This window comes from Roseovarius sp. TE539 (genome assembly GCF_003298505.1).
GTDB lineage: Bacteria > Pseudomonadota > Alphaproteobacteria > Rhodobacterales > Rhodobacteraceae > Roseovarius.
The window spans coordinates 1-114474 of the sequence record NZ_QNGB01000011.1 but is presented as its reverse complement, the minus strand read 5'-3'; the positions used below and the strand labels follow the sequence as shown (position 1 = coordinate 114474).

General features: G+C 62.9%; 111 protein-coding genes and 1 riboswitch (1 of these 112 only partly in view). Of the genes, 78 read left to right on the top strand and 33 right to left on the bottom strand.

The genetic code is table 11. The features are described from left to right. The 10 genes from DQW77_RS09195 to DQW77_RS09150 form a co-directional block, all read left to right on the top strand. Positions 1-1241 carry the 3' portion of an FAD-dependent oxidoreductase gene (locus DQW77_RS09195; RefSeq protein WP_113257914.1) on the top strand. Its footprint begins 1165 nt before the window's first position, so the window shows 1241 of its 2406 coding nt (coding positions 1166-2406); the start codon falls outside the window, past its left edge; its stop codon occupies positions 1239-1241. Then, positions 1238-2788 carry a trimethylamine methyltransferase family protein gene (locus tag DQW77_RS09190; RefSeq protein WP_113257913.1) on the top strand — a complete coding sequence of 517 codons (1551 nt, stop codon included), beginning with the start codon at positions 1238-1240 and terminating at the stop codon, positions 2786-2788. The genes DQW77_RS09195 and DQW77_RS09190 overlap by 4 nt, the downstream gene beginning before the upstream one ends. Positions 2789-2791: 3 nt before the next feature. Beyond that, a complete protein-coding gene (locus tag DQW77_RS09185; RefSeq protein WP_113257912.1) occupies positions 2792-3478 on the top strand; it encodes a TetR/AcrR family transcriptional regulator in 687 nt (228 codons plus the stop codon). After that, entirely contained in the window at positions 3475-4782 is a 1308-nt protein-coding gene (locus tag DQW77_RS09180) for an FAD-binding oxidoreductase (protein WP_113257911.1), read from the top strand. Before DQW77_RS09185 ends, DQW77_RS09180 begins: the two co-directional genes overlap by 4 nt. 136 nt (positions 4783-4918) lie before the next feature. After that, positions 4919-6049 (top strand): DegT/DnrJ/EryC1/StrS aminotransferase family protein, encoded by a 1131-nt coding sequence (locus DQW77_RS09175; RefSeq protein ID WP_113257910.1) that lies wholly within the window; start codon positions 4919-4921, stop codon positions 6047-6049. Between the two features lie 88 nt (positions 6050-6137). Next, complete coding sequence (locus DQW77_RS09170) at positions 6138-6746, top strand: VOC family protein (RefSeq protein WP_113257942.1); 609 nt, start codon at positions 6138-6140, stop codon at positions 6744-6746. Beyond that, the gene (locus DQW77_RS09165) at positions 6743-7264 is read left to right on the top strand and encodes a GNAT family N-acetyltransferase (protein ID WP_113257909.1); all 522 of its coding nucleotides are present in this window, start codon (positions 6743-6745) and stop codon (positions 7262-7264) included. The genes DQW77_RS09170 and DQW77_RS09165 overlap by 4 nt, the downstream gene beginning before the upstream one ends. Positions 7265-7274: 10 nt before the next feature. After that, complete coding sequence (locus DQW77_RS09160) at positions 7275-7955, top strand: molecular chaperone DjiA (RefSeq protein ID WP_113257908.1); 681 nt, start codon at positions 7275-7277, stop codon at positions 7953-7955. After that, entirely contained in the window at positions 7955-8980 is a 1026-nt protein-coding gene (locus tag DQW77_RS09155) for an endonuclease/exonuclease/phosphatase family protein (RefSeq protein ID WP_113257907.1), read from the top strand. Before DQW77_RS09160 ends, DQW77_RS09155 begins: the two co-directional genes overlap by 1 nt. Positions 8981-9017: 37 nt before the next feature. After that, complete coding sequence (locus DQW77_RS09150) at positions 9018-9389, top strand: hypothetical protein (RefSeq protein WP_113257941.1); 372 nt, start codon at positions 9018-9020, stop codon at positions 9387-9389. Positions 9390-9422: 33 nt separating this feature from the next. On the opposite strand, the gene DQW77_RS09145 is transcribed toward DQW77_RS09150, so the two are convergent. The 4 genes from DQW77_RS09145 to DQW77_RS09130 all read right to left on the bottom strand — a co-directional run bounded on the left by DQW77_RS09145 (position 9423) and on the right by DQW77_RS09130 (position 15081). Further along, positions 9423-10988, bottom strand: a complete 1566-nt coding sequence (locus tag DQW77_RS09145; protein ID WP_113257906.1) for a Ppx/GppA family phosphatase — start codon at positions 10986-10988, stop codon at positions 9423-9425. 126 nt (positions 10989-11114) lie between these two features. Continuing rightward, positions 11115-13289, bottom strand: coding sequence for an RNA degradosome polyphosphate kinase (locus tag DQW77_RS09140; RefSeq protein ID WP_113257905.1), 2175 nt, complete (start codon positions 13287-13289; stop codon positions 11115-11117). Further along, positions 13286-14017 carry a DnaA ATPase domain-containing protein gene (locus DQW77_RS09135; protein WP_113257904.1) on the bottom strand — a complete coding sequence of 244 codons (732 nt, stop codon included), beginning with the start codon at positions 14015-14017 and terminating at the stop codon, positions 13286-13288. Before DQW77_RS09135 ends, DQW77_RS09140 begins: the two co-directional genes overlap by 4 nt. Continuing rightward, entirely contained in the window at positions 14014-15081 is a 1068-nt protein-coding gene (locus DQW77_RS09130; RefSeq protein WP_113257903.1) for an AI-2E family transporter, read from the bottom strand. The genes DQW77_RS09135 and DQW77_RS09130 overlap by 4 nt, the downstream gene beginning before the upstream one ends. Positions 15082-15227: 146 nt before the next feature. Between DQW77_RS09130 and proS the strand changes: the two genes are divergently transcribed. The 6 genes from proS (at position 15228) to DQW77_RS09100 (ending at position 22610) form a co-directional block, all read left to right on the top strand. Further along, the gene (proS, locus tag DQW77_RS09125; RefSeq protein ID WP_113257902.1) at positions 15228-16622 is read left to right on the top strand and encodes a proline--tRNA ligase; all 1395 of its coding nucleotides are present in this window, start codon (positions 15228-15230) and stop codon (positions 16620-16622) included. A gap of 274 nt (positions 16623-16896) precedes the next feature. Beyond that, positions 16897-18147 carry a lipoprotein-releasing ABC transporter permease subunit gene (locus DQW77_RS09120; protein ID WP_113257901.1) on the top strand — a complete coding sequence of 417 codons (1251 nt, stop codon included), beginning with the start codon at positions 16897-16899 and terminating at the stop codon, positions 18145-18147. Further along, a complete protein-coding gene (locus tag DQW77_RS09115; protein WP_113257900.1) occupies positions 18140-18823 on the top strand; it encodes an ABC transporter ATP-binding protein in 684 nt (227 codons plus the stop codon). Before DQW77_RS09120 ends, DQW77_RS09115 begins: the two co-directional genes overlap by 8 nt. Before the next feature lie 247 nt (positions 18824-19070). Continuing rightward, positions 19071-19883, top strand: a complete 813-nt coding sequence (locus tag DQW77_RS09110; RefSeq protein ID WP_113257899.1) for a TIGR00282 family metallophosphoesterase — start codon at positions 19071-19073, stop codon at positions 19881-19883. Position 19884: 1 nt separating this feature from the next. Beyond that, on the top strand, positions 19885-20832 hold the full coding sequence (locus DQW77_RS09105) for a DMT family transporter (RefSeq protein WP_113257898.1): 948 nt from the start codon (positions 19885-19887) through the stop codon (positions 20830-20832). A gap of 62 nt (positions 20833-20894) precedes the next feature. Beyond that, the gene (locus DQW77_RS09100) at positions 20895-22610 is read left to right on the top strand and encodes an SLC13 family permease (RefSeq protein ID WP_113257940.1); all 1716 of its coding nucleotides are present in this window, start codon (positions 20895-20897) and stop codon (positions 22608-22610) included. Positions 22611-22640: 30 nt separating this feature from the next. On the opposite strand, the gene DQW77_RS09095 is transcribed toward DQW77_RS09100, so the two are convergent. Together DQW77_RS09095 and DQW77_RS09090 are read right to left on the bottom strand one after the other, a co-directional pair. Then, positions 22641-23750, bottom strand: coding sequence for a hypothetical protein (locus tag DQW77_RS09095; protein ID WP_113257897.1), 1110 nt, complete (start codon positions 23748-23750; stop codon positions 22641-22643). 14 nt (positions 23751-23764) lie between these two features. Continuing rightward, positions 23765-25546 carry an SLC13 family permease gene (locus DQW77_RS09090; protein ID WP_113257896.1) on the bottom strand — a complete coding sequence of 594 codons (1782 nt, stop codon included), beginning with the start codon at positions 25544-25546 and terminating at the stop codon, positions 23765-23767. Between the two features lie 131 nt (positions 25547-25677). On the opposite strand from DQW77_RS09090, the gene DQW77_RS09085 reads away from it, so the two are divergent. Beyond that, the gene (locus tag DQW77_RS09085) at positions 25678-26427 is read left to right on the top strand and encodes a YebC/PmpR family DNA-binding transcriptional regulator (RefSeq protein ID WP_113257895.1); all 750 of its coding nucleotides are present in this window, start codon (positions 25678-25680) and stop codon (positions 26425-26427) included. Positions 26428-26654: 227 nt separating this feature from the next. After that, complete coding sequence (locus DQW77_RS09080; RefSeq protein ID WP_113257894.1) at positions 26655-27239, top strand: HNH endonuclease; 585 nt, start codon at positions 26655-26657, stop codon at positions 27237-27239. Positions 27240-27376: 137 nt separating this feature from the next. Here DQW77_RS09080 and DQW77_RS09075 read toward each other — a convergent pair whose 3' ends face one another. The 4 genes from DQW77_RS09075 to DQW77_RS09065 form a co-directional block, all read right to left on the bottom strand. After that, complete coding sequence (locus tag DQW77_RS09075) at positions 27377-28561, bottom strand: VWA domain-containing protein (RefSeq protein WP_113257893.1); 1185 nt, start codon at positions 28559-28561, stop codon at positions 27377-27379. Positions 28562-28565: 4 nt separating this feature from the next. Further along, on the bottom strand, positions 28566-28733 hold the full coding sequence (locus DQW77_RS18195; protein WP_181711222.1) for a hypothetical protein: 168 nt from the start codon (positions 28731-28733) through the stop codon (positions 28566-28568). A gap of 9 nt (positions 28734-28742) precedes the next feature. After that, positions 28743-30119 carry a DUF2927 domain-containing protein gene (locus DQW77_RS09070; RefSeq protein ID WP_113257892.1) on the bottom strand — a complete coding sequence of 459 codons (1377 nt, stop codon included), beginning with the start codon at positions 30117-30119 and terminating at the stop codon, positions 28743-28745. Between the two features lie 441 nt (positions 30120-30560). Further along, positions 30561-31400: a MoxR family ATPase gene (locus DQW77_RS09065; RefSeq protein ID WP_113257891.1), complete on the bottom strand. Its 840-nt coding sequence runs from the start codon at positions 31398-31400 to the stop codon at positions 30561-30563. Positions 31401-31560: 160 nt separating this feature from the next. Between DQW77_RS09065 and dksA the strand changes: the two genes are divergently transcribed. Together dksA and DQW77_RS09055 are read left to right on the top strand one after the other, a co-directional pair. Then, positions 31561-32016, top strand: a complete 456-nt coding sequence (dksA, locus tag DQW77_RS09060) for an RNA polymerase-binding protein DksA (protein ID WP_113257890.1) — start codon at positions 31561-31563, stop codon at positions 32014-32016. Between the two features lie 90 nt (positions 32017-32106). Then, positions 32107-33309, top strand: a complete 1203-nt coding sequence (locus DQW77_RS09055) for an FAD-dependent monooxygenase (RefSeq protein WP_113257889.1) — start codon at positions 32107-32109, stop codon at positions 33307-33309. Here the strand turns inward: DQW77_RS09055 and DQW77_RS09050 are convergent. Next, positions 33282-33695 (bottom strand): Fur family transcriptional regulator, encoded by a 414-nt coding sequence (locus tag DQW77_RS09050; RefSeq protein WP_113257939.1) that lies wholly within the window; start codon positions 33693-33695, stop codon positions 33282-33284. The genes DQW77_RS09055 and DQW77_RS09050 overlap by 28 nt on opposite strands. Positions 33696-33984: 289 nt before the next feature. Between DQW77_RS09050 and DQW77_RS09045 the strand changes: the two genes are divergently transcribed. From DQW77_RS09045 to DQW77_RS09035, 3 genes are all read left to right on the top strand, one after another. After that, positions 33985-36531 carry a heavy metal translocating P-type ATPase gene (locus DQW77_RS09045; RefSeq protein ID WP_113257888.1) on the top strand — a complete coding sequence of 849 codons (2547 nt, stop codon included), beginning with the start codon at positions 33985-33987 and terminating at the stop codon, positions 36529-36531. Further along, a complete protein-coding gene (cueR, locus tag DQW77_RS09040) occupies positions 36528-36938 on the top strand; it encodes a Cu(I)-responsive transcriptional regulator (protein ID WP_113257887.1) in 411 nt (136 codons plus the stop codon). The genes DQW77_RS09045 and cueR overlap by 4 nt, the downstream gene beginning before the upstream one ends. 143 nt (positions 36939-37081) lie before the next feature. Beyond that, complete coding sequence (locus DQW77_RS09035; RefSeq protein WP_113257886.1) at positions 37082-37348, top strand: hypothetical protein; 267 nt, start codon at positions 37082-37084, stop codon at positions 37346-37348. 27 nt (positions 37349-37375) lie between these two features. Here the strand turns inward: DQW77_RS09035 and DQW77_RS09030 are convergent, their stop codons facing one another. The 7 genes from DQW77_RS09030 to DQW77_RS09000 form a co-directional block, all read right to left on the bottom strand. Then, a complete protein-coding gene (locus tag DQW77_RS09030) occupies positions 37376-38107 on the bottom strand; it encodes a ThuA domain-containing protein (RefSeq protein ID WP_113257885.1) in 732 nt (243 codons plus the stop codon). After that, positions 38104-38973: an NAD(P)-dependent oxidoreductase gene (locus tag DQW77_RS09025; protein WP_113257884.1), complete on the bottom strand. Its 870-nt coding sequence runs from the start codon at positions 38971-38973 to the stop codon at positions 38104-38106. The genes DQW77_RS09030 and DQW77_RS09025 overlap by 4 nt, the downstream gene beginning before the upstream one ends. A gap of 1 nt (position 38974) precedes the next feature. Beyond that, a complete protein-coding gene (locus tag DQW77_RS09020) occupies positions 38975-40492 on the bottom strand; it encodes a sugar ABC transporter ATP-binding protein (RefSeq protein WP_113257883.1) in 1518 nt (505 codons plus the stop codon). Beyond that, complete coding sequence (locus DQW77_RS09015; RefSeq protein WP_113257882.1) at positions 40489-41490, bottom strand: ABC transporter permease; 1002 nt, start codon at positions 41488-41490, stop codon at positions 40489-40491. Before DQW77_RS09015 ends, DQW77_RS09020 begins: the two co-directional genes overlap by 4 nt. A gap of 11 nt (positions 41491-41501) precedes the next feature. After that, positions 41502-42476, bottom strand: coding sequence for an ABC transporter permease (locus DQW77_RS09010; RefSeq protein ID WP_113257881.1), 975 nt, complete (start codon positions 42474-42476; stop codon positions 41502-41504). Positions 42477-42517: 41 nt separating this feature from the next. Continuing rightward, the gene (locus DQW77_RS09005; protein WP_113257880.1) at positions 42518-43315 is read right to left on the bottom strand and encodes an SDR family NAD(P)-dependent oxidoreductase; all 798 of its coding nucleotides are present in this window, start codon (positions 43313-43315) and stop codon (positions 42518-42520) included. 74 nt (positions 43316-43389) lie between these two features. Next, positions 43390-44352 (bottom strand): sugar ABC transporter substrate-binding protein, encoded by a 963-nt coding sequence (locus tag DQW77_RS09000; RefSeq protein ID WP_113257879.1) that lies wholly within the window; start codon positions 44350-44352, stop codon positions 43390-43392. Between the two features lie 209 nt (positions 44353-44561). Here DQW77_RS09000 and DQW77_RS08995 point away from each other — a divergent pair, with 209 nt between their 5' ends. From DQW77_RS08995 to DQW77_RS08960, 8 genes are all read left to right on the top strand, one after another. Then, the gene (locus tag DQW77_RS08995) at positions 44562-46409 is read left to right on the top strand and encodes an ABC transporter substrate-binding protein (RefSeq protein ID WP_404947931.1); all 1848 of its coding nucleotides are present in this window, start codon (positions 44562-44564) and stop codon (positions 46407-46409) included. Continuing rightward, positions 46391-47200 carry an SDR family NAD(P)-dependent oxidoreductase gene (locus DQW77_RS08990; RefSeq protein ID WP_113257878.1) on the top strand — a complete coding sequence of 270 codons (810 nt, stop codon included), beginning with the start codon at positions 46391-46393 and terminating at the stop codon, positions 47198-47200. Before DQW77_RS08995 ends, DQW77_RS08990 begins: the two co-directional genes overlap by 19 nt. Positions 47201-47263: 63 nt before the next feature. After that, complete coding sequence (locus DQW77_RS08985) at positions 47264-48562, top strand: Xaa-Pro peptidase family protein (RefSeq protein ID WP_113257937.1); 1299 nt, start codon at positions 47264-47266, stop codon at positions 48560-48562. 114 nt (positions 48563-48676) lie between these two features. After that, positions 48677-49663: a thiamine pyrophosphate-dependent dehydrogenase E1 component subunit alpha gene (locus tag DQW77_RS08980; RefSeq protein ID WP_113257877.1), complete on the top strand. Its 987-nt coding sequence runs from the start codon at positions 48677-48679 to the stop codon at positions 49661-49663. A 10-nt stretch (positions 49664-49673) separates the two neighbouring features. Further along, complete coding sequence (locus DQW77_RS08975; protein WP_113257936.1) at positions 49674-50669, top strand: alpha-ketoacid dehydrogenase subunit beta; 996 nt, start codon at positions 49674-49676, stop codon at positions 50667-50669. Then, positions 50659-51984, top strand: a complete 1326-nt coding sequence (locus DQW77_RS08970) for a biotin/lipoyl-containing protein (protein WP_113257876.1) — start codon at positions 50659-50661, stop codon at positions 51982-51984. The genes DQW77_RS08975 and DQW77_RS08970 overlap by 11 nt, the downstream gene beginning before the upstream one ends. A 15-nt stretch (positions 51985-51999) precedes the next feature. Then, on the top strand, positions 52000-53430 hold the full coding sequence (locus DQW77_RS08965) for an NAD-dependent succinate-semialdehyde dehydrogenase (RefSeq protein ID WP_113257875.1): 1431 nt from the start codon (positions 52000-52002) through the stop codon (positions 53428-53430). Between the two features lie 10 nt (positions 53431-53440). Beyond that, a complete protein-coding gene (locus DQW77_RS08960; RefSeq protein WP_113257874.1) occupies positions 53441-54340 on the top strand; it encodes a 2-oxo acid dehydrogenase subunit E2 in 900 nt (299 codons plus the stop codon). 98 nt (positions 54341-54438) lie between these two features. Here DQW77_RS08960 and tkt read toward each other — a convergent pair whose 3' ends face one another. Next, on the bottom strand, positions 54439-56454 hold the full coding sequence (gene tkt, locus DQW77_RS08955) for a transketolase (RefSeq protein WP_113257873.1): 2016 nt from the start codon (positions 56452-56454) through the stop codon (positions 54439-54441). A 211-nt stretch (positions 56455-56665) separates the two neighbouring features. Between tkt and DQW77_RS08950 the strand changes: the two genes are divergently transcribed. The 6 genes from DQW77_RS08950 (at position 56666) to DQW77_RS08925 (ending at position 62059) form a co-directional block, all read left to right on the top strand. Further along, positions 56666-57205 (top strand): hypothetical protein, encoded by a 540-nt coding sequence (locus DQW77_RS08950; protein ID WP_113257872.1) that lies wholly within the window; start codon positions 56666-56668, stop codon positions 57203-57205. Beyond that, positions 57205-57600: a cell division protein ZapA gene (locus tag DQW77_RS08945; protein WP_113257871.1), complete on the top strand. Its 396-nt coding sequence runs from the start codon at positions 57205-57207 to the stop codon at positions 57598-57600. The genes DQW77_RS08950 and DQW77_RS08945 overlap by 1 nt, the downstream gene beginning before the upstream one ends. A gap of 324 nt (positions 57601-57924) precedes the next feature. Next, positions 57925-58386 carry a hypothetical protein gene (locus DQW77_RS08940; RefSeq protein ID WP_113257870.1) on the top strand — a complete coding sequence of 154 codons (462 nt, stop codon included), beginning with the start codon at positions 57925-57927 and terminating at the stop codon, positions 58384-58386. 93 nt (positions 58387-58479) lie between these two features. Next, positions 58480-60825: an ATP-dependent helicase gene (locus DQW77_RS08935; protein ID WP_113257869.1), complete on the top strand. Its 2346-nt coding sequence runs from the start codon at positions 58480-58482 to the stop codon at positions 60823-60825. A gap of 103 nt (positions 60826-60928) precedes the next feature. Next, positions 60929-61116, top strand: a riboswitch (cobalamin riboswitch). A gap of 97 nt (positions 61117-61213) precedes the next feature. Further along, positions 61214-61486 (top strand): hypothetical protein, encoded by a 273-nt coding sequence (locus DQW77_RS08930; RefSeq protein WP_113257868.1) that lies wholly within the window; start codon positions 61214-61216, stop codon positions 61484-61486. Positions 61487-61504: 18 nt separating this feature from the next. Continuing rightward, positions 61505-62059 (top strand): sugar O-acetyltransferase, encoded by a 555-nt coding sequence (locus tag DQW77_RS08925; protein ID WP_113257867.1) that lies wholly within the window; start codon positions 61505-61507, stop codon positions 62057-62059. A gap of 37 nt (positions 62060-62096) precedes the next feature. On the opposite strand, the gene DQW77_RS08920 is transcribed toward DQW77_RS08925, so the two are convergent. The 4 genes from DQW77_RS08920 to DQW77_RS08905 all read right to left on the bottom strand — a co-directional run bounded on the left by DQW77_RS08920 (position 62097) and on the right by DQW77_RS08905 (position 65083). After that, positions 62097-63047: an OmpA family protein gene (locus tag DQW77_RS08920; RefSeq protein ID WP_258523802.1), complete on the bottom strand. Its 951-nt coding sequence runs from the start codon at positions 63045-63047 to the stop codon at positions 62097-62099. 4 nt (positions 63048-63051) lie between these two features. Then, complete coding sequence (locus DQW77_RS08915; RefSeq protein WP_113257866.1) at positions 63052-63627, bottom strand: peroxidase-related enzyme; 576 nt, start codon at positions 63625-63627, stop codon at positions 63052-63054. Beyond that, a complete protein-coding gene (locus DQW77_RS08910; RefSeq protein WP_258523801.1) occupies positions 63624-64274 on the bottom strand; it encodes a GNAT family N-acetyltransferase in 651 nt (216 codons plus the stop codon). The genes DQW77_RS08915 and DQW77_RS08910 overlap by 4 nt, the downstream gene beginning before the upstream one ends. Positions 64275-64360: 86 nt before the next feature. Then, positions 64361-65083, bottom strand: a complete 723-nt coding sequence (locus DQW77_RS08905; RefSeq protein ID WP_113257864.1) for a molybdopterin-binding protein — start codon at positions 65081-65083, stop codon at positions 64361-64363. 46 nt (positions 65084-65129) lie between these two features. Here DQW77_RS08905 and sfsA point away from each other — a divergent pair, with 46 nt between their 5' ends. Continuing rightward, complete coding sequence (gene sfsA / locus DQW77_RS08900) at positions 65130-65843, top strand: DNA/RNA nuclease SfsA (RefSeq protein ID WP_113257863.1); 714 nt, start codon at positions 65130-65132, stop codon at positions 65841-65843. A 313-nt stretch (positions 65844-66156) separates the two neighbouring features. Continuing rightward, on the top strand, positions 66157-66969 hold the full coding sequence (map, locus tag DQW77_RS08895; protein ID WP_113257862.1) for a type I methionyl aminopeptidase: 813 nt from the start codon (positions 66157-66159) through the stop codon (positions 66967-66969). Positions 66970-66989: 20 nt separating this feature from the next. On the opposite strand, the gene DQW77_RS08890 is transcribed toward map, so the two are convergent. Then, on the bottom strand, positions 66990-68183 hold the full coding sequence (locus DQW77_RS08890) for an aminoacetone oxidase family FAD-binding enzyme (protein WP_113257861.1): 1194 nt from the start codon (positions 68181-68183) through the stop codon (positions 66990-66992). A gap of 110 nt (positions 68184-68293) precedes the next feature. Between DQW77_RS08890 and DQW77_RS08885 the strand changes: the two genes are divergently transcribed. From DQW77_RS08885 to recN, 16 genes are all read left to right on the top strand, one after another. Beyond that, the gene (locus DQW77_RS08885) at positions 68294-68818 is read left to right on the top strand and encodes a peroxiredoxin-like family protein (protein ID WP_113257934.1); all 525 of its coding nucleotides are present in this window, start codon (positions 68294-68296) and stop codon (positions 68816-68818) included. Between the two features lie 149 nt (positions 68819-68967). Continuing rightward, positions 68968-70134 carry a putative lipid II flippase FtsW gene (ftsW, locus tag DQW77_RS08880; RefSeq protein ID WP_113257860.1) on the top strand — a complete coding sequence of 389 codons (1167 nt, stop codon included), beginning with the start codon at positions 68968-68970 and terminating at the stop codon, positions 70132-70134. Further along, positions 70131-71237, top strand: a complete 1107-nt coding sequence (locus DQW77_RS08875; protein ID WP_113257859.1) for a glycosyltransferase — start codon at positions 70131-70133, stop codon at positions 71235-71237. Before ftsW ends, DQW77_RS08875 begins: the two co-directional genes overlap by 4 nt. Then, positions 71234-72631 carry a UDP-N-acetylmuramate--L-alanine ligase gene (murC, locus tag DQW77_RS08870; protein ID WP_113257858.1) on the top strand — a complete coding sequence of 466 codons (1398 nt, stop codon included), beginning with the start codon at positions 71234-71236 and terminating at the stop codon, positions 72629-72631. Before DQW77_RS08875 ends, murC begins: the two co-directional genes overlap by 4 nt. Positions 72632-72635: 4 nt before the next feature. After that, positions 72636-73823 carry an APC family permease gene (locus DQW77_RS08865; protein ID WP_113257857.1) on the top strand — a complete coding sequence of 396 codons (1188 nt, stop codon included), beginning with the start codon at positions 72636-72638 and terminating at the stop codon, positions 73821-73823. Next, the gene (locus DQW77_RS08860; protein ID WP_113257933.1) at positions 73823-74065 is read left to right on the top strand and encodes a DUF2484 family protein; all 243 of its coding nucleotides are present in this window, start codon (positions 73823-73825) and stop codon (positions 74063-74065) included. The genes DQW77_RS08865 and DQW77_RS08860 overlap by 1 nt, the downstream gene beginning before the upstream one ends. Positions 74066-74151: 86 nt before the next feature. Next, positions 74152-74427 carry a hypothetical protein gene (locus DQW77_RS08855; RefSeq protein ID WP_147094950.1) on the top strand — a complete coding sequence of 92 codons (276 nt, stop codon included), beginning with the start codon at positions 74152-74154 and terminating at the stop codon, positions 74425-74427. A 131-nt stretch (positions 74428-74558) separates the two neighbouring features. Next, positions 74559-74822, top strand: coding sequence for a hypothetical protein (locus DQW77_RS08850; protein WP_181711221.1), 264 nt, complete (start codon positions 74559-74561; stop codon positions 74820-74822). 174 nt (positions 74823-74996) lie between these two features. Beyond that, a complete protein-coding gene (gene murB / locus DQW77_RS08845) occupies positions 74997-75956 on the top strand; it encodes a UDP-N-acetylmuramate dehydrogenase (RefSeq protein WP_113257932.1) in 960 nt (319 codons plus the stop codon). Between the two features lie 81 nt (positions 75957-76037). Beyond that, positions 76038-76916, top strand: coding sequence for a D-alanine--D-alanine ligase (locus DQW77_RS08840; protein ID WP_258523800.1), 879 nt, complete (start codon positions 76038-76040; stop codon positions 76914-76916). Then, a complete protein-coding gene (locus DQW77_RS08835) occupies positions 76904-77779 on the top strand; it encodes a cell division protein FtsQ/DivIB (protein ID WP_258523799.1) in 876 nt (291 codons plus the stop codon). Before DQW77_RS08840 ends, DQW77_RS08835 begins: the two co-directional genes overlap by 13 nt. Continuing rightward, positions 77776-79110, top strand: a complete 1335-nt coding sequence (ftsA, locus tag DQW77_RS08830; protein ID WP_113257852.1) for a cell division protein FtsA — start codon at positions 77776-77778, stop codon at positions 79108-79110. The genes DQW77_RS08835 and ftsA overlap by 4 nt, the downstream gene beginning before the upstream one ends. A gap of 174 nt (positions 79111-79284) precedes the next feature. Further along, positions 79285-80940: a cell division protein FtsZ gene (gene ftsZ, locus DQW77_RS08825; RefSeq protein ID WP_113257851.1), complete on the top strand. Its 1656-nt coding sequence runs from the start codon at positions 79285-79287 to the stop codon at positions 80938-80940. A 212-nt stretch (positions 80941-81152) separates the two neighbouring features. Then, positions 81153-82073: a UDP-3-O-acyl-N-acetylglucosamine deacetylase gene (lpxC, locus tag DQW77_RS08820; protein WP_113257931.1), complete on the top strand. Its 921-nt coding sequence runs from the start codon at positions 81153-81155 to the stop codon at positions 82071-82073. A 120-nt stretch (positions 82074-82193) separates the two neighbouring features. Beyond that, a complete protein-coding gene (locus DQW77_RS08815) occupies positions 82194-83048 on the top strand; it encodes an outer membrane protein assembly factor BamD (RefSeq protein ID WP_113257850.1) in 855 nt (284 codons plus the stop codon). Between the two features lie 24 nt (positions 83049-83072). Next, on the top strand, positions 83073-84725 hold the full coding sequence (recN, locus tag DQW77_RS08810; RefSeq protein WP_113257849.1) for a DNA repair protein RecN: 1653 nt from the start codon (positions 83073-83075) through the stop codon (positions 84723-84725). 73 nt (positions 84726-84798) lie between these two features. On the opposite strand, the gene DQW77_RS08805 is transcribed toward recN, so the two are convergent. The 4 genes from DQW77_RS08805 to DQW77_RS08790 form a co-directional block, all read right to left on the bottom strand. Then, positions 84799-86442, bottom strand: coding sequence for a CTP synthase (locus DQW77_RS08805; protein ID WP_113257848.1), 1644 nt, complete (start codon positions 86440-86442; stop codon positions 84799-84801). Positions 86443-86602: 160 nt separating this feature from the next. Next, positions 86603-86965, bottom strand: coding sequence for a preprotein translocase subunit SecG (gene secG / locus DQW77_RS08800; protein WP_113257847.1), 363 nt, complete (start codon positions 86963-86965; stop codon positions 86603-86605). Positions 86966-87050: 85 nt separating this feature from the next. Continuing rightward, entirely contained in the window at positions 87051-87272 is a 222-nt protein-coding gene (locus tag DQW77_RS08795; protein WP_113257846.1) for a hypothetical protein, read from the bottom strand. 57 nt (positions 87273-87329) lie between these two features. Further along, positions 87330-87725 (bottom strand): DUF6524 family protein, encoded by a 396-nt coding sequence (locus tag DQW77_RS08790; protein WP_113257845.1) that lies wholly within the window; start codon positions 87723-87725, stop codon positions 87330-87332. 141 nt (positions 87726-87866) lie between these two features. On the opposite strand from DQW77_RS08790, the gene DQW77_RS08785 reads away from it, so the two are divergent. The 3 genes from DQW77_RS08785 to DQW77_RS08775 all read left to right on the top strand — a co-directional run bounded on the left by DQW77_RS08785 (position 87867) and on the right by DQW77_RS08775 (position 90555). Beyond that, on the top strand, positions 87867-89159 hold the full coding sequence (locus DQW77_RS08785; protein ID WP_113257844.1) for an adenylosuccinate synthase: 1293 nt from the start codon (positions 87867-87869) through the stop codon (positions 89157-89159). A 15-nt stretch (positions 89160-89174) separates the two neighbouring features. Then, positions 89175-89405 (top strand): DUF2842 domain-containing protein, encoded by a 231-nt coding sequence (locus DQW77_RS08780; RefSeq protein WP_113257843.1) that lies wholly within the window; start codon positions 89175-89177, stop codon positions 89403-89405. Positions 89406-89571: 166 nt separating this feature from the next. Continuing rightward, the gene (locus tag DQW77_RS08775; RefSeq protein ID WP_113257842.1) at positions 89572-90555 is read left to right on the top strand and encodes an Ldh family oxidoreductase; all 984 of its coding nucleotides are present in this window, start codon (positions 89572-89574) and stop codon (positions 90553-90555) included. 21 nt (positions 90556-90576) lie between these two features. Here DQW77_RS08775 and DQW77_RS08770 read toward each other — a convergent pair whose 3' ends face one another. After that, positions 90577-91020 (bottom strand): DMT family transporter, encoded by a 444-nt coding sequence (locus DQW77_RS08770; RefSeq protein ID WP_113257841.1) that lies wholly within the window; start codon positions 91018-91020, stop codon positions 90577-90579. 117 nt (positions 91021-91137) lie between these two features. On the opposite strand from DQW77_RS08770, the gene DQW77_RS08765 reads away from it, so the two are divergent. The 4 genes from DQW77_RS08765 to DQW77_RS08750 all read left to right on the top strand — a co-directional run bounded on the left by DQW77_RS08765 (position 91138) and on the right by DQW77_RS08750 (position 94990). After that, entirely contained in the window at positions 91138-91581 is a 444-nt protein-coding gene (locus DQW77_RS08765) for a c-type cytochrome (protein ID WP_181711219.1), read from the top strand. Positions 91582-91624: 43 nt separating this feature from the next. Beyond that, on the top strand, positions 91625-92044 hold the full coding sequence (locus DQW77_RS08760; protein ID WP_258523803.1) for a cytochrome c: 420 nt from the start codon (positions 91625-91627) through the stop codon (positions 92042-92044). Positions 92045-92109: 65 nt separating this feature from the next. Beyond that, positions 92110-92514 carry a DUF4864 domain-containing protein gene (locus DQW77_RS08755; RefSeq protein WP_113257838.1) on the top strand — a complete coding sequence of 135 codons (405 nt, stop codon included), beginning with the start codon at positions 92110-92112 and terminating at the stop codon, positions 92512-92514. A 187-nt stretch (positions 92515-92701) separates the two neighbouring features. After that, positions 92702-94990, top strand: a complete 2289-nt coding sequence (locus tag DQW77_RS08750) for a right-handed parallel beta-helix repeat-containing protein (RefSeq protein WP_113257837.1) — start codon at positions 92702-92704, stop codon at positions 94988-94990. Positions 94991-95011: 21 nt separating this feature from the next. Here DQW77_RS08750 and DQW77_RS08745 read toward each other — a convergent pair whose 3' ends face one another. Further along, complete coding sequence (locus DQW77_RS08745; protein WP_113257836.1) at positions 95012-95662, bottom strand: hypothetical protein; 651 nt, start codon at positions 95660-95662, stop codon at positions 95012-95014. 112 nt (positions 95663-95774) lie between these two features. On the opposite strand from DQW77_RS08745, the gene DQW77_RS08740 reads away from it, so the two are divergent. The 3 genes from DQW77_RS08740 (at position 95775) to DQW77_RS08730 (ending at position 96921) form a co-directional block, all read left to right on the top strand. Then, positions 95775-96095 (top strand): antibiotic biosynthesis monooxygenase, encoded by a 321-nt coding sequence (locus tag DQW77_RS08740; RefSeq protein ID WP_113257835.1) that lies wholly within the window; start codon positions 95775-95777, stop codon positions 96093-96095. Between the two features lie 97 nt (positions 96096-96192). Further along, positions 96193-96600: a universal stress protein gene (locus DQW77_RS08735; protein WP_113257834.1), complete on the top strand. Its 408-nt coding sequence runs from the start codon at positions 96193-96195 to the stop codon at positions 96598-96600. Between the two features lie 90 nt (positions 96601-96690). Further along, entirely contained in the window at positions 96691-96921 is a 231-nt protein-coding gene (locus DQW77_RS08730; RefSeq protein ID WP_113257930.1) for a zf-TFIIB domain-containing protein, read from the top strand. Positions 96922-97056: 135 nt separating this feature from the next. Here the strand turns inward: DQW77_RS08730 and DQW77_RS08725 are convergent, their stop codons facing one another. Next, complete coding sequence (locus tag DQW77_RS08725) at positions 97057-97851, bottom strand: IclR family transcriptional regulator (RefSeq protein WP_181711218.1); 795 nt, start codon at positions 97849-97851, stop codon at positions 97057-97059. Positions 97852-98041: 190 nt separating this feature from the next. On the opposite strand from DQW77_RS08725, the gene DQW77_RS08720 reads away from it, so the two are divergent. The 11 genes from DQW77_RS08720 (at position 98042) to DQW77_RS08670 (ending at position 109454) form a co-directional block, all read left to right on the top strand. After that, entirely contained in the window at positions 98042-98938 is an 897-nt protein-coding gene (locus DQW77_RS08720) for an MBL fold metallo-hydrolase (protein ID WP_147094949.1), read from the top strand. A gap of 19 nt (positions 98939-98957) precedes the next feature. Beyond that, on the top strand, positions 98958-100565 hold the full coding sequence (locus tag DQW77_RS08715; protein WP_113257831.1) for an FAD-binding oxidoreductase: 1608 nt from the start codon (positions 98958-98960) through the stop codon (positions 100563-100565). Between the two features lie 36 nt (positions 100566-100601). Beyond that, positions 100602-101858: an aconitase family protein gene (locus tag DQW77_RS08710; protein WP_113257830.1), complete on the top strand. Its 1257-nt coding sequence runs from the start codon at positions 100602-100604 to the stop codon at positions 101856-101858. A 7-nt stretch (positions 101859-101865) separates the two neighbouring features. Further along, positions 101866-102384, top strand: coding sequence for a 3-isopropylmalate dehydratase (locus DQW77_RS08705; protein ID WP_113257929.1), 519 nt, complete (start codon positions 101866-101868; stop codon positions 102382-102384). After that, complete coding sequence (locus DQW77_RS08700) at positions 102381-103262, top strand: oxaloacetate decarboxylase (protein ID WP_113257829.1); 882 nt, start codon at positions 102381-102383, stop codon at positions 103260-103262. The genes DQW77_RS08705 and DQW77_RS08700 overlap by 4 nt, the downstream gene beginning before the upstream one ends. 39 nt (positions 103263-103301) lie before the next feature. Next, entirely contained in the window at positions 103302-104426 is a 1125-nt protein-coding gene (locus DQW77_RS08695) for an ABC transporter substrate-binding protein (RefSeq protein WP_113257928.1), read from the top strand. Between the two features lie 105 nt (positions 104427-104531). After that, positions 104532-105416 carry a branched-chain amino acid ABC transporter permease gene (locus DQW77_RS08690; RefSeq protein ID WP_113257828.1) on the top strand — a complete coding sequence of 295 codons (885 nt, stop codon included), beginning with the start codon at positions 104532-104534 and terminating at the stop codon, positions 105414-105416. Beyond that, on the top strand, positions 105413-106387 hold the full coding sequence (locus tag DQW77_RS08685) for a branched-chain amino acid ABC transporter permease (protein ID WP_113257827.1): 975 nt from the start codon (positions 105413-105415) through the stop codon (positions 106385-106387). The genes DQW77_RS08690 and DQW77_RS08685 overlap by 4 nt, the downstream gene beginning before the upstream one ends. Further along, positions 106384-107154 carry an ABC transporter ATP-binding protein gene (locus tag DQW77_RS08680; RefSeq protein ID WP_113257826.1) on the top strand — a complete coding sequence of 257 codons (771 nt, stop codon included), beginning with the start codon at positions 106384-106386 and terminating at the stop codon, positions 107152-107154. Before DQW77_RS08685 ends, DQW77_RS08680 begins: the two co-directional genes overlap by 4 nt. After that, the gene (locus DQW77_RS08675) at positions 107147-107854 is read left to right on the top strand and encodes an ABC transporter ATP-binding protein (RefSeq protein WP_113257825.1); all 708 of its coding nucleotides are present in this window, start codon (positions 107147-107149) and stop codon (positions 107852-107854) included. Before DQW77_RS08680 ends, DQW77_RS08675 begins: the two co-directional genes overlap by 8 nt. Beyond that, entirely contained in the window at positions 107844-109454 is a 1611-nt protein-coding gene (locus tag DQW77_RS08670; RefSeq protein ID WP_113257824.1) for an alpha/beta hydrolase, read from the top strand. Before DQW77_RS08675 ends, DQW77_RS08670 begins: the two co-directional genes overlap by 11 nt. A 38-nt stretch (positions 109455-109492) precedes the next feature. On the opposite strand, the gene DQW77_RS08665 is transcribed toward DQW77_RS08670, so the two are convergent. Further along, a complete protein-coding gene (locus tag DQW77_RS08665) occupies positions 109493-110143 on the bottom strand; it encodes a TetR/AcrR family transcriptional regulator (protein ID WP_258523798.1) in 651 nt (216 codons plus the stop codon). Between the two features lie 10 nt (positions 110144-110153). Beyond that, entirely contained in the window at positions 110154-111791 is a 1638-nt protein-coding gene (locus DQW77_RS08660) for a long-chain fatty acid--CoA ligase (RefSeq protein WP_113257823.1), read from the bottom strand. Between the two features lie 570 nt (positions 111792-112361). Between DQW77_RS08660 and DQW77_RS08655 the strand changes: the two genes are divergently transcribed. Both DQW77_RS08655 and DQW77_RS08650 read left to right on the top strand, forming a co-directional pair. Further along, entirely contained in the window at positions 112362-113669 is a 1308-nt protein-coding gene (locus DQW77_RS08655; protein ID WP_113257822.1) for an NtaA/DmoA family FMN-dependent monooxygenase, read from the top strand. A gap of 60 nt (positions 113670-113729) precedes the next feature. Beyond that, entirely contained in the window at positions 113730-114350 is a 621-nt protein-coding gene (locus tag DQW77_RS08650; protein ID WP_113257821.1) for a TRAP transporter substrate-binding protein, read from the top strand. Positions 114351-114474: the final 124 nt, after the last annotated feature.

Genomic DNA, 114474 nt, shown 5'->3' with positions numbered 1-114474 from the left:
AGCAATACATCAGGGAAACGACCGGGCAGTTCTATACCCGGCGCTTCGTGATGACCTATCCCAACGAGCAGCTTCCGGCCGGCCGGCCCCTCAAGATGGCACCCGCGCATGACGCGATGACCGCGGCCGGGGCCCGCTGGGGCGCCGGCTGGGACCTGGAACTGCCCCTTTACTTCGCACCCGAAGGCTTCGAGGAGACCCCCACCCTCAGGCGTTCGAACGCCTTCCCGATCGTGGCCGAGGAATGCCGGGCGGTGCGCTGCGATGTGGGCCTTCTGGACATTTCGGGTTTCTCGCGGTTCGAGGTCACCGGCCCCGATGCCGAGGGATGGCTCGACCGGATGATGGCGTCGCGCCTGCCCGGGCCGGGTCGCGCGCGGCTGGCGCCCATGCTTGGCCATGACGGGCGGCTCAAGGGGGATCTCACGATCTTCAACTGGGGTGACGGCACCTGGTGGATCATGGGCAGCTATTACCTGCGTGCCTGGCACATGCGCTGGTTCCGGGATCATATCGAGGACGGAGTCAACATCCGTGACCTTGGCGAGGAAATGGTCGGATTCTCGCTGGCGGGTCCGAAAGCGCGCGCGGTCCTCGAGAAGACGACCGATGGCGATATCGCCGGCCTGCCGTTCATGGGCTGCGGGCATTTCGATGTCGGGCTGATCCGCGGCAGGATCGGGCGCCTGTCGGTCGCGGGCGAGCTTGGCTACGAGATCCATTGCCGGATGGGCGATCACATCGCCCTGCGCCGCACGCTGCTTGAGGCGGGCGCCGGCGAGGGCATCCGCGAATACGGGTTCAATGCGCTGCTCAGCCTGAGGCTGGAAAAGAGCTTCGGCATCTGGTCGGCGGAATTCACCCAGGGCTACACGCCCGGCATGACCGGCATGGACCGCTGGATCGACTGGCGGAAATCCGATTTCGTGGGCCGGCAAGCGGCCCTGGCCGAACGCGACGGCAACGGGCCGGCGCAGGTTCTCGTGACCCTGGAGATCGACGCAGCGGATGCTGATGCAAGCGGGTTCGAGCCGGTCTGGAAAGAGGGCAGGCGGGTCGGCTTCGTGACCTCGGGCGGATATGGCCACACGGTTGATAAATCGCTGGCCATGGCGCTTGTGGAACCGGCCCATGCGGCCGTGGGAGCCGAGCTTTCGGTGCATGTCGTCGGCGTGGAACGGCCTGCGCGGGTCATCCCTGCCTCCCCCTACGATCCTGACGGAAAGGCGATGCGACAATGACGCTGATCGAGAATTCAGGGCGCCGGCGGCGTGGCCGCCCCGGCAGCCGGACAGGGGCCGGGGCACCGCCGCGCAAGACCGATTACCGCAACCTGGTCAACCCGTTCCCGCCGATGGACGCGGTCAGCCAGGATCGCCTCGAGGCGATTCATGACGCGGCGCTGCGGGTTCTGGAGGACCAGGGGGTCAAGATCCTGTTGCCCGAAGCACGGAAGATATTCGCCGCCGGTGGTGCGATCGTTGACGAGGAGACCGAAATGGTCCGTATCGGGCGCGATATCGTGGCCGCCGCCCTGGACAGCGCGCCACGCTCGGTGCCGGTGCGCGCGGGGGCGCGCGACCGGGATATCACGCTTGAACTCGGCCGGCTGGTCTTTCAGCCCGGAGCGGGTGCGCCGCATGCCACCGATCTCGAACGCGGACGCCGGCCCGGCAATGCCCGCGACTTCAGGGAACTGATCCGCCTGACGCAGCATTTCGACGTGCTGCACATGATCCCGCCCCTTGTCGAGCCGCAGGATGTGACGCCCGAGTTGCGCCACTACTTCACTCTGGAAACCCAGCTCACACAGTCCGACAAGGTGCCTTTCATCTTCTCGCGCGGCACCCCGCAGGTGCTGGAAAGTTTCGAGATGCTGCGCGATTTCCGCGGCCTGAGCGATGCTCAATTCGCCGCCGAAAGCCACTGCTACACCATAGTGAACACCAACTCGCCGCGCCAGATCGACATTCCCATGGCGCAGGGCCTGATCGATTTCGCCCGGCACGGTCAGGTTTCCATTGTCACGCCCTTCACGCTCATGGGGGCGATGGCCCCGATCACCGTCGCCGGGGCCGTGACCCTCAGCCATGCCGAGGCGCTTGCCGCGATAACCCTGACACAGCTCGCGCGGCCCGGTGCGCCGGTCTGCTACGGCACCTTCACCTCCAACGTGGACATGAAATCGGGGGCGCCGGCCTTCGGCACGCCCGAGCATTTCAAGGCATCGTTGCTGGCCGGGCAGCTGGCCCGGCATATCGGACTGCCATGGCGCTGCGCGAGCGGCTCCGCGGCCAATATCGCGGATGCGCAGGCCGCCCATGAAACACAGTTCGCGCTGTGGGGGTGCCTGCTGTCCGGGGCGACGGTGGTGATTCATGCTGCGGGCTGGCTGGAAGGCGGGCTGAGCGTGTCCTACGAGAAGCTGATCACCGATCTGGAGGTGTTGCAGATGGTGGCGGAACTCTGCACCCCGGCCGAGGCCGGCACCGATGCGATCGGGCTTGACGCCATTTCAGAGGTCGAACCGGGCGGGCATTTCTTCGCCGCGGCCCAGACGATGGCGCGCTACCAGTCGGAATTCTACGATCCGCTGGTCGCCGACTGGTCGAATTTCGGCACCTGGTCGGATCGCGGGGCCATGGACGCCTCTACACGTGCGACGGCGATCTGGAAACGCATCCTTGAAAGCGACGATGGACCCGCCGTCGATCCCGCCCGCGCCGAGGCGCTGCGCACCTATATCGACATGCACACCGCCCGCGGCGGTGCCGCCCCGGAGAGCTGAGGAATGGGCGGGCCGCTTCTGCACCGGAATGACCCGAGCGCCGAACCGCTGGTCGGCAACGTCAAGGTGACGCGCGCCGATTGGTTGAATGTGGCCATGGATGTCCTGGTCAGTGATGGCGTCGAACAGGTCAAGGTCCTCAACATCGCTGATCGGATGGGCGTGTCGCGGTCGTCCTTCTACTGGTACTTCAAGTCCCGTCAGCAATTGCTTGATGCGCTTCTGAACCGCTGGGAGGCCGGCAACACCGCCGCCCTCGTGGCGCAGGCCGAAACCCCGGCTGCCTCGATCACGGCGGCGGTCTGCAATGTCTATCGCTGCGTCGTCAACGAGGCGCTCTTCGATACCGCGCTCGATTTCGCGGTGCGGGACTGGGCACGGCGATCCGGCCGCGTGCGCCGCATGCTGGACCAGTCCGACGCGCGCCGGGTCGAGGCGCTCAGGGCCATGTTCGAGCGGTACGGCTACGAACACCTCGAGGCGGTCACGCGGGCCCGGGTGCTTTACTACATGCAGATCGGCTATGACCTTGCGCAGCTCAACGAACCGGTGGAGTTCCGCCTTTCGCTGGTGCCGCATTATCTCTTCGTCTTTACCGGCGTCCATCCCGAGCCGGAGGAGGTGGAAGAATTCCGGGCCTATTCCCGGGCGCATTTCGAACGACAGAAAGGACGCGAAGAGACATCATGACCCAAACCGCAGACGCAATCATCATCGGCACCGGGGTGATCGGGGCCGCACTGGCGCTGAGCCTTTCGCGGCAAGGCTGGAAGACCCTTTCGGTGGATCGCAACACGCAGGCCGGGCACGGCTCCACCGCCGGCTCCTGTGCGATCATCCGGATGCATTATTCCACCTTCGATGGCACCGCGCTTGCCTGGGAAGGGTATCATTACTGGCGTGACTGGGCGGAATACCTGGGCCTGCCGGGCGACGCCCACCTTGCGCAGTTTCGCGAGACCGGCTGCCTGGTGATGAAGACCGCGGCCAATGGCCACCTGGAAAAGCACATGAAATACAGCGGCGAACTGGACTGCCCGTTCGAGGAATGGACCGCCGCCGAGATAGAGGCGCGGCTGCCCATCTACTCGATGGACACCTTCGCACCCGCGCGCCGGATGGATGACCCGGCCTTCGGAGAACCCACTGGCGGCCGTCTCGAAGGGGCGGTTCTGTGGCCGCGTGCGGGATACGTCAACGACCCGGCGCTCAGCGCACAGAACATGATGGACGCCGCCCGCCAGAGCGGAGCCGCGTTGCGCACCGGCTCCGAAGTCGTCGAAATCCTGCAGGAAGGCGGGCGCGTCAAGGGTGTGCGCCTGCACGACGGCGAAGAGGTGCACGCGCCGGTGGTCGTCAATGTCGCCGGGCCGGGATCCTCGATCGTGAACCGGATGGCCGGCGTGACCGAGGACATGACCATCGGCACGCGTCCCCTGCGCCAGGAGGTCGTGCATGTTCCAGCACCCGAGGGGTTCGATTTCGAACGTGACGGCCTGATCGTCTCGGACAGCGACATCGCCTGCTATGTGCGGCCCGAGCAGGGCAATCACATCCTCATCGGGTCCGAGGATCCCGAATGCGACACCCATCAGTGGTGCGAGGACGACATCACCTACAACCGCGATTTCACGGATCAATGGACGACACAGGCGATGCGCTATGCGCAGCGCGTGCCGTCCCTCGGCATCCCCGGACGTACCCGCGGGGTGGTGGATCTCTACGATGCCTCGACCGACTGGATTCCGATCTATGACAAATCCAGCCTGCCGGGCTTCTACATGGCCTGCGGATCAAGCGGGAACCAGTACAAGAACGCCCCCATCGCGGGCGAGATGATGGCGGCGCTGATCAACTACTGCGAGGGCGGCGCGGATCACGATGCACAGCCGCTGCAGTACAGGCTGCCCTATGTCGGGCGCGAGATCGATGTTGGCTTCTATTCCCGAAAGCGTCCGATCAACGAAGAGTCGAGCTTTTCAGTCCTGGGTTAGATCCGCCAACACCTTAACGATCATGTCGGACTGATAAAACATCCAAAGGTTGTGTTGCCCGGGTATCGGGGCTATTGCTCTGGTGGCTGCCCGTGTCGGCCCGGACTGGCCGTCGGGCAACGGCAACGGAGCTTGAATGCGGATTTTCCTGTCCAGCCCGCACATGGCGGGCGAAGAGTTGAAGAACGTCGAGGCGGCCTTCGCCACGGGGTGCGTCGCGCCCCTCGGGCCTCAGCTCGATGCGTTCGAGGCGCGCGTCGCGGCTTATCTCGGTGAGGGGCTGCATTGCGTGGCACTGTCTTCCGGAACGGCGGCCCTGCATCTCGGGCTGCGCCTGGCCGGGGTCGGTGCCGGCGACGAGGTGTGGATGTCATCGGCAACCTTCGCGGGCGGCGTCTTTCCGGTGCTATATCTCGGTGCGCGCCCGGTCTTTTTCGATCTCGACCCGGCGCACTGGACACTGGATGCCGGCCTGATCGAGGAGGCGCTTGCCGAGGCGGTCCGCACCGGACGGCTGCCGCGGGCCATCGTTCCCACGGATCTCTATGGCCGGGGCTGCGATCTGGCGCGGATCGAGGCGGCGGCAGCGCGCCACGGCGTGCCGGTGGTGGTGGATGCGGCCGAAAGCCTTGGCGCGCGCCTTGCGTGCGGGCGAATGTGCGGTGCCGGCGGGGACGCATCCGTGCTGTCTTTCAACGGTAACAAGATAATCACCACGTCCGGCGGCGGGATGCTTGTGACACGTGACGCCGACGCGGCGGCGCGCGCCCGGTTCCTGGCGCTTCAGGCGCGGGAACCGGCGCCGCATTACGAACACGCGACTCATGGCTACAACTACCGCCTGAGCAATGTCTGCGCCGCGATCGGCCTTGGTCAGATGGAGGTGCTGGAGCAGCGCGTCAGGGAACGGCGCGCCGTCAATCGCCGTTATCGCATGGCCCTGCAGCGTCCCGGGCTGGGCTTCATGCCCGACCCGGCGGCAGGACGCGCCACGCACTGGCTGACGGTGGTGACCTTCGCCCCCGACCTTCTGGGCGTGACCCGTGAGGATGTGCGCAAGCGGCTGCTGGCACATGGCATCGAATCGCGCCCGGTGTGGAAGCCGATGCATCTTCAGCCGGTCTTTGCCGGCAGCCACTACGTGGGATGCGGATTCGACGAGTCGCTGTTTCGCGACGGGCTCTGCCTTCCGTCGGGCAGCAACCTTTCCCGGGACCAGCAGGATGAGGTCATCGACCTTGTCCTGGATATGCTCGATGCCGCCTGAACGCGCGGGATGTCGCGGGCTCATCGCCTTCGACGTATCCTGACTGGTTCCAATTTTTCGCCAACGCCGGTATCGGGGGCGCATGAAACTGGAACTGGATCACCTCGCCGTCACCGCCACGACCCTCGAAGAGGGGTGCACAATGGTCGAAGAGGCGCTTGGCCTGCCCCTGCAACCGGGGGGGCGGCACGCGCGTTTCGGCACCCACAACATGCTTCTGGGTCTGAAGGACGGTCTCTACCTGGAAGTGATCGCGATTGATCCCGATGCCCGCGCGCCCGACCAGCCCCGTTGGTTCGATCTTGACCGGCGCGCCGGTCCGCCACGGCTTGGCAACTGGATCTGCCGGTGCGCCGACCTTGCCGGGATGCTGCGGCAACTGCCCGGGGCCGGTTCGCCCGTCGATCTTGAGCGCGGGGATCTGAAATGGCGCATGGCGGTTCCCGGTGATGGCCGGCTTGCTTATGACAACATGTTTCCGGCACTCATGGAGTGGCAATGTCCGGATCATCCGGCGCGACGGTTGATGCAACGGGGATGTCGCCTTGAAACCCTTGTGATCTCTCATCCCGAGGCTGCGGCGCTCGAAGCGGAAATCGCGCCAGTCCTCGATGACCGCCGGATCAGCTTCGAAACCGCTGCGCCGGGCCTGACAGCGGGGTTTGCCACACCCGCCGGCCGAAGGTGGCTCAGGTGAGGATCAGACCGGCGACCACGGGTGACTGCGCGGCGCTCGTTGCGCTGTGGAACCCTCAGATCCGCAACACATCGGTGACATTCACCACCGAGGAAAAGAGCGTCGCAGGGCTGGCCGCCGACATCGCGGAACGGGCGGCGGCGGGGCAGGCGTTCCTGGTGGCCGAGGAAAACGGGGTCTTGCTGGGCCTGGCCACGTATTTCCAGTTCCGGCGCGGCCCCGGGTACCGTCACACAATGGAACATACAGTGATCCTGTCACCCGGTGCGCGGGGCCGCGGCGTGGGGCGCGCGCTGATGACGGCGCTTGAAAACCATGCCGCCCGGGCCGGCGTACATTCCCTCATTGCCGGGGTCAGTTCTGAAAACCCGGGCGGTGTGGCCTTCCATGAACGGCTGGGATACAGGCGCGTCGCGGTGTTGCCCGAGGTCGGGTTCAAGTTCGGTCGCTGGATGGATCTCATCGTTTTGCAAAAACTTCTCCGGGCGCGCCCTGACAACCTGTCGCAAAGCCGATAGGTTGAATGCCATGTCAATCTGGACGCGAATAGCCGAGGCCGTATCGGCCCTTGCCAAAGGCGAGAGCCTGGCCCGGGTGTTCGACCGTCTGCGCAGCCCGCCTGAACGCAGCGTCGCCTTTACCATTGCCGTCATCGCGCTGAGCGCCAAGATGGCAAAGGCAGACGGGCTGGTGACCCGCGACGAGGTGACAGCCTTCCGCGAGGTGTTCCGGATCAGCCCGGCCGACGAGGCCGGCGCGGCCCGTGTCTTCAATCTGGCACGGCAGGACACCGCGGGATTCGAGGATTACGCCGCGCGCATCAACCGGATGTTCGCGTCCGACCGGGAAACCCTGAGCGACCTGATGGAGGGGCTTTTCCACATCGCGCTCGCCGATGGCGAGTATCATCCCAAGGAGGACGCGTTCCTCAGGCGGGTGGCCGAAATTTTTGAAATCGGAAGCGCGGAGTTCAGCGCCCTGCGCAGCCGTTTCATCGACGATGCCGAGCCTGATCCCTACAGCGTTCTCGGCGCGACCCCTGATATGCCGTTCGACGAAATCCGCCGGAAATGGCGCGAAAGGGTGCGGGATTGTCATCCCGACAGGATGCAGGCGCGTGGGGTTCCCGAAGAGGCGATCAAGCTGGCGCAGCGGCGCATGGCCGATATCAACCGGGCCTGGGAAGAGATCAACAAGGGCCGGGCGTGATGCGGATCGCCAGCTACAACGTCGAATGGTTCAACGCCCTCTTCGACGATGCGGGGCAGCTTCTGGACGACGGGGAATGGTCGGCACGCTACGACGTGACGCGATCGGATCAGATCGCCGCACTCGGTATCGTCTTCACCGCGATTGATGCAGATGCGGTCATGATCATCGAGGCGCCTGATCACAACGGCCAGCGCGAGACGGTTGCGGCGCTCGAAAACTTCGCCCGGGTGATGGACCTGCGGGCACGCAAGGCCCTTGTCGGGTTTGCCAATGACACGCAGCAGGAAATCGCGCTTCTTTACGATCCCGATATCCTGACGGTACGGCATGATCCGAAAGGACCGGCGACGGGCAAGAAGGGCGCGCGGCAGGCCCCCCGTTTCGACGGCGTGTTCCGTATCGACCTGGATATCGACGCGACCGAGGATCTTGTCGCATTTTCCAAGCCCCCTCTGGAAATCGACGCCCGGACCCGTGAAGGCACGGCGCTGCGCCTGATCGGGGCGCATCTCAAGTCCAAGGCCCCTCACGGTGCCGCGACACGCGACGAAGCGATGCGCATCGGCATTGCCAATCGCCGCAAGCAGCTGGCACAGGCGATATGGCTGCGCGAGCGTGTCGCGGATCACCTCGATGCGGGCGAGTCGCTTGTCCTGCTGGGCGATCTCAACGACGGTCCCGGTCTCGACGAGTTCGAGAACCTTTTCGGGCGCTCTTCGGTCGAGATCATCATGGGTGACGAGGGACGGCGCGGGCTTCACGATCCGCACGCCCGCAACGCCCTGAAACGCAAGTTCGGCGCGGTCAGCAGCACCGCGCGCTTCTACGTGTCGTCCGAAGGCCGCTACATGCAGGCCCTTCTGGACTACGTGATGATTTCGCCCGACCTGATGCGGCGCGCGCCGTCATGGCGTATCTGGCATCCGTTCGATGACCCTCAGTGCTGGAAGCTGCCGGAATTGCGCGCGGCCCTCCTTGCGGCCTCCGATCACTTCCCGGTGACGCTGGATATCGAAATCTGATCTTAAAATTGTCGTCATGCCCGCCTATGATGCCAGCATGAAACAGATCACGGTCATGCTTGCCCTTCTCTGCGTCTTTTCCACGCCCTCTCTTGCCGAGGAGCCTGAGGAGGACAACGGGCGGCCATTGATCGAGGAAGGCTTGCGCCTGTTCATGGAAGGCATGATGCGCGAGATGCAGCCGGCGCTTGAGGATCTGGAAGGGATGGCGGACGAAATGCGCCCCGCGTTGCGGGATTTCATGCGTGAAATGGGCCCCGCACTTGCCCGGCTGCTGTCGGATATCGAGGACCTGAGCGCCTACGAACCGCCCGAGATCCTGCCCAATGGCGACATCATCATTCGCCGCAAGCCGCCGGAAGACGAGGTGGAGCCGGCGCCGCAGCCGGAAGACGAGATCGAGATCTGATTGTGCGGCGGCGCCGCCCGGCGCCGTCGCGCGTCACTTTTTCCCGGATTTCTTGGGCGGCTTGGCGCCGATAATGCGCGTTTCGGCACCAAGGGCCCCGGCCAAGGCCTGGAATCGCGATTGCGCCACCTCTCCGAAAAGGGCCTCGGCTTTCGGTGACAGGCGCAATTCCAGTTCCTTCTTTTTGGGAAACCACCGCATTTCGCCGGGCCACGCATCCTCCTTCAGCCACAACATGGCGCCGAAACGCATGGCTTTTCCGAGGATTTCCGCCTCGTGTCTCTGGCGTTCATCCACCAGCTCGAAAAGGTCGTCGAAGCGCGTGCCCTCGCGCTTGTTGGAATAGCGGTGCAGCAACGCGAGGCCGAGGAACACACGCTCGGAATGCTTCAAGCCGCCAAGGTTGGCGCGGGTCGCGTTGTCAAAGCAGACTTCGGCGCGGTAATCGGGGTGGGCGCGCCAACTCACGTCGTGAAGCAGGCAGGCGGCCTTGACCAGACGCAGGCGGTCGTCGCGCGCGGACTTGTAGAGCGGACGGATGAAATGAAACAACACCTTGCCGAACCCCGGCACGCGCGCATCCTTGGACTCGGCGAACCGGCAGGCTTCGACCAGTGGATCGCGGTCCCGCAATTGCTGGGGCATCTGTTCATAAAGCAGGCCCTCGCGGATCCCGTAACTTGAAACCGCGATGTCGCGGGGTTTGAAACGGTGAACGATTCCGCGCAACACCTCGGAGGCATGCGGCACCAGTGCCATGCGTGCCGCCGACACGCCGGCACGGCCGCGAAGCGCCTCAAGGTCCTGGGAGGCGATGTATTTCGCCGTCTCGCGCACCGCCTTGGTGGACATCCGGTATTCGTGCAGCACATGCAGGGGATACCCACGGCGCTCCATGTCGATCTTGGCGATGGCCCGCCATGACCCTCCGACCAGGAACAGGCGGTTGTTCTGCTCGCCAAGTTCTCCGTGAAGGTCGGATAGAACCGATTTGATATGCTTGCGCCGCGCTGTTGCGCCTCCCTTGAGATCGCGCAGTTTCAGCGGTCCGAGCGCAGATGTGACGCGCCGTCCGACCTGCCCGCCGTCGATCTCGGCCAGTTCCATGGACGAGCCGCCGATATCACAGACCAGCCCGTAAGACCCCGGCCAGCCGAGAAGGACACCCTGCGCCGAAAGGCGCGCCTCTTCGTGCCCGTCAATCACGTGCAGCCGGATTCCGGTTTCCCTCTCGACCTCGTCGCGGAAATCGGGGCCATCCGTGGCCTCGCGCACCGCCGCTGTCGCCACCGCCGACAACGGACCGGTTCCCATGCCTTCTGACAGCAGCCGGAACCGCTTGATCGCGGCAAGGGCGCGGTCGCGGCCCTGCGGGTTCAGGCAGCCGGTTTCGGACATGCCGGCGCCAAGCGCACACATGATCTTTTCATTGTAGAAATAGGCCGGGGACCGCGCCGCACCGTCGAAAACGACCAGGCGCACCGAATTCGATCCCACGTCCACGACACCGACACGGCTGAGCGCGCGGGCCGACGGCTTGTCGAAAAGCGCGCGCCCGAAAGGCCCGGCCTCGTCCTGTGCGGGATCGCTGCTGTCCATGGTTCCCCCCCGGTCCGACCGGATAATCTATGCGCCATATCCCGACCGGCGGTCAATCATGTGCACAGTCAATCGAGCCGGTGCAACGGGTGCCATTTTCCCGGACGGGCGGCCCCGGACCGCGGATCAATCGTCGGCATGGGTCAGTTTGGGCACGTCGGCCGCGCCTGCCGATCCACGCCCTGACAGGGACGGGTTTTCCATGAAGAAGCGGTGGCAATTGAAGGCAAAGGCGCCTTCGGTCGTGGCCGCGCGGGTGAAACTGCCATCAGGGGCCATGACCCAGCTTTGCGCGACGTCGGCCATGTTGGCCGCCATGATCTGGCTGACGATCTGTGCCTTGACGGTCGGGTTCTCGATTTCCACGAGTGTCTCGACCCTGCGGTTTAGATTGCGCCCCATCCAGTCGGCTGAACTGATGAACACGCGCGCCTTCTTGTGCGGCAGCCCGGCGCCGTCGCCGAAACAGACGATCCGCGAATGCTCCAGGAACCGCCCGATGATGGATTTGACGCGTATGTTTTCGGAAAGGCCCTTGATGCCGGGCCGCAGTCCGCAAATCCCCCGCACCACGAGACTGATCCTCACGCCGGCGCGGGAGGCGTCGTAAAGGGCGTCGATCACATCGGGTTCGACCAGGGAATTCATCTTGGCCCAGATCTGGCCGGGTTTGCCGTTGCGGGCATGCTCCGCTTCCCTGGCGATCATCTCGAGCAGCCGCGGCTTGAGCGAGATCGGCGAGATCGCCAGATTCTCAAGCCGTTCGGGCTGGGCATAACCGGACAGGTAATTGAACACCTTGGTCGCGTCCCGGCCGAGGGTCGTGTTGCAGGTGAAGAAGCTGAGATCGGTATATATCTTGGCCGTGATCGGGTGGTAGTTTCCGGTGCCGTAATGGGTATATGTGACCAGGCTGTCACCTTCGCGGCGCACAACGGTGCTTATCTTGGCATGGGTCTTGAGGTCGAGGAACCCGTAAACAACATGCGCCCCGGCGCGTTCCAGCCGCCGTGACTGGCGGATATTGGCAGCCTCGTCGAAGCGGGCCTTGAGCTCGACCAGCGCGGTCACCGATTTGCCGTCCTCCGCCGCTTCGCAGAGCGCCTCGACGATGGGTGACCGGTTCGACGTGCGGTAGAGCGTCTGTTTGATCGCCACGACGTCCGGGTCGCGCGCCGCCTGGTTGAGAAAGCGCACCACCATGTCGAAAGTCTCGTAGGGGTGGTGCAGCAGCATGTCCTTCTGGCGGATCGCCGCGAACATGTCCCCGTCATGGTCCTGCACGCGCTCGGGCACCCGGGGCGAGAACGACGGCCACAGCAGGTCGGGCCGCTCATCAAGAACCAGCTCCTTCAGGTCCGCCAGCCCGATCATGCCGTCAACCTCGACCACCTCGTCGGGGATGACGTGAAGTTCCTCCATGATCACCGCGCGCAGCGACTCGGGTGCTGCCGAGGAGATCTTGAGGCGGACAACCTCGCCGCGGCGCCGGCGCTTGAGCGCCACCTCAAACTCGCGCACCAGGTCCTCGGCCTCTTCCTCGACCTCCAGGTCGCTGTCGCGCAGCACCCGGAAGGTACAATGCCCCAGCCGTTTGTAGCCGGGAAACAGGCTGTCGAGGTGGAGCAGCAGGAGTTCTTCCAACGGCAGCACGCGATGCGTGCCCTCGGGGGCCGGCAGCGTGACGAAACGGTTGATCTGCTGCGGGATCGGCAGGAGCGCCTGAAGCGGACGCTTGTCGGACTTGCGTTCAAGCTGCAGCGCCAGAGAGTAGCCCAGGTTGGGAATGAACGGAAAGGGGTGGGCGGGGTCGATCGCCATCGGTGACAGCACCGGGAACACCTTGTCCAGAAAAACGTCTGCCAGGTATGTCTTGTCGTCATGGGTGAGGTTTTCGGCCCGCAGGATCGAGATCCTTTCGGCTTCCATCTCCTTGTGCAGCGATTCGAACGTCTGCTGCTGTGATTGCAGCAGCCTGCGCGCATCCTCGTTGATCAGGACCAGCTGTTCGGCCGGGGTCAGGCCATCGACCGCGGGTGTGGTGTTGCCGGCCCGCGCCAGTTCCCGCAGGCCGGCGACCCGGACATTGTAGAACTCGTCGAGGTTGGTCGCCGAGATCGACAGGAACCGGAGCCGTTCGAGAAGCGGCACCCGCAGGTTCTGCGCCTCTTCCAGGACACGCCAGTTGAAGCCCAGCCAGCTGAGTTCGCGATTGAAAAACCGGCTCGGGCTCTCGACATCCAGATCCGGCAGGTCGATCGCTTCGGGAAAGGGGGATTTCAGAAAGTCGGCGGTGATCATGACTGCCTTTTATCCGGGGCGGTGTAACGGGAAGGTGAAGAAGTCTGCATCTCGGGGTCCATCTTGTCCAGAACACGGGCGGCCAGAGCCCGGTTGATCGCGCAGCCCTCTTCGAGCGCGGTGCGGTCCATCGCCTCGACAAGGTGACGGGCCGCGTCGAAGGAACGATCCATCCTCCGCGTGAGATAGGGAATCGTGTCCGCGGTGGGCAACAGCTGCCTGTCCGACATAAGTTTCATCACGACGGCCGCAAGAAGCGCGTCATCGGGGGGCTGAAGGAAAACCGCGGGGGTCGCCTGCATACGGCTGGCCAGATCGGCAAGATCGAGCGGCCAGTAATTGGGCGGTCGCGCCGCGGTCAGCAGCAAAGGGTGCCGCGCCGCCTGCATCAGGTTGTGCAGATGGAAAACGGTCTTTTCCGCGTCCGCGTCCGCGCAAATGCGATCCACATCCTCGACCGCCAGCGCCCGCGAGGCGAGCGCCGGAATGTCACGCCCGGCCACATCCCGCGCGTCCACGATCTCCGCGCCGGTGAACTCGGCCCAGACATGCGCCAGATGGGTCTTGCCCGCCCCCGGCGGCCCGGCAAGGATCAGCTTGCCCTCGGGCCAGCTTTGCCACGATTCGATCAGACCGACGGCTTGCGCGTTCGCTGCAGACACGAAAAAATCGTCCCGGCCGAGGGCAGGGCGCGAGGGCAGGTCGAAGCTCAGTTGCCGCGAGGTCATTCAGGATCACGGTCCGACAGCCCCTGATAGAGCCGGCTGTGCCTGTACTGTTCGATCGCGAACCGCGCGAGCACCCCGAAGGCCGCTGCAAGCGGCACCGCGACCAGCATCCCGACGAAGCCGAAAAGCGCCCCGAATACCGACAATGCGAAAATGAGCCAGACGGGGTGCAGGCCCACGGAATGTCCGACAAGCTTGGGCGTCAGGAAATTGCCCTCGACCACCTGACCGATCACGAAGATGCCCGCCACCAGTGCGATCGACAGCCAGTCGCCCCAGAACTGGAACAATGCCAGCCCGATCGCCAGGGCCCCGCCGAAAAGGGCGCCGACATAGGGAATGAAGGTGATGATCCCGGCCACCGCCCCCACGACCAGGCCGAATTGAAGTCCGACCAGCATCAGCGCGACCGCGTAATAAGACCCGAGGATCAGACAGACGGTTCCCATCCCGCGGATGAAGCTGGCCAGCGTCTCGTCGATTTCCCCGGCAAGCCGGCGGATGATCGGGGCATGGTCGCGTGGCAGCAGGCTGTCGATGGTCCCGATCATGCGGTCCCAGTCATAAAGCAGGTAGAAGGCCACCACCGGCACGACCACGAACAACACGATCACGTTCAGAAGCGACGCCGCCGAGGTAAGGGCGGATTCCAGAAGTTGCCCGCCACGATCGCGGATCGTTTCACCCAACGCCACCAGCGATTGGCGCAAGGTCGAATCCTCGTCCACGATGGACGGGAACTTGTCCGTCAGGAAACCCTGCAAATCATTGAAAAGTTGCGGGGCCACGTTGAAAAGGGCGACGGCCTGCTGAATAAGCGTGGGTATGATCAGAAGCGAGACGACGACGAACACCATCAATACGACCGCGGTTATCAGTGTCACCGCGACCGCGCGCGACATCCCCGCCGATTCAAGCCGGTCTGTCGCGGGATCGAGGAAATAGGCGATCGCCGCCCCCAGGACGAACGGCAGGATCACGTCGCCCAGAAACCACAGCACGACAAGAAACACCGCCGAGGCGATGCCCCAATACCGCATTTGTGTCTTGGCTGGCAGGGCCATTGGCGCTCTTTCTCCTTTGGCTCCCTCTTCGCTCATGGCGCGGCGGCTTGCAAGGGCGGGTGGCCGAAAGACACCGCTGACGGCTTGTCTGTGGCCGCACGAATCCATAAACGGTAAGTCGAAATGACAACTCCGCGAGGTTCGCAATGCGCCTGTCCCGCTATTTTCTGCCCGTCCTGAAGGAAACGCCGTCGGAGGCGCAGATCGCGAGTCACCGGCTGATGCTGCGCGCCGGCATGATCAAGCAGGCGTCGGCCGGAATTTATTCATGGTTGCCGCTTGGCTACAAGGTGCTGCGCAACATCGAGCGGATCGTCCACGAGGAGCAGGTTCGCGCGGGCCATATCCCCATGCTGATGCCGACCCTGCAATCGGCCGACCTGTGGCGCGAGAGCGGCCGCTACGAGGATTACGGCGCCGAGATGCTGCGCGTCACCGACCGCCACGAGCGTGACATGCTCTACGGGCCCACGAACGAGGAGCTGATAACAGATATTTTCCGCTCGCACGTGGGCAGTTACAAGGATCTCCCGCTGACCCTCTACCACGTTCAGTGGAAGTTCCGTGACGAGGTCCGTCCGCGCTTCGGCGTCATGCGGGGGCGTGAATTCTACATGAAGGACGGTTACAATTTCGACCTGACCGAAGCCGCCGCCAAACATGCCTACAACCGTCATCTGGTCAGTTATCTGCGCACCTACGAACGGATGGGCCTGCAGGCGATTCCGATGAAGGCCGAGGGCGGGCCGATCGGCGGTGATTATACCCACGAGTTTCTCGTTCTGGCCGATACAGGCGAATCCGAGGTTTACTACGACAGCGAGATCACCGATCTGCGCTTCGGCGACCGTGACATTGATTACGACGACGAAAACGCCTGTCAGGCGGTACTGGACGAATTCACGGCCCGCTATGCCCGCACCGACGACACCCATGACGAAACCGTGTTCCATGATCGTGTCCCCGAGGCGCGGCGCCGCAGGGCGCGCGGCATCGAGGTGGGGCAGATTTTCTATTTCGGCACCAAGTATTCCGAACCCATGGGCGCGACCGTGCAGGGACCGGACGGCAAGACGGTGCCGGTCCACATGGGCAGCCACGGCATCGGCGTCAGCCGTCTCGTCGGGGCCATCATCGAGGCCAGCCATGACGACAAGGGCATCGTCTGGCCCGAGGGGGTCACCCCCTTCCATGTCGGACTCGTCAACCTCAAGCAGGGGGACGCCGAGGCCGACAAGGCTTGCGACGGGCTTTATCGGGACATCGTGGAACTGGGCCTCGAGCCGCTTTACGATGACCGTGACGAGCGCGCCGGCGGCAAGTTCGCCACCATGGACCTCGTCGGCCTGCCGTGGCGGATCACCGTGGGGCCGCGCGGCCTTCGCAACGGCGTGATCGAGTTGACCTGCCGCCGCACCGGCGCCACCGAGGAGCTGTCGCCGGAAAAGGCCCTCGCGAAACTCGCCGCGGTCTATTCGCCGCATCATCCCGTGAAGCGGGTCGAACCGATGGCGAAGCGATCGTTCCACACCTGGCTCTGATCCGCGGCGCGGTCGTGGTGGTCGCTCTGTCTCGGCGCGGGGCGGGCCGCGTCGACCGGTCTGTGTCCTCGTCCCGACGCGCTTGGGGGTATTGCTCGGGGAACCGTGTCCGGGATCCTCAAACTCCTGAGCCCGCCTGCGGTGTCCGGGGCCGGGGCCGGGCTTGTGTCTTGACCTTCTCCGGCGCAGGCCGCACTCTTCGTCAAAAACCAAGCGTTCCGAGGCCATAGTGGCAGGCAGCCAGATCCCACCCCCCTTTGCCCCGTTCGAATGGATGATCGCGTGGCGCTATCTCCGCGCCCGCCGCACCGAGGGCGGTGTCAGCGTCATGACCTGGATCAGCCTGATCGGCATTACCCTGGCGGTCTTCGCACTGATTGCGACGCTTGCTGTGCGCTCCGGCTTCCGGACCGAGTTCGTGGACACGATCCTGGGGTCGAACGCCCATGCGACGGTGTACAATGCCGGAAAGGTCGAGGCGGAAACCGGACGCATAGATCGGACGATCGAGGCATATGACGCGATGGCAGCGCGGGTGCGCGACGTGGCCGGCGTTACCCGCGTCGCGCCGTTGATCAAGGGTCAGGTGATGGCCAACGCCCGCAACCGCAACGCCGGCGTCCAGGTCTTCGGAATCCGTCCGCAAGACCTGCGCACCATCCCGCGCGTCGCGGATACCGAGACGTCAAAGGGCTCGATCGCCGATTTCGGGCGCGGCATCGCGATCGGTTCCGGGGTGGCGCGGCAACTGTCGATCACCGTCGGCGACCGGATCCGCATCATCTCGCCCGGCGGAGTCAAGACCGCCTTCGGAACCAGCCCTCGCGTCAAGTCCTACGATGTGACCTACATCTTTACCGCCGGACGCTATGACATCGACAGCACCCGGGTCTACATGCCCTTCGCGGAGGCGCAGAGCTTCTTCAACCGGGAGGGACGTGCCGATGAGCTTGAAGTCATGGTGACCGAACCGGAGCGCGTCGAAGCGATGGCGCCGGCGCTCATGCGTGCCGCCGGTGGCCGCAGCCAGGTCTGGACGTGGAAGGACGCCTCCGGCGGGTTCCTGCGGGCGCTGGAAGTGGAGGACAATGTGATGTTCGTCATCCTCTCGATCCTGGTGCTGATCGCGGCGATGAACATCACCTCCGGTCTGATCATGCTGGTCAAGAACAAGGGGCGCGATATCGGCATCCTGAGGACGATGGGCCTGACAGAGGGATCGATCCTGCGCGTCTTCTTCATCTGCGGGGCCTTCACCGGGCTGATCGGAACGGCCTGCGGGGTGATCCTTGGCTGTCTATTCGCCATCTATATCGACCCTGTCTTCAGTTTCGTGAACATGGTGATGGGCGGACAGGTCTGGGATCCGTCGATCCGCGAGATCTACCACTTGCCGGCCGAATTGCGCGCTGCGGATGTGGGCGTGGCTGTTACGTTGTCGCTCGGGTTGTCATTCCTTGTCACCATCTTTCCCGCGCGCCGCGCCGCAAGGATGAACCCCGTCGAGGCGCTGCGGTATGAGTGAGGCGGTGCTCGAACTGAACGGGATCGAGAAGATCTACAACCGTGGCCAGAAGGGCGAGGTCGCGGTGCTGCGCGGCGCTGACCTGTCCCTGCGGGCTGGCGAAACAATGGCGCTCGTGGCGCCCTCGGGTGCGGGCAAGTCCACTCTTTTGCACATATCCGGGCTTCTGGACACGCCGGATGCGGGACAGGTCCGAATTTCAGGTGCGGACATGGCCGGTCTGGGAGATCGCCGTCGTACCCGGGCGCGGTGCCGGGATGTCGGGTTCATCTACCAGTTCCATCACCTGCTACCGGAATTCAGCGCGCTGGAGAATGTGGTTCTGCCGCAGCTTGCCGCCGGCGTCGCGCGCCGCAGCGCCGAGATCCGTGCACGGGACCTGCTGGAGCGGGTTGGCGTCGCGGCACGGGCGGGTCATCGCCCTTCGGCCCTTTCCGGGGGCGAACAGCAGCGTGTGGCCTTCTGCAGAGCGCTGGCCAATGCCCCGAGGGTGCTGCTGGCGGACGAGCCGACGGGCAACCTCGACCCGGAGACATCCGAACAGGTCTTCCTCACACTCATGGACCTGGTGCGCGATACGGGGCTTGCGGCCCTGATCGCCACCCACAACCTCGGGTTGGCAGGCCGTATGGACAGGGTCTCACGGCTCGATCAGGGCAGGGTTGTCACCGATTGACCCGCAGGCGTGGCTGCGCCACCCGTGTCCGGTTTGCGTTCAGGCCACGCAGGCCCCGGGGGCGCTGCCCCCGGCCCCCCGGAGTATTTCCGGAAAGATGAAGACGGCGCGGGGATCTTCATCTTTCCGGAAATACTCCCGCCGGAGGCCGACATCTGGGCGGCACTGCGTGCCTGAAAGGCGCACACCTGCAGGGGAGGGACGGTCCGGGCTTGCCCTCCAGCGTCCGCGGGCCTACCACCACGTCATGAGAATATTGTTTCTGGGCGATGTGATGGGGCGCGCGGGTCGGCGCGCGGTGTGCGAGGCGTTGCCGGAGCTGCGCGCGGAGTGGCGGCTGGATTTCGTGGTTGCCAATGGCGAGAACGCGTCGGGGGGGATGGGCCTCACCGGTGACCATGCCAGGGCGCTTCTCGAGGCGGGTGCGGATTGTCTGACGCTGGGCGATCATGCGTTCGACCAGAAGGACATGCTGCAGTTCATAGAATCCGAGCCGAGGATCCTGCGCCCGCTGAACTATGCGAAAGAAGCCCCGGGGCGTGGCCACAGGGTGTTCAGCGACAGTCGTGGCCGCCGTGTTCTGGTCGCGCAGGTTCTCGGGCAGGTGTCCATGAAGCGTGCGTTTGCCGATCCCTTCTCGGCAATCGACGCGGTCTTGCGCGCGCATCCTCCCGGCGGGGCGGTTCAGGCGGCGCTGGTGGACATGCATTGCGAAGCCACGAGCGAGAAGATGGGCATGGGGCATTTCTGCGACGGGCGCGCGAGCCTCGTGGTCGGCACCCACACCCATGTGCCCACCGCAGACGCGCAGATCCTGCCGGGAGGCACCGGGTATCTGTCGGATGCGGGCATGTGTGGCGATTATCTCAGCGTGATCGGCATGGACAGGGCGGAGCCGCTGCGCCGTTTCGTTACCGGTATGGGCCGGGGCAGGTTTACCCCGGCCATGGGCGAGGCGACCCTGAGCGGGGTCTACCTGGAAACCGATGACGCCACCGGCAAGGCGATCCGCATCGCTATGGTGCGGAGGGGCGGGCGGCTGGTGCAGGCGGGTCCCTGAGATGGCTGAGCGGCTGCGGCTGACCGTGCTGCTGGTGGCGATGGGCGCGGGCTGGGGCTTGTCGGTGCCATTGGGTAAGCTGGCTGTCAGCACCGGATACCAGCCCTTCGGCCTGATCTTCTGGGAAAAGGTGATCGTCGCGGCATTCCTGGGCGTGGTCTGCCTGTCTCGGGGCAGGGTGCCGGTGTTCGGGCGTGCGACACTCTGGCGTTATCTCATGGTCGCCGCGCTTGGCACGGTCATCCCCGGGTGGGCCTATTACTTCTCGGCCCGGCATCTGCCGGCCGGAGTTCTGGCGATCCTGCTCTCGACGGTGCCGATGATGGCGTTTCCGGTAGCGCTTGCCCTGGGCAATGACGCTTTCCGGCTGATCCGGCTGGGCGGGTTGGCCTGCGGCATGGTGGGGATCGTGCTGCTGATCGGGCCCGAGGCGAGCCTGCCGGATCCGGCGATGGCCGCCATCATACCGGTCGCTCTCATTGCGCCCTTTTGCTATGCTTGCGAAGGCAATGCCCTGGCCCGCTGGGGCACGGCGGGGCTGGATCCGATCCAGTTGATCACCGGGGCTTCGCTGGTCGGGCTTCTTGTCATGCTGCCGTTGGTCCTTCTTTCGGGGCAGTGGATCGACCCACGGCCACCCTACGGGGTTGCAGATGGCGCGCTGGTGCTCAGTGCGCTCGCCCACGCCGTGGTCTACAGCGCCTATGTATGGCTGGTGGGGCGGGCCGGCTCGGTCTTTACGGCACAGGTTTCCTATCTTGTGACAGGCTTCGGCGTGCTATGGTCGATCGCGTTGCTTGGCGAGGTTTATTCGGGCTATATCTGGGCGGCGCTGGCGTTGATGCTTGCCGGGCTGATGCTTGTTCAGCCCAGGACGCGCATGCCGCTTGCTCCGGTCGCCGCCATGACCCAGGATGGCTTGAACGGTCATCGGCGGGGCAGGGATTGACGTATTTGATCGACCTTCCACAGGGCCTGCAGGCCTCGCTCGCGCTGCTGGTTGTTGCGGGAATGTTCATTCTTTTCGTGCGCGAGGTCTTTCCGACAGAGGTCGTAGCCATCGCGGGGGCGGGGCTGTTGCTGGCGCTGGGGCTGCTTCCCTACGAGGCTGCGCGTGAGGTGCTGGCGAATCCGGCGCCCTGGACCATCGCGCTGATGTTCATGATCATGGGCGCGCTGGTGCGCACGGGTGCGCTTGAGGCCTTTACCGCGCTCGCGGCGAGCCGGGCCAGGACACGGCCAAGGCTGGCCGTCGCGATGCTGATGGCGCTGGTCATCGTGGGATCGGCGGTGATGAACAACACCCCCGTGGTCGTGGTGATGATCCCGGTGTTCGTGCAGCTTGCGCGGAACCTCGGGGTTTCGGTCTCCAAACTTTTGATTCCATTGAGTTATGCGGCCATACTTGGCGGGACGCTGACGCTCGTCGGCACCTCCACGAATCTTCTGGTGGATGGTGTGGCGCGCGCCCACGGCATGGAAGCGTTTTCCATTTTCGAGGTCACGCCGCTCGCGATCCTGCTGGTGGGCTGGGGAATGATCTACCTGCGGTTCGTGGCCCCCTACCTTTTGCCCGATCGCGACAGCATGGCCGACATGCTGTCGGATCGGTCGCGGATGAAGTTCTTCACCGAGGCGGTAATCCCGCCCGATTCCAACCTCATCGGCCGCGAGGTGACCGGGGTGCAACTTTTCAAGCGCGAAGGTGTGCGTCTGATCGACGTCATTCGGGGCGACCAATCTCTGCGCCGCGATCTTCAGGGTGTGGCGCTTCAGGTCGGTGACCGGGTGGTCCTGCGAACCCAGATGACGGAATTGCTGAGCCTGCAGCGCGACAAGAGCCTGCGCCGGGTCGATCAGGTTTCGGCGGTGGAGACGACAACGGTAGAGGTTCTGATCACACCGGGTTGCCGCATGGTCGGGCGGACGCTGGGCGCGCTGCGTCTGAGGCGTCGTTACGGGGTTTACCCCCTTGCCGTGCATCGGCGAAACCAGAATATCGGCCGCCAGCTGGACGAGCTTGTGGTGCGGGTGGGCGACACATTGCTTCTCGAAGGGGCGCCGGAGGACATCAAGCGCCTCGCCGCGGAAATGGACATGGTCGATGTATCCCATCCTTCGGCAAGGGCGTTTCGACGCGGACATGCGCCGATGGCGGTCGCGGCGCTGCTTTGCGTGGTGGCATTGGCGGGGATCGGTGTCGCGCCGATCCTGCTTTTGGCGACGGTGGCGGTGGCGGTTGTGCTCGTCACCCGCTGCATCGACGCCGAGGAGGCGTTCTCGTTCGTCGACGGGCGGCTTCTGGCGCTCATATTCGCGATGCTCGCGGTCGGTGCGGCGCTCGATTCCACCGGGGCGGTGTCCATCATCGTGGGCTGGATCTCGCCATTCCTGTCGATGCTGCCCGCGTTCCTGATGGTCTGGGTGATCTACCTGCTGACTTCACTGCTGACCGAACTGGTCAGCAACAACGCCGTGGCGGTGGTGATCACGCCGATCGCCATCGGCCTGGCGGATGCCATGGGAGTGGACGCGCGGCCGCTGGTCGTGGCGGTGATGGTGGCCGCGAGCGCCAGTTTCGCGACACCGATCGGGTATCAGACCAACACCCTGGTTTACGGGCCGGGTGGTTACCGCTTCACCGATTTCCTGCGGGTCGGTATTCCGCTCAACCTGAGTGTCGGGTTGCTGGCTTCGGCGTTGATCCCGTTCATCTGGCCATTGTGACCTCGGCGGGCTTGCGAAGGCGTGGATGGTTCAACCGGGGCGCGGCCGGCGTTTGGTTTCGTTCTGACCGACATGCATGTTGCCGGGTAGATCGCAGCCCTGTGGAAACGGGTCACCCCGGCCGAAGACGCTGTCATGCACCTTGGCGCGGCCGCGGATGAGGGGCCAGGCGGCCTCGCGCAGGAAAACCTGATCGACCGCACGGCTGTTGAGCACATTGGCCCGCGCCTGCACGAAGTCGACGATACGCTGTTGCATGCCCGGCAGGTTGCCGCGGTGTGCTCCCCACATTCCCGCAAGCACCAGTTCCGAGTGGCTGAACCAGTCACGCATGACATGAAACGGTTGGCCGCTGTCCAGCCAATCCTGGACCGCCATGCGTTCGCGGATATTGAGGACGGAATCCGCATCCCGCACCAGGTAAAGGGCGACCGCTGGATCGTCCTCTACCAGAAACCGCCAGAAAAGACCGAAACGGTGCGACGGCAATCCTTGCACCCGGCGTACCTGCGACCCTTCGCGGATCAGTGCGTCCAGTGTTTCGGACGGCACGCTTTCATCGACATGGAAGCGCGGCGTCCAGCCGGGATAGAGATGGCGGGCGACAACCGCGTTCCGCACCGCCCCGTGAAGATAGCGGTTATCGGCTCCGAACAGCGAAAATGCGATGATGTTGCGCTCCGGACGTTCCGGATCGAAACCGTGGAGGATTGCGCGCGGTTGGGATACGGCGGGCGCGGCGGCATCCTTGAGATCCAGCGCCCGACGGCCCCAGTCACGAGCGTCGAACCGGCGGCCCATAGACGCGTTTATTTCGCTCATTCGCGAGGCCTGGGTTATCGGGTCCATCAAGCAGTCCGGCGATGCTGTCAGCTCTGCCGCCTCCTCGAGCTGGCCGGCCCGTGCAAGAGCGGATATCAGGTTGGACTGGTTTTCCACCGTCACGCGCGCGGCAAGGGCACGGCGGGAATACACGACCGAACGCGCCGGATCGCCGCGGTTGAAGGCGTCGGCGCCAAGAATCCGTTGCGCCAGCTCGTGATCCTCGGGGGCATCTTCCAGGGCCGCGCGCTCCGCCGCTGTCAGGCGCAGGTCGCCACGGGCGAGGATCTGCTCGATTATGGCTTCGAGATTGTCCATCTGCCAAAGCCTCCTCACAGTGGCCATACGATGAGGATCATGGGCACAGAGACGGCGATGACCAGCACCTCGAGCGGCAGGCCCATGCGCCAGTAATCCCCGAAGCCGTAGCCGCCCGCGCCAAGTATCAGTGTATTGTTCTTGTGTCCGATGGGCGTGAGAAATGCGGACGAGGCCGCCACCGCCACGCCCATCAGGAAGGCGTCGGGCGAAACTCCGAACGTACGGGCCAGTTCTATCGCGACAGGCGCGGCGACAAGGCAGGTGGCAGTATTGTTGAGGACGTCCGAGAGCGTCATGGTGACGACCATCAGCACCACCAGAACCGCCCAAGCCGGCAGGTTTCCCGTCAGTGCGGAGATTTGTCCCGCGATCAGCTGTGTACCGCCGCTTTCCTCGAGCGCCGTGCCAAGCGGGATGAGAGACCCCAGCAGAACGATCACCGGCCATTCGATCTTGGTGTAGAGTTCACCGAGCGGGACGATCCCGGCCAGCACATATCCCACGACCACGCAACCCAGCCCGACGGGCAGTGACACCAGCCCTGCCGTCGCCGCGCCCACGGCTGCGGCGAAAAGACCGATCGCAAGCCAGGTCCTGTCCTGTCGGGTGATATGAAGGCCGCGCTCGGCGAGTGGCAGGCAACCAAGCCATTCGGCCAGCTGGCCGGCAGAATCGGACGGGGTGAGCAGAAGCAGTATGTCGCCCGGTTCAATGGTTTCACGGCGCAGATGTTCCCGGATCCTCTTGCCGCGTCGTGAAATCCCGACCACGACACTGCGCTGTCGCCAGTGCAGACCGATGGACTGGGCGCTCTTGCCGGCGATGCGGGCATCGCGCGGCACCACGAGTTCCAGAAGTTCCAGCCCGTGAGCGTCTTCCTCGATGACATTGCGGCGCTTTGAGTCCGTATAGGCAAGGTCGTGTGCGGTGCGGAAATCCTCGAGCGCGTCCGCGCCTGCCTCCAGCACCAGGATGTCATCGGCTTCAATCCGGGTGTTCTTGGTGTTTCCGTAGCGGCGCTGTCCGTTTCGTACCAGTCCGATGATCGTGACTTCGGCCTCTCCCGCCGCATCGCTCAGGTCACCGAGTCGCCGACCGATCGCGGCATTTTCCCCCGGGACCGATAGTTCCGCGATGAAGGCCGACGCTTCGTGAAGCTGACTTGGCGCGTCCGTCTCCGCAATATGGCGCGGAATGAGGCGCCATCCCAGCAGCGCCACGAAAGCCACCCCTGCCAAGGCGGTTACGGCGCCGACGGGCGCGTAATCGAACATCGCGAAAGGTGCGCCCAGTTCATCCTCGCGGATCGCCGCGATGATGATGTTGGGCGGGGTGCCGATCAGGGTGACCATGCCGCCGAGAATGGTGGCGAATGAAAGTGGCATCAGTGTCAGGCCAGGAGAGCGTCCGGCCTTGCGCGCCGCGTGCACATCGACGGGCATCAACAGTGCCAGCGCCGCCACGTTGTTGATGAACCCCGAAAGGACCGCCCCCACACCGGCCATGCTGGCGATGTGCGCCTGCATGGAACGTCCCTGATCAATGACCGTCCGGGTGATGAGCTGTATCGCGCCGGCACGCACCAGGCCGGCAGAGACGACGAGGACCAGCGCCACTATGATCGTGGCGGGATGACCGAAGCCGTCGAACGCCGTGTCGGCCGGAACAACCCCGGCGAGCACACCGACAAGCAGGGCCGAGAATGCCACGATGTCGTACCGTATCCGCCCCCAGATCAGCAGGGCGAACAGCGTGAGGAAAATCGCGAACAGGATGATCTGGTCAGTTGTCACCGTATGCCTCTGCAAGCTCTGGGGCGGCCGTGCGGACGCCCCGGCCGCACACCGAAGTCAAGCGGCTTGCGAGGCCCCCCATCTGTGCCATATAGAGGCCGCAAGCCGCAAACATTCAATCGGAGGATCCCATGGCAGGCCATTCCAAATGGGCCAATATCCAGCACCGCAAGGGCCGCCAGGACGCCGCACGTTCCAAGCTTTTCTCGAAACTTTCGAAGGAGATCACTGTCGCCGCCAAGATGGGCGATCCGGACCCGGAAAAGAATCCCCGGCTGCGACTGGCGGTGAAAGAAGCGAAATCGAACTCGGTGCCCAAGGATGTGATCGAACGGGCAATCAAGAAAAGCCAGGCGGGCGACGGCGAAGACTATGAGGAAATCCGCTACGAAGGCTACGGACCGGGCGGTGTGGCGGTGATCGTCGAGGCGATGACCGACAACCGGAACCGCACGGCTTCGAACGTGCGATCGACCTTTTCGAAGAACGGCGGCAATCTTGGTGAAACAGGCAGCGTCGCGTTCATGTTCGAGCGCAAGGGCGAGGTCAGCTACCCGGCCGAGGCGGGTGATGCCGACGCGGTGATGATGGCTGCGATCGAGGCCGGTGCCGAGGACGTGGAAAGCGGCGCCGACGGCCATGTCATCTGGTGTACGGATACCGATCTCAACGATGTGTCCAACGCACTGGAAGCCGAACTCGGTGAAAGCGAGGCGACCCGGCTGGTATGGAAGCCGACCACCACGACGGAGCTGGATCTTGAGGGCATGCAGAAGCTGATGAAACTGCTCGATGCCCTTGAGGATGACGACGACGTGCAGCGTGTCACCTCCAATTTCGAGGCCTCTGACGAGGTGATGGACCAACTCGCCGCGGAATGAGCGGGCCCCCTGACCGCCCTGGCCCGTGGCGGTTCACGTTTGGCCGGTGTTGTGGATAACTGTCACATGCCCGTCACGGAATCGTGCCAGTAACAACCCAAGATGTGCCGCGTGAACAAAGGGTTGTCAGTAGCAAAACACGAGATATAGTGGGGCAGAAAGAGGGGCGGACTGTCCCGCCCCGGAGGTCGGTGCGGCCGGCCTGACGGGCGGGGGCCGGAAAGACGATGGACGGAGATTTCAGAACCGAGTTCGTGCGCGATCCCGCGTCGATGAAACATCATCCGGCACTTGTCCTGAATGCCGATTATCGCCCGCTTTCCTATTACCCGTTGTCGCTTTGGAGCTGGCAGGACGCCGTGAAGGCCGCCTACCTTGAGCGTGTGGACATCGTCGCCGAGTACGATCAGACGGTTTCCAGTCCCAGCACCGAGATCCGCATCCCTTCGGTGATCGTGTTGCGCGACTATGTCAAACCGCAAATCCGCGTGGCATTCACGCGCTTCAACCTTTTCCTGCGTGACGAGTTCTCCTGCCAGTACTGCGGCTCGAAAGGGGATCTGACCTTCGACCACGTCGTGCCGCGCGCGGCGGGCGGTGTTACCAGCTGGGAAAACGTTGTGGCCGCCTGTAGCCGCTGCAACCTCAGGAAGGGGGCCAAGAGTCTGCGGAGGGCTGCGATGAGCCTGCGCAAACCGCCCCGGATGCCCGGTGCCGAGGAGCTGCGCAACCTGGGCCGGAAGTTTCCGCCGAACCATTTGCATGAAAGTTGGCTTGACTTCCTTTACTGGGACGTGGAGCTGGAAGCCTGACCGGGTGCGGACCGGCGCTTTTTGCCACCGGACGTCTTGAACGGGTCTTTCCCGTCCGCTGTAAAGCGGCACCTGTTGTTGCCCCGTGAATCGCCGCCATTCGGACTTCCGGCGGTCGCGGAATTCGTGGTGGCGAGCTACCGCACCAACTCGCGCATGCCGCGATCCAGACCCTCCAGCGTCATCGGCACCATCCGGCCCTCGAATATCCCCGAGATCATGGAAATGGAATGGGTATGTGGCCAGAACCTTTCCGGCACCGGATTGATCCACAGGTTGTCCGACCACTGTTCGCGGGCACGCGAGAGCCAGACTTGCCCGGCCTCGGGGTTCCAGTGTTCGTTGGCGCCACCGGCGTAGGCGATTTCGTAGGGGCTCATCGAGGCGTCGCCGACAAAGACGCATTTGTAATCCGCTCCGTAGGTCCGCAGCACCTCGTCGGTGGGTATGATCGCATCCCAACGGCGGCGATTGTCGCGCCACACCCCCTCGTAGAGGCAGTTGTGGAAATAATAGTACTCAAGATGCTTGAATTCGGCGCGCGCGGCGCTGAAAAGTTCCTCGACCACCTTGATGTGATCGTCCATCGACCCGCCGACATCGAGAAAGAGCAGGACCTTGACGGCGTTCCGCCGCTCGGGGCGGGTCTGCACATCAAGGTAGCCGTGCTCGGCCGTGGCCCGGATGGTGCCCTGAAGGTCCAGTTCTTCCTCGGCACCGTCGCGAACCCATTGGCGCAGGCGTTTCAGCGCGACCTTGATGTTGCGGGTTCCCAGCTCGACGCTGTCGTCGAAATTTCGGAATTCGCGCTTGTCCCATACCTTGACGGCGCGGCGGTGGCGGGACCGGTCCTGCCCGATACGCACCCCCTCCGGATTGTAGCCGTGGGCGCCGAAGGGAGAGGTGCCAGCGGTGCCGATCCATTTGTTGCCGCCCTGATGACGGCCTTGCTGTTCGCGGAGGCGCTCGCGCAGCGTCTCCATCAGCTTGTCGAAGCCGCCAAGGGCCTCGATTTCTGCCTTTTCCTCGGGCGTGAGGTGCTTTTCGGCCATTTTTTCAAGCCAGTCAGCGGGCAGGTCCACCGCGTCGAGCACCTGTTCGGCGGTGATCGACTCGAGCCCGGAAAAGCTGTTGGCAAAGGCGCGATCAAAGCGGTCGATATGGCGTTCGTCCTTCACCATCGCACTGCGTGCAAGGTAGTAGAAGCCGTCGACATCATAGGTCACCAGGCCGGCCGACATGGCATCTAGGAAGGTCAGGTATTCGCGCAGGCTGACCGGCACGCCGGCCCGCCGAAGGTTATCGAAGAAAGGAAGGAACACGACCTCAGACCGCTGAACGGTGTATGATCAGGGTAACGAAAAGGCCCGCCAGCGTGAAGATTAGCGCGTAGACAAAGGCGTAGAGCGCGATGTCGGCGGGACGGCCCTTGCGCCGCCAGGCCTGCCAGGCCCCGAGTGCGGCGCCCAGGACGGTGCCGGAAATGATGATCATGCGTGTCCTCTACCCGTCGGTGCGGTCCTTGAGCGGATTGAGGGCCGAAACCTCGCGCATCTTGGCGCGGACGGCCCAGTCCGCCCCGTAGCCGTAACGCGCCCACCCGAGACTGTCCAGTCGCACCGCACGGGCCTCGGCGCTGCGACCGGTCAATTCCAGGGCTTCGGCGCGCAGCATCATGAGCGTGGCCAGAAGTGCCGCGTTCTCGTGGCGTTCGGCGACCGCCAGATGCGGTTGCAGAAGCATCAGTGCGACGTCCCCTTTTCCACGGGCGATGGCGCGCGCGGCCAGCTGTGAAGCGGCATGGGCACGGTGCAGTTCGGTGCCCGGCGTCTGGCGGTAGTAGCTGTCGGCGGCAGCGAAATGGGCCTGGGCCGCCTTCGGATCCGCGCTCTGGATCAGCCGTCCGAGTGCATAGTGGCTGAATGCCCGGCGATGATCTGTCCAGCCAACGGTGCGTGCGATGCGCAACGCTGTCGTGGCTGCACTGCGGCGTTGCAGCGCCGCGGTCCCCGGTCCGAGAGCTGTCTGAATCGCGCGTATCCACGCGCGCGGGGTGTCAGTCACAGCTCGGGAGGGGCGGTTGTTTCCGGCCGGGTTCAGCCGCGACAGGATGCCCGGCAGTCGTGCCTCCACCTCGCGCCGGTTCATGCCGTTGCGCAGTTCCGGCGCGTAATAGGCGCGCAGGACCAACATGTCGAAGCCGGTGAGCACGGTATGCACGTTGTCGTCATTGAAGACGCTGTCGGGAAGGCGATAAAGATCGTTGAGCGGCCCGAGCGCCTGGGCCAGTTCTTCGTGCAGGCAGTCGCGGACCTCCTGCGGCGCGGCATCGCTTGGAACGAAGATCGCAAGTGTCTCGCGGCGTGTCAGGCGGCTCCAGCTGGTCTTGCGGCTGCGGCGGGCGCGATCATATTCGGAAAGGCTGGTGATGTTGGGCACAACGAAGCAGGCAGCCTGCGGCAGATGACGGCGAATCTCGGCTCTCGGCACTGCCTGGATGGTAATGTTGGCGGGTCCGGCCCCCGCGCCGACATGGGTAATGTCGATCCGGGCCTCACGGCGCAAACGCAAAAGCAAGCGATTGAGATCGGGCACCAGCGACGGCGGCGGTGCGCCGGTGACGCGCACGGTGACCGGTTCCTCGAAACGTGTGAACGTCTTGAGCGGGCGGCCCGATTCCAGCTCCATGCTCAGTTCGATGAAATCACGCGCGATATCGCGGTTGGACCGCCGCGGCGGCACCGGGCGCGGCGCCGGGAATGATTTCATCGGTGGCATCGCACTGTCGACCTGGGTCGCGGCCCGCGAGGGCAGCTCCCCCGAGGTGCCGGGTACACAGGCCCCGAGCATGAGGCACAAAGGCAGGACTAGGTTGCGCACGCTCCCCCCGAAACTGAATCTCCGACCATGCCCTTCGTCGTGCACCGGAGGATCGATTCCGGCTCCGGTTCGGGGCGACGGCCAATCTCGCCGTCCACCCTGTCCACGGTAAGGAGAGTTTTGGGCGAAACTGGGGCCGAGTCGTTGCGCCCGTCGCACATCTTGCGGAAGTTGCGATTCATGTTTCGAAAACAGGGATATGGCCGCAGTCCTTCGATGGCGAATCAGGATAGGGCCGTTGAAGCCCGACGATCAGGTCCACAGCTTGCACGCTGAGCGCCGGTTTGAGAAGGGCCGGATACCGGTCGGCGGCCCGGGCGTGGAACACCGGCTGACACGGCTTTCCAGGTGGCTGACCCTGACCCGGATGCAAAATGCCTGCCACATCGAGTGCTTCGCGGCGCGGCCGGAACCCGTTTCGCGCCGCAATCGACGCCGTGCCTACCGTCGGCCGCGGGCCATGAACGCCAGGCGTTCGAACAAATGAACGTCCTGTTCGTTCTTGAGCAACGCGCCATGCAGACGGGGCAGGGCGTCGGCCCCGTCGCGCTTGAGGTCTTCCGGGCCGAGATCCTCGGCCAGGATCAGCTTGAGCCAGTCAAGCACCTCGGAGGTCGAAGGCTTCTTCTTGAGGCCCTGTTGGTCGCGCAGCTCGTAGAATTGCGTGAGGGCGGTGGTCAGCAGCTCATTCTTGATGCCGGGATGGTGAACCTCGACGATGCGTTCCATCGTTTCAGGGTCGGGGAACCGAATATAATGGAAAAAGCAGCGGCGCAGGAACGCGTCCGGCAGTTCCTTCTCGTTGTTGGACGTGATGATGACCACCGGGCGATGCCGGGCGCGGATCGTCTCGCCGGTTTCATAGACGTGGAATTCCATCCGGTCGAGCTCCTGCAGCAGGTCGTTGGGAAACTCGATATCGGCCTTGTCGATCTCGTCGATGAGCAGAACCACCTTGCGGTCCGTGGAGAAAGCCTGCCAGAGCTTGCCGGGGCGAATGTAGTTGGCCACGTCGTGCACCCGCTCGTCGCCAAGCTGGCTGTCGCGCAGGCGTGAAACGGCGTCGTATTCGTAAAGGCCCTGATGGGCGCGGGTGGTGGATTTGATGTTCCACTCCACGATCTCCAGCCCGAGCCCCGATGCCACCTGACGGGCCAGTTCGGTCTTGCCGGTTCCGGGCTCTCCCTTGACCAGCAGGGGACGTTCCAGCGTCACCGCGGCATTGACCGCCACCATCAGATCGTCAGTGGCGACGTAAGACTCGGTCCCTTCGAATTTCATGTTTTTTCAGTCCTTTTCGGGAAGTTTCCTGTGCGTGTCGACGGGCAACCTAACGACTGCCCGCAAACGCTTCAATGTCGTGTGATTGGCTAGTGACAATCCGTAAGGGTTGGAGTATTGCCCGCAACACGACAGGTGCCAGTTGTCTGAGGAGACTGCAATGACAGACGTTGGCCCGGACAAGGGAGCTGACATGAAAGCCCAGGTATTTCTTCCCGAAGATTACCAGCCGGTAGAAGACGAACCATTCATGAACGAGCGCCAGACGGAATACTTCCGCCGCAAGCTCATCAAGTGGCGGGAGGATATCCTCGCCAGCAGCCGTGACACCATCGAGGGACTTCAGGACGGGACCCGCGCAATCCCCGACGTGGCCGACCGCGCGAGCGAGGAAACCGACCGGGCGCTTGAATTGCGGACCCGGGACCGGCAGCGCAAGCTGGTTGCGAAGATCGAAGCGGCGCTGCGGCGGATCGAGGAAGGTGAGTACGGCTACTGTGAAGTGACCGGTGAACCCATCAGCCTCAAGCGCCTGGACGCACGGCCGATCGCCACGATGAGCCTCGAGGCGCAGGAGCGTCACGAGCGCCGCGAGAAGGTTCATCGCGACGATTGAGCGTGCCGGATCGAAGCATGGATCCGAGGCGACGCCGGGGCCGTGATGCGCCCCGGCGTTTTTATCTGTATGATCTTCTGACAGGAGGGTATTCCGGTGAAGGGTCTCAGGACACTGGTGGTCGGTGCCGGCATCGGCGGGCTGTCGGTGGCGCGCGCGCTGGCGCTGCGTGGCGCCGATGTAACGCTTCTGGAGCAGGCGGAAGCCATCACCGAGGTCGGTGCCGGTCTGCAAATCAGCCCCAACGGCTTTGCGGTGCTGGAAGCGATGGGTCTCGGGGAGCGGCTGCGCGCCGTTTCGGTGCCTGCTCGGGCTGTATCTTTGCGGGATTACCGCGGCGGTGAAGTCCTCAGGCTGGACCTTTCGCGTCTTGAGCGGCAGGAGTATCATTTCGTGCATCGCGCCGACTTGATAGACCTCCTGGCAGAGGGTGCGCGCGAGGCCGGGGTTCGGATCCGCCTGCTGCAGAAGGTGTCATCCGTGGAGCCGGGGCCACCTGCGCGGGTGCGCATGAGCAGCGGTGCCGAACTTGGCGCCGACCTGATTGTCGGGGCGGACGGGCTGCATTCGGTCCTGCGGCCGGTCCTGAACGGGCCGGCGGAGCCGTTTTTCACCGGTCAGGTGGCATGGCGGGCCGTGATTCCCAATGTTGACGGTGCTGGCGCCGAGGCGCGGGTGCATATGGGGCCGTACCGCCATATGGTCAGTTATCCTTTGCGTGACGGTCGATTCCTGAACCTGGTCGCAGTGCAGGAACGTGCCGCCTGGGCGGCCGAAAGCTGGAGCCAGAAGGATGATCCGCTGGCCCTGCGGGCAGCCTTTGCGGATTTCGGACCGGAGGCGCGGCGGATGCTGGATGCGGTGACCGAGGTGGGTCTGTGGGGATTGTTCCGGCACCCCGTGGCGCGTTGTTGGCACGCGGGTGGTGCGGGGTTGCTGGGCGATGCGGCGCATCCCACGCTGCCCTTCATGGCACAAGGTGCGTCCATGGCCCTTGAGGATGCTTGGGTTCTGGCCGAAAGCGTTGCGTCTTCCGGAAGCGTGGCAACCGGACTCGATACGTATCAGCTCCGGCGTGCGACGCGTGCGCGCAAGGTGGTGGATGCCGCCAGTGGGAACGCTTGGAAATATCACCTGTCCTTCGGGCCATTGCGCCGCGCCGCGCACGCGATGCTAAGGCTGGGCGGGGCAGTGGCCCCCGAGCGGATGATGGCCCGCTACGCCTGGTTATATGATCATGACGTCACCGGCGGCGCCGTTCTTGCTCAGCCCTTGGAAAGCGGGACACCGTAGAGTTCCATCTTGTGGCCGACGAGCTTGTAGCCGAGCTTGCGCGCGATACGTTCCTGAAGGGCCTCGATTTCAGGGTCGACGAATTCGATAACTTCGCCGGTGTGAAGGTCGATCAGGTGATCATGATGCTCGCGCTCGGCATCCTCGTAACGGGCGCGGCCGTCGCCGAATTCCAGTTTGTCGAGGATGCCGGCCTCCTCGAACAGCTTGACGGTCCGGTAAACGGTGGCGATGGAAATGCGCGGGTCCCGCCGGGAAGCGCGGGCGTGAAGCTCGTCGACGTCCGGGTGGTCATCGCAATCCTGGAGCACGGTCGCGATGGTGCGCCTTTGTTCCGTCATGCGCAGTCCCTGGGCTTCGCAGCGGTCTAGGATCGTATCGGGCATCGGCGGCCTCATGGCGTTTGTCGCGGCGATGAATCGCAGCAGCCATACCTTTTTCATCGCGGCGATGCCACTCTTTTGCCGTCGCGCCGGGCGTGTGTCCAGCATGCGTGTGATGGCTGTGCCGGATAACGGACGGCCGCGGGTCCGGCCCCTGTCCCCGGGGAAATTCAGCGAATGGACTCCATGCCGCTTCAAGCGGGGATCCCGACCGGTTGATTTCAGTGCAGGCCTTGACCTTCCAGTTGCTGGAAGCATTAACTGACGGGTAGAGTCAGGAAAGGGCCGCGCCATGACCACCACAGAGACCCGACTGGAATTTTCCATCGACGGGATGTCCTGCGCATCATGCGTGGGGCGGGCCGAAAGGGCACTCGCTGCTATACCGGGTGTCAGCGAGGTCTCCGTCAACCTTGCGAACGAGACCGTGCGGCTGCGGCTTTCGCAGCCCGCTGATACCGTTCAGGTGGCTGCGGCGCTTGACGAGGCTGGCTATCCCGCCCGGCGAGGGGCTGTCACGCTGGCTGTCCACGAAATGTCGTGCGCCACCTGTGTGGGACGTGTCGAGCAGGCGCTGAAGGCCGTGCCCGGGGTTCTGGAGGCCGAGGTCAACCTGGCCGCAGAAACCGCCCGCGCCACGGTCCTGGAAGGCGCGGTGCGGGACAGTGACTTGCTGACCGCAGTAGGAAACGCCGGATACAGCGCCGAGCCTGTGCGGCAGGGGGCCGCCGTGGAGCCCGGTGAGCGCAAGCAACAGGAGGCCCGCAAACAATCCCGCCGGGCGATCCTGGCCCTGGCGCTGGCCCTGCCGGTCGTGGTGCTGGAAATGGGTGGGCACATGGTGCCGGCCCTTCATGCCCTTGTCAAAGAGACGATCGGACAGCAGGTGAGCTGGGTGGTGCAGTTCGTTCTGACCACCCTCGTGCTGTTCTGGCCCGGACGTGAATTTTACCTCAGGGGTGTGCCCGCCCTGTTCAAGGGGGCGCCGGACATGAACAGCCTCGTTGCGGTGGGCACGGCGGCGGCCTATCTCTACTCGGTGATCGCGACCTTCGCGCCGGGGCTGCTGCCCGAGGGGGTGCGGGCGGTGTATTTCGAAGCAGCGGCAGTGATCGTGCTGCTGATTCTGGTGGGTCGGTGGCTGGAGGCGCGTGCCAAGGGCCGCACCGGCGAGGCCATCCGCGGGTTGCTGTCCATGCAGGCGCGCGATGCGCGTGTGTTGCGCGATGGCAGCCCTGTGGACGTGCCGGTGAACAGCGTCGCCGAGGGGGACGTGCTTCTGGTGCGGCCGGGCGAACGCATTCCCGTCGACGGCGCAGTGATGGAAGGCGAAAGCCATGTCGACGAGAGCATGATCACCGGAGAGCCCGAGCCTGCCGGCAAGGCCGCGGGCGACGCGGTGACGGGTGGCACGGTCAATGGCAGCGGCAGCCTGACCATGCGGGCAACCAGGGTGGGCGTTGATACAACACTCTCCCAGATCATTCGCATGGTCGAGGAGGCGCAGGGGGCGCGGCTTCCGGTGCAGGCGTTGGTTGACAAGGTGACACTTTGGTTCGTGCCGGCGGTCATGGCGGCGGCGGCACTCACGGTTGTGGCCTGGCTGTTGCTGGCGCCCGGTCCGGCGCTGACGCTTGCTCTCGTCGCGGGCGTTTCGGTGTTGATCATCGCCTGTCCCTGCGCGATGGGCCTGGCCACACCGACCTCGATCATGGTCGGTACGGGGCGGGCGGCCGGGATGGGCGTTCTGTTTCGCAAGGGTGATGCGCTGCAACGCCTTTCGGATGTGTCGGTCGTGGCTTTCGACAAGACCGGCACATTGACAGCGGGCCGCCCCGAGTTGACCGACCTGGTGATCGTTGAGGGCCATGACCGAACCGAGGTGCTGAACCTCGTCGCCGCGGCCGAGAGCGCGTCTGAGCATCCTATCGCAAAGGCGATCGAGCGGGCGGCCGCCGCGGAGGGGCTGCAGCCGCCGCGCGCCGAAAGGTTCCAAAGCATCACCGGTCAGGGTCTCAAGGCCGAGGTGGACGGACGCCGGGTGCTCATCGGTTCGGAGCGTCTCATGGAAGGTGAAGGCATTGATACGGAATCCTTGGCTAAGGACGGCAATGCGCTGGCCGGGCAGGGCCGCACAGCGCTTTTCGCCGCGGTCGACGGACAGCTGGCGGCACTTCTGGCCGTGGCCGACCCCCTCAAGCCGGATGCCGTGGCGGCATTGCGGGCGCTGCATGACAAGGGCCTGCGTGTGGCGATGATAACCGGCGACCGAAGGGAGACCGCGGACGCGATCGCTGCCGAGGCGGGAATAGACCACGTCGTTGCCGGGGTGATGCCCGACGGCAAGGTCACGGCTCTTGACGAATTGCGCCGCAAGGCCGGGGGCGAGGTGGCCTTCGTCGGAGACGGGCTCAACGATGCCCCGGCGCTGGCCCACGCGGATGCGGGTATCGCTATCGGCACCGGCACCGACGTTGCGATTGAAACCGCGGATGTGGTCCTGATGTCCGGCGAGCTGCGTGGCGTGGTTGATGCGATCGAGGTGTCGAGGGCGACGATGCGCAATATCCGCCAGAATCTGTTCTGGGCCTTCGGGTACAACGTGGCCCTCATCCCCGTGGCGGCAGGGGTGCTTTACCCTTGGTTCGGGCTGCTTTTGTCGCCGGTTCTGGCGGCGGGGGCGATGGCGCTGTCATCCGTTTTCGTGCTGAGCAACGCGCTGCGGCTGCGGCGGTTGCGGCGGCAGACGGTGGATACCGGGCCGGGAGGCGGTGGCACGGTCCTCTCGGAAGCCCGGGCCAAAGCGGGTGGTCCGGCCCCGCGGGAGGCGCGCGCATGAGAATCGGGGATGTGGCACGCCGGTCCGGGCTTCCGGCCAAGACAATTCGCTATTACGAGGATATCGGGCTGATGTCGTCGGGCCGTGATGCCAACGGATACCGCAGGTTTTCCGAGGCGGATCTGCACAAGTTGGCATTTCTGGGTCGGGCCCGGTCTCTCGGGTTCAGCATAGAAGATTGCCGGGAGTTGCTGCGCCTCTATGATGACCACACCCGCGCGAGCGGCGACGTCAAGCGTATCGCCGAGGGTCATCTGGCGCGAATCGACGCAAAGCTCGAGGAACTGGGCGAGATGCGCCGTACGCTGGCGCACCTTGTATCGGCCTGTGCGGGGGACGACCGCCCCGATTGCCCGATCCTGTCGGATCTTGCCGCGGCGCCGGCCCCGCCCGCGGGCAGGGAATGAGCGGATGGCGGACAAAGACGATGCTCCGTGCCTGTGAAAGCACGCCCGGATCATGCGGCGGCGAGCGCCTTCGGAAGCGCGGCGCGCTGCGGGCAGGAGCGGAAATGGACGCGGGCAACCGCGCGTAAGCGAGGAGACCTGCCATGTTGGCACTGGCACGGCTTGTTGTCATCGGGTTCGTGGTGCTTTCGGTGCTCTACGTGGTCTTGTCGCTGTGGTCCCGTTCGGTGCGGCGCCGCAAGCTGCTCAGGCAATGGGAAGAGGCCGGGCGCCCGGGAGATCGCGAGCGCTTTGTCGAGGAAGGGCTTGCGGAATACGACGATTCGATCCGCCGCAAGCTGATCCTCGGGGTCTACGTGGTGCCGGTCTGCATCGTGGTGGCGATCATCTATTTCACCAATTTCCACTGAAACGGCGGGGCTTTCCGGGGCACCGTTTCAGGCGGTGACCGGGGCGCCGGCAACCGCCTTGCCCTGCGCGGCCCAGATCGCGCCGCGGCGGATGATCTCGGTCACCTGCGGTTTCCGAAGGTCGTCCAGCTCATGCCCGATGGAGCAGTAGAAGACGCGGCCCCTGTCCCACCGGCGTTTCCAGACCACCGGGATCACCGTGCCCTCGATCCACCACAGGTGATCGCCCGAGAAGGTGGTGGTGGCCAGTACCTCGTTCGAGGGATCCACCAGCATGTAATACTGCTCGGACGTGAGGCGGAAGCTGCGGATGCCCCGCACGATCGGGTCGTCGGGCCGGCAGATCGTCACGTCATAGTCGATATAATCCTCGCGCGGCTGCAGGTTGTCGGGCCAGCCCGGCGGGTGGGCCACGAACTGCCCGCCGATCAGGAAGTGATAGGTGGGCCGGTCGCGGAACGCGTCCCCCATGTGGCCGTGCCAGCCGGCCAGCCCGCAGCCATTGCCGACGAGTTCCAGCAACCCGTCCTCCTGGGCCTTCGTCATGTTGCCGAATTCCTCCTGGTGACCCGAGCGGGCCGAGGACCAGATCGGCGTGATCAGGTCGAGATCGGCCAGGTCGCCGGGACGCTCCAGCGGTGTCAGCGTTTCGTGGACATCGACGGTGAACCCGTTTGCCTCCAGCAGGGCCTTGTACCAATCCGCGAAATCGGTGGGAGTGTGGCCTTCCCAGCCGCCCACGAAAAGTGCTGCCTTCATTTGTTTGCCTCTCGCATGAATGTCAGGATCGCGGCCATGTCGCGCGCCGCGTAACTTTGCGCCTCGGCCTGCCTGAGCGTGTCGAGCGTGACATGCCCCTGTGGCATCGCCACGCCCAGTTTCCCGGCTAGGTCCGCCGTCACCTCCATGTCCTTGCGCGCGAGGGCCACGGTGAAGGTGACGTCATGCGCGCTCTCGTTCAGATAGAGCGGGCGGCGGTATTTCAGCATCGGCGCGCAGGCCGCGGAGGCCTCGATCGCGTCGAAGGCGTCCCCGGGCATGATGTCCGCTGCCTCGGCGAGGGTCATCGCCTCGGCGAGCGTCTGGTTGATGCCGTGGATCAGTGAATTGACGGCAAGCTTCATCACCGCCCCGGCCCCGGTCTGCCCGAGACAGATGGTCTTTTTCCCCATGGCCTCGAAGAGCGGCATCAGCGGCTCTGCGGTGTCTTCGTCGCAGCCCGCCATGATCATCAGCTGCCCGGCCTCGGCCGCCTGCGTGGCCCCTGATACCGGTGCGTCGATCACCCTCGCCCCCGGGGGCGAGGCGGCGGCGAGGGCGCGGATATGATCGGGGCTCATGGTGCCCATCTCCACGAACCAGCGCGCGCCGCTGCCGGAAAAGAGCCCGTCCGCGCCCATGTGCACCGCCTCGGACGAGGAATCGTCGGCCAGCATGGTGATGACCGCCTCGGCCCCGGCGGTCAGCATCGCCGGCGTTTGTGCCATGCCGCACCCGGTTTCATGGGAGAGGGCCACCGCCTTTTCGGCGGAACGGTTCCAGACCGTCACTTCGTGGCCCGCATGCATCAGGTTGCGCGCCATGTGGGCGCCCATGCGCCCCAGCCCCGCGACACCCACACGCATGTCAGGCCGCCCCCTGCTCCGGTGTGATGCCCGATATGGCCTGCACGAGATTGTCCTCGGTCACTTCGTCGGATGTGAAGGTGCGGGTGATCCGGCCATGGAACATCGCGATGATTCGGTCCGAGACATGCAGCACCTCGGGCATTTCCGAGCTAATGACGATCACGGCATAGCCCTGACCGGCCAGTTCGCGGATCAGCTTGTGGATTTCGGATTTAGAACCGACGTCGATCCCCCTGGTGGGTTCGTCAACGATCAGGACCCGGGGGTGCATCGACAGCCATTTGCCGATGACGATCTTTTGCTGATTGCCCCCGGAGAGGTTGCCCACCAGTTGCTTCCAGCCCGGCGTCTTGATCTCGAGCTTGTCGCGATACTGATCGAAGATCGCGACCTCGGCGCCGTCACTGACAAAGGGTCCGGCTGTCATGTCATCGACCTGCGGCAAAGTCATGTTGTCGCGGCAGTTCATGCCCAGAACCAGGCCCTGGCCTTTGCGGTCCTCCGGAACAAGCGATATGCCGGCGCCGATCGCGTCGATCGGTGAATGTATTGTCGTTTCCTTGCCGTCCAGAAGGATGGTCCCGGCAGTGGGATCGCGCAACCCGAACAGCGTTTCCGCGATTTCGGTCCGGCCTGCGCCCACCAGCCCGTAGAAACCGACGACCTCGCCCTCCCGGACCTGAAAACTGATGTCCTGGTAGAGATTGCCGCAGGAAAGGTTGCGCACCTCCAGGGCGACCGCGCCGAGTTCGCCGTGCTGGACATTGCGCGAAAGATCGAGGCTGCGGCCGATCATCAGTTGAGTGACCTCGTCCTCGTTGGTGTCCGCGGTTTCCAGTGTCCCGCGGTACTGCCCGTCCCTCAGAACGCTGACCCGGTCTGAGATGCGAAAGATCTCCTCCATCCGGTGCGAGATGTAGACGATGCCCACACCGCGGCTCTTGAGATCCTCGATGACCTCGAAGAGCACCGATTTCTCGGCGTCCGTGAGTGACGCGGTCGGTTCGTCGAAGATCACGGCCTTGGCGTCCACAGTCAGGGCGCGGGCGATCTCGACCATCTGCTTGTTCGCGATCGAAAGGTCGCCGACCAGATCCTTCGGGCCAAAGCCCACGTTGAGCCGTTTCAGGATTTCATCGGTGTCGGCATGGAGCTTGCTCCAATCCACCCGTCCGAAGGATTTGCGCGGCAGCTCGCCCAGGTACACATTCTCCGCCACCGGCAGTTCGTCGGCGAGACTGAGTTCCTGATGGATGAACACCACGCCCTTGGCCTTGGCGTCGAGCGGGGAATTCATCACCGTCGGCTGCTCCTCGATGAAGATCTGCCCCTCGTTGGGCTGATGGATTCCGCCCAGGACCTTCATCAGTGTGGATTTCCCGGCACCGTTCTCGCCCATCAACGCATGCACCTCTCCGGGCATGACGGTGAAGGAAACGCCGTCGAGGGCGCGCACCCCGGGAAAGGTCTTGACGATATTCTCGAGGCGCAGGGCCGGTATCTGTTCGGTGCTCATATCTTCAGCTCCTCTTCGCCCTTGCGGTTCAGTTGCCGGTCCAGATAGAGGACCGCAATCAGGATCGAGCCGATGACCAGGTTGACCATCGCCGTATCCGCGCCGATGAAACCGAGGCCCTTGCGCATCAGCTGAATGGCCAGGATACCGCCGACCGTGGCGATGATCGACCCGCGCCCGCCGGTCAGCTTGGTGCCCCCCAGAACCACGGCAGTGATGATCCACAATTCGTAAAGCATCCCGTCATTGGGATTCACGGATCCCGATTCCGAATAGAAGGTGATCGAACTGAGCGCGGCAAGAAACCCGATCAGCACGTAGTTCCAGACCATGTGGGGCCCGACCTTGATACCGGCATTGACCGCGGCCTCGCGGTTGTCGCCGATGGCATAGGCATTGCGGCCGTGGACCGTCCTGTTCATGATCCACCACACGACGGCGATGCAGACGGCGAAAACAAGGATTGGCAACGGAATGCCCAGAGGGGCGGATTCGGCGATGTCGACCATTGTCCAGTTGAGGTGGAAGGTCGGCTGTTCACCGTTATACATGAAGACCAGTCCGCGAAAGCCCAGCATCGCTCCCAGCGTGACGATGAACGCGTCGACCCCCGTCTTCCAGACGATCAGCCCGTTGATGAGGCCCATCAGCATGCCGGTCAGCAATGCAAGCCCCCACGCGAACGGGATCGCCCAGTCCCCCAGCGGCGCGAGGATCGGCCAGGTCATCGAATCGAGCATCACGATCGCGCAGAGCGCGAAAGTTGCCCCGACCGACAGGTCGATATTGCCGTTAATCATGACTATCGTCATGCCGAGCGCGATGATCCCCAGCGGCGCCGACTGCTTGAGCAGCAGGATCATGTTGTCGGGTGCGAGGAAGGCCGTTTCGGTCATCGACATGTATTCACCGGCAATGCCGAAGAAAATCAGTTCGAGCACGATGAAGCCCCAGATCGCGCCTTCCTTGGCGTGGTTCTTGAGTACGCTTTTCTGCATTGTCTCTCTCCTCACGCGATCGGCGACCAGAGGTGCCCGCGCTTGACCGCGATATCCAGCCACACGGCCAGGATGATGATGGCCCAGGTCACGACGTACTGGAAATAGAACTCCAGTCCGATCAGCAGGAGGCCGTTCTGAATGAAGCCAAGGATCAGCACCCCGATCACGGTCTTTATCACGGTGCCGGACCCGCCCAGAAGCGACGCACCGCCAAGGATGACCGCCGCCAGAACCTCCAGTTCAAGCCCCTGGCCCACGGTGTTCTGGCTTCCGAGGCTTCTGCTGGCCTGGATGAGGCCGGCCGTCGCGACGCAGAACGACGAGATTATGTAGCAAAAGAACACGGTTCGCGCGCGTGGAATGCCCGAGAACGTGGCCGCCACCCCGTTGCCGCCCACGGCGTAGACCTTGCGGCCGAAGGGGGTCTTCGCCAGCAGCATCGTTAGCACCGCCGCGAGAAGGACAAATATGAGGATGGGAACCGGCATGCCCAGCACCTCGTCCTGCCCGAAGAAACCGAACCATGTTCCCTGCTTGTCGTCGATATCCATGTTCTTGCCGCCGGAATAGGTCAGCGTGAGGCCGTGGATCGCGGATAGCATGCCCAGGGTCACGATCAGCGAATTGAGCCTGAGATATCCGACCAAGAACCCGATCAGCGCCCCGAGGGCGAGGGTCATGCCGAACATCGCCGGTATCGCCAGTTCCGGCCCGATCTTGTCGTGCAGGTCCAGAACCACGATGGTGGAAAAGGACATCATGGAGCCGACCGAGAGATCGAGGTTGCCGCTGATGACCACGAATGTGACACCGAGCGCCATCACCCCGAGAATGGCCGAGGAACGGATAACGCCGAGTATGTTGTCGATGTCCACGAAACGCTCGTTGGCCAGGGCGAACCCTATCATGAAGACCGCGAACGCGACCAGGATGCCCTGACGGGCCAGAAATCCGCCAACGGATTTCAATGTGGTGTCAGCCATTTGTCTTCCTCCCTGTTCCGGCAAATGTGACCGGAATTCCATCAGACCAGTGTCATGCCTCCGTCGATCATGACGATCTGGCCAGTCATGTAGTCGCTGGCCGCAGAGGCCAGAAACGTCGTCGTGCCGGTGATGTCCGCCGGCTCGGCGACACGGCCCTTGAGAATGTCGGCCGAAAATTCCTCCATCGCCTGGCCGGGGCGATCGGATGCGCCGATGGCCATGAGGTCACGATCGACCTCCTCCCACATTTCAGTGGCTACCACGCCCGGTGCAAATCCGGTCACGGTTATGTCGTGCCGTGCCAGGTCGCGTGCGCCGGATTGCGTCAGCGAAACGACCGCCCATTTGCTGGCGCAATAGGGCGCGACGTTGTCGAAGCCCTGCCGGCTGGCGATCGAGGCTGTGTTGATGATCTTGCCGCCGCCACCCTGGGCGATCATCTGACGGGCGGCTTCCTGCATCCCGATCAAGACGCCAAGGCCGTTGACATCCATTATGTAACGCCAATTGTCCTCGGTCACGTCGAGAAAGTTCATCGGCTTGTTGACCCCGGCATTGTTGAATTTCACGTCCAGTCTGCCGAAGGTGTCAGCGGTGCGGGCGATCATGTCGCGGACCTGCCCACGGTCCGTCACGTCCACCGGCGCCGATAGAACCCTGCCGCCGCCGGCTTCGGCCCGGCCATGGTTCATTTTGGCCACCTCTGCGGCCTTTGCGCCGTTTATGTCGGCAAAGCAGACATCAGCGCCTTCATCCAGAAGCGCCTCGCCAATCGCGCGACCAATGCCCTGTGCCGCTCCGGTGACAAGACAGGCCCTGCCCGAGACGCTGCCCATGGCGGATCCTCCGGGTTGAAGACTTGGTTGAAAAGATGCGCAGGCCCCGAAGGACCCGCGCAGCCCGGGAGTGATCAGAAGACGGGCTTGGAAAACTCGTCCATGTTGTCCTGGGTGATCTTCGGCGTGTCGAAGTAGTTGAGGAAAGGAACATCCTCACCGTTGAGGATATCGAGCGCCGTCTTGAGCGCCGCTTCCGCGTCATCGACAGGCGACTGGTAGATCGACCCCCAGTATTCCCCGCGGCCCATGGCTTCGTAACCGACCGCGAAGTTGGTGGCGCCGACGAAGATGATGCCATCGCGCCCGGCGGCCTTGGCGGCATTCAGCGCGCCCACGCCCATGTTGTCGTCCCCGGCATACACACCGTCGATGTCGTCATACTTGACGAGGAACGCTTCCATCACCTTCTGCGATTTCTCGCGGTTCCAGTCGCCGGGCTGGGTTTCCACCAAGTTCACGTCCGGGCAGACCTCGGGCAGGCGATCCTCGAAGCCCTTTGCGCGTTCGATCGCGGTCGTGTAGCCCGGCTGGCCGGATATCTGGACGATCTGCGCCTCGTCCTCGATGCCCATCTCCTTGAATTTGTCGCACATGATCTCGGCGGAGCGCGATCCCTGTGTGATGTTGTCCGGCCCCGAGAAGGACGCGACGAAGTCAAAACCCTGCTCGTCAATGTTGGAGTTGGTCACGATGACCGGGATATCGGCCTGATACGCCTTGCGCACGGCGGGGATCACAGCCTTGCCGTTGGTCGGCCAGATGATGATCGCATCGACTTCCTGCTGGATCAGGTCTTCCATCTGGGCGATCTGACGGGCCACGTCGCCACCCGCGTCCAGGACAACGGCCTCGACGTTGTCGTTTTCCCCGGCTGCGGCAATGAAGGCCTTCTCGTAGGTCGTCTGGTAGCTGTCGACCCCGACATTGTTCTGGGTGATGCCGATCTTGTAGGTGTCGGCCGCCGCGGCGCCCGCGATGGCGGCCCCGGCTATTGCTGTGGTAACGGCCATGCTGGCCCGGAACGAAATTTTCATTGGTCTCCTCCCAATAAGTTATGGCTTGGCGGTTTCGAATTTCGCCGCCTTGTCGGCAGACACGGCATTCCCGCCGCTGTGAAAGTGTCCCTCGACAGGTCCGATAAATCCGCAACAAATATATCCAAATTGGATAATAAATTGTTCAGTTTGGACAAAGTTCGGATTCCAGTGCAGCCTCATCTGGATCACCCTGAAAGGAGGCCGCAATGGCCAAAAACGAAATCCTCAATTCGGATAATTTTTCAAACCCCGCCATGAATGCCATGCCACCCGAAAGAATGACAGGCCCCGAGCCATCTTCCATCACGCCCGAGCGCGATGGTACGAGCGTGCTCAACGTCATTGCATTCCTGCAGGATCTCAACGGCGAAATTGCCACCGCCATAGAGCCGTCCGCGCCGAATCCCTATTTGAACATGGCCCTGCACCTTGTGCGCAGTCACCTTGAGGGCCGGGTGGTCACCGCGTCCAATCTGGTGGGTGAATCAGGGGTGCCCTATGCCACCGGGATGCGCAAGCTGGAAGAGATGAGCGGCGCGGGCCTGGTATCGCAGCGCCCGCGGTCGAAAACCGGCAAGAGCTTCTCCTTGCATCCAAGCCCGAGCCTGATCCGGAGCTGCACGCAGCTTTGTGACCGGGTCCGGCGCATGTCGATGAACACATTCGGTGGCGCGCAGGACAGCACCGGTGAATCGGAATACTATTTCGGCGGGTCCTACATGCCCGGCAAGGCACTGCTGCAGCCACCCCAGGTGCTGCCGGAGCCGCTGTCGGTGGCGGGCGGCCTGCGAATCCTGGTACATGGCGACCCGACCTTCATGGTGATGGAAAACCTGAAACGTCAATTCGAGCAGGTCATCGGCACCAACATCAGTCAGCGCGCCTTTTCCATCGACAGGCTGCGGGAAGAGGCGTTGCGCAATGCCGAACGGCCTGCCAGCCGGTATGACCTGATCGCCGTGGATCTTCCGTGGATCGGGGAATTCGCCGAAAAGGGGGTTCTCATGCCGCTGGAGGAGGTGCTTGATATCGCGCGCCTCGATCCGGGCGATTTCCATACCGCCGGCTGGCGCGCGGCGCACTGGAACGGGCGTGCGTATGGTGTGCCCAGCCAGACAACGCCTGAACTGTTGTTCTATCGCCGGGACCTGTTCGCGGCGGAGGGGCTGGACCCACCCGACACGACCGACATGCTGCTGGAGGCCGCCAAGCGCATGCACGAGCCCCGCAAGGGGCGCTACGGCATTGCCTGGAACGCCGCCCGCGGCACGGCGCTTGGCCATACCTTCATGCTGACCTGTGCCGATTTCGGCCAACCGATAATGGAGATGACCGGAATCGCCGGCGGTTTCGACGCCGAGAGCCTTGCCAGCGGCGGCGCGCGCCCCACGATCGACACGCCGCGCGCTCTTGACGCTGCGGAATATCTGATGGCGTTGCTTGAGTATTCGCCGCCCGACATCCTGTCCATGTCCTGGTACGAACGTGTGCGCCCCTATGCTGCCGGCAAGGTGGCCATGGCCTACGGATACACGCTGCTGGCGCCTTATTTCGAACTTGACCCGGAGTCCCCCGCCAACGGGCAGACCGGATACCTTCCACATCCGGCGGGTCCCGAGGGGCGCCCCGTCGCTCCTGTCGGAGGCTATGTGCTGGGCGTGCCCGCCAACCTGTCGCCGGAACGGCGTGCCGACGCTGCCGAGGCGCTTGTCGCGTTCACATCTCCGGAGGCGCAAAAGCTCTATGTGCTCAACGGCAGCCGCACGGTGCCGCGCTATTCGGTCGGGGCGGACCCCGAGGTGCATCGCCTGTCACCGATATTCGAGGCCGTCGACGCCATGTCCTGGCGCGATGAACTGCAATTCTGGCCGCGTCCGCCGATCCCGGAAATATCCGAGATCATCCGGATCTGCGGACACGAGATGCATGACATGCTGCGTGGCGTCACCCCACCGGCGCAGGCGCTCGCCCGGGCGCAGGCACGGGCCGAGGACGCGATGAATGCGAATGCGAAAGTCACTCAAGGGAGGATACCATGGACCCCAATCGCCTGAAGGGAAAGAATATATTGATCACCGGCGGTGCCCGCGGCATGGGCGCGGCCAACGCGGAGAACTTTGCCGCACAGGGCGGGAATGTCTGCATCGGAGATCTTGATCTCGACGAGGCGCAGAAGGTTGCCGACCGCATCAATTCGGCGGGCAACGGGCGCGCGATCACCGTCAAGATGGACGTGACAAAACGCGAGGACAACGCCGCGGCCGTGGCGGCCACTGTCGAGGCGTTCGGAAGCATCAATGTGGCGGTTTTCAATGCCGGCCTCAACAAGCCCCGGTTCTTCATGGATATAGACGAAGACAACTGGGACATGATCATGAACGTCAACACCAAGGCGATGTGGCTGGGCATGCAGGAGACCGCGCGCCAGATGATCGCCCAGGGCCCGATGGAGGATCATCCCTACAAGATCATCAACGTCGGGAGCATCGCGTCGCGCAAGCCGCTGGTTGACGTCACCGTCTACTGCACCTCGAAATACGGCTGCCTGGCGCTGACCCATTGCGGCGCCGTGGGCCTGGCCGAGCACAACATAACCGTTAACGGATATGCACCGGGCGTGGTGGTGACCCCGCTGTGGGAACAGCTTGACAAGGACCTTGTGGATATCGGCTTCAAGGAGCGCGAGGGCCAGGCCTACGACGACATCGTTCGCGATGAACTCAAGATCAAGCGCGTCTCCTATCCCGAAGACATCACCGGCACGGCCTCGTTCCTGGCCAGCGACGACAGCGACTACATGACCGGCCAGATGATCCATATCGACGGCGGCTGGTGCATCCAGTGACGCCCTGACTTTCAACGCGAAACACGAAGAACGGGTCGGATGCACGGCCCGGAGGAGATTCCGATGACACGCGCCCTGATGCCGAACATGCTGACTCCGCAGGATCTGGAGCCCAACTGGGAATGGCGCGAACGCCTCCCCGCCTGGGGCCATACCTCGGTCGATTTCGAGCGCCGCGTCGACCATGACCGCCTGCGCCGCTATCGCCTGGCCCGCACGCGGCAATCGCTGCAGAACTCCAACGCCGGCTCGCTGCTGTTGTTCGACGTGAACAACATCCGCTACGTCTCGGCCACCAAGATCGGCGAGTGGGAACGCGACAAGATGTGCCGTTTCTGCCTGCTGACCGGCGACGACAGCCCCTATGTGTGGGATTTCGGCTCTGCCGCGGTGCATCACCAGCGTTATTCCGACTGGCTGGAGCCCGACCATTGCCTTGCCGGCGTGGTCGGCATGCGCGGGACCATCCCGCCCGAATTCGGCCTGATGCGCAAATACGCCAAGATGATCGCGGAGCTCATCAAGGACGCAGGCATGGCCGACATGCCGGTGGGCTTGGACTACGCTGAAACGGCGATGTTCCACGCGCTGCAGGAAGAGGGTATCAAGGTGGTGGATGGTCAGCAGATCATGCTGGCGGCGCGCGAGATCAAGAACTGGGATGAGATCCAGCTTCTGACCCAGGCGGCCAGCATGGTCGATGGCGTCTATCACATGATCTACGAGGAGCTGAAGCCCGGCGTGCGCGAGAACGACATCGTCGCGCTCAGCAACAAGCTGCTCTACGAGATGGGCTCGGATGACGTCGAGGCGATCAACGCGATCTCGGGTGAGCGCTGCAACCCGCATCCACACAACTTCACCGACCGGCTGTTCCGGCCCGGCGACCAGGCGTTTTTCGATATTCTCCAGTCCTATCAGGGCTATCGCACCTGCTACTACCGCACCTTCAACATCGGCCGCGCGACGCCCGCGCAGAACGATGCCTATGTGAAGGCGCGCGAATGGATCGATGCCTCGATCGAGCTGATCAAGCCGGGGGTAAGCACGGATACCGTCGCCAAGGTCTGGCCCACCGCCGAGAGCCTGGGATTCCCGTCCGAGGACGCCGCCTTCGGCCTGCAGTTCGGCCACGGGCTTGGCCTGGCGCTGCATGAACGCCCGATCATCAGCCGCGCGGTCAGCCTTGATCATCCGATGGAAATCCAGACCGGCATGGTCTTCGCGCTGGAAACCTACTGCCCCGCGGCAGACGGCTACTCTGCCGCGCGGATCGAGGAGGAAGTGGTGGTGACGCCGACGGGCTGCGAGGTGATCAGCCTGTTCCCGGCCGAGGACCTGCCGATCGCCAACCGTTACTGATTGATGGCTGCCGGCACCCCTCCTGCGGCACGGCTTAACGATGGGTGCGCATACCCGTCCCAAGACAAACCCGCGGGGTGCGCGGCACCCGTCACCCATTTTGGAGACCTGTCCATGGCCAAGAAGACCAACACCGAGGACTACTTGCGGATGTATCGGCAGATGGTTCGCATCCGTGCCTTCGAGGACAATGCCAACCAGCTTTACCTGAGCGCCAAGATGCCCGGTCTGACCCATATGTATTCGGGCCAGGAGGCCGTAGCGGTTGGCATCTGCGATGCGCTCGAGGCAACCGACAAGATCACCTCGACCCATCGGGGACACGGACATTGCGTTGCCAAGGGCGCCGAGTTCAAGCAGATGTTCTGCGAACTCCTTGGCAAGGAAGAGGGGTATTGCCGTGGCAAGGGCGGTTCGATGCATATCGCCGATCAGGAGAACGGCAACCTGGGCGCCAACGCGATCGTTGGCGGTTCGATGGGGATCGCCACCGGCGCGGCGCTGAGTGCCAAGCTGGCCAAGACCGGCGACGTGGCGGTCTGCTTCTTCGGCGACGGTGCGACGGCGCAGGGGCTGTGGTACGAGGTCATGAACATGGCGGCGCTCTGGCACCTGCCGGTGATCTACGCCTGTGAGAACAACGGATATTCCGAATACACGCGTACCGACGAGATTGCGGCCGGATCGCTTACCGCGCGGGCCGAGGCATTCGGCATCGAAGCGCACAAGGTGGACGGACAGGATGTTCTGGCTGTCAACGAATTGACGGAACGCCTGATCGCCCGCGCCCGGAAGGGCGAGGGGCCGTTCTTCCTGGAACTGGCAACCTACCGCTATCACGGGCACCACGTGGGCGACATCAACCGTGAGTACTACCGCTCGAAGGACGAAGAGAGCGAGTGGAAGGAAAACCGCGATCCGATCCTCAATTTCGGCGTCTGGCTGACCGGCGAGGGGATCGTGAGCGAGGAAGAGCTGGCCGAAATCCGCGCGGGAATTCGGGCTGATGCCGAGGCCGCGGTCGCCTACGCGCTGGAAGCGGCTTATCCGGACGTGTCCGAGGTGGACATGCATGTATATGCCCCCAATGACGCCGCCTGAGGAGAACGAGATGCGAGAGATTACCCTGTCCAAGGCGGTGAACGAGGCGATTGCCGAGGAAATGCGCCGCGACCCCACGACCTTCCTGATCGGGGAGGATGTGGCCGAGGCCGGCACGCCCTTCAAGGTGCTGTCCGGCCTGGTCGAGGAATTCGGCACCGAGCGGGTGATCGACACGCCGATCGCCGAGCCGGGCTTCATGGGGATCGCCGTGGGCGCGGCGCTTACCGGGTCGCGGCCCATCGTGGACCTGATGTTCGGCGATTTCATTTTCCTGATCATGGACCAGCTTTGCAATCAGGCGGCCAAGGCCTGCTACATGTCTGGTGGCAAGTTGAACGTGCCCTTGGTGCTGCGCACAAATCTGGGCGCCACGCGCCGGTCGGCCGCACAGCATTCGCAATCTCTGCATGCGCTGGTGGCGCATATCCCGGGGCTCAAGGTCGCGCTTCCGTCCTCTGCCTACGAAGCGAAGGGCCTGATGAAGACCGCCATCCGTGACAACAACCCGGTGGTGATCTTCGAGGACAAGCTGATGTACCAGGAAAAGGCGCTGGTCCCGGAAGAGGAGTTCCTGATCCCGTTCGGCGAGGCCAACGTCAAGCGTGAAGGGACCGACATCACCCTGATCGGCACCTCCTCGATGGTGCAGGTGGCGGAGGCCGCCGCCGAGCAGCTGGCGTCCGAGGGCATCAGCGCCGAGGTGATCGACCCGCGCACCATCGTGCCGCTGGACGAGGCGACATTGCTGGAAAGCGTTCGCAAGACCAGCCGCGCGATCGTCATCGACGAGGGGCACCAGAGCTTCGGAACCACCGCCGAAATCGCCAGCCGTCTCAATGAGAAGGCGTTTTATCACCTTGATGCACCGGTGCTGCGCATGGGGGCAATGGATGTGCCCGTGCCCTTCAGCCCGGCGCTCGAGGACATCACGGTGCCCACGGCCGAGGGTGTCGCCGACAATGCGCGCAAGCTGTGCGCGGGGGAGATGATCCATGCCGCATGAGGTGATCATGCCGGCCCTCGGCATGGCGCAGGACACGGGCAGGATCGTCAGCTGGCTCAAGCAGCCGGGAGAGGCGGTGGCGTCCGGTGACGCGCTCTTTGAGGTCGAGACGGACAAGGCCACGATGGAGGTCGAGGCGGCGCATGACGGCTACCTGACTGATGTGCGCGCCGGCGCCGGCGAAGATGTGCCGGTGGGCAACGCCGTTGCCATGATATCGGACACCCCGGAGGACAGCGGAATGACCGGCAACAATGCCGGTGCGGGCGCGGATGCGACAAACGATCCGCCCGATGATGCGGCGCTGCCGGAGGGCCGGGAGGTGATCATGCCGGCCCTTGGCATGTCGCAGGACAGTGGCACGATCGTGGCCTGGCTGGTAGAGGCGGGCGCGCAGGTTGCGGCCGATGACCCGCTCTTCGAGGTCGAGACCGACAAGAGCACGGTGGAGGTTCCCGCCGGGCACGCGGGCCATGTTGCGGCACTTCTGGCCGAGGCTGGCGAAGAGGTGGCCGTAGGTGCGGCCGTGGCCGTCATTTCGGCGGAGAAACCCGCGGCACCCGTACAGCGCAAGGCAAGGGCGGCCCCGGCAGAAACCGCCCCGGCCAAGCCGGCGCGTCCGGCCCCGTCTTCCGTCCCGAAGGACGGTCCGGCGCCGGTTGCGCCGACAGCCGGCGGGCGCATCCTGGCCTCCCCCAAGGCGCGGCGCCTGGCGGCCGAACAGGGGCTGGATCTGGCACGGCTTGCCGAGGCGGGACACCCGCAACCCTATCATGTCAAGGATCTTGAGGTACTGCGCGGGATGGGCCAAACCCGTGCTGCCACACCCGGTACTGATGACTTTCCGATGCAGATCACGGCCCGCGTCCCGGCCACGCCGGGGGCGGAATTCCATGCATGGATCAGCGCCGAGGGGGCCACGGCGCCGCCCGTGCCGGTTCTCTGGGCGGCCTTCGCCTGCGGCGCCCTGCGGCGCGCGCGTGACGCCGGCAATGCGTCGCTGACGGTGGCGCTGACCGGTGTGGCCAGCCCCGCCCGCAAGCTGGCCGACCCGGATCTGCACCGTCTCACGCAGCAGGTGGAGGCCGAGGAAACCACCGGGCCTGCGCTGATCCTGCGGGATTTTTCGGACAGCGCGATCACCGGCATGCGCCTGTCCACGCCTTCGGCACCCGCCGTGACGATGGGGCGCGAAGGCGACGACCTGATCGTGACGCTGGATTTCACCGCCGCGCAGATTGACGAGGATCAGGCGCTGGCATTCATCACCGATTTCACCGCGCGGCTTTCCGATCCGCTGCGGCATCTTCTCTGACAGCGGAGGCCCGACGTGGATCATACCGACCTTTACATCGACGGAACCTGGCGCGAGGGGGCCGGAAAGGCCCGCTTCGACGTCGTAAACCCCGCCACCGAGGAGGTTCTGGCCTCGGTCGCCTCGGCCGAGACCGACGATGCGGATGCGGCGCTCGGTGCCGCCGAGGCGGCGATGGCCGACTGGGCCGCGCGCAGCCCGCGGGAACGCTCCGAGGTGCTGCGCCGCGCGTGGGAGCTGATGACCGCACGTCTTGATGATTTCGCCCGTCTCATCACGCTGGAAAACGGAAAGGCCGGCGTTGATGCGAAGGGAGAGGCGACCTATGCCGCCGAGTTCTTTCGTTGGTTCGCGGAGGAAGCGGTGCGCGCCGACGGGCTGATCACTCGTGCTCCCGCGTCGGGCGCGCGCATTGTCGTGCAGCACAAGCCGGCCGGGTTGGCGGTGCTGGTGACGCCCTGGAATTACCCAGCTGCAATGGGCACCCGCAAGATCGCCCCGGCGCTGGCCGCGGGCTGCGGCGTGATCATCAAGCCCGCGTCGGAAACGCCGCTGACCATGCTCGCGCTGATGCCGCTTCTGGAAGAGGCCGGGGTTCCGCCGGGGCTGGTGAATGTGCTGCCGTCGCGGCGCACCGGCGCGCTGGTCGATCACATGCTGCATGATCCGCGTGTCCGTGTGGTCAGCTTCACCGGATCCACCGGGGTGGGCCGCAAGCTTTTGAAATCCGCGTCCGACCAGGTCCTCAAGCCGGCGATGGAACTGGGCGGAAACGCCCCGTTGATCGTGTTCGAGGATGCCGATCTGGATCAGGCCGTGACCGGCACGATGCTGGCCAAGATGCGCAACCTGGGCGAGGCCTGCACGGCGGCGAACCGAATCTACGTGCACAAGGACGTGGCGGAGGCGTTCACCGCCCGGCTGACCACGACGATGGCGGCGCTCAAGGTCGGAGACGGTCTTGATCCTTCGGTGGATGTCGGCCCGCTGGTCAATGCCGAAACACGTGACAAGGTTGCGCAATTCGTCGCCGACGCGGTGTCGAAGGGGGCCAGGATCGAGTGCGGCGGCGAACTGCAAACCGGCAAGGGGTACTTCTACCCGCCGACCGTGCTGTCGAACGTGCCGGAAACCGCCGAATGTGTCCATGACGAGATCTTCGGTCCGGTCGCCGCGATCCAGACCTTTACCGAACAGGATGAGGTGATCAGCCGCGCGAATGCCACCGAATACGGCCTCGTCGCCTATGTTTTCTCGGGTAACTTCAAGCGCGCGCTGCAGGTTTGCGAACGTCTGGATTACGGCATGGTGGGCCTGAACCGCGGACTTGTCAGCGACCCGGCAGCGCCGTTCGGTGGGACAAAGCAATCCGGGCTCGGCCGTGAGGGTGGCCACGAAGGGATGCTCGAATTCATGGAAACACAGTATATATCGGCGGAATGGTAAGGGTGGACTCATGAGCTACAAGGCAAGCCCGTCGGTCGAGAAATATGCCGGTGACAAGGGTGTGGACCTGGAGCGGTTGGCGCGGGATACCGGGCGGGAAACGCTTGGACGTGAAGACGTTGATCGGGCCGCTACAGGGGGCGGCCCGGACGCCGGCGCCGCGTCAGCAACCGCAGGCGCCGCCGGGTTCTGGCGGGTCGATCACGCGCAATACGGACCCGTACGGGAAGAGCGGTTGGGCCGGATCGGCGAACTTGCCGCCGCCAACCTGGGGGCTGCCAACACGATGATTCCGCAGGTCACGCATCACGACCGGGCGGACATGCGCGCGGTCGAGGCGTTCCGTGCCGCGTTGAAGCCCGAAGCGGCGGCGCGTGACGTGAAGCTGACGGCTCTGGCCTTTCATGTTGCCGTGCTGGCCCGTTGCCTGCGCGATTTTCCCCGTTTCAATGCGTCTCTCGATCCCGCGGGAACGACCCTGATCGTCAAGGATTACGTGCATGTCGGGATCGCCGTGGATACCGGGCACGGCTTGATGGTGCCGGTGATCCGCGACGCGGACTGCAAGGGGTTGTGGGCCATCGCGCGGGACATCGCAGATCTGGCCGGACGCGCACAAGCGCGCAAGCTCAGGCCCGAAGAGATGGGCGGCGCCTCGATGAGCATATCCAATCTCGGAGGTATCGGCGGCACGGCCTTCACCCCGATCGTGAACCCGCCCGAAGTGGCGATCCTCGGTCTCACGCGCACCGAAATCGTGCCGACCTGGGATGGAGAGGCCTGGCAGCCGGTGCCGATGGTGCCGCTGGACCTGAGTTATGACCACAGGGTGATCAACGGCGCCGATGCGGCGCGATTCTGTGTGCGGTACGCAGCCCTCATGAGCGATCCGCGCCGGCTGCTGATCTGAGAGCAAGACCAACAGCCCTGACCGTTACCGCGACTGGATGGCCGGCGCGGCCTCAAGGTTGACCGTTGGGCCCCGCCGGGCGTGGCCCGCGCGCGGGCTCAGAGCAAGGCGCGGACCTTCCCGGCAACGTTTTCCGGCGTGATACCGAATTTCTCGTACAGCGTTGCTGCGGGTGCCGAGGCGCCGAAGCCGTCCATGCCGACGAAATCCGATTTGGCCGCCCGCCCGCGTTCACCGCAAAGCCAGCGGTCCCAGCCTTGCCTGACGGCGGCCTCGACACCGACCCGCACGGCGCCAGCCGGCAGGACGCGCTTGCGATACGCCTCATCCTGTTCGGCAAATAGTTCCCAGCACGGCATCGAGACGACGCGCGTGCCGATACCGTCTTCCTGAAGCAGCGCCCGTGCGGCCATCGCGACCTCGACCTCCGAGCCGGTTGCCAGCAGGATCGCCTTTCGCTTGCCCTCGGCCTCTGCCAGCACATACGCGCCTTGCGCGGTGAGGTTCTTGCTCTTGTGCTCCGTCCGGAGCGTCCGCACCCCCTGACGCGTCAAAGACAGCACCGAGGGCGTGCCGCCGGACGTCAGCGCGAGTTCCCAGGCCTCGGCGGTTTCCACTGTGTCGCAGGGCCGGAATACATGCGTGTTCGGGGTGGCACGACTGATGGCCAGATGCTCTACCGGTTGGTGCGTGGGGCCATCCTCGCCAAGACCGATGCTGTCATGGGTCATCACGAAGATGGTGGGCACACGCATGAGGGCCGCAAGACGCATCGCCGGGCGTGCGTAATCGGTAAAGCACATGAAGGTGCCGCCATAGGGCTTCACCCCGCCATGCAGGGCCATGCCATTCATGGCCGCGGCCATCCCGTGTTCGCGGATGCCGAAATGGATGTAGCGGCCCTTGCGGTTGCCCTCGTCGAAAACCGTCATGTCGCCGGTTCGGGTATTGTTCGAGCCCGAAAGGTCCGCCGAGCCGCCGATTGTTTCCGGCATTACCGGGTTGACCACTTCAAGCACCATCTCGGAGGATTTGCGCGTCGCGACCTTTGGCGCTTCGGCGCTGATCTGTTTCTTGAGGGCCTTGATGCGCGCCGAAAGCTTTCGCGGCGCAACACCATCCTGCACGCGGGTGAATTCGGCGCGGCGGCGATCGGAAAGGGCATTGAAACGTGCCTCCCACTCCATCCTGTCGGGGCGCCCGCGGAGGCCGGTTTCTTCCCATGACGTCTTGATGTCGGCGGGAATGTCGAAAGGTCCGGCCGTCCAGCCATAGGCGGCCTTGGCATCCGCGTTCTGTTCATCATCGGTCAGGGCGCCATGCCCCTTCGACGTGTCCTGCGCGGCATGACCAAGGGCGATATGCGTCTTGCAGGCGATCATCGTGGGTTTGCGGGAGCGTTTTGCGGCGCTGATCGCCTCGTCGATGGCAGTTGGGTCATGCCCGTCTATTTCCAGAACCTGCCAGTTGGCGGCACGAAAACGCCGGACCTGATCGGTGCGGTCGGCCAGGCCAACCTCGCCGTCGATGGTGATGTTGTTGTTGTCCCAGAACAAGATCAGTTTTCCGAGGCCCTGGCGGCCAGCAAGCGTGATCGCCTCCTGGCTGACGCCCTCCATCAGGCAGCCGTCGCCAGCGACGACATAGGTGTGGTGATCAACCAGCTTGCGGCCGAACCGGGCGCGCAGCGCTTCCTCGGCGATGGCGAAACCGACAGAATTGGCAAGGCCCTGGCCAAGCGGTCCCGTGGTCGTCTCGATCCCGTCATGCAGGAAGTTTTCAGGGTGACCGGCGGTGATCGCCCCCCATTGCCGGAAGGCGCGGATCTGGTCGATGGTCATTCCCTCGTAACCGGTCAGGTAAAGCAGCGAATAGAGCAGCATCGACCCATGACCGGCGGACAGGATGAAACGATCCCGATCCGGCCATCCGGGCCGGGTCGCATCGAACTTCATGTGTTTTTCGAACAGCACGGTGGCGACGTCGGCCATGCCCATGGGCATCCCGGAGTGGCCGGAATTGGCGGCGTCCACTGCATCGAGGGTCAGGGCACGGATGGCGCAGGCCTTGGCCCAGTGATCGGGGTTGGCGGTGCGCAGGGATGCGATGTCCACGGAAAACTCTTCCTTCGGTTGGCATGATCACGGCGCTCAATATCAGGACCAGGTCAAAGATCAAGCGGCCACGCGCGTCGCGCGGGCGCGATCTTGCCGGAGGGGAAGCATTTTTGCCTGCCTTTCGCTACACTTGACACCAACCCGCGCTCCGGGCGATTCGACGGGTGGATCGACGGGACGCCAGAACGACACGAAGAAAGGTTGGCGGATGAGCGAGATCGACGAGATGCAGCGGCGCATCATGGCCGCGCTTGACCGGATCGGGCAGGGTCTGGACGGAATGGTCGTTGCCGCGGAGGACAACGCGACTCAGGAGGATGAAACGGCCCCGGAGGATTTGAGGCAGCTGCTTGATGACGAGAAGCTGGCCAATGCGCAGCTCGAGGAACGTGTGAAGCACCTGCGTGCGAAACTGCTTGAGGCCGAGGAGGCGTCCGCCCATACGGACCCGCCTGCAAAACCCGAGGAAGCCGCGATAAACGCGCCGGAAACGCTCAAGGAGCTTGATGCCCGGATTCAATCCCTGCGGGCGGCCAATGACAAGTTGCGCGAGAACAACCGTGCCCTGCGAGAAGCCAATGCCGCCGGATTGGCTGATGCCGATCTGGTCAAGCGGTCGATGGAGGCGGAGCTGGATGCGCTGCGCGCTGCGCAAGCGATGGACCGGGCGGAAGCTGACACGGTCCTTGCGGAATTGAATGGTGTTCTCGGGGATGCCGGGGAAACATCGCAGGCGGAGGGTTCCTGATGCCGCAGATCGAGATCGAGATCGGAGGCCGCAGTTTCGAAGTGGCCTGCCAGGAAGGCGAGGAGCATTATCTGCACGCTGCGGCGGCGATGCTTGACGAGGAGGCGTCGGTTCTCGCCTCGCAGATCGGGCGTATTCCGGAGGCGCGGATGCTGCTGATGGCGGGGCTGATGCTCGCCGACAAGACGGCCGGGCTGCAGGACAAGCTGCGGGAAGCCGAGGACAAGCTGGCCGAGCGCGATGCTGAACTCAAGCAACTGCGTGACACGCCGCCGCCGGAACCGGAACGGATCGAGGTGCCGGTGGTCCCGGACGACGTGACCGACACGCTGGCCGAGATCGCCGCCCGTGCCGAGGCGCTGGCCGAAACCGTGGACGGTAAGACCAACGGCTGAAAGCACGGCGGAGTTCCATGGTCGTGCGCGTTGCCCCGGGGGCAGTCCGGTGTCGAACGCATCGGAACGGCCTTTTGAGGGTTTCGGACGATTTGTGCCCTGCAAGATGCCCGGTTGGCGCGGTTGCCGATCCCCCGTGGACAGGGCGGCCATGTTGGTTTGGATTGCCAATGCGAAAGAAACGGGGCTCCGCGGCTGCTGTCGGCGAAGGCGCCTCTGCGTGCTGAACGGATCAGGCTCTGAATTCGGGGATTTGCCGGGCGGGTCTTGCCGTGTTAACGATTTGTTAACCTTCGTTAACACGCAATTTCGCAAGGGCACAGGATGGGAGAAGTCGAACTTGCCGGGTTGCTGTGCGCCTTTCTTGCTGGAAGCGAGTCGGAAACGCGCCACTATTTCGACGGCTACGAGATGAAACGCCATGTCCGCGTTGACTGCGAAACAGCGCGTCATGTGATAGAGGTGGGCTTGGACGGCAAGAGCTCGGCGCGCGACAGCGTGCATCAGGCTTTGTTCTTTGCGCATCTGACCGACAAGGAGCCGGTCGTCATACTGATCGACCGGGACGGGTATGTCGGCAGATTCGAGCATGAAATGGGTATCGTCGCGCCCGCCGCCGGCGTGACTTATGCGCGATGTGCGAAGGCGGCGATCCTGCGCTGGTCCGAAACCGCGGCGATGCGCCCGGATTTCGGCGATGACAGCCGCGACGATCTGCCTGCCGGGGGGCTGCTTGGATCATTGTGTGATCTGAACCCGCTGGCGGCGGATGAACTGGGCTCCTGACGGGCCGGCCAGCGCCGCACCGGGGACATTGAAGCCATGGAACATTAACCGAACATCTTTCAATCCCGGCGCCGTCGCGCTATCTTTCTGCACATGAGCAGTTTCGACGAATCCGAGGCCTTCGAAGGCGCATCTCTGGCCGCGCGCGCGATGGCCGCGCGGCCGATGCCCTATCTTGACGGGCTGAACCCGGCGCAGCGTGCCGCCGTGGAGCAACTTGATGGCCCTGTGCTGATGCTGGCCGGCGCCGGCACAGGAAAGACCAAGGCGCTGACCGCGCGCATCGCGCACCTGATCAACACCGGCCGGGCGCGGCCCGACAGCGTTCTTGCCGTGACCTTTACCAACAAGGCCGCGCGCGAGATGAAAACGCGGGTCCACCAGATGCTGGGACAGCAGATCGAGGGGATGCCGTGGCTTGGGACGTTCCATGCCATCTGTGTCAAGTTGCTCCGGCGCCATGCCGAACTGGCCGGTCTGAAATCGAATTTCACCATTCTGGACACGGATGATCAGCTACGGCTGCTCAAGCAGCTTGTCCGGGCCGCGAACATTGACGACAAGCGGTGGCCGGCACGACAGTTGGCGTCGGTCATCGACGGCTGGAAGAACCGCGCCTGGACGCCGGATAAGGTGCCGGCTTCGGAGGCTACGGCCTATGATGGCAAGGCGGTGGCCCTTTATGCGCAGTATCAGGCCCGGCTGAAGGAATTGAACGCTGTCGATTTCGGTGATCTGCTGCTGCACGTTGTTGGAATATTCCAGGCCCATGAGGACGTGCTGGAACGTTACCGCAGCCGGTTTTCCTACATACTGGTGGACGAATATCAGGACACCAACGTTGCGCAGTACCTGTGGCTGAGGCTTCTTGCCGGAGGGCACCACAACATCTGCTGCGTGGGCGATGACGACCAGTCGATCTATGGTTGGCGCGGTGCCGAAGTCGGCAACATTCTGCGTTTCGAGAAGGATTTCCCGGGCGCCCATGTCGTTCGGCTTGAGCAGAACTACAGGTCCACCCCCCATATCCTCGCTGCAGCCTCGGCGGTCATCGCGGGCAACGAGGGTCGTCTGGGCAAGGAGTTGTGGACCGAGGCGCAGGCGGGCGAGAAGGTCCGGCTGATCGGCCACTGGGACGGCGATGAGGAAGCGCGCTGGATCGGGGAGGAGATCGAGGCGATGCAGGGCGGCACCCGTGGGGGCCGGCGTTTCGGACTGGATGAGGTGGCTATCCTCGTGCGGGCGAGCCACCAGATGCGCGCCTTCGAGGATCGGTTCCTGACCATCGGTCTGCCTTACAGGGTGATCGGCGGGCCACGCTTCTATGAGCGGCTGGAGATACGCGATGCGATGGCCTATTTCCGGCTCGTGGTAAGCCCGGCCGACGATCTGGCCTTCGAGCGGATTGTCAACACGCCGCGTCGCGGGCTGGGCGACAAGGCACAGCAGACCATTCAGACGGCGGCGCGCGAAAACGGGGCAAGCCTCGTCGAAGGTGCCCGGCTTGCCGTGGACGAAGGCAGGATCAAGGGCCGTGGGGCGGCGGCCCTGGGTGGGTTGCTGGAAGATATTGCCCGCTGGAAGCGAATGATGGACGGGTCGGATCTGACCCATACGGACCTCGCGGGAATGATCCTTGACGAGTCCGGCTATACCGAGATGTGGCAGAACGACAAGACGCCGGAGGCACCGGGCCGGCTGGAGAATCTCAAGGAATTGGTGAAGGCGCTGGAGGGCTTCGACAACCTGCAGGGCTTTCTGGAACATGTCAGCCTGATCATGGACAACGAGGCCGAGACGCAGGGCGAGAAAGTGTCGGTGATGACCCTGCACGCCGCGAAGGGGCTTGAGTTTCCGGCTGTTTTCCTGCCCGGCTGGGAGGACGGGCTTTTCCCGTCGCAACGTTCGATGGATGAGAGCGGCTTGAAGGGGCTGGAAGAAGAGCGCCGCCTTGCCTATGTCGGCATCACCCGGGCCGGGGAGGTCTGCACGGTTTCGTTTGCGGGCAATCGCCGTGTCTTTGGCCAATGGCAATCGCAGATGCCCTCGCGCTTCATAGACGAGTTGCCGGAGGATCATGTCGAGGTGCTCACGCCACCGGGGCTTTACGGTGGAGGCTACGGCGCGGCGGCGGCCGCCGAAAGCGGGCTGGAGACGAGGGCGGCCAACGCGGATGCCTACAATTCCCCCGGATGGCGTCGCATGCAAGCGCGGGCCGCCGAGCGTCCGTTGTCGCGGCCGCGCGAGACCAGGCACGCCGTGATCGACAGCCAGGCGGTCAGTGCCCATACCCTGGGCGAACGGGTATTTCATCAGAAGTTCGGGTATGGCGAGATCACCGGGATCGAGGGCGACAAGCTGGAGATCGCCTTCGACAAGGCTGGGGTGAAACACGTGGTGGCGAAGTTCGTTACCGGACCCGAGGACATCCCTTTCTGATCCCGGAATACGCCTTCGGTCCGGGCTTCACGCGGCGAATCCATGGCGCGCCATGGCATTCGCAGGGCCTTGTATTCTGGTCTTGCGCGCCGGTCTTTGCTCGGTCAGACTGATGGTTCAAGGTGCCGCCCCGCGGGGCGGATAATTGGGAAGCCGGTGCAATTCCGGCGCTGCCCCCGCAACGGTAAGTCCGGGGGATGCGGCATGATGCCACTGGGCAGACGGGGCCCGGGAAGGCGCCGTATCCTATCCCGGCAAGCCCGGAAACCAGCCTTGTGTGAACGTGAATCCGCGGGGAGCGGCATGGATCGAACGCGCGGTATGTTCTTGCGGCTCATCCTGTCGTCCTCGCCCCAAGGGCCCGGGGTGCGGCCTCGGAGAAAGATGTATGACGGTTGCGCAGATCCTTGACGGGCTGGAACATAGCGATACCACCGGCAGCGATGCCGAAAGGGCCGCGCGCCTGTGCTTTCTGGAATGGGTGTTGAATGTCGAGGGAACGGCCACGCCGCGCGCCGCCCGCGAGGCGTTGTCGGATCCATCCGTTCGCAATGCAAGCAGCGCGGCAGCGCGGGCGTTCGTGGAATTTCTTGAACAGGCGACATGCCCGATTCACACCGGTGCCGCCCGCGCTGCACGCCGCCAGCGTCATGTTCACTGAGCGGCCTGCGGGTGCCGCATGAAATCGGAGCGCGAGAAAATGCAGGCGGGGGAATGGTACAGGTGCCAGGCGCCTGAACTCCTGGCTATGCAGGCGGCTGCGCGTGAAGCCCTTCACAGGCACAACACCGCGGCACCCGCGGCACGGCATGGCATCGCGCCCGAGCTTTCGGCGCTCTTCGGAGATGTCGGTGTGAACGTCACAATCGAGGCGCCGTTCCATTGCGCCTATGGCATGAACATACATCTTGGCGCCAACGTCTACATGAACGCGGGGTGTACTGTCCTGGATACCGCGCCGGTGCACATTGGGGCCGATACGATGCTTGGCCCGCAGGTTCAGATCTATTGCCCCGAACATCACAAGGATCCTGATCTGCGCCTGGCGGGGCTTGAAAGGGGAAGGCCCGTCACCCTTGGCAGGAACGTCTGGATCGGGGGCGGGGCAATCCTTCTGTCCGGGGTCGAGATCGGGGATGGTGCGATCGTGGGGGCGGGCAGCGTCGTCACCCGCGACGTCGCGGCCGGTGTCGCCGTGGTGGGCAATCCTGCGCGCCCGATGGAGGCGCCGTGAGCGGTCCGACCGCCAGTCCGCCAGACCTTTCCCGGCTTCATTCACTGTTGACGAGCACCGCTTCGACACGTCTGTTGGCGTCCCGGCCGGCGCCGGTCAGGTTCGGGGCCACCGGCGCGAGGTAGCCCATTCCGCCGGACTCGAGCTGCCCGGCGGGTATGCCATGCTTTTCGACAAGCCGTGTCATCACCTCGGAGGCGCGTTGACGCGACAGGGAGATGTTTGTCTCGAGCGTGCCGGTACTGTCCGTGTGTCCCACCACGGCGATACGCCGGGATGGATTGGCGCGCAGGTACTCTGCCAGAGCGACGAGCGACGGAAATGGCCCGGGGCCCAGCTGGGCCGATCCCGTCTCGAACTCCAGATCGCGAAGGATCACGTGGCCCTCGCTTTCGATTTCCTCCGCGACCGGCGGCATCTCCGTTACGCCGCTGTGCGCGGTCTCCTTCTCGCTGTCGGCGGGCCGGGTCGGCACCGGTGTGCCGCCCGTCGGTGTCACCTGAATGAGCTGCACGTAACCGGTTCCGGCAGAGCGGCTGACCAGGATCGATATTGCCTCGCCTTTCGGGCCGTTGCGCTTGCGTGCCGCCAGGAACCGGTAATCGAAAAGATCGACGAACATGTCCGGTGCGGGCAGGATCCGCGTTTCGAAGCGAAAGTCGAAACCGCCGCACTGACGACCCGAACAATCCAGCAGGATCTCGTATCCGAGATCCGTCACCTGTTTCCGCAACGGCGCAATGATCTGTCCTGTCGTGATGCCCGAAGCCTGCAGACGCCAGGCCTGTTGCAGCACTCTGCCGGACACCTGGGTGGTGGGGATCCGGCCGTCCGTCCAGGGGCCGACCGGAAGCATGTAGCTGTCCGGATTTCGTATGACCTCGGCCGAGAGAGTGGGCTTGCCGGGCAGATCAAGCTCCAGCGCCGCGCTTGATTCGTCCGGCATCATCCATAAGACAAGTGCAAGGATCGCCCCCGCGGTCCGCATCCTTCTAGCGCGCCTGAGCGTGATATTCCGGGTTCGGCCGCATGCCGGTGGCGCTTGCCACGCGGTTGGACATGTTGAAGAACCCGGTGACATTGGCGATGTCCCATATATCGCGATCGGAAAACCCCGCGTCGCGAAGGGCTGCACGATCGGACTCGGTGATTTCGGCACTGGCCCTGGTTGCTTTCTCCGCGAAGCCAAGCATTGCCGTCTGACGCGCGTCAAGATCCGCGGCCCGCCAATTCATCACCATCGCCTCGCCAAGCGCCGGATCACCGGAAAGGTCACGCACCGCGGCGCCGTGAGCAACCTGGCAATACCAGCAGCGATTGATCGACGACACGACGACCGCGATCATCTCGCGTTCGAGTTTCGAAAGCCCGCTATCCGCCAGCATCAGCGTGTTGTACAACCCTGCGAAAGCATCGAGCTTTTCTATGTCGAACGCATGCGCGCGCAGAACATTGGGCACGAGTCCGAGCTTTTCTTTACAGATGTCGAAGTATTTCCGCGTCTTCTCGGGCAACGGATCAACCATCGGAAGATCGAGTGCGGTCGGCTGCTTGTCTTGGTCGTTCATTGCTGGCCTTTCCGGTTCTGTCGATAATGATATGTTCCCACAACCGTCATCCCGAGGGAAGAGTACAGGGCGTTCGCAGCCTTGTTGTCGCGGGTGCAGACCGCCGCAATGTGGCTTGCCCCCTGCGCCAATGCCCAATGCGCAGCCTGGGTGATGATGGTGCGTCCCAGGCCCCTGAGCCGATGGCGGTGCATGACCTCCAGCGCGTGCACCATTGCGACCCCCTCATTCATTGCCGCGAAGGCGACGGCGGTGGGATGATTCTCGGTGCGCCCGAGGATGGCCGTCCGGGGCGCCGGCGCGCGATGCATGACCGCGATCCGTTCCGGACCGATCCCGCCCGCGGACCAGATATCGAGCATGATGGCCAACGGCTCCCACACGCAATAGGTGGTTACGGGCTGCAGGTATTGCTCTGTCAGGGTGGCCAAGGGCGCGACATGGATGTTGACCGGGTCAACCAGAGTGTAACCGCGCCCGGCGAGAATTGTATCCAGCCGCTCCTCGCCAGGGCGTATCATGAACAGGGGGGATTGGCCGAGGTCGCGCATTGCTGACTCGGCTGCCGGCAGATCACTGATGTCAAACCTGTCCTCGGCCGTGGCAGCGCTGACGCGCTTGCCGCCGCCGGCCCCGTCCCGGATCATCCACGGTCCCGACCGCCAGGCTGCTGCCGGCGGCCATGTGGCGGCGACAGTCCGGATCAGCCGGTCCGCCGGTGGGAGGCCGCGGCTCATCCGTCGAAGGCTGCCGAGAGTTCGGCCATTGCCGCATCCACCGCCGCACCGTCATCCCCGCGGATCACCACCTGTGCGCCGAAGGCACCATCCTGTTGGAAGGGGTAGGATCCTATGGAAAGCTGTGGATAGCGTCGGGCGAGTTCTCCAAGCGGCCCGGCGATGTCCCCCTCGCCACGGAAGATGCGCAACGATTGTGACAGGAGTGGCGCGCCCCCGGTCAGGGTGGGCAGAACCGAGGCGAGCATGGCCTCGAAGATTGCCGGAACACCGGCCATCACATGCACGTTGCCGATGGTGAATCCCGGCGCGGCGCTGATCGGGTTCTCGATCAATGTCGCGCCTTCGGGAATGCGCGCCATGCGCAGCCGCGCCTCGTTGAGGTCCTGCCCCGCCCGGTCATAGTGCGCCTGCAGAAGCGCACGCGCATCCGCACGGACGCCGATCGGACGGTCAAAAGCGCGCGCCACCGCATCCGCCGTGATGTCGTCATGGGTGGGACCGATGCCGCCGGAGGTGAACACCGTGTCATGGGCGGTGCTGAGTTCGCGAACGGCCCTCGCGATGGTATCCTGATCGTCGGCGATGACGCGCGCCTCGCGCAGGTCTATTCCGGTACGGGTCAGCTCATTGGCGAGATGGTGCATGTTTGCATCGCGTGTCCGGCCCGAGAGGATCTCGTCGCCGATCACGAGCATGGCAGCGGTTGGGTTGGGCATTCGTGCCTCCTTGAAAGGGCGCCGGTCCGGGTATAGGCGCGGTGGCATGCGCTTTCCAACCCCTCTCGTGCCCGCGGTGCTGATCCGTCGCTACAAAAGGTTCCTTGCCGATATCAGGCTGCAGGACGGTCGCGAGGTCACGGCGCATTGTCCAAATCCGGGGTCAATGATCGGGCTTGCCGAACCGGGGGCGCGTATCTGGGTCGAGCCGAACCAGAACCCTGCAAGAAAGCTGGCGTATGGCTGGCGGCTTAATGAGCTCGAAAACGGTCATTTCGTCGGGATCGACACGGGCGCGGCGAACCGGGTGGTTCGTGCGGCGCTCGCGGCAGACAAGCTGCCCGAACTGGCGGGGTACGAAACACACCGGCCCGAGGTGCGTTTCGGTAAGCGCAGCCGGGTGGATTTCCTGTTGCAGCAGGCTGATCGGCCGGATGCCTATGTCGAGGTCAAGTCGGTGACGCTTGTGCGGCGCTCCGGACTGGCAGAGTTTCCCGACAGTGTGAGCGCCCGCGCGACGCGTCATCTGGATGAACTGGCAGCGGTCGCGAAGGCGGGTTGCCGGGCCGTTTTGCTTTATCTCGTGCAAAGGACGGACTGCATTGGTGTTGGCGTTGCGGCCGATCTCGATCCCGATTACGCAAATGCCGTCGCGCGCGCCCGGCGCAGCGGGGTGGAGGTTGTCGCCCACGACGTCGAGATCACGCCGGATGCGATCGGCATCGGAAAGGCCCTGCCCGTGTATCGGGGTCCGGCCTGAGGGGAATTCGCGCGGCATCCCGAACGATCCGGGGAATGAGGGGGTCGAGGCGCAGCAGGGCGGCTATTGTCCCGCTCCGTATCGGGCACAAGGGCTGCCGGACGGCGAATGCAGCGATGGAAGGCGCCGGGGCGGGCCGAATCACCCCCCTTGCCGTTTCCCGTCTCCGGGCTTAGCCTGCCGGTCCGGCGGGCGACACGCGCTTTTCGGGTTCTTATCGGGCCCCGAACTCGCCCTTGGTCGGGTCGGGGCACTGGCCTCTGTCTTTGATTATGGCTAAAGACGTGGCCGGCAAGGCGAATGGAGGCAAGGCGTGAAGCAACAGCACCGCGGACGCGTGACCAAGGACGGCATCCGCATCCACGAGGCCGGGGATTTCGCCGGAATGCACCGCGCGGGGGAATTGGCGGCGCGCATACTTGACGAGATAGCCGAACACGTGAGGCCCGGTCAGACGACCGGCGAGCTGGACCGGATGATCGAGAACAAGGTCGAGGCAGCCGGTGCCACATCGGCCACGATCGGTTACAAGGGGTACAGGCACGCAAGCTGCATCAGTGTGAACCACGTGGTGTGCCACGGGATTCCCGGGGACAAACAGCTCAAGGACGGGGACATCCTGAATATCGACGTCACCGTTATCGTCGACGGCTGGTTTGGCGACACGAGCCGGATGTTCGTGGCCGGAAAGCTCAGCCGCAAGGCAGAACGGCTGTTGCAGGTGACGCATGACGCGCTGATGAAGGGGATCGAGGCGGTGCGCCCCGGCAATACCTTCGGAGATGTCGGGCACGCGATTCAGGAGTTCGTGGAAGCCAACCGCATGTCGGTGGTGCGCGATTTCTGCGGCCACGGCCTCGGGCGGGTGTTCCACGCGCCGCCCAATGTCCTGCATTACGGGCGCGCGGGCACCGGGGCGGTGCTGGAGGAAGGCATGTTCTTCACCATCGAACCGATGGTCAATCTGGGCCGGCCCGAGACGAAGGTTCTGGCTGACGACTGGACGGCCGTAACACGCGACAAGTCCCTTTCGGCGCAGTATGAGCACTCGATCGGTGTCACCTCCGGCGGGTGCGAGATCTTCACGCTGTCACCGGCAGATCGTTTCCATCCGACCTGGAAATAGATTCGCAATCGCAGGCGGGATCACTGCCGGCGGCGTGCGGCTATCGCCTGACCGGCGGCCACGCCCGAGGACCAGGCCCACTGGAAGTTGTACCCGCCGAGCCAGCCCGTGACATCCACGGCTTCGCCGATCACGAAAAGTCCGGGTATGTGCCGGGCTTCGAGCGTCCGGGACGAAAGCCCGTCCGTGTCCACTCCGCCAAGCGTGACCTCGGCCGTGCGGTAGCCCTCGGTTCCGGACGGCAAGAGTTGCCAGTTGGACAGGCCGGCGCAGAGACGCTGCAGCGTGGCATCCGATTGATCTGCAAGGTTGCCCGAAAGAGCGACACCGCTGAATTCGGCCAATGAATCTGCCAGGCGGTTGGGAAAATGGTGCGAAAGCTCGGTCGTGATCCGGTGACCGCCGGCACGGGTCCGACGGGTGCGCAACCTGTCGTAAAGGGTGCCGTCCGGATCGAGGTTCACCGTGATCGTGTCACCTTCGCGCCAGAATGAGGAAATCTGCAGCATGGCTGGTCCGGAAAGGCCGCGATGGGTGAAAAGCAGTGCTTCGTCGAACTGACCGTGCCCGGCCGCCGCGCGCACCGCTACCGAAAGACCGGCGAGCGCGGCGAAGCGCCTGTCCGGGAAGGTAAAGGGAACCAGCGCGGGGCGTGTATCGGTAACGTTCAGGCCAAAACGCGTCGCGATGTCATAGGAAAGACCTGAAGCGCCCATTTTGGGGATCGATTTGCCGCCCGTCGCCAGAACGAGATGTCGCGCCGTCACCTGGCGGCGTTCCCCCGCGTGATCTATCACGGCTGAAAATTGCTGCCCGTCATGGGTGAGTTCGGCCAGTGTCGCGGACAGCCACAGAACCCCGCCCGCCGCGTCCATTTCATGGCGCAGCATGGCGATGATCTGGCCGGATTTTCCATCGCAGAAAAGTTGGCCCAGCGTCTTTTCGTGCCACGCGATACCATGTCTTTCGACCAGGTCGACGAAATCCCACTGTGTATACCGGGCGAGGGCCGATTTGCAGAAATGGGGGTTTTGCGAAAGGAAATTCCCGGGGCCGGTGTGCAGGTTGGTGAAGTTGCAGCGCCCGCCGCCGGAAATACGGATCTTCTCGCCGGGCGCGCGTGCATGGTCGATCACCAGGGTATCCGGCCCGGCATGCGCCGCGCACATCATGCCGGCCGCACCGGCACCGAGGATCAGCGTTTCGACTTTCATGGTCCGCCTCTGCCTCAGCGCCAGCTGGTGGTCAAGTTTCCGTGAAGCGCTTGTAGTTGTGGCTTTCCGTGGACAGGCTGTCGAATGTCATGAAACGCGAGGTATCACAAATGCAGGGACTTCAATCCGGGGAAACCTTTCCGAAACTGGAAATTCCGAAATTGGGCGGGGGCACAATGACCCTGGGAGAGCCCGGGGGTGGCCGTGACTGGCAGATGGTCGTGGTGTACCGCGGGCTTCATTGTCCCCTGTGCAAGAAGTACCTAACCAGGCTGGAAGAATTGCAACCGCGGTTTCACGACGCGTCGGTGGATGTCGTGATCGTGTCCGGTGACCCGGAGGAGAAGGCGCGCGCGATGGCCGACGATCTGGGCCTGACCATGCCAATCGGCTACGGTATGCGGATAGACCAGATGCGTGCCCTCGGCGTCTATATCTCGGATCTGCGCGGGCCGCAGGAGACCGACCGGCCTTTCCCGGAACCGGGTGTTTTCGTCATCAATGAAAAGGGGCTCCTGCATCTGTTGGACATTTCGAATGCGCCCTTCGCGCGGCCTGATCTTGACGCGCTTGCCGGCGGCCTGGAGTTCATTCGTGGCAACGATTATCCGATCCGCGGCACGCATGCAGCATGAGCCGCGGCAGTCATGGCCTGTGTTACTTTGGCCATGACCCCGAAACGCGACTGGCATTCCCGCTTCCCACCGCGGAATTAGCCTGCTAGTCTCCTTGTCACAGACCCCGTTAAGGGGCGGGACATGAGGCAGCTTTCGGCGGTTCTTGAATGACGGAAATGGTCTATGGGTCGCTCCCTGTCAGGGACGGCGAGCCTGTATTGCCCAAGTGGTGGCGCACCATCGACAAGTGGTCGATGTCAAGCGTGCTGATCCTTTTCGGGATCGGTATTCTGCTTGGTCTCGCGGCCTCTCCGCCTCTGGCCGAGCGAAACGGCTTCGCCCCGTTTCATTATGTTCAGCGCCAAGCGATGTTCGGCGCGGTTGCGATGGCCGCAATGCTCCTGACCTCGATGATGAGCCCGGTTCTGGTGCGGCGCCTTGCCGTGGTGGGTTTTCTGGTCTCCATGCTCGCGCTGATGCTTCTGCCGGTGCTTGGTACAGATTTCGGCAAGGGTGCGGTGCGGTGGTATTCCCTCGGGTTCGCCTCGCTTCAGCCGTCCGAGTTTCTCAAGCCCGGCTTTGTCGTGGTGGCGGCATGGATGATGGCCGCGAGCCGGGAAATCAATGGGCCGCCCGGTCTGAGCCTGTCGTTGGCCCTCGCCCTGGTTATCGTGGCGTTTCTGGCCATGCAGCCCGATTTCGGGCAGGCCGCCCTTGTGCTGTTTGGCTGGGGGGTGATGTATTTTGTTTCCGGGGCTTCGATCCCGCTGCTTCTGGTACTGGCGCTGGCAACGGTGGCCGCCGGCGTGGTCGCCTATGACAGTTCCGAGCATTTCGCGCGTCGGATCGACGGATTCCTGTCGCCGGAACTGGACCCCAATACACAGCTGGGCTTTGCGACCAACGCCATTCGCGAAGGGGGTTTTTTCGGGGCCGGGGTCGGGGAAGGCGAGGTCAAGTGGAAGCTGCCCGATGCGCATACGGATTTCATCATAGCGGTGGCAGCGGAGGAATACGGCCTGATCCTGGTGCTGATCGTCATCGCCTTGTATACCGGGATCGTGGTTCGTTCGCTTCTGAGATTGATGCGAGAGCGTGATCCCTTTACCCGGCTTGCCGGCTGTGGATTGGCGGCCATGTTCGGCGTTCAGGCAATGATCAACATGGGGGTTGCGGTTCGGCTTCTGCCAGCGAAGGGCATGACGCTTCCATTCGTGAGCTATGGCGGCTCTTCCCTGATTGCGGGTGGCATCGCGGTCGGTATGCTGTTTGCTTTCACGCGCAAACGGCCACAGGGGGAGATCGGGGATCTCTTGCGGGGTCTGGGGCGATGAACGGGCGCAAGCCAATGGTGATGGTCGCTGCCGGCGGCACCGGTGGGCACATGTTCCCCGCTCAGGCCCTTGCCGAGGTCATGCTGCGCCGGGGATGGCGCGTGAAGCTGAGCACCGATCCCCGCGGTGCCCGTTTCGCCGACGATTTTCCCCCGGCTGTCGAGATCTCGCAGATTTCCAGTGCATCCTTCGCGCGTGGTGGCATGGCGGCAAAGGCCCTCGCGCCTTTCCGCATTGCAGGCGGCGTGATCGGGGCTGCGCTGCGGATGTCGCGCGAGCGCCCCGATGTCGTGGTGGGGTTTGGCGGATACCCGACGATCCCCGCTCTTGGGGCAGCGTGGATCCTGCGCAGGCCCCGCATGATCCACGAACAGAATGGTGTGCTGGGCCGTGTGAACCGGATTTTCGCCAGCCGGGTCGACCGTGTCGCGTGCGGGATATGGCCCGGGGATATGCCGGCCGGCGTCGAAGCGGCACATGTGGGCAACCCTGTGCGAGCAGATGTGCTGGAACGGGCCGGGGCTCCGTACATTCCGCCGGGCGACTATCCGATGTCGATCCTCGTCATGGGGGGAAGCCAGGGCGCCCGCATCCTGTCCGATGTGGTTCCCGAGGCCATCGCGGCGCTGCCCGCCGGGAGGCTGCGCGATCTGCGAGTCAGCCATCAGGCGCGCGAGGAGGATCTGGATCGTGTCGAGACGTGTTACGCGGCAGCCGGTGTCGTTGCGGATGTGCGGCCATTCTTCCGCGACGTCGCGGCCCGGATGAGCGAGGCGCAGCTGGTCATCAGCAGGGCAGGCGCCTCCAGCGTCGCGGATATCTCGGTGATAGGGCGACCTTCGATTCTCGTGCCCTATGCCGCGGCGGCCAATGATCACCAGTCTGCCAACGCGAGCGGCCTTGCCAACGCCGGTGCCGCGATCGTCATCCCGGAGTCGCGGTTCAAGGCCGAAACCCTTACCGAGCAGATCGAGATGGTGCTTGGCCACCCCGAGGGCGCCGCGGAAATGGCACATGCGGCGATGTCGTGTGGCTTGCCCGATGCACCCGAGCGTTTGGCGGACATGGTCGAGACGCTGGCCGATGGAGGACGCGACGCATGAATGCGGCAACCAAGCTTCCCGGTGATGTCGGCCCGATCCATTTCGTCGGTATCGGCGGGATCGGGATGTCCGGCATAGCCGAAGTTCTTCTCAACCATGGGTATGATGTGCAGGGGTCCGACCTGAAACAATCGGATCTGACACGGCGGCTTGCGCGGGCCGGTGCGAGGATCTTTGTGGGTCAGAACGCCGACAATCTCTTGGATGCCGAGGTTGTTGTCATCTCCAGCGCCATAAAGCCCGGCAATGCAGAGCTTGACGAAGCGCGCCGGCGCGGCCTGCCCATTGTCAAGCGTGCCGAGATGCTGGCAGAGTTGATGCGGCTGAAATCGAATATCGCTGTCGCCGGCACTCATGGAAAGACGACGACGACAACGATGGTGGCCGCGCTTCTGGATCATGGGAATTTCGACCCCACGGTGATCAATGGCGGGATCATCCATGCCTACGGGTCGAATGCGCGGGTGGGGGGCGGCGAATGGATGGTCGTGGAGGCGGATGAAAGCGACGGCACCTTCAACCGACTGCCCGCCACCATCGCGATCGTCACCAATATCGACCCCGAGCATATGGAACATTGGGGTGATTTCGAATCGCTTCGGCGCGGGTTCCATGACTTCGTGAGCAACATACCGTTCTACGGGCTTGCTGTTTGCTGCACCGACCATCCCGAGGTACAGGCGCTGGTCGGAAGGATCACGGACCGGCGTGTCGTAAGCTATGGTTTCAACGCGCAGGCCGACGTGCGAGCACGGAATCTGCGGTATCGAAACGGCATCGCGCATTTCGACATCCGGCTTCAGGCGGAGGGCAAGCGGATCGACGGGTGCAGCTTGCCGATGCCCGGCGACCACAATGTCAGCAATTGCCTCGCGGCGGTGGCCGTGGCCCGGCACCTGGGCATGAAACGTGAACAGATCCGCGAGGCGCTTGCCGAATTCGGGGGCGTAAACCGACGTTTCACCAGGGTCGGCGAGGTCAACGGTATCACCATAATCGACGATTACGGCCACCACCCGGTCGAGATCGCGGCGGTCCTGCGGGCCGCGCGGCAGGCCACCGAAGGGCGCGTTATCGCCGTGCATCAGCCACATCGCTATTCCCGCCTGAGCACCCTTTTTGATGACTTCTGCGCCTGTTTCAACGATGCGGACGTAGTGGGCATTGCCGAGGTCTATGCCGCCGGAGAGGCGCCGGTACCGGGGGCAAGCCGCGACGATCTCGTGGCTGGTCTGGTTCGCCACGGTCATCGCGCGGCGCATCCGATCGAGACCGAGGCGGACCTGGCCCGTCTGGTCCGTGCCGAGGCGCAGCCGGGTGACATGGTGGTCTGTCTCGGCGCCGGCACGATCAGCGTCTGGGCCAACAACCTGCCGGAAATTCTCGGGGAGTAGCTTGATGCCTGACGATGCACTCAAACGCCGCATAGGACCGGTCCTTTTGACCACCTATGGGGTGGGAGTCATGGTTGGGGCGGGCATCTACGTGCTTGTGGGGGCGGTGGTTGGTGATGCCGGTATATGGGCACCGCTCGCTTTTCTGGTGGCGGGGCTGGTTGCCGCGCCGACGGCTCTTGCCTATGCGGAATTCTCGACCCGTCTGCCCGAGGCGGCGGGCGAGGCCGTGTACGTGGCAAAGGGGTTGAAAGCGCCCTCTCTCGGCATCGTCGTGGGACTCGGGATCGTGATAGCTGGCACCGTTTCGGCCGCCGCGGTTCTGCGTGGCGGGACAGGCTATTTACTGGCCGTTCTGGATTTGCCCTTCACCTTGACGGTGATCTTCATAGGGCTCGTCCTTCTGGGGGTGGCCGTGGTCGGTGTCCTGGAAAGCCTTGCCCTGGCAGCGATTTTCACCGCGCTCGAAGTCTTTGGGCTCGTCATGGTCGTTTCGGCAGGGTTCACCGCGCCGGCCACGGCGGATTTCACTGCTCCCGGGCCGATTGTCTGGACGGGCATCGGCGCCGGCGCGGTTCTGGCCTTCTTTGCCTTCATCGGGTTCGAGGACATCGTCAACATGGCCGAAGAAACCCCGGATCCCGTGCGCAACCTGCCGCGCGCGATCCTCTGGTCGCTGGTCATCACGATCACGCTTTACGTGGCGGTCACGATCGCCGCCGTGCGCGTTGTTCCGCTGGGGCAGCTTGGTTCGAGCGAACGCCCCTTGCAACTTGTCTGGCAGGCCGCGCATGGCGGCGGGGGCGCGTTTCTCGCGCTAATAGCGGTGGCCGCGGCCCTGAACGGAGTTCTGGCGCAGATGGTGATGGCCGCGCGGGTCTTGTTCGGACTGGGCCGACGCTCCGATGCGTTCTCGATGTTTCATCATGCCCACCCGCGTTTCGGGACCCCGGTGCTGGCAACTGTCATGGTCGGGTCCGCGGTGATCATCGGGGCGCTGGCCCTTCCCGTCGCGCGGTTGGCCGAGGTCACGTCCACCGTCTTGCTGGTGGGTTTCGTTCTTGTGAACGCGGCCCTCATCTCGATGAAGCGCCGCGAACCGGAGGCGCCCTTCATGGTCCCGATGGGGGTGCCGGTGTTCGGACTCGTGGCCGCGCTGATGGCCCTGGCAATGACATTCGCGGGGAAATGATGCCGATTTCGCTGATACTTGCATTCCTGTGGGCGATCCTTGCCAACGTTATCGCGATGTTTCCCAGCCGCGACAGGCACTGGACAAACGCCTATCTCCTGATCGCCATCGGTGTGCCGATCCTGGGATTCGTGACCTACCAGACCGGGCCGGTAGCCGGGCTTTTGTGCCTTGTTGCCGCGATGTCGGTACTGCGGTGGCCCATGATCCGGCTGTGGCGGCTGGTTTCTAGGCGGCGGTGAGGGACGATATCCGGCGGCGGGTCACGGCTCCCCTCGGCCACGCGGAGGTCGGACGTGAAGGAGAGTTGGAAAGGCTGGAGACCGGTATGACGAGCGCCTTGTCACAGGTGGCCATGATGCTTCTCGCCGCGGTCCTGACCGGACCCTGGACATTCGCCTGCCTGAATGAATGGCGCGAGCGGCGGCGCGTGGCGATCACCAGACTTGCCTTCCTTTTCGCCCCGGCCGGCGTGTTGGGTGCGCTGAAAACCCTGGCTCTGGAGGGCAGGATCGCGCTTTTACTGGTTTCAATGGCGCCGGGGCTGCTCGCTGGGATGGCAATCGGTGCGGTGACGGGTGTCATCTGGTATCGTGATCTCTGATGTCGTGAAGCCTGCGCCCGCCATCGGCCTCCGCGGGCTGTCTGCCGTCGCAACACGCTGAGCCGCGCGGAGGTTCTTGCGAAGGCGCAATTTGACTGGACTTGATCCGGTCCCGGTGAATAATGGCCTTCATGGTCTATGTCGTTCCGGTCCTGTGTTTCGTGATCCCGTTGATCATCGGGGTTCTCGCAATGCGCCATGGCATTGGCTGGGCCGTGCCGGTTTTGGCGCTGCTGCTGATTGCAGTCATGGTCTGGGCTGTATGGCAGGGACGCCAGGTTCGGGGTTGGGATGGAATCGGGTATGCGATCCTCGCATTTCTGATGGCCGCGCCCGGTGCTCTCGGAGTTCTGGCAGGGGGTGTGATCGGCTGGTGGCGGCGCCGGAGGACATAGCTGGAACGATTTTCTCAACGACGACTGTGCGGCAGGCAAAACCGGATCTCGGATCGGCCCGACGCTTGATGGTTCGGCCCTTGCACGCCAAGCCCGGGCCTGTGGACGCTGCTTTTCACCCGGATGGCGGGACCGGGACTTTACCTTGCTGCCCGCTGCGGGCAAAACCGGCGCATGACCCGATTGCCCACGCCCCGCGGCAGACTGACCGCAGACCGGCCGCTTTGCGATCTTACCTGGCTGCGTGTCGGTGGGCCGGCGGATTGGGTTTTCCAACCGGCGGACACCGACGACCTGTCCCGGTTCCTTGCCGCGCTTGACGAGGACGTCGTGGTGTTTCCGATCGGTGTGGGCTCCAACCTGATCGTGCGCGACGGCGGCTTGCGCGCGGTGGTGGTCCGTCTGGGCCGCGGGTTCAACAGCATCAGTATCGAGGGCAACCGGGTCATCGCGGGGGCGGCCGCGCTGGACGCCCATGTTGCGCGACATGCGGCACAGGCCGGGATCGACCTGACCTTCCTGCGGACCATTCCGGGGGCTGTTGGCGGGGCGGTGTGCATGAACGCCGGGTGTTACGGAACCTACATCGCGGATGTGTTCGTCGAGGCGGAGGCGGTGACCCGGTCGGGCGACATCGTGACGCTGACGGCTTCGGACCTGAATTTCCGCTACAGGCACACCGATCTGCCGCACGGCTGGATCGTCACGCGGGCGGTGTTCGAGGGGCCGGCGGGCGACCCCGATGCGCTTGATGCGAAGATGGCTGCGCAACTGGCGAAGCGGGACGAGACACAACCGACGAGGGAGCGCACGGCCGGATCCACCTTTCGTAATCCGGCCGGTTATTCCTCGACCGGCCGCGCCGATGATGTGCATGATCTGAAGGCCTGGAAAGTGATCGAGGATGCCGGGATGCGCGGGGCGCGACTCGGTGGCGCGCAGATGAGCGCGAAGCATCCGAATTTTCTTGTCAACACGGGAACGGCCACCGCCGCCGACCTCGAAGCCCTGGGCGAGGAGGTGCGAAAAAGGGTTTTCCAAAGCAGCGGAATAGAGTTAGTCTGGGAAATCATGAGGGTCGGTGAACCGGCTCCCGACCGCCCGGCGCAAGACGCCGGCGACGGTTTTGAATAGACAAGGATCGCAAAACGATCCGATATATTGAGGCAAAAGGTGGTTTGTTCGAGCAGGACAACCCCGATTGTGGCGGTGATAATGGGCGGCCCCTCCGCAGAACGGGAGGTGTCGCTTTCCACGGGACGTGAATGTGCCGCCGCACTGAGGGACGCAGGCTTTGAGGTGGCCGAGGTCGATGCCGGCCACGACCTGTGCGCGCGCCTTGATCAGATCCGGCCCCGGGCCGTTTTCAATGCACTGCATGGCAGGTGGGGCGAGGACGGTTGTGTCCAGGGCCTGCTGGAATGGATGCAGCTTCCCTACACGCATTCGGGTGTGCTGGCGTCGGCGCTCGCCATGGACAAACAGAAAACGAAAGAGGCTTACCGGGCCGCGGGCCTGCCTGTTGTCGAAAGCATCCTTGCCCGCGCCGACGAGGTGCGACGCCGTCACGTTCTTTCGCCGCCCTATGTGGTCAAACCGAATAACGAAGGGTCGTCGGTTGGTGTCTACATCGTACGTGAAAAGGCCAATGCACCGCCGCTGCTGGACGATGACATGCCGGAGGTGGTGATGGTCGAGGCGTTCGCGCCGGGACGCGAACTCACCGTTACGGTGATGGGCGACCGGGCGCTGACCGTGACGGATATCATCACCGACGGATGGTATGATTATCACGCCAAGTACACTGCCGGTGGATCGCACCACGTCGTTCCGGCAGAGGTGCCGCCCGAGATATTTCGATCCTGCATGGACCATGCCTTGACGGCGCACGAGGTGCTGGGCTGCCGGGGGCTGAGCCGCACTGATTTCCGCTGGGATGAACACCGCGGACGGGACGGCCTGATCCTGCTGGAGACAAATACGCAGCCGGGGATGACACCGACCTCGTTGTCGCCCGAGCAGGCGGGTCAGGTCGGGATATCCTTTCCCGAACTGTGCCGCTGGATGGTGGAGGACGCGTCGTGCAACAGGTGAGATCCCGTCACGACCCGGCGCCGTCGCGGCTGCGCTACAGGTTGCACAGGCTGATGCTGACGCCCCTTTTCAGGCGCTTTCTTCGGGTGGGCATCCCATTTTGCCTGAGCTTCGGGCTCGGGGTCGCCTATCTTTCCGAGCCGCGCAACCGCGAGGCACTGATCCTGACATTTGCCGAACTTCGTCATCAATTCGAAACGCGCCCCGAATTCATGGTCCGGTTGCTGGCAGTCGAAGGGGCGAGCGACGGGGTGGCAGGCACCGTGCGCGAACTGTTTCCCTATCCTCTCCCTGTCAGTTCATTTGATCTTGATCCCGATGCGGTGCGCGGATTGGTCGAAGATCTGCCGGCTGTCGCGGCGGCCTCGGTGCGTATTCGTCAGGGGGGAGTGCTTGAACTCGACATCGAAGAACGCCAGCCCGCGGCGCTTTGGCAGCGGGAAAACGGGCTGGCGGTGATCGACCGGCAGGGTGTGATCATCGGCAAGGTGGACTCGCGCGACGAAAAGCCGGCGCTTCCGCTGGTCTCGGGCGAAGGCGCGGGAGAGGCGATTGCCGAAGCGTTGGCATTGAACCGGGCCGCGGCGCCCCTCGGCTCGCGCCTGCAAGGGCTGGTGCGCGTGGGAGAGCGCCGTTGGAATGTCGTCCTCGACCGGGATCAGCGCATTCTTCTACCCGAGAAACAGCCGGCACGGGCGTTGGACAGGGTGATCGCGCTGAGCGAGGCACAGGACCTCATGGCGCGGGACATTGCCGCCGTGGACATGAGGCTGTCGGAACGGCCCACGGTGCGGATGAACGGGAATGCCGTGGAACATTGGTGGCGCGTTCGCAGACTTGTGGCGGAGAAGGAGGGCCGATGATCGAGCTTTATGAATCGCAAAGGACGATGCGGCAGATGCGCCGTGCGGCAATGCAGCGTGGTGTCGTGGCGGTGCTCGACGTTGGAACGTCAAAGATCGCATGTCTTGTCCTGCGCTTCGACGGGCGTGACCGTCTTGCCGAAGCCGAGGGCATTGGTGCGATGGCCGGGCAGGCGGGCTTTCGCGTCATTGGCGCCGCGACCACGCGGTCGCGCGGGGTACGTTTCGGCGAGATTGACGCGATGGCGGAAACCGAACGCGCGATCCGCACCGCGGTACAGGCAGCGCAGAAGATGGCCCAGATCCGGGTGGATCACGTGATCGCCTGCCTGTCGGGTGCCGGGCCGCGATCTTATGGATTGGACGGGACCGTTGAGCTGGAAGGCCATACCGTGACCGAACAGGATGTGAGCCGCGTTCTCGCGTCCTGCGATATGCCCGATTACGGCGCCGGCCGCGAAGTGCTTCATGCGCAGCCCGTAAATTTCGCGCTCGATCACCGCACCGGCTTGAGTGATCCGCGCGGCCAGATGGGGCAGTCGCTTTCGACAGACATGCACATGCTCACCGTTGACGCAACGGCCGTTCAGAACCTCGCATATTGTATAAAGCGCTGTGATCTGGAACTGGCCGGCTTGGCGTCTTCGGCCTACGTTGCGGGGATTTCCTCGCTCGTGGAAGACGAGCAGGAACTGGGAGCGGCCTGCATCGACCTCGGGGGCGGCACGGCGGGGCTCTCGATCTTCGTCAAGAAACACATGATTTATGCCGACAGCGTGCGCATGGGTGGTGAGCATGTGACCGGGGATATTTCCATGGGGCTTCAGGTGCCCGCTGCGACGGCCGAGCGGATAAAGACATTCTATGGCGGTGTTGTCGCGACGGGGATGGATGACCGGGAAATGATCGAGATCGGTGGTGACACCGGTGATTACGAGCATGACCGCCGCACCGTCAGCCGGGCCGAACTGATCGGTATCATGCGCCCTCGCGTGGAAGAAATCCTCGAAGAGGTTCGCGCACGTCTGGACGCGGCCGGCTTCGACTGTCTTCCCAGCCAGCAGATCGTGCTGACGGGCGGTGGCAGCCAGATACCCGGCCTGGACGGGCTTGCAAGCCGCATTCTGGGACAGCAGGTGCGGCTTGGCCGGCCGCTGCGGGTGCATGGCCTTCCTCAGGCCGCGACGGGCGCCGGGTTTGCCGGAGCCGTGGGCATGTGCCTTTTCGCAGCCAATCCTCAGGACGAATGGTGGGATTTTGACCTGCCCGTGGACAGGTACGCAACGCGCCCTCTGAAGCGTGCGTTCAAATGGTTCAGGGACAACTGGTAACCGCAAAATGTACCCAATTCGGCGATATGGCGCGAAAAAGGAGCAAAAAACGAGCATATATGGTGTGTTTCGAGTGTTTTTTTCGTGACGCTGCGGGGCGTGATCGGTAATAATGGGGTTAACAGGCAGAAAAACGGCCCGCGAATGTGGGCGCAACAGCAGGCGGACAGAGCAATGACACTTAACCTGACGATGCCAGGACGGGATGAACTCAAGCCCAGGATCACCGTGTTCGGTGTTGGCGGGGCTGGCGGAAACGCAGTGAACAACATGATCGACAAGGCGCTTGACGGGGTCGATTTTGTCGTCGCGAACACGGATGCGCAGGCCCTTCAGCAGGCTCAGGCACAGAACCGGGTTCAGCTTGGTGTCAAGGTCACCGAAGGATTGGGTGCCGGGGCACGGGCCTCGGTCGGTGCGGCCGCGGCGGAAGAAAGCATAGAACAGATCGTCGATCATCTTGCCGGATCGCACATGTGTTTCATAACCGCCGGAATGGGCGGAGGCACCGGCACCGGCGCCGCGCCGATCATCGCGCAAGCCGCCCGGGAGCTTGGGGTGCTGACGGTGGGTGTTGTCACCAAGCCGTTTCAGTTCGAGGGAAGCAAGCGGATGCGCCAGGCCGAGGAGGGTGTCGACGCCCTTCAGAAGGTCGTGGATACGCTGATAATCATACCCAACCAGAACCTTTTCAGGCTGGCCAATGAAAAGACGACCTTCACCGAAGCGTTCTCGATGGCCGATGACGTTCTTTACCAGGGGGTCAAGGGTGTGACTGATCTCATGGTGCGTCCGGGCCTCATCAATCTCGATTTTGCCGACGTCCGTGCGGTGATGGACGAGATGGGCAAGGCCATGATGGGCACCGGCGAGGACAACGGCGAGGACCGCGCGATTCAGGCCGCGGAAAAGGCGATTGCCAATCCGCTTCTGGACGAGATCAGCCTTCAGGGGGCCAAGGGCGTTCTTATCAATGTCACGGGCGGTCATGATCTGACCCTTTTCGAACTCGACGAGGCAGCCAACCGCATCCGCGAGGAAGTTGACCCGGAAGCCAATATCATTGTCGGCTCCACCCTGGATGCCGCCATGGAGGGAGCGATGCGTGTAAGCGTCGTGGCCACCGGGATCGATGCGTCCGAGATCGAGACCGATATTCCTGTTCCCCGCCGGTCGCTGGCACAGCCGCTTCAACCGGCGCAGAATGTGCAGCCCGCCCCCGAACCGGAGCGATTGAGCGAAGCCGCTGCCGAGCACACGGCCGAAGAGCCCTCGCTCTTCGGAGGGATCGACGCGGAGCGCGCCGCGGCGGAAGATCAGATGGAAGACATCTTCGAACCCGAGGCCGCGCAGGGGCACGAAAGATCGGCCGAGCATGCATCGGTCGAGACGCGGGGTCAGCACTACGCGCAGGACAGCGCCGGTGATGACCTTCCGCCGCCGGCTTATGTGCCGCGGGAAGAACCGGCCGCGGCTTATGGTGGTCAGGAAGAAGACGAGCTTGAGGAATTCGTGGCCCCACAGGCGCCGCGCCCCGGTTCACCGTCGCCGGAAACCCTCGAGAGATTGCAGGTGGCCGTGGGCCGCACGCGCGGGCGTCAGGCCGAAGCGCAGCGCGAAGAGCCGCAGGCCGAAAAAAGCCGGTTCGGAATCAACTCGCTTTTCAACCGCATGACCGGGCACGGGTCTGAATCAGAGCAAACGGCCCAGCAACGTCCCGCCCGTCAGCAACCTGTGATGAAGGCGCAACAACCTGCGGCGCCGGAACCGGAGGAAGAACCTGACGAACAGATCGAGATTCCGGCTTTCCTTCGTCGTCAGGCCAACTGAACGCGATCGGACCTTTCGCAAAAGGGCCGCTTTCGAGCGGCTCTTTTCATTTTTGACCTCCTCATTTGCGGCGGGTCGGCAGAATCCCGCCCACGGCCGGCCGGCCCATGTTTCAGGACGTTGCAAAGTTTGAGTTGAGCGTGCCCCGGTCCGCTTCTAAAGAAAAGGTTATCCTGTGGGGATGGGATCTGCTGCGGAATCAGGGGGATTGTTTGCAGACGACGATCAAGTCATATGTTGCTTTCGACGGGGTAGGCTTGCATTCCGGCCTGCCTGCGAGGGCGCGGATATTGCCGGCGCCTCCCGACCATGGCATCTCTTTTCGTCGGGGCGATCTGGGGCCGGATGCGGCGCCGATCCCGGCGCTCTGGAACCTGGTCGAGCAAGCGCCCCTTTGCACCCGTCTGATCAACCACGACGGCGTATCGGTGTCCACTGTTGAACACGTGATGGCGGCCTTGGCCGGCTGCGGCGTGCACAATGCGGTGGTGATCGTCGATGGCCCGGAACTGCCCATTCTTGATGGCAGTTCGGCCACCTTCGTCCGGGGGATCCTCAATTGCGGTTTGCGCACATACGATGCCCCCGTGCGCGCCATTCGGGTGACAAGACCGGTTGAAGTGACACGCGGCGACGCGCGGGCGCGCCTTGTTCCGCACGACACGCTTCTGATCGAGTTCGATATCGCTTTCGAGGACGCCGCCATCGGCAACCAGAGAAAATCGCTCAATATGTCGAATGGCAGCTTCGTGCGGGAATTGTGCAGCAGCCGCACGTTCTGTCGCAAGGCGGATGTCGACATGATGCGCGCGAACGGTCTGGCCCTTGGTGGCACTCTGGAGAATGCAGTGGTCGTTGACGGTGAACGGGTGCTGAGCCCCGGTGGCTTGCGCCACAGCGATGAGGCTGTGCGCCACAAGATGCTTGACGCGCTTGGGGACCTGGCGTTGGCAGGGGCGCCCTTGCTGGCGCATTATCAGGGCTCGCGGGCCGGCCACGCGTTGACCAACACCTTGCTGCGTGCGCTGTTCACACGGCCAGATGCATTCGAAGTGGTTGAGTGTGATGCCGAAATGTGCGCGCGCCTGCCAGGTGCCGGGGTTCACATGGGCGAGATGCCTCAGGTCGCGTGACGCGGCCTTTCTCTCGGGGCGGATTTGCGCCAAGGTCGTTTTGCCTTGCCGATTTCTGTGCTAGCACCACCCTGAAGACTCGTCTACAAATCCGGCATCTGATAAGAAGGTTTACCCAGCATGACACTCGGCAGGTCGTGGACAAAACTGGTTGTAGTGATGCTTGTCGGCCTTTTCATGGCCGGATGCACGGCCAAGGATAGCGGGAAAGCCTCCCGCGGAGAATTGGACTACGAGAAGTTTTCCGCCGAACAGATATTCGAGCGTGCCGAATACGATCTTGCGAACAATGAGCCCGAACTTGCAGCCAAGAGCTTTTCGGAGGTCGAGCGTCTCTACCCGTATTCGGCATTGGCAAAGCGCGCGGTGATCATGCAGGCGTTTGCCTATCACGAGGCAAAGGATTACGCCAACAGTCGCTCGGCGGCGCAACGCTATATCGATTTCTATCCGACAGATGAAGATGCGGCCTATGCTCAGTATCTTCTGGCGTTGAGCTATTATGACCAGATTGACGAGGTCGGCCGTGACCAGGCGCTGACGTTCGAGGCGCTCCAGGCGCTTCGCAAGGTTATCGAGGTATATCCGGACAGCGAATATGCCCGTTCCGCGATCCTGAAGTTCGATCTGGCCTTCGATCATCTGGCCGCCAAGGAAATGGAGGTCGGGCGGTACTATCTGCGCAGGGATCACTTTACCGCGGCCATCAACCGGTTCCGCACAGTCGTCGAGGACTTCCAGACAACATCCCACACGGCCGAGGCGCTGCACCGGCTTGTCGAGTCCTACCTTTCGCTCGGGTTGACCGACGAGGCGCAAACAGCCGGGGCAATACTGGGTCACAACTTCCGCGCAACCGAATGGTACGAGGACAGTTATGCGTTGCTGTCTTCAAGGGGCCTGACCCTGGAGGCGAAGGGCGACAACTGGTTGCGGCAGATTTATCGCCAGATGATCCAGGGCCGCTGGCTGTAGGAATCGGTCTCTGAGGGGGGCAGGGTGCTCAGAGGGCTCGACATCCGCGACATGCTAATCATTGACCGGCTGGAACTGGGGTTCGAGCCGGGCCTGAACGTATTGACCGGTGAAACAGGGGCCGGAAAATCAATACTTCTGGATTCGCTGGGTTTCGTGCTGGGGTGGCGCGGTCGTGCGGAACTGGTTCGGCAGGGCGCCACCCAGGGCGAAGTGCAGGCCTGGTTCGATCTGACACCCGATCACCCGGCACGCGACGTCCTGAAGGAAGCCGGGTTGCCCGATGCGGGAGACGAGTTGATCCTGCGCAGGATCAACACAACCGATGGCCGCAAGACCGCATGGGTCAATGACCGGCGTTGTTCGGGCCAGGTGCTGCGGACGTTGGCCGAGACTCTGGTCGAGCTTCATGGACAGCAGGATGATCGTGGTCTTCTCAACGCACGCGGGCACCGCGAATTGCTGGATGCGTATGGCGGGCTCTTCGAAGAGAGGGCCGCGGTGCGCGCTGCGTGGCGTGCGGTCCGCGCCGCGCGGCAGGAACGTGATGCGACGGCGGAACAACTTGAAACCGCACGCAGCGATGAAGAGTTCCTGAGGCACTCTCTGGCTGAACTGGAGTCACTTGCGCCACAACCGGGCGAAGAGGCGGACCTGGATTCGCGCCGTCGCATGATGCAGGCTGCCGAACGTATCAGTGCCGATATCGTAAAAGCCCGGGACGCACTTGGCGGAGAGGGGGCAGAAGGGGCCGCGGGCAATGCGCTCCGCTGGCTTGAAGGCGCAGCGGAACATGCGGAGGGGCAGCTTGACGCGCCGATCGCGGCTATCGGGCGGGCGCTGGTGGAACTGGATGACGCCTTGAACGGCGTGACACGCTGCCTGGAGGTTCTGGAGTTCAACCCGCAAGACCTTGAACAGGCGGAAGAACGGTTGTTCGCGATAAGGGCCCTGGCACGCAAACACGGAGTGGCGCCGGATGACCTGGCGGGGTTGGCGGCGCATCTTCGGTCACGTCTGGACGCGGTCGAAAGTGGGGACACCGAGCTTGCGGCGCGGGACGCTGAGCTGCGGGAGGCGCAGACCGTCTATACGAATGCTGCCGAAAAACTGGGCGCCGCACGTCGCGGTGCGGCTGCCGCGCTGGACCGCGCCATGACCGCTGAACTGGCGCCGCTCAAGATGGAGCGTGCGGTATTCACAACGGGGATCACGGCTTGCGACCCGGGGCCCGACGGCACGGACGAGGTTGCATTCCTTGTCGCCACCAATCCCGGCGCGCCGGCCGGTCCGCTTGCGCGCATTGCGTCCGGTGGCGAATTGAGCCGGTTTCTTCTGGCCCTCAAGGTGTGTCTGACGGGCACGGAAAGCGGCCGTACTCTCATTTTTGACGAAATCGACCGGGGTGTTGGCGGTGCGACGGCGGACGCGGTTGGGCGCCGTCTGGCAAACCTGTCTCACGGTGGTCAGGTTCTGGTTGTCACTCACTCTCCTCAGGTGGCGGCGCTGGCATCGCATCACTGGCGGGTGGAGAAGAACGTGACCGACGATGAAACACTTTCGACGGTGAGTCCGCTTGGCCCTGACGAAAGGATCGACGAGATCGCGCGGATGCTGTCCGGCGATACCGTCACCCAGGAGGCACGCGCCGCAGCGCAAGCCCTGATGACCGATTGAGGTGCGCTCAAGCCTCAGGTGGGGAAGCGGAGTTGGTTTTGCGGTTGTCGTGACGGGCCCGACAAACCGGGCGTCAAACGAGGCGCGAGGTTTCTACCGCGGCCCTGATGAAATCAGCAAATAGCGGATGCGGGGAAAACGGCTTTGATTTCAGCTCGGGGTGAAACTGGACACCAATGAACCACGGATGACCGGACCATTCGACGATCTCGGGCAACCTCCCGTCAGGTGACATCCCGGAAAAGGCAAGCCCTGCTTCTTCCAGTTTCTGGCGATACCTAGTGTCCACTTCGTAACGGTGGCGATGACGTTCGTCAATCTTCGTGGTGCCATAAATCCGCGACACGTTTGAGCCTTCGGACAGGATCGCGTCATAGGCGCCAAGCCGCATCGTACCGCCCTTGTCATCGTTGAGCTTGCGGCGGACTTTCTCGTTTCCCTGAACCCATTCCTTCAGATGATACACAACCGGTGTATACCGCTTTTGCCCCGCTTCATGATCGAACTCCTCGGAGCCGGCATCGGACAGGCCGGCCACGTTTCGGGCCGCTTCGATGACCGCCATCTGCATTCCGAGACAGATACCCAGATAGGGAATTTGCCGTTCCCTCGCGAATTGTGCCGCCTTTATCTTGCCTTCGGTTCCGCGCTCACCGAAACCACCGGGGACGAGGATCGCGTGGAAACCTTCCAGGTGAACCGCGGGGTCATCGGTATCGAAGACTTCCGCATCCACCCATTCCACATCCACCTTCACGCGATTTGCCATCCCTCCGTGGGTCAGTGCCTCGCGGATGGACTTGTAAGCGTCTTCCAATTGCACATATTTCCCGACGATCGCGACCTTGACCTCACCGTCCGTGTTGTGGATCCGGTCCGCGACATCCTTCCATACCCCGAGATCCGGTTTCGGGGCGGGAGAAATCGCGAAAGCATCGAGAACCGCCTGATCCAGCCCCTCCAGGTGATAGGCCAGCGGCGCCTCGTAAATGGAATTGAGGTCATACGCGGCGATCACGTCTTCCTTGCGGACGTTGCAGAAAAGACCGATCTTTTCCCGTTCCTTGTCCGGTATCGGCTGCTCTGAACGGCAGACAAGAACATCCGGCGCGATCCCGATCGAACGCAACTCCTTGACACTGTGCTGGGTGGGTTTGGTTTTCAACTCACCGCTTGCAGCGATCCACGGCAACAGTGTCAGATGCATGAATATGCACTGGCCGCGCTGGCGGTCCTGGCTGAATTGTCTGATTGCCTCGAAGAAGGGCAATCCCTCGATATCGCCGACCGTTCCTCCGATTTCACAAAGCATGAAATCGACCTCGTCTTCGCCGATGGCGATGAAATCCTTGATCTGATTGGTGACGTGGGGAATGACCTGAATTGTCTTGCCGAGGTAATCGCCGCGGCGTTCTTTTTCGAGGACATCCGAGTAGATGCGTCCGGAACTCACCGAGTCGGTCGCGCGCGCGGCGACGCCCGTGAAACGTTCGTAATGGCCGAGGTCAAGATCGGTTTCGGCGCCATCGTCGGTGACGAAAACCTCACCGTGCTCGAAAGGGCTCATGGTGCCCGGATCGACGTTCAGATAAGGGTCAAGCTTGCGCAGCCGAACGGAAAAACCGCGGGCCTGCAGGAGCGCGCCAAGGGCCGCCGATGCCAGACCTTTGCCCAGTGAGGAAACGACCCCGCCTGTAATGAAAACAAATCGAGCCATACGCCTGGCGTCCCCCGTGAAATCATGCTTTTGGTCAGACTTGAGCCGTCTGCCGTGTCAAAGCACCACGGGGCTCAAGCCTTAAAGGATTCGCGCGTCATGCGCAAGGTGACCGCAACATGCTGTTGCGATGGCGCGGCCGCCCTCAAATCGTTGTGGATCAATCGGCTTTGGGCACGAGCGGCGCCGTGTCGTCAGCAGACGGAGGAAGCAGATCACCCGCATCCGGCAGCGCAGGATCGGTGCTCTCCTCGCTCGGTGCGTCGGTGACACGATCCAGAACCGAAGAACCGGCTGAATTCTGCGCGGCGAAAATGGTCAGGGTCATCGAAGTGGCGATGAACGCGATGGCAAGAAGCCATGTCAGCTTGCCCAGTGCAGTGGCGGCCGCGCGGCCCGACATGGCACCACCGCCACCGCCGCCGCCCATGCCCAGCCCTCCGCCTTCGGAGCGTTGCAGCAACACGACCCCTATAAGCGCGAGCGCCAGAAGAAGGTGAACGATGAGGACGACATTTTCCATGCAGGATTGCCCCGTTTTGAGATGGACCGCGATGGCCGGTATCTATGCAAATCCGCACTGACCCGCAACCCGGCAATGCCGGGTATCAGGATCTGCGGCGTCTTCGCCGTGTCAGCCCGGCGGCATTGAGGAACCTGCGCCACCGCCGGCGCAGCGAGTCCGGGCCTTGCGCCGGGTATGATAAAGGGGTCTGCGCCAGCCGGTCAGCCTCGAAGATGTCGATCACACGCTCCGCACATCCGCAGCCTTCACCGAGGCCCACCTTCGCAAGGTAGAATGCGCGGAAATCTTCTCTGGGTCCGGTCATGGTGACATCCTAGCACGACGCGCCCCATCAGCGAAGGGGGATGCCGGTCACGGCGGGCTACTCGTCAATGTCGTCCATGTCGGACTGCCCGCTCAGGCGGCGGCGCACATGGCTCCAGTTGAGTCCGATACCCAGGACGAGCGAAAGCGACAACAGGCCGAGCCAGACATTCATCGACGTGTTTTCGAGTGTCAGGACACCATAATCATAGAGCACCCATAGCAGCGCTGCCACAAGCGCGAGGATCAGTCCCATTCCGAACGCACCGATGGATCGCAACGTCGCCCGCAGGTAAACGATATATCCAACCACAAGAACGAGGCCGAAAAGCACGGCCAGGGGCATCTGCTCGTCGAAGTTGTTGCGCGCCCAGCGGACGTAATTCCATTCGGTCGGATTGAAGGTGGCACTCAGAAGCCCGAGCGCCACAAGCCAACGCAGCACAAATCCCATCTCGTCCCCTCCGTATGAATATTCCCAAGATCTGCCGTTTTGCGTGCGTGGTGTCCAGCCCGGCAGACGATTTTGCGGTTTCACCCGGTAGGCGACGCGGCTATACCGGCGCCGGGTGATCGGCATGACAAGAGGAAAGCCATGGCCAATGTCGTTGTCGTGGGCGCTCAATGGGGCGACGAGGGAAAAGGCAAGATTGTTGACTGGCTGAGCGAAAGGGCGGATGTCATCGCGCGCTTTCAGGGAGGGCACAACGCCGGTCACACGCTTGTGGTTGATGGCACGGTTTACAAGCTGCATGCGTTGCCTTCCGGTGTTGTGCGTGGCGGCAAACTGAGCGTGATCGGAAATGGCGTGGTGCTCGATCCCTGGCATCTTGTTGGCGAAATGGCATCGCTGCGCGAACAGGGCGTGACGATAACGCCCGAAACCCTGATGATCGCCGAAAACACGCCGCTCATTCTGCCGATACACGGGGAGTTGGACCGTGCCCGCGAGAGCGCAAGTTCCGTTGCCAAGATCGGAACCACGGGGCGCGGGATCGGGCCTGCCTACGAGGACAAGGTGGGCCGTCGGTCGGTGCGGGTGGCCGATCTGGCAGATGACGCGACGCTGGAGGCGCGCGTCGACCGGGCCCTGGTACATCATGATGCATTGCGGCGGGGCCTGCAGCTTGCGCCGGTGGACCGGTCGAAACTCCTGTCGGATCTTCGCTCCATCGCGCCGGAAATCCTGCGCTTCGCCGCACCGGTCTGGAAAGTGCTGCGAGACAAGCGCAAGGCCGGGCGCCGGATCCTTTTCGAAGGCGCTCAGGGTGCGTTGCTGGATATCGATTTTGGCACCTATCCTTTTGTCACCTCCTCCAACGTGATCGCGGGACAGGCCGCAACGGGCACGGGCATCGGACCCGGGGCGATCGATTTCGTCCTCGGGATTGTCAAGGCCTACACAACCCGCGTCGGCGAAGGGCCGTTCCCGACGGAACTTGACGATGCAAATGGCAGGCGCCTTGGGGAAAGAGGGCATGAGTTCGGCACCACCACGGGGCGCAAACGGCGCTGCGGCTGGTTTGACGCGGTGCTCGTGCGCCAGACCTGCGCGACGTCGGGGGTGCATGGCATATCCCTGACCAAGCTCGATGTGCTGGATGGTTTCGATGTGCTCAGGATTTGCACCGGGTATGAACTTGATGGCAGGCGGCTGGACTACCTGCCGACCGCGGCGGACGAACAGGCCCGTTGCAATCCGATCTACGAGGATCTTCCAGGCTGGCACGAGAGCACGGAGGGCGCGCGCAGCTGGGCGGATCTGCCTGCCAACGCGATCAAGTATGTCCGCAGGGTCGAGGAGTTGATAGATTGCCCCGTCGCCCTACTGTCCACATCACCGAAACGGGAAGACACGATCCTGGTCAGGGATCCCTTTGCAGATTGATCCGGAAGGCATGACGTGAAACTGAGTTACAAAGCGCGGCGCCGTTGGTCACTGGTCATCCTTCTTGTCGGCTTGCCGGTCTACATCGTGGTTGCGATTTCTCTTGTGAACACTCTGGACCGCCCCAATGCTGCGTTGGAACTGGCCATTTACGCGGTCCTCGGGTTTCTCTGGATTCTTCCGTTCAAATTCGTGTTTGTCGGCATCGGCCAGGCCGATCCCGACGATGAGGACAGCGGACGCTGATCCCGGCATCTCGGCCGTCTCGCCTTTTGCCGATTGGCCTTTGATCGAGGGGGGGCGTCCATCGCCGAGGTGCTGTCATCGTTCCTGTAGTCCCCGTTCAGGAACCTTGTTGACCCCGTGCAGGACCGGTTTCAAGGTGAGACATCGAGAAAGGCAGGAGGACAGCATGATCGCTGTATCGTTGGACGATATCGAAACGGCGACCGTGGCCGCGCTGACCCGGCACGGGGCCGCCCGGTGGGTTGCCGAAGACGTCGCCCGCGCGGTCCGCAAGGCCGAGGCAGTGGGAAACCGGATTTGCGGATTGTACTATCTCGAAAGCTATTGTCGCCAGCTTGAGACCGGGCGGGTCAAAGGCGATGTGGAGCCGGCTGTGACGCGCGAACGCCCCGGTGTTGTGACGGTCGATGCCGGATTCGGTTTTGCGCAACCGGCTTTTTCACGCGGTCTGCCAAGTGCCCTGTCGGCGGCGCGCGAGTGTGGCGTGGCAAGTCTTGCCATAGGACACGCGCATACCTGCACCTCGTTGGGCTACTTCACCGAGAGGATCGCGCGCGCCGGGCTGGTTGGTCTGGGTTTCACGAACGCGTCGCCCATTGTGGCGCCACCGGGGGGCAAAACCCGCACGATCGGAACCAACCCGATCGCTTTCTCCGTGCCCGACCAGCAGGGAGGCATAGCCATGCAGTTCGACCAGTCGACCACGACTGTCGCGCTCGGAAAGATCACCATGGCCAAGGCAGCCGGTGAACCGATCCCGGAAGGCTGGGCAGTCGACGAGGACGGGCGGCCCACGACGGATCCCGAAGAGGCGCTCAGGGGCTCATTGGTCTCGATGGGCGGTTACAAGGGCTGGGGGTTCGGCCTTATGGCCGAGTTGCTTGCCGCGGGAATGACGGGGGGAATTGTCAGCCGCGAGGTCAGACCGCTCAAGGCGCCCGACGGCCCGCCACATGATCTGGGGCAATATTACCTGTTGATGGATCCCGACATCTCCGGCGTCTTCTTCGAGAGACTTCAGGAGGTTGCTGCGGGGGTTGCCGTGGACGAAGGCGCCCGTATGCCGGGGCAGGGCAAGCGGGAGGCCGATCCAGTGGAGCTGGACGACAAGGTCTGGTTACAGGTCCTGAATTTGGCAGGACAGGGATGAAATGACTGTGCTCCTGTCGCCTCAGAACTTCTGGGTCAGAAAGACACCCGATGCCATCAAGGCAATGCCGGAGGCCCGGGTCAGCGTCAGGGCAGAATGCCGGGCGCCGAAGAGCGCGAAATGGTCTATTACAGCGGCGCTGACCAGCTGCCCCAGAAGCACGAAGAAAACGGCGTTTCCCACTCCGAACCGCGGGGCGACAAAGGTGATGGACAGAATATAAAAGGCAACCAGGACGCCACCAAGCAGCAAGTGCCGAGGCGCCGCCGTCACGCCGCGAAGGGCGTCCGTCCCCTGCAACGACAAAACGCCCAACGTGCACGCAAGCGCCACGACAAACAGAACCGCCGAAGCCGCCACGGGTGAGCCAAGCCGCGTTCCCAGGGCCGAGTTGAGAGCCGCGAGAACCGGGATGCCGATCCCGGCGGTCAACATGATGAATGCGTAGGCGCTTGAGGGCGGCATCGGGTGTCTCCTTTTCCGGGCTGTTTTTCAGATTGGCATGACCACCGCCGCTGATCCAGATCAATGCACGACACGGGCAAAACCTGTCTGTTCGTGATATTCATGGGGAGGGTGTCAATGCGGTTTGTCACAATGGGTCTGGTTGCTCCGTTGGCGCTTTGCGGGTGTTTGCAATCTTCGGACGCGCCTGCAGGTTCCAGGAACGACGAGATCGCGAAAATGGGCGATGTTTCGGCGGGTCGATCGCTGTACGAAAGACATTGCCTTGCGTGTCATGGAAAGGCCGGGCGCGGGGAGGGCCCGGTTTCGAAGGCCCTGGATGTACCGCCCGCGGACCTGACGGCGCTGTCGGTTGTCAACGACGGAAGGTTTCCGCAAGAAGAGGTCATGGCGCAGGTCTACGGCTATCCCGGGCGGCACCACGTTCAGGCCATGCCTTCCTTCGGGCAGCTCCTTGACGGGCCCATGGTGCCTTGGAAGGACTCGCGCGGTCGCACGGTCATGACGCCGGCTGCCTTGCTGGACCTGGTCGGCTATATCGAGGCAATCCAGGAGGATTGAGCGTGACATCTCATCAAGTAACGGGAACGTGGAGGATCGCATGATGAAGACAATCTTGCTTGCGGCAGCATGCGCGGCTATGGCACTGGGAACCTGGGGTGCGGCACAGGATCTGCGGGCAGGGCAGGAAACCTACACGCGTTATTGCGCGGCCTGTCATGGTGGCAATGCGCAAGGCAACGGGCCGATGGTTGCGGTCCTGCTGGTTCAGCCGACCGATTTGTCTGCCCTCAGCGCCAGGAATGATGGTGTTTTTCCACTCGACAGGGTGGTGAAACGGATAGACGGCCGTGATCCGCTGGTCTCTCACGGCAGCGAGATGCCGGTTTACGGAAATTTCTTCGAGGGGCGGGAAGTGGAATTGAAAACGGACGATGGCCGGCGCGTGCTGGCCAGCCAGGCGGTTGCAGACCTCGTGGCCTATCTGAAGTCCATGCAGGCACATGAAGAAACCGGCGAATAACGGCCGGCCGCAGGTCGTTGACTGACCGCTGCTATCTCCTAGTTTCCCTACGAAGGAGATTGATCATGAAACGGCCCTTATACGTAATTGCCGCCCTGGTTTGCCTGGGTTTCCCAGCGGGCGCGGACGAGACTTCGATCGAGTCGGTCATTCAGCGTCAGCTTGATGCCTTTCTGCAAGACGATTTTTCGACTGCATTCACCTATGCCAGTCCTTCCATAAAATCCCTGTTCGGCACGCCCGAGCGCTTCGGCGCGATGGTGCGCAACGGCTATCCGATGGTGTGGCGCCACGCGGAGGTCAGGTTTCTGGACAGCGAAACCCGCGATGGACGAGTGTGGCAGAATGTCATGATCCGTGGCGCCGACGAAGCGTTGCACATACTCGAATATCATATGGTCAAGGGAGATGGCGGGGAATGGAAGATAAACGCCGTCCGCTTCCGTGAAGCGCCCTCCGGCGCTGTCTGATGGCGGCCGGCTCTTTTGACGTCTCGGCGCTTTCCTCGTGCTTTGATGCCTTGCCGGGCAGCGTGACGTTGCCATGATTTTCCGTTAATCATCGCCGGTTAATCCCTTTTCGCCGGCAATCGACCGGCGGGCGCAACTGGTGACACCCGGTATGCCGGTCGGCGTCCGGGTGCGGAAAGGGTTTTTCATGAACAAGTCAATAACCGGCGGCATCGTTTTCATGCCGCCTCCCTTCACTGATGGTCTCGATGTTTGGTCAAGCGGGGACGGGACGGCAGGGTCCGACACGTATGAGGGAGCCCTGAATGCAGGGCTGATTGCCGCCGACCAGGACTTCGGCGGCGCATTGGAGCTGCAGAAAACCGAAAATGTGCAGAAACTTCGCTTCATGGGGCAAACGCCCATTCTGCCCGGCTGTTTCCTGCGTGTGACGGCCAGGGTCAAGGCGATCAGTGGTGATCTGCCAACTGTCCGTATTGCCGGCTGGGCCGGAGGCGCTGGCGGTGATCATGTTGCCGGCCTGACGGAAACCGGACCGGAAACGACCCTGCAGAGCTACGGCGAGGTGGTGGAAGTTTCCGCGATCGTCGGTGTCGGACAGCGCACGGGTGTGGACATGGTTTGGGGGCCGGATCCCGTATACGGGCATTTCGGCCTCGACCTGACAGGCCCGGTTGGGGGGATCATCAGGGTCGACGACCTGGTGATCGAGGATGCAACCCGGGTGTTCCTGCGCGGCCTCATGGATTGGGTGGATGTCCGGGATTACGGCGCGATCGGTGACGGTTCTGCGGACAACACGGCCGCATTCGAAGCCGCGGATGCGGCGGCTGCCGGCCGCGATGTTCTGGTGCCGGATGGCACATACTTTCTGGCGGACAATGTGACGATGCAGTCGTTTGTCCGGTTCGACGGCACGGTGACGATGCCGGACGAGAAGATCCTGGCACTGACGCGAAATTTCGATCTGCCGGGATATAGCGAGGCGTTCGGTAACGACGAACTTGCCTTTCGCAAGGCATTTCAGGCGCTCCTGAATAATGCCGGGCACGAGTCACTCGATCTGGGCGGACGTCTGATCGCCGTCACCGGCCCAATAGACATGGCCGCGGCCGTGGCCAACAAGACCACGTATTCGCAACGGCGGCAGATCAAGAACGGGCAGCTTTCGGCCGTGGGCAACGGTGATTGGCAGACCGAGGTAATGTCGTCGCAGGCGACATATTCGGCCTCCGACAGCCTGAAACTCACGAATGTGACCGACGTTGCGAACGTGCCGGTTGGGGCGGTCGTGGAGGGCAATGGCGTGGGGCGTGAAGTATATGTCAGCGCCAAGAACGTCGCGGCGCAGGAAGTGACCCTCAGTCAGCAGCTCTTCGATGCGGAGGGAACACAAGTCTTCACATTCCGGCGGTTCAAGTACCTGCTGGATTTCTCCGGTTTCGAGAAACTCAGCAAATTCGCCATCGACAGCGTCGAGTTTCAGTGTTCGGGGGATTGCAGCGGTATCCTGCTTGCCCAGACGGGATCGAGTTTCCAACTGCGCGACAGTTTCATCACCCGCCCCAAGGATCGCGGCATTTCCAGCCATGCGAAAGGGGACCAGGGCATGATAATCGACCGATGCCAGTTCCTTTCCGACGAGTCGGCCGACACGTCCACGGAGCGGGTCTCGATCGGGCTCAATGCCAATGCGAACGATGTGAAGCTTCGCGACAACCGCGTGGTCCGGTTCCGGCATTTCGCGGTTCTTGCCGGTTCCAGCTCGATCATATCGGGCAATCATGTCTTTCAGGGCGACAGTACGAACGATGCGGGCCGTACGGCCGGGCTTGTCATGACGCGGACAAACTCCCGGGGGACGATCACCGGGAACTATATAGACAACTGCTTCATCGAATGGGGCAATGAACACGACAGCGCGCCCGGATTTTCCTCGGAATTCTCCTTCAGCGGGATGAACATCACCGACAATGTCTTCCTCGCCGGCAATGTGGCACGGTGGTTCACATTTCTGGTGGTCAAGCCGCATGGTACCGGACATTTCCTCAATGGGATGAACGTTACAGGAAATTCGTTCCGGATCATCGGCGTTGCTGATCGCGTCGAAACCGTGGACACAAGTTTCTCCGATCTGGACTATAACCGTTTCTCGAACGTGAACTTCGCTGACAACATGTTCTCCAATGTCGTCGAACCCGTTTCCAGCCCGCTTGTGCTTGAGCATGAAGAGGCCTCCGAGGCTGAAACATGGCTTGTCGAACCCGCGCCGATGCTTCCGTTCCGGGCATGGGCGCAGACGGTTTCGGCCGTTGTCCCGGCCGGTCCGCTGACCGATGCTGCCGGGCAGGTACGGTATCTTGCGCCATATTACCAGGCCAAGCAGGGCCCCGACAGCAACCAGATCAAGCTGCAATGGGCAGAACCCGTGAAGGGCACTGTCACGGTGACTGTAAGAATAGACGACGCGTTCTGATATCCATGCCTCCCGGCAGGTTCAGAATTCCAGCCAGGAGCCCAACTTGATGCCGAAATCGGCTGCATCCTTCAGCCCGGCCGTTATACCGAATTCGATATGTCGGCCGGGGGCAAACTCACGTATCATGGACGGGGCCAATCGCAGGAACGTGTCATCGAACGCGGATGTGCCACCTTGCAACTGCAGGACAACCTTTGTTTTCTCGGTTGCGGACAGGCCCAGCGTCACGTCGCCCGAGGCGTTCGCGGCCCCGCCGTCTACAAACACTTCGCCGCGCGTGTCGATCGCGAACCAGCCATTGCGACCGAAAATCTTCAATCCATGCCCCAGGGACATGCCAGGGCGTACGACCCCATCTCCGTCCAGTCGTCCCGCGCCGAGTTCGAGCGCGAATTTCAGCGATCGGTCGGCCGGGAGAAGCGGCACCCTCAGGAACCCGATAATCTTTTCGGTTGCATCCTCGTCACTGCCGAGGTCAAGCCCCACGGTCACGGTGTCTGACAATCCGTATTCGCCATAGACAGTTGCATACCCGGTGACCGACTGCCCGGTTTCCGGGGTCTCCGCGAATCCCGCCACCGCAAGGAATGTCCGCCCCTTCTCGCGCGGCCATGGTCCGGCAAGGGCCTGCCCGGCAAGCAACACCATCATGATCGTGGTTCGCAGCATGATACCTCCGCCGGCAGTATGTCTTCACCTTGGTAAACCGGAGGTTAACGGCACCGCGGATTTACCCCGGTCCCGGCAAGCTGCTAGTCTCAAGGTTACAGGAGGATCGAAGATGCTGAATATAAGCCGATCAGAAAGTTTGCAGACCGTGATAACCACTTTCGAGATGACACCGGGAACATGCCAGGATCTTCTTGATGAACTGACCGCGGCATATGACGAGTTCATTTCCAGGCAGCCCGGCTTCATTGCGGCGGGGTTGCACGTGAACGATGCACAAACCCGGATCGCGAATTATTCCCAATGGCAAAGCCGCGAGGATTTCATGGCGATGCTGCGGAGCGACGAGATGCGCCGCCGCAACCGCAAGATAAACGATCTGTGCAAGAGCTTCGAACCCGTCATGTATGATGTCGCCGCCACCTTCGGTTGAAGCGGCTTTGACGGGAAATCCTGCATTCCTGATCTGAATCAAGGCTTCAGGACGGCGGGCAAGGGAGCATCAGGCAGCTTGAAAAGGAGTTTTACGGATGTACAAGAACATCCTCGTTCCGATTTCCTTCGACAATGACCGCGACGCAGCTGGCGCGATAAGCGTTGCACGAACGCTTGGTGGCGACACGGCGAAAGTGACGCTCCTGCACGTGATGGAGCAGATCCCGGTATACGCGATTTCCTACATGCCTCAGGATTATCTTGTGGAAAGCCGTCAGGCGATCCAGGCGGAGCTGGATGACATGGCAGCGACATTGCCCAACGGTTCGGGCCTCGTGGTTGATGGGCATTCGGGCCGGACGATCCTTGACTGGGCGAAGGCAAATGGCGTCGACTGCATCGTTATGGCCAGTCACAGGCCCGGGATGCAGGACCTTTTGTTGGGGTCCACGGCGGCTCAGGTGGTCCGGCATGCAACCTGTGCCGTTCATATTCTCAGATGAGAACCACGCCATAAATTTGGACCGTTCACTTGCTGATGGGGTGGCGCAGCACCATCTGACATTTGTGCAACATAACCGAAGGAGTGGATGATGCAGTGTCCGATCGACGGCAGCGAACTTGTGATGACGGAGCGTACAGGCGTGGAAATTGACTATTGCCCCAAGTGCAGGGGTGTATGGCTTGATCGCGGCGAATTGGACAAGATCATCGAGCGTTCCGGCCAGAATGCGCCCGAGCCGCGCGAGCGACAGGCCGAATACGATGATCGTCCGCGCAAGAAAAAGCGCGGCGGCTTTCTGGACGAACTCTTCGATTTCTGATCCGTCCGACTCAGGCAGCTTTGACCGGTGCGCGCATCGAGTGCGCGACCGCGATGCATCCGGGCGATGAATTTTCAATGGCAGCCTACCCTGACGGAATGGCGGTTCCCGCGTTGCCGGGAATGCGCATTCCCGTCAGTTCAGGTTGTCAATGCCGAGTGCCCGCTGAACACGGCGCGCAGCTTCGAGCATGGCATCGAGATGCATGGGCTTGTCGTTTCCGACCATTTGCGGAGTGAGTCCGGCCATTGAGAGCCCGCAAATGATCGAGCCGTCGGCATCGAGCACCGGCACTGCGATGGCCGAAAGTCCCTGTGCGACATCGTCAACAGCAAATTCCCAACCGCGTTCGCGTATCCCGTCAAGGGCCTTGCGAAACTCCGTCTTGTCGGTGATCACGTTCTCGTTCACCGCACGCAGGGGGTGTTCGTCAAGGATGGCTTCGATCTCTTCCGGCGGTTGATGGGCAAGCAGAACCTTGGGGGCACCGCCGCTGTTGAATGGAAGGACGCCGCCGACCGGCCACCAATGTACTTCCATACCTTTCATGTCATGGATCCGGTCGAGGCAGAGGGCAGAACGCTCATGCATGACCGAAAGGAACATGGTGACATGCAGTTCCCTTGCAAGTTCGTTCAGGATCGGAACGGCGACCGACCGCACGTGGAAATGCTCGATCACGTTCGAAGCCAGAACCTGAACCATGTGACCCAGCCCATACCGGTGGGTGGATCTGTCCTGAACGATGAATCCGCAATTGATGAGCGTCACCAGAATGCGCCGTGTCGTTCCTTTGTCGAGGCCAGTGGACTCGGATATTTCCGACAATAATTGCAATGGCTTGTTGTTGAAGGATTTCAGTATCGACGTGGCGCGGACAACCGCTCTCACGTTCAGAGCGGACGTGTCGTTCGTTTTATGTTCGGTCAACTTCGTCGTCCTCATCAGGGTCTCGGGATCATCACGCATTACCCACGCCAGGCCAATCAAAATGTTGTTCCGGCACGGGGTATGCGTATCATATATTTCATCAGATGAAATCTATTTTGTCTGTTGACACACCGGAAGACTGCTGATCTTTATATCGGACGAGAGCATTCACGTTCTGGGGGAGGGAGCGGTGGCTGTGTGGCAGGTCGGAACAGCGACGATTGAGCGGATCGAGGAGTTTTCCTCTCCCGGGTTCCCGCCGGCTGTTCAGTTTCCCGACTATACGCCCGGCATCTTCGAGCGGCATCCTGAATTGGCCGGAATGGATCGTATCGATCCGCAGACCGGCAATACCTTCGCGTCGATCCACAGCTGGTTGCTGCGATTTGGCGGTGAAACGATCCTGATCGACACGGCAACAGGAAACGGCAAGGTACGGACCGATCCGAAATTCACCCGGTTTCATATGATTGAAACCGATTTTCTGGGCCGTCTGGCCGCGGCTGGCGTCAAGCCGGAAGATGTCAGCTACGTGATCAATACGCACATGCATGTTGATCACTCGGGCTGGAACACGATGCTGGTTGACGGTGACTGGGTGCCGACCTTTCCGAATGCGCGATATGTTTTCGGTGAGGCGGAATACCGCAACTGGCAGGCCGGCGGTGTCACGGCACTGGCACAGCCCGAGGGGCTGCCGGTCATTGCCGACAGTATTGAACCCGTGGTTTCGGCGGGGCGTGTCACATGGGTTTCCGACGGCGATGTCCTGATTCCGGGCCTGAGCTTTCATGCCATGCCCGGCCATACAAGCGGGCAACTTGCGGTTCGCCTTTGTTCAAATGACCAGACCGCATGGTTCTCGGGCGATGTCTTGCACCGGGCGATGCAGGTGTTCGAGCCACGCCTGAACTGCTTTCTTTGCGAGGACAACGAACTGGCCCCGCTCACGCGTACCGGTTTCCTTGAAACCTGCGCGCATGATCGCGCGTTGATCTTTCCGGCGCATTTCGATCGCCCGCATGCGGGCCGGATAGGGCGCCGCTCTGACGGTGGCTATCGGTTCGAGCCGGTCGAGCCTGCCTGACAAACAAGGAATGTCATTGATGAATGAACAGGTCGATATCCAGGACAAGCATGAAACGGTCGTGCGGGCGCTTTCGGAACTGCTTGGAGAGAACGCGTGCTTCGATGCGGAAACGAGAGAGTATTTCGCCAATGATGTATTCTGGCAGCCCGGAATTCGCCCCCTCGGCGTGGTGTTTCCGCAAACGTCCGAGGAAGCGGCCGAAGCCGTACGCGTGGCGGCCGGCAACGGTATCGCGGTCGTTCCGCGCGGTGGCGGCATGTCCTACACGAAAGGTTACCTGCCGGCCGTGGAGGCGGCGATCGTGTTCGATGCGCGCGGACTCAGCCGGGTGCTGGAGGTCAATCCGGACGATCAGTATGTTACCGTGGAAGCGGGCTGCACATGGGCTGAACTGAACACGGCCCTTGAAGGCACCGGGCTCCGTACCGGCTACTGGGGGCCTCTTTCGGGGCTTAACGCCACGATCGGTGGGGCCATGTCACAGAACAGCGCCTTTTTCGGCTCGGCGCTGAATGCAACGGTTGCCGAGTCGGTTATCGGGGTCACGGTGATCCTTGCGAATGGAAGTACCGTGACGACCGGGGCAGGGGGACGCGCGGGCACGAAACCGTTCACGCGCGAAGGCGGACCGGACATGACCGGCCTTTTTCTTGGCGATAACGGCGCTTTGGGGCTCAAGGTTTCCGCGACATTGCGCCTGTGGCCGCAGCCGCGGGAGACCGGGTATCTTTCCTATGGCTTCCGGACCCTGGCCGACATGGCCGGTGCGCAGGTTGCGATGGCGCGGGAACGGCTGATTTCCGAGGGTTTCGGCATCGACAAGACCAAGGCGTCACATTCGGCCAGCGTCAACCGCATCTCGGACGGCCTCAAGACACTGGGGAACGTCGCCCGGACGGGCAAGACGATGATGGGCGGGCTGAAGGATGCGGCATCGGTTGCGGCGGGCGGAACATCGTTCCTGAAAAAGCACGAATATTCGCTTCACCTGGTTCTGGAGGCGCGTAGCCAGCAAGAACTGGACGTTTCCATGACTCGCGCGCGAGAGATATGCGCGACCGCCGGCACGGAACTGGAGGCGTCGGTGCCGCGCGTGATGCGGTCCAAGCCCTTCGGGCCGGTGCGCGGCATGCTTGGCCTCAATGGTGAGAGATGGGTTCCCATTCATGCGGTTTTCCCGCTCGGGGACTGGAAAAAGGTCGTGGACGCGAATGAGGCGTTCTTTGCCGAATGGCAGCCGTTCATGGAAAGGCACGGCATCGTCTATTCGGTGATGTGTTTGACCGTCGGGATGGAGTTCTTCATCGAACCGGCTTTTTATTGGGAAGACGAGATCACGCCACTGCACGCCAAGAGCGTTGGTGAAGATGTGGTGAAACCCTGGATGAATCGCCCCGCGAACGAGGAAGCAAGGAACGCGGTTGCCAAGCTCAGGGATGCGACACAGGACCTTTACATCGGCCTGGGTGGTGTGAATTGGCAGGTTGCGCGTGATTATCCGTTCATTTCGGTTCTTGATGGCGCCACCCGCGACCTGCTGACGGGCATCAAGCATTCCGTTGATCCGCACGGTCTGATGAATCCCGGTTCCCTCGGGCTGGCCGCTCCGGATCACTCAGGCTGACAGACCGCAACAAGCAGTGAAACTGGGAGAGAGATTTTGGGGTACACGATAACGGAAAAGATACTTGCACGCGCTGCCGGTCAGGAGTCGGTCAGGGCCGGCGACGAGATCATGGCCAAACCCGATTTCGTCCTCGCTTACGATTTTCCCGGCTACACGGATGTCTACTTCAAGCAGATGAAGGAGGAGTTCGGGATCGAGAAGGTGGCCGAGCCCGAACGCTTCGGTATCTTCATCGACCATATGGTGCCAGTCGCCTCCCCCAAGGAGGAAGAACTGCACAAGGGCACTCGTGCATGGTGCGCCGAGAACGATGTACCGCTTTACGAAAGAAAGGGCATCGGGCATCAGGTTGCCGCCGAGGTCGGGTACGCCACGCCGGGCGCCTTCGTGGTGCATTTCGATGGTCATATCAGCCAGCTGGGCACTTTCGGCACCCTTGCCATCGGTTTGCGGCGCAATGTCCTCGAGGCTTTCGTGAGGGAGAAGGTTTCGATCAAGGTGCCCGAGACGGTGCGCGTCAACCTGCATGGGAATCTGAAACCCGGCGTCATGGCCCGCGACGTGTTTCACCATATCGTGAGGGTTCTCGGGCCTTCTTCCTGCCGGTTTCAGGTTCTGGAAATCGGTGGCGATGGTCTTGAGGATCTCAGCATCGAGGGGATCCAGTCGATAACTTGCCTGGCGATGTTCACCGGTGCGCTGACCGCGATCGTGAATCCTGCCAATGAGCGCCTGGAATACGCACGTTCCAGGGCCAGAAAGGAGCTTGAGCCGGTCTCCAGCGACCCTGATGCCACATACTCCGCTGTCCACGACATCGCGCTTGACGATCTCGAACCCCTTGTTGTCATTCCGCCGACTCCAGCGAATTCTCGCAACCTGTCCGAGTATGTCGGGCTTGATGTCCATTCCGGATATCTTGGCTCCTGCGCATCCGGGCGGCTTGAGGATATCGAGGTTGCTGCGCGCATCCTCGAGGGCCGGCAGGTCAAGAGCGGCTTCATGCTGCATGTCATCCCGACCAGTCACGAGATCATGGCCGAGGCGGGACGGCGCGGATACTTGTCCACACTGGCCGAGGCGGGCGCTTATCTTTCCACGTCCAGTTGTGATTTTTGTTATGGCCGCATTGCCACGATGACAGAAGGCCAGCGGGCGGTGTCCACCGGAACCCTGAACGTGAAGGGGCGGATGGGAAGCCCGGATTCGGAAATCTATCTCTGCAACGCCGCGACCGTGGCCGCATCAGCCATTGAAGGCTGTATCGCGGACCCCCGTGCTTATCTGTGAGGCGATCATGGCACTGAAGAACTTGCGTGGCCGCGTCGCGTTCATCTTCGAGGACGATGATTTCGACGTTGATCAGATCGTTGGTGTCAAGAACATCAAGATTCAGGATCTCGACGAACTCGCCGGTCTGGCGATGACGACATACGACCCCGAGTTCGGGTCCAAGGTCCAGCCGGGTGACCTGATTGTCGGCGGACACAATTTCGGGTTCGGCCACCCTCACTATCCGCCGATGAAGGCGTTGCGCCACCTCGGGATCACGGGTGTCGTGGCCGAATCGTTTTCCCCGGGCTACTGGCGCGGCGAGATTTCGATGGGGTTTCCGCAGATCAGCTGTCCGGGCATTCGCGCCTTCGTGGACCGCTGGGACGAGATCGAGGTCGACTGGGAGGCGGGCATCGTCCGCAATATCTCCAGAGGAACTGACATTGCCTTTGAGCCGCTGGCGCTGGCCGACCGGGCGATGCTCGAGGCTGGCGGCCTGCTGGAATACCTGAAGGCCAACACCGAGGAGAACACTCAATGAACGTGGGGCATGCAAAGACAGATGCGCAGACGGATTTTGCCCAGCGGGTCAGGGCGCAGAAGACCGTCTGGTCGGCCGGGGCCTATGATGCCTGTTCCGCCCGGATGATCGAGCAGGCCGGTTTCGATGCGGTCATGATGTCGGGTTTCGGCGTGTCCGCATCTCATCTGGGTGCCCCCGATGCCGAGCTCTACACGATGACCGAGAACCTCGCGGTGGTGCGCAACGCGGTTAATTCAGTGAACGTTCCGCTGGTGGCTGACATAGACACCGGATACGGCAACGCCATCAACGTGATGCGGACGGTTCGCGAATTCGAAGCGGCCGGTGCCGGCGCCGTGATTATCGAGGATCAGTTGGCCCCGAAGCGGTGCCCTATCTGTGTGGGTGGCGTGGAGGTGATCGACAAGGAGGAGGCCGCAGGCAAGATCTCGGCCGCCGCGCATGTCAGGAAAAACCCTGACATGCTGATCATCGCGAGGACGGATGCAACCGATCCGCAAGAGGCCATTGACCGCGGCAAGGCTTATGTCGCGGCCGGTGCCGATGTCATTCAGCCGATTTCCAAATGCTTCGATTCGATCGACGGCCTAAGGGCGATGCGCGAGGGCTGTGGCGTGCCGCTTTCGCTGCAAATGCTGGGGTGGCTGGAAAAGGAACTGTCGCCGGAGGACGTGGCGGGGGTCGCCGGGATGGCGACATTCGCGCTGGTGCCCCTGATGACCGCGGTTCAGGCCCTTCAGGAGAACCTGGCCGTCCTTGCCCGCACCCGGAGTTCGCGGGAACTGCCGCGCCCCGTCACCTCGCACAACGATTTCCTTGAATTCATCGGCTTTCCCGAAATCGAGGAGTTGCAGATGAAGTATCTGAATACCTAACCCAAGACCCAACCAATCATGAAAAACGGGAGGAAAATCATGAGACTGAGATCAGGAATAGCAGCGGCGTCAATGGCGTTGATCGCGGCTGGCACATCTTTGGCCGTCGCGCAGGAGGACAATGTGCGCGTCGCCGCGATTGCGCCGCTTTCGGGGCCGGGTGCCTTTGACGGTCAGCTTGCCATCGAGGGCATGGAAGCCATGGTCGAAATCGTCAACGAGGGCGGTGGCGTCCTCGACGGGCGGATGATCGAGCTGGTCATCTACGATGACAAGGGCAATCCCGAGGAAGGCGTGAGCGCCGCCAAGAGGGCAATCGAGAACGATGATGTAGACCTGCTGGTCGGGGGCTGGTTTTCATCGGTCGCGCTGACCATGAAAGAGGTGACGCGGGATCGCATGCTCAATATCATGACCTCCACGCAGCACCCGAACACGACCAAGGAAGGTCACGATCTTCTGTTCCGCCTGAATGCGACATCGACGATGATGTCCGATACCTATTCGGATTTCATCTGTGACAGGATGGATATCGACAGCATCGCCTTCATCACCATCAATGACGACTATGGCAGGCTCGAAGCGGAGAATTACGAGAAGCTGCTTGGCGAATGCGGTATCGATTTCCTCGGCAACGAGTTCTACAACAAGGACGACGCCGATTTCATGACCGTTCTGACCAAGCTCAGGGCCATGAACCCCGATGCGATCTACGTGTCGGCGATCAATACCGCTCAGGGCGCGACGATCTATCGTCAGATCCGGCAGGTCGGATACCAGGGCACGACCATCGCTTCGGCCGGCAACATGAACCCCAAGCTGGTGGAATTGTCCGGTCCGGCGCTGGAGGGCGTTTATTCGGTATCCCTGTTCGCGCCCGACAGTGACGACCCCGAGTTGAAGGCCTGGGTCGAGCAATACAATGAAATGTTCGACAACGAGCCGTCCTTCATCGGATCGCTGGGGGCACAGGCCGTGGAAATACTGGCTCAGGCCATCGACAAGTCCGGTGCCGTCCGCGATTACGATAAGATCGCCGAAACGATCCGCGCCAACGAATGGAACACCCTGCTGGGCGACATAACCTTTGACGAGATCGGCCAGGCGCAACAGAACATCTACCTGATCCAGATCAACGATGGAAAAATCGAGACCGTGAACTGATCAGGCTGTCTTGAGAAAAGAGGGCAGGTCCGGGCGTGATCCGGACCTGTCGCCGCGCCACCCCGCGATACATACCAATCCCGAACAAAGAGAGCCGACAAGCGCATGGATATCGAGACGATCCTCCTGATTCAGCAGATCATGAACGGTCTGGTCAACGGCATGACCTACGTGCTCATTGCGACCGGTCTGACGCTGGTTTTCGGTGTTCTTCACATCATCAACTTCGCACATGGCGAGTTCTACATGCTGGGGGCGTTCTTCACCTTCTTCGCATCGAAGCTACTTGGCCTCGACTATGTGACCGCGGGTATCCTGGCCACGGTTGCGGTGGCTTCGCTGGGTATTGTGGCCAACCGGTTCTTCTTCTGGCCGCTGAGACGCGAACACGAATTCACCCTGCTGCTGTCGAGCCTCGGCCTCGCGCTTCTGCTGACAAACGGTGGCGAGTTGATCTTCGGCGCAGATCCGAAATACATCTCCAGCCCCTTTGCCGATGGCATTGTCGCAATGGGACCGATGATCCTGACACAGCAGCGCATTCTCATCTTCGGGGTCGGCGCGTTGATGCTTCTGCTGCTCTATTTCTTCATCCAGAAAACGACGATGGGCAAGATGATGCGCGCCACCGCGCAGGATGCGGAAGGGGCAGCCCTGACCGGCGTGGACATCCGACGCGTCTACACCGTCACATTCGTTCTGGCCTGCGGCCTCGCGGCGCTGGCCGGGGCCCTGGTGGGGCCGACCGCCATGATCTACCCCACCGTGGGAAGCTGGGCCGTTCTCAAGGGGTTCATCGTCGTGGTCCTGGGGGGTTTGGGCAGTATCGTGGGGGCCCTTATCGGGGGGCTTACCCTGGGTGTGGTCGAAGCCCTTGTCGGCGGATACATTTCACTGGGCTTTGCGCAAGCGGTCGGGTTCGCGATCATCATCGTGGTGCTTCTGTGGCGGCCGAACGGTCTGTTCGGGGTTGCACGGAGGGCAGGATGACAATGTCTCGATTTACCGTTCCCGCACTGATCGTCGTAGCGGTGGTTCTGCCTCTGGCGACAGGCAATACCTACCTGCATCACCTGCTGGTGCTGTGGATGCTGTTTTCGCTGCTGGCCCTCAGCCTGAACATCATCATCGGCTATATCGGTGAACTGAGCTTCGGTCATGCGGCGTTCTTCGGGATCGGCGCGTACACCACTGCGATTCTGGGGATGCATTTTGGCCTTCCCGGTATCTTCGGGCTGTTCGTTGCCGCGGCAATGGCGGGCCTTTTCGGTCTGGTGATCGGCTATGCCTCTCTGAGAATCGAGGGTCCGCAGTTCGCGATCCTCACACTCGGTTTCGGGTCGATCATATACACCACGACGAATTACTGGGTGGATGTCACGCGCGGGCCCATGGGGATCTCGAATATCGCTCCCCTTGGTGTTGGCGGATTCTTCGAATTCACCACGGCGATCGAATATTACTATCTCGCGCTTTTTCTGGTGGCGGGCTTCGGGTATTGCTGTCACGCCCTGATGCAGAGCCGTACAGGCCGTTCCTTCATTGCGGTCCGCGAGAACGCGTCGCTTGCCGCGTCTCTGGGTATCAATGTTTTCCGAACCAAGCTTCTGGCCTTCGTGGTCGCGACCGCGGTTGCCGGTGTGGCGGGCGCCATCTTTGCCCCCTACCTGACGGTGGTCACTCCGGAAGTGATGAGCCTGCACTACATGGTGGCGATCATCATCATGGTCATCGTGGGCGGGCGCGGCACCATCGCGGGGCCTATTCTGGGCGCTCTGATCTATGTTGGCATCCTTGAACTCCTGCGCGCCACGGGTCCGCTGAGGATGGTGATCTTTGCCGGGCTGATGACATTGTCGGTCATCTACCTTCCCGGTGGGCTGATCAGCATTCTGAAGCGAAAGATCCACATCGGAGGCGGGGTGACAGACCAGCCACCGAAACCGGAGGCCAAGCAATGACGTCCCTTTCCGTCAACACCCTGACCAAGAAGTTCGGTGGCCTGACCGCCGTGTCGGACGTGGATTTCGAAATCGGTCCGGGCGAAATCCTCGGGATTATCGGCCCCAACGGTGCCGGCAAGACGACACTCTTCAACATGCTTGCCGGGTCGATGGAACCGACATCGGGAACCGTGTATTTCCGGGGTGAGAACATTACCGGATTGCGAGCCGACGAGGTTGCCCGCCGCGGAGTCGCGCGGACCTTCCAGATCACCAGCCTTTTCCCGTCGCTGTCGGCGCTCGACAACGTGCGTTCGGCCACATACCGGACCAAGCGGACAGGCTGGATCGCGTCCATGTTTCGCACCGCAGCCTACCGCGCGGAAGAAGACGAGGTGAACAGAGATGCGATGGACGCTCTGGACTTCTGCGAACTGGCGCATCACGCGCACTACAATGCGCAGGAGTTGTCTTACGGGGAGCAGCGCCGCCTTGAAATCGCGATCGCCCTCGCGTCCAAGCCGGCCCTCTTGCTGCTGGACGAGCCGGCGGCCGGCATGAACCCCGAAGAGGGCCAGCGACTTGTCGGGATGATACGCAACATTCGCGATCGGGGTACATCCGTGCTCTTGGTGGAGCATCACATGCGCGTCGTCATGGGTGTTTGCGACCGGGTGGTTGTGCTCGACCACGGTGTCAAGATTGCGGAGGGCGCCCCGACCGAAGTGGCCAACGATCCCGAGGTGATCCGCGTTTATCTTGGACGGGAGGCGGTCAGTGCTTGAGATCCGTAAAATCAATGTGAAATACGGTCAGCGCGAGGTCATTCACGACCTCTCTCTCGAGGTTCCGGCCGGTGGGGTGGTCACGCTGATCGGGTCCAACGGTGCCGGCAAGACGACCGTCCTCAAGACGGTGTCCGGCCTTCTGCGTCCGACATCGGGGTCGATCCTCTTCGAGGGCCGTCCGATCGAGAAGGCAGAGCCGCATGCCATCATCGAGGCGGGCGTGGTCCACATTCCCGAAGGCCGCCTGTTGTTCAAGGACATGAGCGTGGCCGAGCACATCGAGCTGGGCACAATAAGAGCCCACGCCGGCGGACGCACCCGCGAGCAGCGTCTGGAATGGGTCCATGAATTGTTTCCGATCCTGTGGGAACGGCGCCAGCAGAAAGCCGGAACGCTATCCGGTGGTCAGCAACAGATGCTGGCGATCGCACGCGGCATCATGGCGAACCCGAAGTGCCTGATGCTGGACGAACCGTCGCTTGGCCTGGCCCCGATCCTTGTCGATCAGCTTGCCGATGCAATACGCAGTCTCAATGAAAACGGTATCACGATCCTGCTTGTCGAGCAGCGCGTGGATCTGGCGTTGCGGCTGGCCGACCGTGGTTACGTCATCGAGACCGGCCGGGTCGTGCTTGAAGACAAGGCCTCGGCCCTGCTTGAGAATCCGCGCGTCAAGGAGGCCTATCTTGGAGCATGATAATACCGGCCCGGCCCCGCGGCCGCATTATGTCACCATCCGCGGGGGACAGATCAGATTGTGGATTTCCGGTGAGGGTGCAAACCTGATTGTCCTTCCCGGGCTGGTCAGATCCGCGGAGTCGGTGGCTCGCCGGTTTGCACGAAGCAACCCGGGCTGGCGTGTCATTGCCGTGGAGTTGCCGGGCATAGGCTATTCGACGGCTCCGCCCGGGGAGGATACGCAAGCTGTCGCCGGACGGATTGCGGAAGCGCTGGATTGGCTTGGTGAGGAATCTTGCGTCCTCGTGGCCCTTGATCTCGCCTGCCCGATCGCTGAAATTCTTGCCGCGCGGGGGCATTTGCGGATCGCGCGTGTCGTGACACTCGGACGCGAAACCGCCTGCCGCTGGAAGACGGCCGGTATCTCGCCACCCGACCTCAGCCCGCGTCAGGACGGCACACATCTTTTCGCACTCTGGTCTTTTCTCCGCGACAGGCATCTTCTTGTACCGGACGATCCGGGGCTGCCCCTTGACAACGGGGAGCCGGTGCCATCGGTCGACATGCTTGCGGACACATTCGTTTGCGCGGCGCAGGACCCATCTGGATATTCGGCGGCGTGGCGCTACTGCATCACCGCATTGCAACCCGCGGCATCGGTTGCGACGCCTGACCTGGCCGGTGACGCCGATCTTGATCTGAGCGAGGTGCGGCTGCAGGAGGGCAGGGCCGCGCCGCCGCCCACGGATCCCGTGCCGGACGGTGCGATCTGGCACGACTATGTTGAAACCGCAAATGGAAGGCTCCATCTGCGGCGGGCAGGTGCGAATGGCGATCCCCTTCTTGTCATTCCGACCGGCGGTGGATCCTCCGCGCAGTTCGCGCCGGTGATCAGCGGGCTTTCCGGAGGGCGCAGCGTGTTCGCGGTGGATTATCCCGGAAATGGCCTGTCCGCCCCCCCGGAGGGCGAGGTTTCCATACATTCGCTGGCCAATGACCTGATCGCCCTGCTTGACGCGATGGGGATTGAACGCACGGATATATGGGGGTCGCATACCGGCTCACTCGTGGCCCTCGAGATGGCGGTGGTCGCGCCTGAAAGAGTGCGCCGGATCGTGATGGAAGGGCCGGTCTTTATTGATCCCGGTTTTCAGGATGACATCCTTGCCAACTACTTCCTGGATTTCACACCTGACAAATGGGGCCGTCACCTGCTGTCCGTCTGGAACTGGCGTCGCGACATGTTCATGTACTGGCCCTGGTACCGCGTCGAAAGAACAGCTGCCCGCCATCTGGGTGTTCCCGATGCCGACCAACTTCATTTGTATGCGCTTGGCATCCTGGAGAGTGGCGGAACATACGACCTGGCATACCGATCGGCGTTTTCCTACGACACGGGGGCACGTTTTGCGAAATTGACCCGGCCGGCCCTGGTCTGCGCCGGGCCGAATGATCAGCTCAAGAACGGCGTGGCCGAGGCGCGGCGGTTGGGTCCATCCGAACTGGTCACGGCCAAGGAGACCGCCACGACGGTCTGGTGGCCCGACCCGGATCCCGATGAGGCGCGCGAAACTCTCGCGGTGTATGACAGCTATTTACGCCAAGCGGTCAGGGACTGACAGGTCATCGCGCGGCCCCGGATGTCAAACGAAAGCCCTCAAGCGGTATATGGTCGGCAAGCCACCCCATCGACCACCGTGAAGGCGAGTTTCCGGGCGATCATCTGTCGATCGGCTTGTGTCTCGTGGCTGCGGGGGCGATACCAATCCGTCAGCCCGTTGAGAGCGGCAAGGATCGCACGACCTGAAATCGCAACGTCCGGCGCGCCAAGGGTTCCGTCAAGCTCACCGTCGCGCAGCGTCTTTCGAAACCGTTCCTCGTATCGGTCACGCATGCCCACAAGTTCGGCCAGAACCCGGCGCTCGGCCTCGGTCGTCGCCCCGGTCAGATAAATCTCGACCCCTTGCTTGATGCTGCGCTGATATGGAAGATGCTCCATCATCACCATCGCGTGGGCTTCGGCCATGCGAAGCAGCTTTTCCCTTGCCGGAAGGCTTAGACCGATGATCGGATCCACCGCGTCAAAGCAGAACTGCATGGCTTGACGATAGACGGCAAAGAAGATTTCGTTCTTGGCGCGGAACCGATGATAGACCCGGCCCTTCGTTGCGTTCAGCTCGTGGGCGATGTCGTCGATCGTTGTCTTGTCGAACCCCTTGTGCATGAAGCATCTTGCGGCGGCCTCGACAATTTCCGCCCGGCCGGAGTCACGTTTTGCCGGGGGACCGACGGGGTGTGCGTTCGTCACGGCACGGCCCTCATGAAGTCCCCGGCCGGTCGCCGGGGGGCCTTGCAAGCTGCTCCCTGAGGGCGAGTTTGGAAATTTTGCCGGTTGCCGTCATCGGAAGCTCGTCCATGAACAGCACCTTGTCGGGCAGTTGCCACTTGGCCATCATGTTCGAAAGGTGGTCAATGACGTCTTCCGCCTTCAGGCCGGGCCCGGGGGCGCGGACGACCGCGAGCAGGGGGCGCTCGCCCCACGTCTCGTCTGGTATGGCGATGGCGGCGGCCTGCCTGACGCCCGGGCAGGTGCAGGCAGCGTTTTCGAGGTCGATCGAGGAGATCCATTCTCCCCCGGACTTGATCAAATCCTTGGTCCGGTCCACCAGCGTGAGGTCGCCCTGCCGGGAAATCCGGGCAACGTCACCGGTTCGGAACCAGCCGTGTTGATCGAATGTCCGGTCTCTTTCTTCGGTGCCCCTGAAATAATCCGCGATGACGGTGTTGCCGCGCACCAGAAGTTCGCCGGCCTCGCTTTCGTCGCTTTTCATCTCGGTGCCGTCCTCGCCGACGATTTTCATCTCCACGCCAAAGAGGCGCTGACCCTGTTTCAGTTTATCGGAAACGGGCACGGTGAACGGCTGATCCCGATTGACCCTTGTTGCCGTTCCCACCGGGCTCATTTCCGTCATTCCCCACCCGTGAACCACCTCGATGCCGAAGTCATCCTCGAGGGTCCGGATCTGGGCCTCGCTGACGGCGGATCCTCCGATCAGCAGGGAATGCAGCTTGGCAGGCTTGCGATGCCGGGTCTTCATTTCCTCAATCAGGCCTGTCCAGATCGTGGGGACGCCCCAGGCAATTGTTGCGGCCTGTTCGTCCATCAGATCGAACAGGCTTGGCCCATCCAGCCGGGGGCCGGGCATGATCAGGCTCGATCCCGAAAGGGGGGCGGAAAAGGGCAGGCCCCATGCATTGACATGAAAGAGCGGCACCGCAGGCAGGATACGCTGCTCGACCCCGAAGGATTTGGGAACCCCGAGGATTATCGACATCGCATGCATCAGGGTCGAACGGTGAGAATACAATGCTCCCTTCGGATTGCCCGTTGTCCCGGATGTGTAACAGAGTCCGGATGCGGTGGTTTCCGGCAGATCCGGCCAATCGAAGTCTGCGGGCTGGCCGGCCACCAATGTCTCATAACTTTCCGTGCCGTCGGGAAGACCGGAAGGAAGACCGGCCTCGTCGCAAAGGGCAATCAGCCTGATACCGGCCGGCAGGCGCGGCTTGAGTTGCAAGACGAGGTCCGCAAGGTCCGTATCGAAGAAAAGGACGCTGTCCTCGGCGTGGTTGGCGATCCATGCGATCTGGTCGATGAACAGGCGCGGGTTGATCGTGTGGCAGATCGCCCCGATGCCGGAGATCGCATAATAAAGTTCGAGATGCCGATGGCTGTTCCAAGCGAGGGTGGCAACCCTGTCTCCTGGGGTCACTCCGATTTCGCAAAGCGCATTGGCAAGGCGCAGCACGCGTTGCCGGGTGTCGTGATAACTTTGGACGTTTACCTGCCCGCCCGGGTCCGCCGACACCACCGTCGAGGCGCCATGAACCTCGGCCGCGTAATCCAGTATGGACGGGATCGACAGGGGGCGTTTCATCATGAGACCCTGAAGCATGCATTCCCTCCCAAGTTCGTGGCGTCACTGCCGAAGATACAGGCGCATCAAAATGATACTACCCGGTATGATGCAAAAAGGTGAACATACGATCAGGTGACCTGTCAAGAAACCTCGCGGCCTTCTTTGCCCCGGAAAAACAGATGAAATCCTGCGCTGAAGGCCCTTTCAGCCAGGCACACGGGGCGGTCCTTTGGGATGTCGACAGGCACGCCCAAACCGGGCGGGGCGGCAAGCCAGGGAGAATTCCGGATGGAGCCCTGCGACCGGACAGGCACTGAAACAGGTTCTCCGCGCGCAGAACGCCCGTCGAAGAAATTCGCGGAAAACGGCAGCGGCGCCGGACTCGGAACACTAGACATCCATTATGTGCACTGAAATACTAGATGTACTTTAGTTGGGAATCGCCCTTGTCGTGGAAGAATGGATGCCATTCGACGCCAAGCAAGTGACGCGACAGGAGCAAGGTGGGAGGATCTGAATTGCCCGAGTGTTTGGCGCCGACAAGACATGCATTTGCACGCCCCGGAGTTATCTGTCGTGCGGCTTCTTCCGCAAAGGTGGGGTCAAATGTCTAGAATGCATCTCGTTCACATGTTCTTTCACTCGCCGATCACCCACACGGCCCTCAGCTGGGCCAGCGAGGATGACGACCACTTGGCCGGGATGAGCGATTTCGCCTATTGGCAGGAGCTCGCGCGGACGCTGGAACGGGGGCGCTTCGATGCAGCCTTCTTTGCCGACACTCCGGCCGCCTCCGATCAATACAAGGGCGGGCCGGAAACGCCTCTGAAATACGGGGTGGTCTGGCCGACACACGATCCCATGCCGTTGGCGGCGGTGATGACCGCGGCAACCGAGCATTTGGGTGTCGGCGTGACCCTGTCGGTAACCGGAAACCCGCCCTACCTGGCCTATCGCCGGCTTTCGACGCTCGACTACCTGAGCGGCGGCCGCATCGGCTGGAATGTGGTCACCGGACACATGCAGGCCGAGCACAGGGCCGTTGGGCAGCACCTTGTCGACCACTCCGAACGTTACGATCTCGCCGATGAGTTCATGGAGGTTTGCTACAAACTCTGGGACAGCTTCGGCGACGGCGCCCTGCCGATGGACAAGGCTGCCGGAATTCTGGCCGACCCGGACAGGATCGAGAAAGTTCACCACGAGGGCAAGTATTTCCGCTGTGACGCCGTCTCGCCGACATTGCCGTCTCCGCAGGGCCGGCCGGTCATATTCCAGGCGGGCTCATCAGGTCGGGGAATGGAGTTCGCGGTCAAGCACGCCGAGGCGATCTTCGCAATCCAGCCGCACCTCAAGGCGATGACATCGTTCCGTGAGCGGTTCGACGCGGCCGCGGCAGAGGCCGGCAAGGATCCGATCGGAATTCTTTTCGGTTTGCAATATGTACTCGGCAGTACGGAAGACGAAGCCCGCCGCCGGCTTGAGGCTTTGCGGGAACGCGTGCCGCTCGACGCCGGCCTGAGCCGGCTTTCCGCCCCGCTCGGTATTGATTGCAGCACGCTCGATCCGGATCAACCGCTCGAAGAAGTGCCGACGCAAGCCTCGCAGGGGATGGCCCAGGCGATGAGTCAGATAGGAAGCGATACGGGCAGGAAAATCACCGTGCGGGAGGCCGCGATACAGATGGGTCTTTCCGGTGGACTGCCGCAGGTGGTCGGCTCTCCCGAGCAGGTTGCCGATCAGATCGAACATTACTGGCGTGAAAGCGGCGCATTCGGGTTCAATCTGAGCGCGCCGACCAAGCCGGGCATGATCGAGGAGTTCGTCGATCACGTGGTGCCGATCCTGCAGGAGCGCGACCTTGTGCGGCGGGAATATTCGGGAGACACACTGCGCGAAAACATCAACCTCTGAACGACCGGGCGCGCCGCCCGGAAATTCTTGATAGCAAACGGCGCAACACAGGGAGGAAAAATGAAAAATCTACACTTGATGGCCGCCGGGGCCGCTCTGCTGGTGCAGGTTTCCGCGGCGAATGCAGCGGATTACAACTGGCGTTATGTCGGCGTGATCAACTCCGCCCATGACTACGCCAAGATCATGATCGAAGGGTTCGAAAGGGTCGAGGAACGAACCGACGGAGCGCTCAGTATTGAATACGTCTCTTACGGCGAGACGCCATACAAGGCGACGGATTCCCTGACCCTGGTTCGCGACGGTCTGGTCGAGATGACCGAGTGGATACCGGCCTACAATGCCTCCACCTATCCGTTACTGGCAGGCCCGGAGCTTCCCTTCGTGATGCCCGAACTCAGCGATGCGGCCGGTTTCCAGGAATCGAAGATCAAGGCCTGGAGCACGCCCACGATCAGCGATTACAAGCAGAGCATCATCGACGATCACGGCGCGGTCAGCCTGTCCACCCAGTTCTATGACCCGATCAACATCTGGTTCACCGACGTGGTGACGGACATCGAGGGCATGAAGGGCAAGAAAGTCCGGGCCTTCTCCCCAGTGCAGGCCGATTTCCTGAACGCTGCCGGGGCGTCGCCTGTGAACATCGCCGCGGCGGAAGCCTATACCGGGCTCCAGTGACCTGCCCCATTTTTCAGGGCCACTCGCAAGTCGAGTCTGTTCCTCATTTGTTTGCCATCATTCGGCGGCGTGAGCAATGGGCGCAGGCGCGGAGCCATCAACTCGCTCAAGCGGCTGCGCCCAT

Excerpts from the sequence above, each read along its gene's own strand:
- DQW77_RS09190 (WP_113257913.1), top strand. The coding sequence starts at position 1,238 with ATGACGCTGATCGAGAATTCAGGGCGCCGGCGGCGTGGCCGCCCCGGC.
- DQW77_RS09185 (WP_113257912.1), top strand. The coding sequence starts at position 2,792 with ATGGGCGGGCCGCTTCTGCACCGGAATGACCCGAGCGCCGAACCGCTG.
- DQW77_RS09180 (WP_113257911.1), top strand. The coding sequence starts at position 3,475 with ATGACCCAAACCGCAGACGCAATCATCATCGGCACCGGGGTGATCGGG.
- DQW77_RS09175 (WP_113257910.1), top strand. The coding sequence starts at position 4,919 with ATGCGGATTTTCCTGTCCAGCCCGCACATGGCGGGCGAAGAGTTGAAG.
- DQW77_RS09160 (WP_113257908.1), top strand. The coding sequence starts at position 7,275 with ATGTCAATCTGGACGCGAATAGCCGAGGCCGTATCGGCCCTTGCCAAA.
- DQW77_RS09155 (WP_113257907.1), top strand. The coding sequence starts at position 7,955 with ATGCGGATCGCCAGCTACAACGTCGAATGGTTCAACGCCCTCTTCGAC.
- DQW77_RS09150 (WP_113257941.1), top strand. The coding sequence starts at position 9,018 with ATGAAACAGATCACGGTCATGCTTGCCCTTCTCTGCGTCTTTTCCACG.
- DQW77_RS09145 (WP_113257906.1), bottom strand. The coding sequence starts at position 10,988 with ATGGACAGCAGCGATCCCGCACAGGACGAGGCCGGGCCTTTCGGGCGC.
- DQW77_RS09140 (WP_113257905.1), bottom strand. The coding sequence starts at position 13,289 with ATGATCACCGCCGACTTTCTGAAATCCCCCTTTCCCGAAGCGATCGAC.
- DQW77_RS09135 (WP_113257904.1), bottom strand. The coding sequence starts at position 14,017 with ATGACCTCGCGGCAACTGAGCTTCGACCTGCCCTCGCGCCCTGCCCTC.
- DQW77_RS09130 (WP_113257903.1), bottom strand. The coding sequence starts at position 15,081 with ATGGCCCTGCCAGCCAAGACACAAATGCGGTATTGGGGCATCGCCTCG.
- proS (WP_113257902.1), top strand. The coding sequence starts at position 15,228 with ATGCGCCTGTCCCGCTATTTTCTGCCCGTCCTGAAGGAAACGCCGTCG.
- DQW77_RS09120 (WP_113257901.1), top strand. The coding sequence starts at position 16,897 with ATGATCGCGTGGCGCTATCTCCGCGCCCGCCGCACCGAGGGCGGTGTC.
- DQW77_RS09115 (WP_113257900.1), top strand. The coding sequence starts at position 18,140 with ATGAGTGAGGCGGTGCTCGAACTGAACGGGATCGAGAAGATCTACAAC.
- DQW77_RS09110 (WP_113257899.1), top strand. The coding sequence starts at position 19,071 with ATGAGAATATTGTTTCTGGGCGATGTGATGGGGCGCGCGGGTCGGCGC.
- DQW77_RS09105 (WP_113257898.1), top strand. The coding sequence starts at position 19,885 with ATGGCTGAGCGGCTGCGGCTGACCGTGCTGCTGGTGGCGATGGGCGCG.
- DQW77_RS09100 (WP_113257940.1), top strand. The coding sequence starts at position 20,895 with ATGTTCATTCTTTTCGTGCGCGAGGTCTTTCCGACAGAGGTCGTAGCC.
- DQW77_RS09095 (WP_113257897.1), bottom strand. The coding sequence starts at position 23,750 with ATGGACAATCTCGAAGCCATAATCGAGCAGATCCTCGCCCGTGGCGAC.
- DQW77_RS09085 (WP_113257895.1), top strand. The coding sequence starts at position 25,678 with ATGGCAGGCCATTCCAAATGGGCCAATATCCAGCACCGCAAGGGCCGC.
- DQW77_RS09080 (WP_113257894.1), top strand. The coding sequence starts at position 26,655 with ATGGACGGAGATTTCAGAACCGAGTTCGTGCGCGATCCCGCGTCGATG.
- DQW77_RS18195 (WP_181711222.1), bottom strand. The coding sequence starts at position 28,733 with ATGATCATCATTTCCGGCACCGTCCTGGGCGCCGCACTCGGGGCCTGG.
- DQW77_RS09065 (WP_113257891.1), bottom strand. The coding sequence starts at position 31,400 with ATGAAATTCGAAGGGACCGAGTCTTACGTCGCCACTGACGATCTGATG.
- dksA (WP_113257890.1), top strand. The coding sequence starts at position 31,561 with ATGACAGACGTTGGCCCGGACAAGGGAGCTGACATGAAAGCCCAGGTA.
- DQW77_RS09050 (WP_113257939.1), bottom strand. The coding sequence starts at position 33,695 with ATGCCCGATACGATCCTAGACCGCTGCGAAGCCCAGGGACTGCGCATG.
- DQW77_RS09045 (WP_113257888.1), top strand. The coding sequence starts at position 33,985 with ATGACCACCACAGAGACCCGACTGGAATTTTCCATCGACGGGATGTCC.
- cueR (WP_113257887.1), top strand. The coding sequence starts at position 36,528 with ATGAGAATCGGGGATGTGGCACGCCGGTCCGGGCTTCCGGCCAAGACA.
- DQW77_RS09035 (WP_113257886.1), top strand. The coding sequence starts at position 37,082 with ATGTTGGCACTGGCACGGCTTGTTGTCATCGGGTTCGTGGTGCTTTCG.
- DQW77_RS09030 (WP_113257885.1), bottom strand. The coding sequence starts at position 38,107 with ATGAAGGCAGCACTTTTCGTGGGCGGCTGGGAAGGCCACACTCCCACC.
- DQW77_RS09025 (WP_113257884.1), bottom strand. The coding sequence starts at position 38,973 with ATGCGTGTGGGTGTCGCGGGGCTGGGGCGCATGGGCGCCCACATGGCG.
- DQW77_RS09020 (WP_113257883.1), bottom strand. The coding sequence starts at position 40,492 with ATGAGCACCGAACAGATACCGGCCCTGCGCCTCGAGAATATCGTCAAG.
- DQW77_RS09015 (WP_113257882.1), bottom strand. The coding sequence starts at position 41,490 with ATGCAGAAAAGCGTACTCAAGAACCACGCCAAGGAAGGCGCGATCTGG.
- DQW77_RS09010 (WP_113257881.1), bottom strand. The coding sequence starts at position 42,476 with ATGGCTGACACCACATTGAAATCCGTTGGCGGATTTCTGGCCCGTCAG.
- DQW77_RS09005 (WP_113257880.1), bottom strand. The coding sequence starts at position 43,315 with ATGGGCAGCGTCTCGGGCAGGGCCTGTCTTGTCACCGGAGCGGCACAG.
- DQW77_RS09000 (WP_113257879.1), bottom strand. The coding sequence starts at position 44,352 with ATGAAAATTTCGTTCCGGGCCAGCATGGCCGTTACCACAGCAATAGCC.
- DQW77_RS08995 (WP_404947931.1), top strand. The coding sequence starts at position 44,562 with ATGGCCAAAAACGAAATCCTCAATTCGGATAATTTTTCAAACCCCGCC.
- DQW77_RS08990 (WP_113257878.1), top strand. The coding sequence starts at position 46,391 with ATGGACCCCAATCGCCTGAAGGGAAAGAATATATTGATCACCGGCGGT.
- DQW77_RS08985 (WP_113257937.1), top strand. The coding sequence starts at position 47,264 with ATGACACGCGCCCTGATGCCGAACATGCTGACTCCGCAGGATCTGGAG.
- DQW77_RS08980 (WP_113257877.1), top strand. The coding sequence starts at position 48,677 with ATGGCCAAGAAGACCAACACCGAGGACTACTTGCGGATGTATCGGCAG.
- DQW77_RS08975 (WP_113257936.1), top strand. The coding sequence starts at position 49,674 with ATGCGAGAGATTACCCTGTCCAAGGCGGTGAACGAGGCGATTGCCGAG.
- DQW77_RS08970 (WP_113257876.1), top strand. The coding sequence starts at position 50,659 with ATGCCGCATGAGGTGATCATGCCGGCCCTCGGCATGGCGCAGGACACG.
- DQW77_RS08960 (WP_113257874.1), top strand. The coding sequence starts at position 53,441 with ATGAGCTACAAGGCAAGCCCGTCGGTCGAGAAATATGCCGGTGACAAG.
- DQW77_RS08950 (WP_113257872.1), top strand. The coding sequence starts at position 56,666 with ATGAGCGAGATCGACGAGATGCAGCGGCGCATCATGGCCGCGCTTGAC.
- DQW77_RS08945 (WP_113257871.1), top strand. The coding sequence starts at position 57,205 with ATGCCGCAGATCGAGATCGAGATCGGAGGCCGCAGTTTCGAAGTGGCC.
- DQW77_RS08940 (WP_113257870.1), top strand. The coding sequence starts at position 57,925 with ATGGGAGAAGTCGAACTTGCCGGGTTGCTGTGCGCCTTTCTTGCTGGA.
- DQW77_RS08935 (WP_113257869.1), top strand. The coding sequence starts at position 58,480 with ATGAGCAGTTTCGACGAATCCGAGGCCTTCGAAGGCGCATCTCTGGCC.
- DQW77_RS08930 (WP_113257868.1), top strand. The coding sequence starts at position 61,214 with ATGACGGTTGCGCAGATCCTTGACGGGCTGGAACATAGCGATACCACC.
- DQW77_RS08925 (WP_113257867.1), top strand. The coding sequence starts at position 61,505 with ATGAAATCGGAGCGCGAGAAAATGCAGGCGGGGGAATGGTACAGGTGC.
- DQW77_RS08920 (WP_258523802.1), bottom strand. The coding sequence starts at position 63,047 with ATGCGGACCGCGGGGGCGATCCTTGCACTTGTCTTATGGATGATGCCG.
- DQW77_RS08915 (WP_113257866.1), bottom strand. The coding sequence starts at position 63,627 with ATGAACGACCAAGACAAGCAGCCGACCGCACTCGATCTTCCGATGGTT.
- DQW77_RS08910 (WP_258523801.1), bottom strand. The coding sequence starts at position 64,274 with ATGATCCGGGACGGGGCCGGCGGCGGCAAGCGCGTCAGCGCTGCCACG.
- DQW77_RS08905 (WP_113257864.1), bottom strand. The coding sequence starts at position 65,083 with ATGCCCAACCCAACCGCTGCCATGCTCGTGATCGGCGACGAGATCCTC.
- sfsA (WP_113257863.1), top strand. The coding sequence starts at position 65,130 with ATGCGCTTTCCAACCCCTCTCGTGCCCGCGGTGCTGATCCGTCGCTAC.
- DQW77_RS08890 (WP_113257861.1), bottom strand. The coding sequence starts at position 68,183 with ATGAAAGTCGAAACGCTGATCCTCGGTGCCGGTGCGGCCGGCATGATG.
- DQW77_RS08885 (WP_113257934.1), top strand. The coding sequence starts at position 68,294 with ATGCAGGGACTTCAATCCGGGGAAACCTTTCCGAAACTGGAAATTCCG.
- ftsW (WP_113257860.1), top strand. The coding sequence starts at position 68,968 with ATGACGGAAATGGTCTATGGGTCGCTCCCTGTCAGGGACGGCGAGCCT.
- DQW77_RS08875 (WP_113257859.1), top strand. The coding sequence starts at position 70,131 with ATGAACGGGCGCAAGCCAATGGTGATGGTCGCTGCCGGCGGCACCGGT.
- murC (WP_113257858.1), top strand. The coding sequence starts at position 71,234 with ATGAATGCGGCAACCAAGCTTCCCGGTGATGTCGGCCCGATCCATTTC.
- DQW77_RS08865 (WP_113257857.1), top strand. The coding sequence starts at position 72,636 with ATGCCTGACGATGCACTCAAACGCCGCATAGGACCGGTCCTTTTGACC.
- DQW77_RS08860 (WP_113257933.1), top strand. The coding sequence starts at position 73,823 with ATGCCGATTTCGCTGATACTTGCATTCCTGTGGGCGATCCTTGCCAAC.
- DQW77_RS08855 (WP_147094950.1), top strand. The coding sequence starts at position 74,152 with ATGACGAGCGCCTTGTCACAGGTGGCCATGATGCTTCTCGCCGCGGTC.
- DQW77_RS08850 (WP_181711221.1), top strand. The coding sequence starts at position 74,559 with ATGGTCTATGTCGTTCCGGTCCTGTGTTTCGTGATCCCGTTGATCATC.
- murB (WP_113257932.1), top strand. The coding sequence starts at position 74,997 with ATGACCCGATTGCCCACGCCCCGCGGCAGACTGACCGCAGACCGGCCG.
- DQW77_RS08840 (WP_258523800.1), top strand. The coding sequence starts at position 76,038 with ATGGGCGGCCCCTCCGCAGAACGGGAGGTGTCGCTTTCCACGGGACGT.
- ftsA (WP_113257852.1), top strand. The coding sequence starts at position 77,776 with ATGATCGAGCTTTATGAATCGCAAAGGACGATGCGGCAGATGCGCCGT.
- ftsZ (WP_113257851.1), top strand. The coding sequence starts at position 79,285 with ATGACACTTAACCTGACGATGCCAGGACGGGATGAACTCAAGCCCAGG.
- DQW77_RS08815 (WP_113257850.1), top strand. The coding sequence starts at position 82,194 with ATGACACTCGGCAGGTCGTGGACAAAACTGGTTGTAGTGATGCTTGTC.
- DQW77_RS08805 (WP_113257848.1), bottom strand. The coding sequence starts at position 86,442 with ATGGCTCGATTTGTTTTCATTACAGGCGGGGTCGTTTCCTCACTGGGC.
- secG (WP_113257847.1), bottom strand. The coding sequence starts at position 86,965 with ATGGAAAATGTCGTCCTCATCGTTCACCTTCTTCTGGCGCTCGCGCTT.
- DQW77_RS08795 (WP_113257846.1), bottom strand. The coding sequence starts at position 87,272 with ATGACCGGACCCAGAGAAGATTTCCGCGCATTCTACCTTGCGAAGGTG.
- DQW77_RS08790 (WP_113257845.1), bottom strand. The coding sequence starts at position 87,725 with ATGGGATTTGTGCTGCGTTGGCTTGTGGCGCTCGGGCTTCTGAGTGCC.
- DQW77_RS08785 (WP_113257844.1), top strand. The coding sequence starts at position 87,867 with ATGGCCAATGTCGTTGTCGTGGGCGCTCAATGGGGCGACGAGGGAAAA.
- DQW77_RS08775 (WP_113257842.1), top strand. The coding sequence starts at position 89,572 with ATGATCGCTGTATCGTTGGACGATATCGAAACGGCGACCGTGGCCGCG.
- DQW77_RS08770 (WP_113257841.1), bottom strand. The coding sequence starts at position 91,020 with ATGCCGCCCTCAAGCGCCTACGCATTCATCATGTTGACCGCCGGGATC.
- DQW77_RS08765 (WP_181711219.1), top strand. The coding sequence starts at position 91,138 with ATGCGGTTTGTCACAATGGGTCTGGTTGCTCCGTTGGCGCTTTGCGGG.
- DQW77_RS08760 (WP_258523803.1), top strand. The coding sequence starts at position 91,625 with ATGAAGACAATCTTGCTTGCGGCAGCATGCGCGGCTATGGCACTGGGA.
- DQW77_RS08755 (WP_113257838.1), top strand. The coding sequence starts at position 92,110 with ATGAAACGGCCCTTATACGTAATTGCCGCCCTGGTTTGCCTGGGTTTC.
- DQW77_RS08750 (WP_113257837.1), top strand. The coding sequence starts at position 92,702 with ATGAACAAGTCAATAACCGGCGGCATCGTTTTCATGCCGCCTCCCTTC.
- DQW77_RS08745 (WP_113257836.1), bottom strand. The coding sequence starts at position 95,662 with ATGCTGCGAACCACGATCATGATGGTGTTGCTTGCCGGGCAGGCCCTT.
- DQW77_RS08740 (WP_113257835.1), top strand. The coding sequence starts at position 95,775 with ATGCTGAATATAAGCCGATCAGAAAGTTTGCAGACCGTGATAACCACT.
- DQW77_RS08735 (WP_113257834.1), top strand. The coding sequence starts at position 96,193 with ATGTACAAGAACATCCTCGTTCCGATTTCCTTCGACAATGACCGCGAC.
- DQW77_RS08730 (WP_113257930.1), top strand. The coding sequence starts at position 96,691 with ATGCAGTGTCCGATCGACGGCAGCGAACTTGTGATGACGGAGCGTACA.
- DQW77_RS08715 (WP_113257831.1), top strand. The coding sequence starts at position 98,958 with ATGAATGAACAGGTCGATATCCAGGACAAGCATGAAACGGTCGTGCGG.
- DQW77_RS08705 (WP_113257929.1), top strand. The coding sequence starts at position 101,866 with ATGGCACTGAAGAACTTGCGTGGCCGCGTCGCGTTCATCTTCGAGGAC.
- DQW77_RS08700 (WP_113257829.1), top strand. The coding sequence starts at position 102,381 with ATGAACGTGGGGCATGCAAAGACAGATGCGCAGACGGATTTTGCCCAG.
- DQW77_RS08695 (WP_113257928.1), top strand. The coding sequence starts at position 103,302 with ATGAGACTGAGATCAGGAATAGCAGCGGCGTCAATGGCGTTGATCGCG.
- DQW77_RS08690 (WP_113257828.1), top strand. The coding sequence starts at position 104,532 with ATGGATATCGAGACGATCCTCCTGATTCAGCAGATCATGAACGGTCTG.
- DQW77_RS08685 (WP_113257827.1), top strand. The coding sequence starts at position 105,413 with ATGACAATGTCTCGATTTACCGTTCCCGCACTGATCGTCGTAGCGGTG.
- DQW77_RS08680 (WP_113257826.1), top strand. The coding sequence starts at position 106,384 with ATGACGTCCCTTTCCGTCAACACCCTGACCAAGAAGTTCGGTGGCCTG.
- DQW77_RS08660 (WP_113257823.1), bottom strand. The coding sequence starts at position 111,791 with ATGCTTCAGGGTCTCATGATGAAACGCCCCCTGTCGATCCCGTCCATA.
- DQW77_RS08655 (WP_113257822.1), top strand. The coding sequence starts at position 112,362 with ATGTCTAGAATGCATCTCGTTCACATGTTCTTTCACTCGCCGATCACC.
- DQW77_RS08650 (WP_113257821.1), top strand. The coding sequence starts at position 113,730 with ATGAAAAATCTACACTTGATGGCCGCCGGGGCCGCTCTGCTGGTGCAG.